This is a genomic window from Streptomyces sp. 142MFCol3.1, assembly GCF_000424945.1.
Lineage (GTDB): Bacteria > Actinomycetota > Actinomycetes > Streptomycetales > Streptomycetaceae > Streptomyces > Streptomyces siamensis.
This window is the reverse complement of sequence record NZ_AUKV01000022.1, coordinates 1-115,343: the sequence shown is the minus strand read 5'-3', so window position 1 is coordinate 115,343 and position 115,343 is coordinate 1. Positions and strand designations below refer to the sequence as shown.

The 115,343-nt window shown below is 72.1% G+C and carries 92 protein-coding genes, 2 pseudogenes and 1 riboswitch (1 of these 95 running past the window's edge); of the genes and pseudogenes, 52 read left to right on the top strand and 42 right to left on the bottom strand.

The window, feature by feature from the left end; translation table 11 throughout:
• The 7 genes and pseudogenes from H305_RS0129650 to H305_RS0129620 all read left to right on the top strand — a co-directional run.
• Positions 1-307: the 3' portion of an ABC transporter ATP-binding protein gene (locus H305_RS0129650; RefSeq protein ID WP_028803664.1), read on the top strand. Its footprint begins 755 nt before the window's first position; only the last 307 of its 1,062 coding nucleotides appear in the window; its start codon lies off the left edge, out of view; its stop codon occupies positions 305-307.
• Between the two features lie 162 nt (positions 308-469).
• Positions 470-1,527: pseudogene (locus H305_RS47305) on the top strand (HAD-IA family hydrolase).
• A gap of 142 nt (positions 1,528-1,669) precedes the next feature.
• On the top strand, positions 1,670-4,357 hold the full coding sequence (locus tag H305_RS47300) for a nitrate- and nitrite sensing domain-containing protein (protein ID WP_051371047.1): 2,688 nt from the start codon (positions 1,670-1,672) through the stop codon (positions 4,355-4,357).
• Positions 4,347-4,817 (top strand): roadblock/LC7 domain-containing protein, encoded by a 471-nt coding sequence (locus tag H305_RS47295; RefSeq protein WP_078629292.1) that lies wholly within the window; start codon positions 4,347-4,349, stop codon positions 4,815-4,817. The genes H305_RS47300 and H305_RS47295 overlap by 11 nt, the downstream gene beginning before the upstream one ends.
• 7 nt (positions 4,818-4,824) lie before the next feature.
• On the top strand, positions 4,825-5,205 hold the full coding sequence (locus tag H305_RS0129630) for a DUF742 domain-containing protein (RefSeq protein ID WP_028803663.1): 381 nt from the start codon (positions 4,825-4,827) through the stop codon (positions 5,203-5,205).
• 392 nt (positions 5,206-5,597) lie between these two features.
• Complete coding sequence (locus tag H305_RS0129625; protein WP_028803662.1) at positions 5,598-6,386, top strand: carbon-nitrogen hydrolase family protein; 789 nt, start codon at positions 5,598-5,600, stop codon at positions 6,384-6,386.
• Positions 6,387-6,463: 77 nt separating this feature from the next.
• The gene (locus H305_RS0129620) at positions 6,464-8,176 is read left to right on the top strand and encodes a flavin monoamine oxidase family protein (RefSeq protein ID WP_028803661.1); all 1,713 of its coding nucleotides are present in this window, start codon (positions 6,464-6,466) and stop codon (positions 8,174-8,176) included.
• A gap of 83 nt (positions 8,177-8,259) precedes the next feature.
• Here H305_RS0129620 and H305_RS0129615 read toward each other — a convergent pair whose 3' ends face one another.
• Together H305_RS0129615 and H305_RS0129610 are read right to left on the bottom strand one after the other, a co-directional pair.
• A complete protein-coding gene (locus H305_RS0129615) occupies positions 8,260-9,189 on the bottom strand; it encodes an LLM class F420-dependent oxidoreductase (RefSeq protein ID WP_028803660.1) in 930 nt (309 codons plus the stop codon).
• 91 nt (positions 9,190-9,280) lie between these two features.
• Complete coding sequence (locus H305_RS0129610) at positions 9,281-9,964, bottom strand: DUF5995 family protein (protein ID WP_028803659.1); 684 nt, start codon at positions 9,962-9,964, stop codon at positions 9,281-9,283.
• Between the two features lie 173 nt (positions 9,965-10,137).
• Between H305_RS0129610 and H305_RS0129605 the strand changes: the two genes are divergently transcribed.
• Complete coding sequence (locus H305_RS0129605; RefSeq protein WP_028803658.1) at positions 10,138-11,253, top strand: glycoside hydrolase family 6 protein; 1,116 nt, start codon at positions 10,138-10,140, stop codon at positions 11,251-11,253.
• Here the strand turns inward: H305_RS0129605 and H305_RS0129600 are convergent.
• Positions 11,235-12,656, bottom strand: coding sequence for a uracil-xanthine permease family protein (locus H305_RS0129600; protein ID WP_028803657.1), 1,422 nt, complete (start codon positions 12,654-12,656; stop codon positions 11,235-11,237). The two genes, H305_RS0129605 and H305_RS0129600, sit on opposite strands and share 19 nt — an antisense overlap.
• A gap of 121 nt (positions 12,657-12,777) precedes the next feature.
• Here H305_RS0129600 and H305_RS0129595 point away from each other — a divergent pair, with 121 nt between their 5' ends.
• Complete coding sequence (locus H305_RS0129595) at positions 12,778-14,043, top strand: alginate lyase family protein (protein WP_028803656.1); 1,266 nt, start codon at positions 12,778-12,780, stop codon at positions 14,041-14,043.
• 97 nt (positions 14,044-14,140) lie between these two features.
• On the top strand, positions 14,141-14,599 hold the full coding sequence (locus H305_RS0129590; protein WP_028803655.1) for an acyl-CoA thioesterase: 459 nt from the start codon (positions 14,141-14,143) through the stop codon (positions 14,597-14,599).
• Here H305_RS0129590 and H305_RS0129585 read toward each other — a convergent pair.
• Positions 14,559-15,770, bottom strand: coding sequence for an MFS transporter (locus H305_RS0129585; RefSeq protein WP_028803654.1), 1,212 nt, complete (start codon positions 15,768-15,770; stop codon positions 14,559-14,561). The two genes, H305_RS0129590 and H305_RS0129585, sit on opposite strands and share 41 nt — an antisense overlap.
• 198 nt (positions 15,771-15,968) lie before the next feature.
• Here H305_RS0129585 and H305_RS0129580 point away from each other — a divergent pair, with 198 nt between their 5' ends.
• Positions 15,969-17,177 (top strand): ROK family transcriptional regulator, encoded by a 1,209-nt coding sequence (locus H305_RS0129580; protein WP_028803653.1) that lies wholly within the window; start codon positions 15,969-15,971, stop codon positions 17,175-17,177.
• Positions 17,178-17,460: 283 nt separating this feature from the next.
• Here the strand turns inward: H305_RS0129580 and H305_RS0129575 are convergent, their stop codons facing one another.
• Positions 17,461-18,213, bottom strand: coding sequence for an SDR family oxidoreductase (locus tag H305_RS0129575; protein ID WP_028803652.1), 753 nt, complete (start codon positions 18,211-18,213; stop codon positions 17,461-17,463).
• A 93-nt stretch (positions 18,214-18,306) separates the two neighbouring features.
• Positions 18,307-19,194 (bottom strand): RNA polymerase sigma-70 factor, encoded by an 888-nt coding sequence (locus H305_RS0129570; RefSeq protein WP_028803651.1) that lies wholly within the window; start codon positions 19,192-19,194, stop codon positions 18,307-18,309.
• 358 nt (positions 19,195-19,552) lie between these two features.
• Positions 19,553-19,683, top strand: a riboswitch (FMN riboswitch).
• Between the two features lie 151 nt (positions 19,684-19,834).
• Here H305_RS0129570 and H305_RS0129565 point away from each other — a divergent pair.
• The 9 genes from H305_RS0129565 to H305_RS0129525 all read left to right on the top strand — a co-directional run bounded on the left by H305_RS0129565 (position 19,835) and on the right by H305_RS0129525 (position 27,312).
• Positions 19,835-20,470, top strand: coding sequence for a riboflavin synthase (locus tag H305_RS0129565; RefSeq protein WP_028803650.1), 636 nt, complete (start codon positions 19,835-19,837; stop codon positions 20,468-20,470).
• Positions 20,467-21,105: a nicotinamide mononucleotide transporter family protein gene (locus H305_RS0129560; RefSeq protein ID WP_028803649.1), complete on the top strand. Its 639-nt coding sequence runs from the start codon at positions 20,467-20,469 to the stop codon at positions 21,103-21,105. The genes H305_RS0129565 and H305_RS0129560 overlap by 4 nt, the downstream gene beginning before the upstream one ends.
• Positions 21,102-22,439 (top strand): bifunctional 3,4-dihydroxy-2-butanone-4-phosphate synthase/GTP cyclohydrolase II, encoded by a 1,338-nt coding sequence (locus H305_RS0129555; RefSeq protein ID WP_028803648.1) that lies wholly within the window; start codon positions 21,102-21,104, stop codon positions 22,437-22,439. The genes H305_RS0129560 and H305_RS0129555 overlap by 4 nt, the downstream gene beginning before the upstream one ends.
• 64 nt (positions 22,440-22,503) lie before the next feature.
• Positions 22,504-22,989: a 6,7-dimethyl-8-ribityllumazine synthase gene (gene ribH, locus H305_RS0129550; protein ID WP_028803647.1), complete on the top strand. Its 486-nt coding sequence runs from the start codon at positions 22,504-22,506 to the stop codon at positions 22,987-22,989.
• 34 nt (positions 22,990-23,023) lie between these two features.
• Positions 23,024-23,296 (top strand): phosphoribosyl-ATP diphosphatase, encoded by a 273-nt coding sequence (locus H305_RS0129545; protein ID WP_028803646.1) that lies wholly within the window; start codon positions 23,024-23,026, stop codon positions 23,294-23,296.
• 51 nt (positions 23,297-23,347) lie between these two features.
• Positions 23,348-24,205, top strand: a complete 858-nt coding sequence (gene hisG / locus H305_RS0129540) for an ATP phosphoribosyltransferase (RefSeq protein ID WP_028803645.1) — start codon at positions 23,348-23,350, stop codon at positions 24,203-24,205.
• Positions 24,206-24,218: 13 nt separating this feature from the next.
• On the top strand, positions 24,219-24,695 hold the full coding sequence (locus tag H305_RS0129535; protein ID WP_028803644.1) for a PH domain-containing protein: 477 nt from the start codon (positions 24,219-24,221) through the stop codon (positions 24,693-24,695).
• Positions 24,696-24,895: 200 nt separating this feature from the next.
• Positions 24,896-26,227, top strand: coding sequence for a hemolysin family protein (locus tag H305_RS0129530; RefSeq protein WP_028803643.1), 1,332 nt, complete (start codon positions 24,896-24,898; stop codon positions 26,225-26,227).
• Positions 26,224-27,312 (top strand): hemolysin family protein, encoded by a 1,089-nt coding sequence (locus tag H305_RS0129525; protein ID WP_028803642.1) that lies wholly within the window; start codon positions 26,224-26,226, stop codon positions 27,310-27,312. Before H305_RS0129530 ends, H305_RS0129525 begins: the two co-directional genes overlap by 4 nt.
• Positions 27,313-27,451: 139 nt before the next feature.
• Here H305_RS0129525 and H305_RS0129520 read toward each other — a convergent pair whose 3' ends face one another.
• A complete protein-coding gene (locus tag H305_RS0129520; protein ID WP_028803641.1) occupies positions 27,452-29,317 on the bottom strand; it encodes an AAA family ATPase in 1,866 nt (621 codons plus the stop codon).
• 461 nt (positions 29,318-29,778) lie between these two features.
• On the bottom strand, positions 29,779-30,399 hold the full coding sequence (locus tag H305_RS0129515) for a uridine kinase family protein (RefSeq protein ID WP_078629290.1): 621 nt from the start codon (positions 30,397-30,399) through the stop codon (positions 29,779-29,781).
• Between the two features lie 285 nt (positions 30,400-30,684).
• Between H305_RS0129515 and H305_RS0129510 the strand changes: the two genes are divergently transcribed.
• From H305_RS0129510 to H305_RS0129500, 3 genes are all read left to right on the top strand, one after another.
• Complete coding sequence (locus H305_RS0129510; RefSeq protein WP_199791469.1) at positions 30,685-31,641, top strand: hypothetical protein; 957 nt, start codon at positions 30,685-30,687, stop codon at positions 31,639-31,641.
• Between the two features lie 63 nt (positions 31,642-31,704).
• Positions 31,705-33,246, top strand: coding sequence for an amino acid permease (locus H305_RS0129505; protein WP_028803638.1), 1,542 nt, complete (start codon positions 31,705-31,707; stop codon positions 33,244-33,246).
• 229 nt (positions 33,247-33,475) lie between these two features.
• On the top strand, positions 33,476-34,828 hold the full coding sequence (locus H305_RS0129500; RefSeq protein WP_028803637.1) for a peptidase C39 family protein: 1,353 nt from the start codon (positions 33,476-33,478) through the stop codon (positions 34,826-34,828).
• 51 nt (positions 34,829-34,879) lie between these two features.
• On the opposite strand, the gene H305_RS0129495 is transcribed toward H305_RS0129500, so the two are convergent.
• Complete coding sequence (locus tag H305_RS0129495) at positions 34,880-36,361, bottom strand: M1 family metallopeptidase (RefSeq protein WP_199791468.1); 1,482 nt, start codon at positions 36,359-36,361, stop codon at positions 34,880-34,882.
• A 214-nt stretch (positions 36,362-36,575) separates the two neighbouring features.
• Between H305_RS0129495 and H305_RS52665 the strand changes: the two genes are divergently transcribed.
• A complete protein-coding gene (locus tag H305_RS52665; protein WP_107440123.1) occupies positions 36,576-36,722 on the top strand; it encodes an SCO1431 family membrane protein in 147 nt (48 codons plus the stop codon).
• A gap of 237 nt (positions 36,723-36,959) precedes the next feature.
• Positions 36,960-37,661 (top strand): TetR/AcrR family transcriptional regulator, encoded by a 702-nt coding sequence (locus tag H305_RS0129485; protein ID WP_028803635.1) that lies wholly within the window; start codon positions 36,960-36,962, stop codon positions 37,659-37,661.
• Positions 37,662-37,754: 93 nt separating this feature from the next.
• On the opposite strand, the gene H305_RS0129480 is transcribed toward H305_RS0129485, so the two are convergent.
• Complete coding sequence (locus H305_RS0129480; protein ID WP_028803634.1) at positions 37,755-39,023, bottom strand: glycoside hydrolase family 18 protein; 1,269 nt, start codon at positions 39,021-39,023, stop codon at positions 37,755-37,757.
• A gap of 406 nt (positions 39,024-39,429) precedes the next feature.
• On the opposite strand from H305_RS0129480, the gene H305_RS0129475 reads away from it, so the two are divergent.
• Positions 39,430-40,638, top strand: a complete 1,209-nt coding sequence (locus tag H305_RS0129475) for an acyl-CoA dehydrogenase family protein (protein ID WP_028803633.1) — start codon at positions 39,430-39,432, stop codon at positions 40,636-40,638.
• Here the strand turns inward: H305_RS0129475 and H305_RS56455 are convergent.
• Entirely contained in the window at positions 40,601-40,855 is a 255-nt protein-coding gene (locus H305_RS56455; RefSeq protein WP_078629289.1) for a hypothetical protein, read from the bottom strand. The genes H305_RS0129475 and H305_RS56455 overlap by 38 nt on opposite strands.
• Before the next feature lie 310 nt (positions 40,856-41,165).
• Here H305_RS56455 and H305_RS56115 point away from each other — a divergent pair.
• A pseudogene (locus tag H305_RS56115) lies at positions 41,166-42,267 on the top strand (phosphotransferase family protein).
• Positions 42,268-42,277: 10 nt separating this feature from the next.
• On the opposite strand, the gene H305_RS0129460 reads toward H305_RS56115, so the two are convergent.
• Positions 42,278-42,715, bottom strand: coding sequence for a hypothetical protein (locus H305_RS0129460; protein WP_028803630.1), 438 nt, complete (start codon positions 42,713-42,715; stop codon positions 42,278-42,280).
• Between the two features lie 266 nt (positions 42,716-42,981).
• Between H305_RS0129460 and H305_RS0129455 the strand changes: the two genes are divergently transcribed.
• The 4 genes from H305_RS0129455 to fxsA all read left to right on the top strand — a co-directional run bounded on the left by H305_RS0129455 (position 42,982) and on the right by fxsA (position 47,173).
• Positions 42,982-43,422, top strand: a complete 441-nt coding sequence (locus H305_RS0129455) for an Lrp/AsnC family transcriptional regulator (protein WP_028803629.1) — start codon at positions 42,982-42,984, stop codon at positions 43,420-43,422.
• Between the two features lie 66 nt (positions 43,423-43,488).
• Entirely contained in the window at positions 43,489-45,114 is a 1,626-nt protein-coding gene (locus H305_RS0129450) for an amidohydrolase (protein ID WP_028803628.1), read from the top strand.
• Between the two features lie 542 nt (positions 45,115-45,656).
• Entirely contained in the window at positions 45,657-46,448 is a 792-nt protein-coding gene (locus H305_RS0129445) for a polyprenol monophosphomannose synthase (RefSeq protein ID WP_028803627.1), read from the top strand.
• A gap of 152 nt (positions 46,449-46,600) precedes the next feature.
• The gene (gene fxsA, locus H305_RS0129440) at positions 46,601-47,173 is read left to right on the top strand and encodes an FxsA family membrane protein (RefSeq protein ID WP_028803626.1); all 573 of its coding nucleotides are present in this window, start codon (positions 46,601-46,603) and stop codon (positions 47,171-47,173) included.
• 439 nt (positions 47,174-47,612) lie between these two features.
• Here fxsA and H305_RS0129435 read toward each other — a convergent pair whose 3' ends face one another.
• The 4 genes from H305_RS0129435 to H305_RS0129420 form a co-directional block, all read right to left on the bottom strand.
• Positions 47,613-47,987, bottom strand: a complete 375-nt coding sequence (locus H305_RS0129435) for an RNA polymerase-binding protein RbpA (protein WP_003977404.1) — start codon at positions 47,985-47,987, stop codon at positions 47,613-47,615.
• Between the two features lie 255 nt (positions 47,988-48,242).
• Positions 48,243-49,592 (bottom strand): MFS transporter, encoded by a 1,350-nt coding sequence (locus H305_RS0129430; RefSeq protein WP_028803625.1) that lies wholly within the window; start codon positions 49,590-49,592, stop codon positions 48,243-48,245.
• A 42-nt stretch (positions 49,593-49,634) separates the two neighbouring features.
• Positions 49,635-50,402 (bottom strand): glycerophosphodiester phosphodiesterase, encoded by a 768-nt coding sequence (locus H305_RS0129425; protein WP_028803624.1) that lies wholly within the window; start codon positions 50,400-50,402, stop codon positions 49,635-49,637.
• Positions 50,399-51,166, bottom strand: coding sequence for a YczE/YyaS/YitT family protein (locus H305_RS0129420; RefSeq protein ID WP_420708154.1), 768 nt, complete (start codon positions 51,164-51,166; stop codon positions 50,399-50,401). Before H305_RS0129420 ends, H305_RS0129425 begins: the two co-directional genes overlap by 4 nt.
• Before the next feature lie 30 nt (positions 51,167-51,196).
• On the opposite strand from H305_RS0129420, the gene H305_RS0129415 reads away from it, so the two are divergent.
• Positions 51,197-52,696: a PLP-dependent aminotransferase family protein gene (locus H305_RS0129415; RefSeq protein ID WP_028803622.1), complete on the top strand. Its 1,500-nt coding sequence runs from the start codon at positions 51,197-51,199 to the stop codon at positions 52,694-52,696.
• 151 nt (positions 52,697-52,847) lie between these two features.
• Here the strand turns inward: H305_RS0129415 and H305_RS0129410 are convergent, their stop codons facing one another.
• Together H305_RS0129410 and H305_RS0129405 are read right to left on the bottom strand one after the other, a co-directional pair.
• Positions 52,848-54,473 (bottom strand): ATP-binding protein, encoded by a 1,626-nt coding sequence (locus H305_RS0129410; protein WP_028803621.1) that lies wholly within the window; start codon positions 54,471-54,473, stop codon positions 52,848-52,850.
• 37 nt (positions 54,474-54,510) lie between these two features.
• Positions 54,511-54,705, bottom strand: a complete 195-nt coding sequence (locus H305_RS0129405) for a hypothetical protein (RefSeq protein ID WP_028803620.1) — start codon at positions 54,703-54,705, stop codon at positions 54,511-54,513.
• 368 nt (positions 54,706-55,073) lie between these two features.
• Between H305_RS0129405 and H305_RS0129400 the strand changes: the two genes are divergently transcribed.
• The 5 genes from H305_RS0129400 to H305_RS0129380 all read left to right on the top strand — a co-directional run bounded on the left by H305_RS0129400 (position 55,074) and on the right by H305_RS0129380 (position 60,580).
• Positions 55,074-55,466, top strand: a complete 393-nt coding sequence (locus H305_RS0129400) for an ankyrin repeat domain-containing protein (RefSeq protein WP_028803619.1) — start codon at positions 55,074-55,076, stop codon at positions 55,464-55,466.
• A 300-nt stretch (positions 55,467-55,766) separates the two neighbouring features.
• Positions 55,767-57,185, top strand: coding sequence for a hypothetical protein (locus tag H305_RS0129395; RefSeq protein ID WP_028803618.1), 1,419 nt, complete (start codon positions 55,767-55,769; stop codon positions 57,183-57,185).
• Positions 57,186-57,324: 139 nt separating this feature from the next.
• Positions 57,325-58,587, top strand: a complete 1,263-nt coding sequence (locus H305_RS0129390; protein WP_028803617.1) for a glycosyltransferase family 4 protein — start codon at positions 57,325-57,327, stop codon at positions 58,585-58,587.
• Positions 58,584-59,738: a glycosyltransferase gene (locus H305_RS0129385; RefSeq protein ID WP_028803616.1), complete on the top strand. Its 1,155-nt coding sequence runs from the start codon at positions 58,584-58,586 to the stop codon at positions 59,736-59,738. Before H305_RS0129390 ends, H305_RS0129385 begins: the two co-directional genes overlap by 4 nt.
• Positions 59,735-60,580 (top strand): SGNH/GDSL hydrolase family protein, encoded by an 846-nt coding sequence (locus tag H305_RS0129380; RefSeq protein ID WP_028803615.1) that lies wholly within the window; start codon positions 59,735-59,737, stop codon positions 60,578-60,580. The genes H305_RS0129385 and H305_RS0129380 overlap by 4 nt, the downstream gene beginning before the upstream one ends.
• A gap of 156 nt (positions 60,581-60,736) precedes the next feature.
• Here the strand turns inward: H305_RS0129380 and H305_RS0129375 are convergent, their stop codons facing one another.
• The 5 genes from H305_RS0129375 to H305_RS0129355 form a co-directional block, all read right to left on the bottom strand.
• Positions 60,737-61,606 carry a biotin-dependent carboxyltransferase family protein gene (locus H305_RS0129375; protein WP_028803614.1) on the bottom strand — a complete coding sequence of 290 codons (870 nt, stop codon included), beginning with the start codon at positions 61,604-61,606 and terminating at the stop codon, positions 60,737-60,739.
• The gene (locus tag H305_RS0129370) at positions 61,603-62,220 is read right to left on the bottom strand and encodes a 5-oxoprolinase subunit B family protein (protein ID WP_028803613.1); all 618 of its coding nucleotides are present in this window, start codon (positions 62,218-62,220) and stop codon (positions 61,603-61,605) included. Before H305_RS0129370 ends, H305_RS0129375 begins: the two co-directional genes overlap by 4 nt.
• A 74-nt stretch (positions 62,221-62,294) precedes the next feature.
• Positions 62,295-63,053 carry a LamB/YcsF family protein gene (locus tag H305_RS0129365; protein WP_028803612.1) on the bottom strand — a complete coding sequence of 253 codons (759 nt, stop codon included), beginning with the start codon at positions 63,051-63,053 and terminating at the stop codon, positions 62,295-62,297.
• A 38-nt stretch (positions 63,054-63,091) separates the two neighbouring features.
• Entirely contained in the window at positions 63,092-63,934 is an 843-nt protein-coding gene (locus tag H305_RS0129360) for a putative hydro-lyase (RefSeq protein ID WP_028803611.1), read from the bottom strand.
• Positions 63,935-63,948: 14 nt separating this feature from the next.
• On the bottom strand, positions 63,949-65,268 hold the full coding sequence (locus tag H305_RS0129355; RefSeq protein ID WP_028803610.1) for an MFS transporter: 1,320 nt from the start codon (positions 65,266-65,268) through the stop codon (positions 63,949-63,951).
• A gap of 375 nt (positions 65,269-65,643) precedes the next feature.
• Between H305_RS0129355 and H305_RS0129350 the strand changes: the two genes are divergently transcribed.
• The 4 genes from H305_RS0129350 to H305_RS0129335 all read left to right on the top strand — a co-directional run bounded on the left by H305_RS0129350 (position 65,644) and on the right by H305_RS0129335 (position 73,825).
• Positions 65,644-66,348, top strand: a complete 705-nt coding sequence (locus H305_RS0129350; RefSeq protein WP_028803609.1) for a GntR family transcriptional regulator — start codon at positions 65,644-65,646, stop codon at positions 66,346-66,348.
• A 93-nt stretch (positions 66,349-66,441) separates the two neighbouring features.
• Positions 66,442-67,968 carry a hypothetical protein gene (locus H305_RS0129345; protein ID WP_028803608.1) on the top strand — a complete coding sequence of 509 codons (1,527 nt, stop codon included), beginning with the start codon at positions 66,442-66,444 and terminating at the stop codon, positions 67,966-67,968.
• Positions 67,969-68,195: 227 nt separating this feature from the next.
• Positions 68,196-69,074 carry a hypothetical protein gene (locus tag H305_RS0129340; protein ID WP_028803607.1) on the top strand — a complete coding sequence of 293 codons (879 nt, stop codon included), beginning with the start codon at positions 68,196-68,198 and terminating at the stop codon, positions 69,072-69,074.
• Positions 69,075-69,112: 38 nt separating this feature from the next.
• Positions 69,113-73,825 (top strand): hypothetical protein, encoded by a 4,713-nt coding sequence (locus H305_RS0129335; RefSeq protein WP_028803606.1) that lies wholly within the window; start codon positions 69,113-69,115, stop codon positions 73,823-73,825.
• Between the two features lie 90 nt (positions 73,826-73,915).
• On the opposite strand, the gene H305_RS0129330 is transcribed toward H305_RS0129335, so the two are convergent.
• From H305_RS0129330 to H305_RS0129290, 9 genes are all read right to left on the bottom strand, one after another.
• Entirely contained in the window at positions 73,916-75,466 is a 1,551-nt protein-coding gene (locus H305_RS0129330; protein WP_028803605.1) for a GMC family oxidoreductase, read from the bottom strand.
• Between the two features lie 16 nt (positions 75,467-75,482).
• On the bottom strand, positions 75,483-77,048 hold the full coding sequence (locus H305_RS0129325) for an APC family permease (protein WP_028803604.1): 1,566 nt from the start codon (positions 77,046-77,048) through the stop codon (positions 75,483-75,485).
• 249 nt (positions 77,049-77,297) lie between these two features.
• Entirely contained in the window at positions 77,298-78,758 is a 1,461-nt protein-coding gene (locus tag H305_RS0129320; protein ID WP_028803603.1) for an aldehyde dehydrogenase family protein, read from the bottom strand.
• Positions 78,751-79,896 (bottom strand): aromatic ring-hydroxylating oxygenase subunit alpha, encoded by a 1,146-nt coding sequence (locus H305_RS0129315; protein ID WP_028803602.1) that lies wholly within the window; start codon positions 79,894-79,896, stop codon positions 78,751-78,753. Before H305_RS0129315 ends, H305_RS0129320 begins: the two co-directional genes overlap by 8 nt.
• 11 nt (positions 79,897-79,907) lie before the next feature.
• Complete coding sequence (gene solA, locus H305_RS0129310) at positions 79,908-81,062, bottom strand: N-methyl-L-tryptophan oxidase (RefSeq protein ID WP_028803601.1); 1,155 nt, start codon at positions 81,060-81,062, stop codon at positions 79,908-79,910.
• A 20-nt stretch (positions 81,063-81,082) separates the two neighbouring features.
• Complete coding sequence (locus H305_RS0129305) at positions 81,083-83,545, bottom strand: GcvT family protein (protein ID WP_028803600.1); 2,463 nt, start codon at positions 83,543-83,545, stop codon at positions 81,083-81,085.
• A gap of 34 nt (positions 83,546-83,579) precedes the next feature.
• Positions 83,580-83,765 carry a hypothetical protein gene (locus H305_RS0129300; RefSeq protein ID WP_028803599.1) on the bottom strand — a complete coding sequence of 62 codons (186 nt, stop codon included), beginning with the start codon at positions 83,763-83,765 and terminating at the stop codon, positions 83,580-83,582.
• A complete protein-coding gene (locus H305_RS0129295; RefSeq protein WP_028803598.1) occupies positions 83,762-84,847 on the bottom strand; it encodes an S-(hydroxymethyl)mycothiol dehydrogenase in 1,086 nt (361 codons plus the stop codon). The genes H305_RS0129300 and H305_RS0129295 overlap by 4 nt, the downstream gene beginning before the upstream one ends.
• Positions 84,848-85,161: 314 nt before the next feature.
• Positions 85,162-85,983: an IclR family transcriptional regulator gene (locus H305_RS0129290; RefSeq protein ID WP_028803597.1), complete on the bottom strand. Its 822-nt coding sequence runs from the start codon at positions 85,981-85,983 to the stop codon at positions 85,162-85,164.
• 214 nt (positions 85,984-86,197) lie between these two features.
• Here H305_RS0129290 and H305_RS0129285 point away from each other — a divergent pair, with 214 nt between their 5' ends.
• Complete coding sequence (locus H305_RS0129285; protein WP_028803596.1) at positions 86,198-86,518, top strand: bifunctional 3-phenylpropionate/cinnamic acid dioxygenase ferredoxin subunit; 321 nt, start codon at positions 86,198-86,200, stop codon at positions 86,516-86,518.
• A 34-nt stretch (positions 86,519-86,552) separates the two neighbouring features.
• Entirely contained in the window at positions 86,553-87,761 is a 1,209-nt protein-coding gene (locus tag H305_RS0129280) for an NAD(P)/FAD-dependent oxidoreductase (RefSeq protein ID WP_199791467.1), read from the top strand.
• Between the two features lie 171 nt (positions 87,762-87,932).
• Here the strand turns inward: H305_RS0129280 and H305_RS0129275 are convergent, their stop codons facing one another.
• Positions 87,933-88,460, bottom strand: a complete 528-nt coding sequence (locus H305_RS0129275; protein ID WP_037765736.1) for a hypothetical protein — start codon at positions 88,458-88,460, stop codon at positions 87,933-87,935.
• A 420-nt stretch (positions 88,461-88,880) separates the two neighbouring features.
• On the opposite strand from H305_RS0129275, the gene H305_RS0129270 reads away from it, so the two are divergent.
• The 5 genes from H305_RS0129270 to H305_RS0129250 are packed head-to-tail and all read left to right on the top strand — an operon-like array spanning position 88,881 to position 96,965.
• Positions 88,881-91,856, top strand: a complete 2,976-nt coding sequence (locus H305_RS0129270; RefSeq protein WP_028803593.1) for a nitrate- and nitrite sensing domain-containing protein — start codon at positions 88,881-88,883, stop codon at positions 91,854-91,856.
• Positions 91,853-92,293 (top strand): roadblock/LC7 domain-containing protein, encoded by a 441-nt coding sequence (locus H305_RS0129265; RefSeq protein ID WP_028803592.1) that lies wholly within the window; start codon positions 91,853-91,855, stop codon positions 92,291-92,293. The genes H305_RS0129270 and H305_RS0129265 overlap by 4 nt, the downstream gene beginning before the upstream one ends.
• A gap of 9 nt (positions 92,294-92,302) precedes the next feature.
• Positions 92,303-92,698, top strand: a complete 396-nt coding sequence (locus H305_RS0129260) for a DUF742 domain-containing protein (RefSeq protein WP_028803591.1) — start codon at positions 92,303-92,305, stop codon at positions 92,696-92,698.
• Positions 92,699-92,722: 24 nt separating this feature from the next.
• Positions 92,723-96,379, top strand: a complete 3,657-nt coding sequence (locus H305_RS0129255; RefSeq protein ID WP_028803590.1) for a hydantoinase B/oxoprolinase family protein — start codon at positions 92,723-92,725, stop codon at positions 96,377-96,379.
• Positions 96,360-96,965, top strand: coding sequence for a GTP-binding protein (locus H305_RS0129250; RefSeq protein WP_028803589.1), 606 nt, complete (start codon positions 96,360-96,362; stop codon positions 96,963-96,965). Before H305_RS0129255 ends, H305_RS0129250 begins: the two co-directional genes overlap by 20 nt.
• 137 nt (positions 96,966-97,102) lie before the next feature.
• Here H305_RS0129250 and glpK read toward each other — a convergent pair whose 3' ends face one another.
• The 5 genes from glpK to H305_RS0129225 form a co-directional block, all read right to left on the bottom strand.
• Positions 97,103-98,623, bottom strand: a complete 1,521-nt coding sequence (glpK, locus tag H305_RS0129245) for a glycerol kinase GlpK (protein ID WP_028803588.1) — start codon at positions 98,621-98,623, stop codon at positions 97,103-97,105.
• A 13-nt stretch (positions 98,624-98,636) separates the two neighbouring features.
• Complete coding sequence (locus tag H305_RS0129240) at positions 98,637-99,377, bottom strand: MIP/aquaporin family protein (protein WP_028803587.1); 741 nt, start codon at positions 99,375-99,377, stop codon at positions 98,637-98,639.
• Between the two features lie 472 nt (positions 99,378-99,849).
• Entirely contained in the window at positions 99,850-101,493 is a 1,644-nt protein-coding gene (locus tag H305_RS0129235) for a GGDEF domain-containing protein (RefSeq protein ID WP_028803586.1), read from the bottom strand.
• Positions 101,494-101,696: 203 nt separating this feature from the next.
• A complete protein-coding gene (locus H305_RS0129230) occupies positions 101,697-102,887 on the bottom strand; it encodes a lipid-transfer protein (RefSeq protein ID WP_028803585.1) in 1,191 nt (396 codons plus the stop codon).
• Between the two features lie 28 nt (positions 102,888-102,915).
• Positions 102,916-103,341, bottom strand: a complete 426-nt coding sequence (locus H305_RS0129225; protein ID WP_028803584.1) for a Zn-ribbon domain-containing OB-fold protein — start codon at positions 103,339-103,341, stop codon at positions 102,916-102,918.
• Positions 103,342-103,604: 263 nt separating this feature from the next.
• On the opposite strand from H305_RS0129225, the gene H305_RS0129220 reads away from it, so the two are divergent.
• Positions 103,605-104,141: an NUDIX domain-containing protein gene (locus tag H305_RS0129220; protein ID WP_028803583.1), complete on the top strand. Its 537-nt coding sequence runs from the start codon at positions 103,605-103,607 to the stop codon at positions 104,139-104,141.
• Positions 104,142-104,325: 184 nt separating this feature from the next.
• Here H305_RS0129220 and H305_RS0129215 read toward each other — a convergent pair whose 3' ends face one another.
• Complete coding sequence (locus tag H305_RS0129215; RefSeq protein WP_028803582.1) at positions 104,326-106,689, bottom strand: TIM-barrel domain-containing protein; 2,364 nt, start codon at positions 106,687-106,689, stop codon at positions 104,326-104,328.
• A gap of 213 nt (positions 106,690-106,902) precedes the next feature.
• On the opposite strand from H305_RS0129215, the gene H305_RS0129210 reads away from it, so the two are divergent.
• On the top strand, positions 106,903-108,879 hold the full coding sequence (locus tag H305_RS0129210) for an acetoacetate--CoA ligase (protein ID WP_028803581.1): 1,977 nt from the start codon (positions 106,903-106,905) through the stop codon (positions 108,877-108,879).
• On the opposite strand, the gene H305_RS0129205 is transcribed toward H305_RS0129210, so the two are convergent.
• Positions 108,880-110,199, bottom strand: a complete 1,320-nt coding sequence (locus H305_RS0129205) for an aminotransferase class I/II-fold pyridoxal phosphate-dependent enzyme (protein WP_037765721.1) — start codon at positions 110,197-110,199, stop codon at positions 108,880-108,882.
• A gap of 111 nt (positions 110,200-110,310) precedes the next feature.
• Here H305_RS0129205 and H305_RS0129200 point away from each other — a divergent pair, with 111 nt between their 5' ends.
• Together H305_RS0129200 and H305_RS0129195 are read left to right on the top strand one after the other, a co-directional pair.
• Positions 110,311-111,519 carry an MFS transporter gene (locus H305_RS0129200; RefSeq protein ID WP_028803579.1) on the top strand — a complete coding sequence of 403 codons (1,209 nt, stop codon included), beginning with the start codon at positions 110,311-110,313 and terminating at the stop codon, positions 111,517-111,519.
• A 22-nt stretch (positions 111,520-111,541) separates the two neighbouring features.
• On the top strand, positions 111,542-112,435 hold the full coding sequence (locus H305_RS0129195) for a hypothetical protein (protein WP_028803578.1): 894 nt from the start codon (positions 111,542-111,544) through the stop codon (positions 112,433-112,435).
• Between the two features lie 68 nt (positions 112,436-112,503).
• Here H305_RS0129195 and ptsP read toward each other — a convergent pair whose 3' ends face one another.
• Positions 112,504-114,174 (bottom strand): phosphoenolpyruvate--protein phosphotransferase, encoded by a 1,671-nt coding sequence (gene ptsP, locus H305_RS0129190; protein ID WP_028803577.1) that lies wholly within the window; start codon positions 114,172-114,174, stop codon positions 112,504-112,506.
• 78 nt (positions 114,175-114,252) lie between these two features.
• Entirely contained in the window at positions 114,253-114,702 is a 450-nt protein-coding gene (locus H305_RS0129185; RefSeq protein ID WP_028803576.1) for a PTS sugar transporter subunit IIA, read from the bottom strand.
• Positions 114,703-115,343: the final 641 nt, after the last annotated feature.

Genomic DNA, 115,343 nt, shown 5'->3' with positions numbered 1-115,343 from the left:
GGACGGCGGGACCGTCGAGGTCCTCGGCCTGCGGCTGCCGGTGGACGGCGACGCCCCGGCCGCACGGGAGGTCGACGTGCTCGTACGGCCCGAGGTGGTCCGGGTCCGGGCCGACGACGGTGGTGCCGCTCAGGTCGTGGCCACCGCTTTCCTCGGCGCGGCCACCCGCGTCACCGTGCGGCTCGCCGACGGGACCGAGGTCAAGGCCGACCTGCCCGCGCACGAGGCCGCGGCACTCGGCCCGGGCGGCGCGGTCACGGTGAGCCTGCCCGACAGGCCCGTCCTGGTCGCCGAGCGCTCCGCCTGAACAGCGCGGGGCGCGCGCCGGGGAGCCTCAGCGACCCGTCCCACGCGGACGCCCGCACGCGTCCCGCACGCGTCCCACCCACCGACGCCCCCATCGACGAAAGAGAGCCCCGTGACCCACCGCACCACCCCGCGGCCCACCCTCCAGGCCGTCCTGTTCGACATGGACGGCACGCTCGTGGACACCGAGCGGCTGTGGTGGGAGGCGGTGGAGCGGGTGGCCGACGGGCTCGGGCACGGGCTGGCCGGCGCCGACCAGCCCGAGGTGCTCGGACGGCCTGTCGAGCACACCGCCGCATGGCTCGGCCGGATCACCGGAGCCCCGGTGCGGGAGATCGCCGAGGAACTGCACGGGGAGTTCGCGCACCGAGTGCGCACCGGCATCGTGACCCGTCCGGGGGCGACACGGCTGCTGGACGCCCTGGCCCGTGACGGCGTGCCGACCGCCCTGGTCACCGCGTCGCCCCGGGCCGTGGCCGACATGGTCCTCAGGGCTCTCGGGGCCGATCGCTTCGCCGTCTCGGTCACCGCCGACGACACCGAACGCACCAAGCCGGCCCCCGACCCCTACCTCGCCGCCTGCCGAGCCCTCGGCGTCGAGCCCGCCGCCTGCGTCGCCGTGGAGGACACTCCGACCGGGGTCACCTCCGCCGAGGCGGCCGGCTGCGCCGTGCTCGCCGTGCCCTCCCTCGCGCCGATCGCCCCCGCAGCCGGACGCACCGTCCTCGCCAGCCTGGAGGAGGTGACCCCGCACGGACTGCGGGCGATGGTCGCGCCGCGCGAGCTGCGATCGACGACGCGGCCGACGGCGCCGTTCCGGTGGTGCTGACCGGCGACTTCAACGCGCCCTCGCATCTGGACCGGCAGGACGTGAAGTGGCCCGTGACGAGGGCCGCCGAGGAGGCCGGCCTGCGCGACTCGTACCGCGAGGCCCACCCCGATCCGGCGCGGGAACCGGGCCACACCTGGTCGCCGGTCCACGTGCTGCACGAGGACGGCAGCGGGCGGCCCGAACCCCAGGACCGCATCGACTTCGTCCTGCACCGCGGTCTGCGCGTGCTCGGCTCGCGCACGGTCGTCATCGGCTCCCCGCGATGCTGGCCGGACGTCGCGGGCACCGACCGTCCGTCGGATCACGCCGCGGTCGTCACGACCTTCGCGCTGCCCTGCGCCGCCGGTCCGGGCACGGCAGGGCCGGCCGGGTCGACGGCGGGTGGGTGAGCCGGGAGCCGGCGCGGACAGCCATTGCGCTCCGAGTGCGCCATCCCCTAGGTTGATCCGCGCACTCGCTACCAGCGAGTAACACCGATGGGTAACGAACCGTCGCCCGGCCACCCGACCGTCCTGCCGTCCTGGGGAGTCCATGCGCTGGCCCTTCGGCCGTCCCTCCACGGTCCGTACCCGCATCGTGGCGCTCGCGCTCGCCCCGGTCGTCGCCCTGATGGCGCTGTGGAGCTTCGCCATGGTCTCCGTGACCGGCGAACTCCGCGCGCTCGTCCGGGTCCAGGGGGTGTACGAGTCCTTCGGCACCCCGGTCGACACGGCGATCGGGCAGATCCAGATCGAGCGCCGGCTCGCCGCCGCGTACCTGGGCGCGGAGCCCCGCACGGCCGCGGCCCTCGACCTGATGGAGCAGCAGCGCCGGACCGACCGTGCCGTGGCGGCCATGCGCGAGGCGATCCGGGGCGGCGACCGGGGCGCGCTCTCCGACCGGCAGCGCCAGGTCCTCGACACCGTGCTCGACTCCGTGGAAGGCATCGACGGCCTGCGGCAGCGCGTGCTGTCCCGTGACATCTCCTGGGACCGGGCCGTCGCCGAGTACAGCGCCCTCGTGGAACCGGGCTTCGACGTCCAGTCGGCGCTCACCGCGCTGCAGGCCGGACAACTGGCGCGCGAGGCCCAGGTCGTGATCGAGCTGGTGCGGGTACGGGAGTTCGTGTCGCGCGAGGACGCCCTCGTCGCCGGGGCGCGGGCCGCAGGATCGCTCACCGACCCGCAGTACGACACGCTCACCGCGACCATCGAGGACCGCCGCGTCTTCGAGCGGACCTATGTGCCCGACCTCCCCGCCGACTCGCGCGCACTCTTCGAGGGGTTCCAGAGGGCAGACGTGCACCGGGAGCTGACCCGGGCCGAGGACTTCCTGCTGCGGGCCGGCGCGCAGCGCGCCGGGGAGGCCGTCGCGGCCGGCTCATGGCGCACCACGACCGACCGCGCCGTCGAACGCTACATGCAGTTGTGCACCCGGGCGGCCGTCAACTCCGCCGAGCGCGGGCGGGCGTTCGCCTACCGGGAGCTGGCCAAGGCCGCGATCGTCGGCGCGCTCGGCCTCGCCGCGGTGGGACTGTCCCTGTGGTTCGCCGTGCGCGGCGCCCGCCGCATCTCGCGCCGCCTGGAGGCGCTGCGGGACGCCGCCGACCGCCTGACGGCCCGCCAACTCCCGGATGTGATGCGGCGATTGAGTGCGGGCGAGGAGGTGGACGCCGCCGCCGAGGCACCGCCCCTGGCCGACGGTGAGGCGGGAGCCGACGAGATCGGCCAGGTCGGCCGGTCCTTCAACACGGCGCGCCTCGCCGCCGTGGAGGCCGCCGTCCGCCAGGCCACCCTGCGCCGCGGACTGTTCGCCGTGCTCCTCAACATCGCGCGCCGCAACCAGGCGCTCGTCCACCGGCAGCTCAAACTCGTCGACACGCTGGAGCGGCGCACCGACGACCCGGACGTGCTGGACGACCTGTTCCGGATCGACCACCTCACCACGCGCATGCGCCGCCACGCGGAGAGCCTGATCATCCTCTCCGGCGCGGCACCCGGCCGCCGATGGCGAGCGCCCGTGCCCGTCGCCGATGTGGTGTCCTCCGCGGTGAGCGAGATCGAGGAGTACGCGCGCGTGGTGGTCCCGCCGATGCCGGACACGGGCATCGCCGCGGACGCCGTCGCCGACGTCGTCCACCTCGTCGCAGAACTCGTCGAGAACGCCACGGTGTTCTCGCCGCCGCACACCCAGGTCACCCTGCGCACGAGCCGGGCCGGCGGCGGCTTCGTCCTGGAGATCGACGACCGGGGCCTCGGCCTCGACCCCGAACAGATGGAGGAGGCCCACCGCACCCTCACCACGCCGGACGACTTCGATCCGACCCGGCACGACCGGCTCGGGCTGTACGTGGTGGGGCGGCTCGCCGCACGGCACGGCATCGAGGTCACGCTGTGCCGCTCGCCCTACGGAGGTACCACGGCGGTGGTACTGCTGCCCCGGGCGGTCCTCGCCTCGGTGGAGGCCGAACGGCCGCCACCGGACCGACCCGAGCTGGTACGAGGGGAGCTCGCACGGCCGACGACGGCACCCGAGGGCCGGGCGACCGAGCGCCCGGCGGCCGGGTCGGGCCGGCCGACCGGGACAACGGACCTGGTCCCGGACCGCCGGGCACTGCCCTCCCGGACCCGGACGGCGGTCCTGCCCCAGCAACGGACAGGTGAGCCGGGCGAGGCGACGGACACCGGGCCGGAGGCCGGGCAGGACAGGGTCCGCGAGCGGGAGCGGTGGCCGGGCGGCGGCCGGGAGCGGGAGCCCGGCCGGGACGGAGCCCGGGAGAACCCCTCACGGGACGGAGCCCGGGAGCGGGAGCCCGGCCGGGACGGAGCCCGGGAGAACCCCTCACGGGACGGAGCCCGTGAGCGGGAGCCCGGCCGGGACGGAGCCGGTGAGCGGGAGCAGTGGCGCGGCGCGGGTCGGGAGCCCGAGTGGCGTCGGGGCTCCGGTCGTGAACCGGACCGGCGGCAGGAGGCCGGACATGGGCCAAAAGCCGTTGCGGCTGAGGGCGCTCCCCCCCTGCCGACCCGCGTGCGCCAGGCCTCCCTCGCCGCCGGGCTGCGCACCGAGGAGCCGGCCTCCGACGAGGCACCGGAACGCGAGGTCACGCCCGAGGAGATGCGCGCGGTCTTCGGCGCCTTCCAGCGCGGCCTCGACCGGGGCCGCAGGGGCCTGCCCACGGACCCCGGATCCGCGCCGCGAACCGACACCGAGGAAGGGACGGACGCCGACGATGCGCCATGACCAGACCACCGAAGGGCCCGTCGAGGTCTCCGGGCCCCCGGACGCAGCCGCCGAACCGCCCGGAGCGGACCTCGGCTGGCTGCTCGACGACCTCGTGGCCAGGACCGACCACGTCCGCCAGGCCGTCCTGCTGACCGCCGACGGCCTTCCGCTGAGCCGCTCGGACGGCATGCGGCGCACGGACATCGAGCATCTCGCCGCCGTCTGCGCCGGCTTCCACAGCCTCGCCCGCTCGGCCGGGGAGCGCTTCACCGCGGGGGAGGTGCGCCAGACCATGGTGATGCTCGACGACGCGTATCTCTTCATCACCCCGGCCGGGGACGGCACCCGGCTCGCCGTGCTGAGCGACGTGCACACCGATGTGGGACAGCTCGCCCACGAGATGGCGCTGCTCGTCCGCCGCGTCGGCCGGCACATGGCCGCAGCCGTACGCTCGGCCGCCGAACCCGCGGGTCCCTGAGCCCGCCGTGTCCGACGACCACTGGTACGAGGACGAGACCGGGTCGATGGTGCGGCCGTACACGATGACGCGGGGGCGGACCCGGCCCTCGGACCGGCACGCGATCGATCTGATGTCGCGGGTCACCGCCCTGGACACGGACGCGGGGCTCCCGGGTGTGGACCACGCCCGGGCCGCCCTGCTGGAGCTCGTGCGCCGCGGCCCCCGGCCCGTGGTCGAGCTCGCCGCGGACGCCGACCTGCCGCTGACCGTCGTACGCGTCCTGCTCGACGACCTGGCCGAGGCCGGTCTGGTACGCGTCGACGGCCCGCCGCGGCACGCCCCGGGCGGACCGGTTGCCGACCCGAAGCTGCTGCGCGAGATCGTCGAACGCCTGCGCGAGCTCTGAGGGCCCGACGTGCGCGGTGCCGTGAGGGCTGGCCCGGCCACCAGGGCCGACGTCATCCGCACGTCGGCGCCGGTCCCGGCCCGACCCCCGGCCCGGTGCAGGCCCCGCCGCGGATCAGGCCCGGCGGCAGCCGATGGGCCGGACATCGGCGTCGGGCCCGGAGTGCGGGCTGTCAGGGCGAGGCCGCGAGACGCCGGCCGGTCACACGCCTATGACCTGCGTCTCAAGGGCAACAGAGCCCCTTCGGGGGCGCGCAACGAATCACCGCAGAGGGCCATGGGCACGCAACGATTCGTCCACTGCCGCGCAACGGGTCCTTCTTGTCCGGCCGAGCCCGCCGACCGTACCGTCTATCTGGCCCCCGAACCCCTCCGTACCGGTGAGGAACACGCATGCGCACAGCCCTGCTCCAGAGCTCCGGCCGCCCCGGCTCGGTCGTCGAGAACCTCAAGGTGCTCGACGAGGCCGCGGGCCGTGCCGCCGAAGCGGGCGCCGGGCTGCTGGCCACGCCGGAGATGTTCCTCACCGGGTACGCGATCGGCGACGACATCGCCCGCCTCGCCGAGCCCGCGGACGGCGAGTCCGCCGACGCGATCGCCGAGATCGCCGCCCGGCACGGCGTGGCCGTCGCCTACGGCTACCCGGAGCGCGACGGCGAGCGGGTCTTCAACTCCGCGCAGCTGATCTCCGCCGACGGCACCCGCCTCGCGAACTACCGCAAGACGCATCTCTTCGGCTGCTTCGAGCGCGACCACTTCACGACCGGCGAGCAGGCCGTCGTACAGGCCGAGCTCGGCGGACTGCGCGTCGGCCTGATGATCTGCTACGACGTCGAGTTCCCGGAGAACGTGCGCGCGCACGCGCTGGCCGGCACCGACCTGCTGATAGTCCCGACCGCGCAGATGCATCCGTTCCAGTTCGTCGCCGAGTCCGTCGTCCCGGTGCGCGCCTTCGAGAACCAGATGTACGTCGCGTACGTCAACCGCACCGGTCCCGAGGGCGAGTTCGAGTTCGTCGGGCTCTCCACACTGGCCGGGCCCGACGGGATCGCCCGCACCCGGGCCGGCCGTGGCGAGGAACTGGTCCTCGCCGACGCCGACCCCGTCCTGCTCGCGGACTCGCGCGAGACGAACCCGTACCTGAAGGACCGCCGCCCCGGCCTCTACGGGTCCTTGATCTGACACCCCACCGCCCCGGCGTCCCGCACCCCCCTCACCGGCCCGCCCCGCCTGCTTTTCCCGCAAGGAGTCCGTACCTCATGACGTCCACGGTGCCCAACGCCGTCCAGCACGCCGACGTGCAGCAGCCGCCGATCACCATGTTCGGCCCGGACTTCCCCTACGCGTACGACGACTTCCTCGCGCACCCCGCGGGGCTCGGCCAGATACCCGCGACCGAGCACGGCACCGAGGTCGCGATCATCGGCGGTGGTCTCTCCGGCATCGTGGCCGCCTACGAGTTGATGAAGATGGGTCTCAAGCCCGTCGTGTACGAGGCCGACCAGATCGGGGGCCGGCTGCGCACCGTGGGCTTCGACGGCTGCGACCCGTCGCTGACCGCGGAGATGGGCGCGATGCGCTTCCCGCCCTCCTCCACCGCACTCCAGCACTACATCGACCTGGTGGGCCTCGAGACCCGGCCGTTCCCCAACCCGCTGGCCGAGTCGACGCCTTCCACGGTCGTCGACCTCAAGGGCGAGTCGCACTACGCCGAGACGATCGACGACCTGCCGCAGGTCTACCGCGACGTCGCCGAGGCCTGGAACAAGTGCCTCGAAGAGGGCGCCGACTTCTCCGACATGAACCAGGCCATGCGGGAGCGCGACGTGCCGCGCATCCGCGAGATCTGGGCGAAGCTCGTCGAGAAGCTCGACAACCAGACCTTCTACGGCTTCCTCTGCGACTCCGAGTCCTTCAAGTCCTTCCGGCACCGGGAGATCTTCGGCCAGGTCGGCTTCGGTACGGGCGGTTGGGACACCGACTTCCCGAACTCCATCCTGGAGATTCTGCGCGTCGTCTACACCGAGGCCGACGACCACCACCGCGGCATCGTCGGTGGCTCGCAGCAGCTGCCGCTGCGCCTGTGGGAGCGCGAGCCGGAGAAGATCGTCCACTGGGCGTACGGCACCTCGCTGGCGAGCCTGCACGAGAACGGCGAGCCGCGCCCGGCCGTGACCCGGCTGCACCGCACCGCGGGCAACGGGATCACCGTGACCGACGCGGACGGCGACATCCGCACCTTCAAGGCCGCCGTGTTCACCGCGCAGTCCTGGATGCTGCTCTCCAAGATCGCCTGCGACGACTCGCTCTTCCCGATCGACCACTGGACGGCGATCGAGCGGACCCACTACATGGAGTCCTCGAAGCTCTTCGTGCCGGTCGACCGGCCGTTCTGGCTCGACAAGGCCGTCGACGACAGGGGAAACCCGACGGGCCGGGACGTCATGTCGATGACGCTCACCGACCGTATGACCCGCGGGACCTACCTCCTCGATGACGGCCCGGACAAGCCCGCCGTCATCTGCCTCTCGTACACGTGGTGCGACGACAGCCTGAAGTGGTTGCCGCTGTCCGCGAACGAGCGCATGGAGGTCATGCTGAAGTCGCTCGGCGAGATCTACCCGAAGGTCGACATCCGGAAGCACGTCATCGGCAACCCGGTGACCGTGTCCTGGGAGAACGAGCCCTACTTCATGGGGGCGTTCAAGGCCAACCTGCCCGGCCACTACCGCTACCAGCGGCGCCTGTTCACCCACTTCATGCAGGACGGTCTGCCCGAGGACAAGCGCGGCATCTTCCTGGCCGGAGACGACATCTCCTGGACGGCCGGCTGGGCCGAGGGCGCCGTGCAGACCGCGCTGAACGCGGTGTGGGGCGTCATGCACCAGCTGGGCGGCGAGACCGACGCGACCAACCCCGGTCCCGGCGACGTCTACGACGAGATCGCGCCGGTGGAACTGCCCGAGGACTGATGCACGTCCGGCGCGGGCGGGCCGGCCTGATCCCGTCCGCCCGTGCCGGAGTCAGAGCCGGATCCCGTCCGCCCGCGGCGACGTCAGATTCCGGCCGCACGCGCCGCGGTGTACACCTCGGCGGCCACGTCCTTGAGCTCCTCGGCGTCCCGCACCGAGCTCTGGAGGTCGAGGAAGACCTCGTCGAAGCCGAGCTCCGCGTGCGCCGCCAGATCCTCCACGATCTGGTCGACGCTGCCCTGGAAGGGGCGGCGGTGCTCGCCCTCGTACGCCTTCGCCGAGTACCGGGCGTTGGTGCGCAGCACCGTCTCGATCGGCCGGGTGCGACCGCGCTGGGCGGCCAGGTCCTGCAACTGACGCCACTGTTCGGTCAGTTGTCCGACGCCCAGCCCCACGGGCATCCAGCCGTCCGCCACGTCGACGAGGCGGCGCCGGGCCTTGGGGGAGCCCGCTGCCAGCAGGATCGGGATGGGACGGGCGGGCTTGGGGCCGACCGCGGCCGACGCGATCTTGGTGACCTTGCCGTCGTAGACCACCGGGTCCGGGCCCCACACGGCGCGGCACACGGCGATGAGCTCGTCGAGGGCCTGGCCGCGCTCGGCGAAGGGCCGTACGGACGCCGCCGCGTACTCGTCGTGCGACCAGCCCGTGCCCAGGCCCGCGACGACCCGTCCGCCGCTCGCCGCGTCGAGCGTGGCGAGGGACTTGGCGAGCTGGAACGGCACGTGCAGCGGGGCGATCAGCACGCTGGTGCCGAGCCGGGCGCGCTCGGTGGCGGCGGCCGCAAGGGTCAGTGAGACGAGGGGTTCGGCGACCCCGCGGTACGACTCGGGCCAGGGCAGCCCCTCGATGCCGTACAGCCCCTGGGTCGGGGGATCCGGGAACAGGGCCCGCTCGAAGACCCACAGGCTGCCGTACCCGATCCGCTCGGCCGTGCGAGCGACGTCGGGCACGTCCCGCCCGAGGTCGTACTGCTTCATCTGGGGGAGACCGAGGCCGAGCCGAGTCGCCATTCCTTTTGCTCCTTCGCATCCAGGTGTGCCCGTCGGTCAACGTACAGCGATCTCCGAGGAGTTCCGGCGATCCGGGCGCGGCGTGGCCGGATCAGTCGGGCAGCGGCGTGAGCAGCATCCGGCCGGCGAACCCGACCGCCGCGTCGAGGCGCTCGGCGAACTCATCGGCCAGGTCGGCCAGTTCACGCAGTGCCCACAGGGCCCGCGCGGCCGCCCAGGTGGCGTCGCGCGCCCGCTCCAGGCTCCACGAGCCGAGCAGATGGGTGAGCGGATCGGCGATCTGGAGCAGGTCGGGGCCCGGCATCAGATCTTCGCGGACGCGTTCCTCCAACGAGACGAGGAGGTCGCCCACGCGGTCGAACTCGTCCTCCAGGTCGGCCGGTTCGCACCCGAGCGTACGACAGGTGTCCACGACGGCGAGCGCCAGATCGTGTCCGATGTGCGCGTTGATGCCCGCGAGCGCGAACTGCAGCGGGCGTACGCCCGGGTGGCGGCGGAGCTGCAGCAGGGGCCGCCAGCAGGCGGGCGGGCACCCCTCCTCGGCCACCGTCAGGTAGCGCTCCGCGAACCGTACGTCCAGCGCTGTCGTGGCCCGCCGGTCCGGGAAGTCACCGGCCTCCAGGCGCCGGTCGACCTCCTCGGTGACGGCGAGGTAGACGCGGTTGAAGACGGCGACGCCGTCCCGCCCGGGCAGCCTCGCGTCGAGGGCGCGCATGCGGGAGACGACGGTGCCCACCGTACCGACGGGATCGCTGAACTGTGCCGACTGCGCCATGGGGGCAGCGTCCCAGTCCTAGGCTGGCCGCAGTGCCGCCGGGCCGGACGCTTCCCCAGAACGGGGGAACCGTCCGTGGCGGGAGTGGGGGGAGCAGTACGTTGTCAGGCTTGCGTGCCCAGCGGCTGGCCGCTCGGAGGGCCGAGCGCAGGCGCACCGCCCGGCGCGGTGCGATGGTGGCGGCGGCCTCGGTCGTGGTCGCGGTGGGCAGTGCGACGGGAGTCCTGTCCGCGCTCGACGGTCATCGCCCCTCCGACGAGGCGGGGCCGACGGTGACGAGCTCACCTCGCCTGCTGCCCCTGCCCGCCGTGCCGACGCCGACGACCGCCCCGGCCTCGGACTCGCCCTCCCCGTCGGTGTCCGCGTCCCCGAAGCCGCGCCCCGAGCCCTCTTCGACGAGGAAGCGGACGAAGACCGTCGCGGCCGCGCCCCTGCTCTACCGGCATCCCGACTCGCAGGTCCTCGACTGGGTCCGGGCCCACCCCGGCGACTCCCGGCGGGCGGTCATCGAGTCCCGGATCGCCGACCGCCCGGCGGCGGTGTGGTTCGCGGACTTCACCCCGTCGACCATCACCGCGCGGGTCAGAGCCGTGACGTCGGCCGCCGCCGCTCAGGGCCGGGTCCCGGTCGTCGTGCCGTACGCCGTCCCGCAGCGCGACTGCGGCGGCGCCTCGGACGGCGGGGCGCCCGACCTGGCGGCCTACGACCGCTGGATCGACGGGTTCGCGGCGGGGCTGGGCTCCGGCGAGGTCGTCGTGATCCTGGAGCCCGACGCGATCGCCCAGTCCGACTGCCTCTCGGAGGGCGAGCAGGCCGACCGGTTCGCCTCGCTGGCCCGCGCGGGGCGTGTTCTCAAGGCCGCGGATCCCAAGGCCCGGGTCTACTACGACGGAGGACACTCCGACTGGAACCCGGCCGCCAAGCAGGCCTCGCTGCTCGATCAGGCGGGGGCCGCCTCGCCCCGCTCCTCCGACGGCATCTTCACGAACGTGTCCAACTTCCACCGGACGGCCGACGAGATCGGGTACGCCAGGCAGCTGCTCTCCGCCCTCGGCGGTCCCGCGAGCCTGGGCGCGGTCGTCGACACCAGCAGGAACGGCAACGGCGCGCCGGCCGACGGCGAGTGGTGCGATCCGGCGGGCCGGAAGATCGGACGGGCGCCGACCCTGAACACGCACGAGTCCAGGATCGACGCCTACCTGTGGGTGAAGCTGCCGGGCGAGTCCGACGGCTGCAAGGGCTCGCCGGGCAGCTTCTCGGCGGAGTACGCCTATGAGCTGGCGCGCTGATTCCTGCCCGGAGCGGTCGACTCCGGCTCGCCGTCCTCGTCGTACGAGGAAGTGCCTTCGTCCAGCAGCGGTTCCTGCGCCTTGAGGTGCGCCGGTGCCATCGCGCGCAGCGCGTGATAGCCGGTGATGACGACGAGGGTGCCCAGCGCGATGCCGTTCAGCGAGAAGTTGTCCGTGAACTTCAGCGTGACGCCACCGACGCCGATGATGACTCCCGCGGCGGCCGGCACCAGGTTCAGCGGGTTGCGCAGGTCGACCCGGGCGTTGAGCCAGATCTGCGCGCCGAGCAGTCCGATCATGCCGTACAGGATGACGGTGATACCGCCGAGGACACCGCCCGGGATCGCCGCGACGACCGCGCCGAACTTGGGGCAGAGGCCGAAGAGGAGGGCGAAGCCGGCGGCGGCCCAGTACGCGGCCGTGGAGTAGACGCGGGTCGCGGCCATCACGCCGATGTTCTCGGAGTAGGTGGTGTTGGGCGGGCCGCCGACCGCGGTGGAGAGCATCGAGGCGACGCCGTCCGCGGAGATCGCGGTGCCCAGCTTGTCGTCCAGGGTCTCCCCGGTCATCTCGCCGACCGCCTTCACATGGCCCGCGTTCTCGGCGACCAGCGCGATCACCACCGGCAGCGCGACGAGGATCGCGGACCACTGGAAGGACGGGCCGTGGAAGGACGGCAGTCCGACCCAGTCGGCCTTGCCGACGCCGGAGAGGTCCAGCCGCCAGTGGTCCGTGAGCTTCCCGCTCGCGTCCACCGAGTGGATCTTGCCGAAGATCCGGTCGAAGGCCCAGGAGATGCCGTATCCGAAGAGCAGCCCCAGGAAGATCGCGATCCGTGACCAGAAGCCGCGCAGGCACACCACGGCGAGGCCGGTGAACAGCATGACCAGCAGCGCCGTCCACTGGTCCTGCGGCCAGTACGTGGAGGCGGTGACCGGAGCGAGGTTGAAGCCGATGAGCATGACGACCGCGCCGGTCACGATCGGCGGCATCGCCGCGTGGATGATCCGTGCCCCGAACCGCCGCACGGCGAGGCCCACCAGGAACAGCGCGACACCGACGACGAACACGGCGCCGGTCACCGTCGCACTGGTGCCGCCCTGGGCGCGGATCACGGCGGCGACGCCGACGAAGGACAGGGAGCAGCCCAGGTAGCTGGGCACATGGCCGCGCGTCGCGAGCAGGAAGATGGCGGTCGCGACGCCGGACATCATGATCGCGAGGTTGGGGTCGAGGCCCATGAGGACGGGCGCGACGAAGGACGCCCCGAACATGGCCACCACATGCTGTGCCCCCAGCCCGATCGTGCGGGGCCAGGAGAGGCGTTCATCGGGGCGGACGACTGCGCCGGGTTCGGGCCTGCGCCCGTCGCCGTGCAGTTTCCAGCGCACGCCGAGATCCATGGTGTGGCTTCGCTTTCTCTGTACGTGAATCTGTCCGGACCATTGTCAGGGGTAACCAGCCGCCCTACGCTCGCACGGTCTTGCTCATGAACCTCGTTCACATGTCTGATCGGAGTGGTCAATGAGTGCAAGATCCCGACTGGGCTTGGTCGTGGCCGCCGTGATCGCCCTGACGGCCACCGCCGCCCCCTCGGCCACGGCCCACGCGGGACCCGAGGTTCCCCGGACGGCGGTCCTCGACGGCGCCGCACTCCAGCGTGCGAAGGTCCGCCTGGAACACGGAGATCCACAACTCGCCCGCACCCTGAGGGACTTGACGGCCCGGGCCGACAGCTGGCTGGGCCAGGGCCCCTGGACGGTCGTCGACAAGCCGAAGCCCGCCCCCGGCGGTGACGTCCACGACTACCTCAGCCAGGCACCCTACTGGTGGCCGTCCCGGCCCAGGACCGCCGAGAACCCCTGGGGATGCCCCTATGTCCAGCGCGACGGGCAGCGCAACCCCGAGGTCGACACCGGCACCGACCGTCAGGACGTCGAGAAGGTCTTCGACTCGACGTACGACCTGGCGCTCGCCTGGTACTACACCGGCGACAAGCGGTACTCCGAGAAGGCCGGACAGGTCCTGCGTACATGGTTCCTCGCCCCGGACAGCCGGATGAACCCGAGCCTGGACCACGGACAGTTCATCCCCTGCAAGTACGACGACCGGGCCATCGGCATCATCGACTTCTCCCAGTCCTACACCAGCGTCCTGGACGCCGTCGCCATCCTGGACACGGGCGCCCCCGGCTGGTCCGCGGGGGACCGCGGTGCGATGCGCGCCTGGAACATCGCGTTCCGTGACTGGCTGGCCGACAGTGCCTTCGGCAAGGAGGAGGGCGCCGCGCAGAGCAACCACGGCACCTTCTACGACATGCAGCTCGCCGCCCTGGCCTACGCGACCGGTGACCGGGATCTCGCCCGGCGGACCGTCCTCGACGCCCGCGCCCGGCGCATCGACCCGCAGATCGCCGGTGACGGCAGCCAGCCCCAGGAGCTCGCGCGCACCCGCAGCTGGCACTACTCGACCTTCGACCTGGTCGCCTGCACCCGGCTCGCGGCCATCGGCCGGCACGTCGGGGTGAACCTGTGGTCGTACCGGGGGCCGGACGGCCAGAGCCTGTTCAACGCGGTCGACTATCTGCTGCCCGCCGCCACAGGTGCCGAGCCCTGGGGGCATCCCGAGCTCGAGTTCCACCGGTTCGCGGCCGACGATGTCGTGCACGCGGCCGCCGACGCGGGGGACCGGGCCGCCCGGGCCGCACTGCCCAGGCTGGAGGCGCCTCCCGGCGGTGACCTGTGGGCGCTGCGGCCCGCCGCCGAGCAACTCGACTCCATCGCGGGCTGAGCCCGCCCGGCCGGGGCGTCTGAGCGTTTGCTTAGGATGAGAGGGTGCCGTTTTCGGCCATGTCCCGTTCGTCCCGTACGTCTCAGGAGCCCCGCCCGTGACCGCCGAAGCCCCCGTCGCCCCCGCCCTGCCGTACGGGCGGCTGCTGCCCGTCACCGTCCACTTCGACGACCTTGACGCCCTCGGGCTGCTCCACAACGCCCGCTACCCGGTCATGGTGGAGCGCGCCTGGACCGCGCTGTGGAGCGAACTCGGCTTCGGCTTCGAGGGCGACTGGGAAGCGGCGGGCGACTTCTGCAACGCCGTGCGGGAGTTGCGCGTCAGCTACGAGGTCCCGGTCAGCAGGCCCGGCGCCTACGCCGTCCACATCTGGCTGGAACGACTCGGCAACACCGGGCTCACCTACGGCTTCCGCTTCTGCTCGGCCGACGGCACGGTGACGTACGCGCACGGCACCCGTGTCCTGGTCCGGCTCGACGCCGGGACGCTGCGTCCGACCTCGTGGAGCGAGCGGTTCAGGGCCTTGGGTCGGGAACTGCTGCGCCCGCAGGGGTGACCGTCGGGCGGTCCCGGTCGCCCGCGCGCAGCACGCCCGCCAGCACGGCCAGGCCGCACGCCAGTACCGTCACCAGTCCGAACGACACCACCAGGCTCGTCGCCTGCGCCAGGGTGCCGATCGCGCTCGGCGCGACCAGGCCCGAGGTGTACGTGATGGTGGCGACGCCCGCGATGGCCTGGCTCGGGTTCGGGCCGCTGCGCCCGGCCGCCGCGAAGCAGAGCGGCACCACGACCGCGATGCCCAGGCCGAGCAGCCCGAAGCCGCCCATCGCCACGGCCGGATGGTCGGCCACGACGACCAGCAGTCCGCCGAACACGGCCAGGACGCCGCCCGCCCGTACCGTGCGGACGGCGCCGAAGCGGTTCACCACCGTGTCGCCCAGGAGCCGGGCCGCCGCCATCGTGAGCATGAAGCCGGTGGTGCACGCCGCCGCGAGTCCGGCCGAGGTGCCCAGCTGGTCCCTCAGGTAGACCGCCGACCAGTCGAGGCTCGCGCCCTCCGCGAACACCGCGCAGAAGCCGACCGCCCCGATGAGCAGCGCCGACCTGGGCGGCAGCGTGAAGCGCGGCGGCGGCTCCTCGTCCTCGGTCGGCTTGAGGTCGAGCACCCACTGGCATGCGGCCAGGCCCAGGACGGTCAGCACGGCGGCGGCCAGCGCGTGGTGCAGACGCGCGTCCGAGCCCAGGTGCGCGGCCAGCGTGCCGGCCGCCGACCCGATCAGTGCGCCCGCGCTCCACCACCCGTGCAGGCCCGACATGATCGACTTGTGTAGCCGGTTCTCGACCTCCACGCCCAGCGCGTTCATCGCGACGTCCGCCATGCCCGCCGTGGCGCCGTACGCGAAGAGCGCGAGGCACAGGGTGTACAGGTTCGGCGCGAGGGACGGCAGGATCAGCGCCAGCGTCCACAGCGAGATCAGACCGCGCAGCGCGTTGCGGGCGCCGAAGGTGTGGCTGATCCGGCCCGCCAGCGGCATCGCGACCGACGCGCCGATCGCCGGGAAGGCGAGCGCGAGGCCGAGCTGCCCCGCGCCGAGCGAGGCGTGGTCCTGGATCCAGGGGACACGGGTCGCGAAGGAGCCGGTGACCGCCCCGTGCACCGCGAACACGGCGGCCACGGCATACCGGGCGCGCTTCACGTCGCTCATGTCGTAGACCACTTCACCCATCGTGCCGCTGCCCCTCCCGGACGTCCTCCCCATACTGCTGCCGTAAACTATCAGGAACCCTGCCTGATAAATAGCCGACGATTCGGACGCCGGTACCGGAGGACGGGACCGGCCGACGGCGCCGGGGCCGCACACCGGGCGTCCGGGCCGTGTGCCCAGCCGACCCGGGAGGATTCCGTGATCTGGGAGGATCCCGGCATGCCCGCATCCCCGAGCACCGCCCGAGCCATCAACGACCGGCTCGCCCTGCGGCTCCTCCAGCAGGAAGGCCCGTTGACGGCAGGGCAGTTGAAGCAGCTCACCGGACTGTCCCGGCCCACCGTCGCCGACCTCGTGGAACGGCTCACCGCGGCGGGGCTCGTCTCCGTGGTGGGGGAGTCCGGGGAGCAGCGGCGCGGACCGAACGCCCGGCTGTACGGGATCGTCGCCGACCGCGCCCAGCTGGCCGCCCTCGACGTCCGCACCGAGAGCGTCTCCGTCGTCGTCAGCGACCTGCTCGGCGCGGAGCTCGCACGGGCGTCCCTGCCGATCGCCGACGACACGGGCACAGGACCCGCCGTCGAACAGGCGGTCACCCTGGTAGAACGCACCGCCAAGGAGGCCGGGGCCGAGCGTCTGCACACGGTGGGGATCGGCGCGCCCGGCCTGATCGACCCCGCCAGCGGCGAACTGCGCGACTCCTCCGGTCTGCCCGCGTGGCATCGCCGCCTGGTCGCCGCCCTCCAGGAACGGCTGCCCGCCCGCGTCCTCGTCGAGAACGAGACCAACCTCGCCGCCCTCGCGGAACAGCGCGACGGCGCCGCGCGCGACCGTGACACCTTCGTGCTGCTGTGGCTGGGCCACGGGACCGGCGCGGCCGTCGTCCTGGACGGCGCCCTGCGCCGCGGCGCCTCCGGCGGCACCGGGGAGATCGGCTTCCTGCCCGTGCCCGGCACCCGCACGCTCCCCTCTGCGAGGGACTGCGAGGGCGGCTTCCACTCGCTGGCGGGCGCGGCGGCCGTCGCGGCACTCGCCGCGGAGCACGGCCTCGCGGCGGAGCCCGCCGCGCACGAACCGCGCGCCGCGGCGCTGGTGCGCGCGGCCGTGACGGCCCCGGGCGACTCCGGCGCCGCCCGCTTCCTCGACGCCCTCGCCGACCGGCTCGCCATCGGCGCCGCGTCCGTGACCGCCGTGCTCGACCCCGGGTGCGTGGTGCTCGGTGGCGAGGTCGGGCAGGCGGGCGGCGCCGCCCTCGCGACGCGGGTGGAGGAGCGGCTGCGGCGGATGTCTCCGCTGCCCACCGAGGTGCGCGCGAGCACGCTCGGCGGGGGTGCGGTGCTGCGCGGAGCGCTGCTCACCGCGCGCGACGGCGCGCAGGACGAGCTCTTCGCGGCGCCGGGGAGCGCCGGGGGGCGCGACCTCCTTTAGCCCCCGCCGCGGACCGGGGCGGGGGCGGACGCCCCAAGGGCGGTTGCCCGCGTGCCCGCGCGAGGGAGGGCAGGACGCCCACACGATCCCCGATACCGGGAGTGCGGGCCGCCCGGGGCCGCCCCGAACGCCGGAAGGGCGCATCTCCCACGCGAGCGCGGACGCCGGTCGGGCAGGCCTCGCATGCTCCCGTACGCCGGGGGGGCGGGCCGCCCGAGCCACACCGTACGCCGCAGGGGCGCGCCTCCCCGCCGGCTCCCGTACGCCGGGTGCCCCGTCCTCCTCAGCCTTCGGTCCGTCCGAGGTGCGCCTCGAGGTACTCCTCGAACGTCCCCTGGCCCACCGCGTGGTCCGGAGCGAGGTGCCCGCCGTCCCTGAAGGCCCGGTAGGTCTTTCCGGCCAGGCGCACATCGACGAGCGGGCGTCGCCTGCCGGTGGCGCGCAGGTAGGCGTCGGCCAGGGAGCGGAGGCCGCGGACCTCGGGTCCGCCCATGTCGTCGACGCGGCCCGCGGGTGCCCCGAGCGACAGCGCGGCGAGCCGGTCGGCGACCTCGGCGACCTCCACCGGCTGGTCAGAGACGCCGGCGGGGAGCAGCAGCACGGGCACCTTCGCCAGGGACCCGAGGACCTGGACCACGAGGTCGTGGAACTGGGTGGCGCGCAGGATCGTCCAGCCGAGCCCCGACGCCTCGATCCGCTTCTCCACGGCCAGCTTGGCCCGGTAGTAACCGAGCGGCACCACGTCCACGCCGACGATGGAGATGTAGACCAGGTGGGACACCGCGGCCTTCCGCGCGGCCGCGATCAGGTGCGCCGCCGCCCGCTCGTCACCCCCGCGGGGGGAGCTCGCGCAGTGCACGACGGTGTCCACGCCGGCCAGCGCCGCGTCCAGCCCGGCACCGCCCTCGCGCAGGTCGACGGCGTACGGCTCGGTGTGCCGACTCAGCACCCGGACGTCGTGGCCGTCCGCCCGCAGTCGCGCGCTGACGAGCCGCCCGAGGGTTCCGGTACCGCCGGTCACCAGGATCGTGGTCATGCTGCTCAGCCCTTTCGACGTCGGCCGCTCCCGTGCGGAGCGCACTTCGTCGACTGAGACCGGACAGCACCCGCGCAATGTGACAACGGCGCGCTACACCCCGGCCAGCTGGCGTCCCACGAACGCCAGCTTGTCCGGGTTGAGCACGCCGCGCATCTGGGTGAACAGGCCGTCGTGCGCCTCGAAGGAGACGACGACGAAGACCTGGCTGTCGTGCTGTCCGACCAGCGCCGCACTCCCGTTGACCTCGACCGTCGTGAACTCGGCTCCCGCTTCGATCCTGTTCGTGACGCCCGCGAAAAAGCGCAGGACCTTGCCGCGGCCCTGGATCGGCCGCAGCGCCGCTCTGACCTTGCCGCCGCCGTCGGACCACCAGGTCACGTCCGCCGCCAGCAGTCGCTCCAGGCCGGCGAGGTCTCCTTCACGCGCCGCCGTGAGGAAGGAGGCCACGAGCCCCTCCTGCTGCTCCACAGGGGCCTCGAAGCGAGCCTCGGTCACGGCGAGCCGCTGCACCGCCCGCCGGTACAGCTGGCGGCAGTTGGCCTCGCCCAGCGCGAGTACGCCGGCGATCTCCCGGTGGTCGTACGCGAAGGCCTCGCGCAGCACGTACACGGCGCGTTCCGTCGGGGTGAGCCGTTCCAGGAGGACGAGCAGGGCCATCGACACGCAGTCGCGCCGCTCGGCCGACTCCAGGGGGCCGAGCGTCCCGTCCGAGGTGACGACGGGCTCGGGCAGCCATGTCCCCGTGTACCGCTCGCGCCGCGCGCGGGCCGAGGCGAGCAGGTTGAGACAGAGGTTGGTGACGACCTTCGCCAGCCAGGCGCGCGGCTGTTCGACGGCCGCCCGGTCGGTCCCGCTGAAACGCAGATATGCGTCCTGCACGACGTCCTCCGCGTCCGCGGCGGAGCCGAGCATGCGGTAGGCGAGCCCGAACAGCAGCGGGCGGTGCGTCTCGAACTCGTCGGCGAGGCTTGTCGTCACGCTCCCAGCCTGGCAGAGGCGGTTCACGCCATTTCCCCGGGCCCGTACGTGCCTTCGGGCCGGCTCGCCCGTACCGGGAGACCCGAGGCGGCCGGGGTGGGGGACCCGGCGGCGGGGCAAGGGCCTTCGTCACCGCCGCCGGGTCGATCTGGGGGCACAGCGCAGTGATCGCAGACCCTAAGTGGACTAGACCAACAGGGTCAATAGGTATGGACCAATAACAAGATGGCTTCGTGGCACGGGAGTTGGGCCTACAGGCCTGTCGCAGAAGTCCATTCGCCCGGCCTGTGAGGCACCCCACAGGGATTCACCCCCATGGACGTCGATCAGGCGTGGCACACTGGCCCTGTACCAGAAGCAGCGCACTCCGGGGTCGGTGAAATTCCGAACCGGCGGTTACAGTCCGCGACCCGGCCGCTTCCAGCGGCCGGTTGACCAGGTGAAATTCCTGGACCGACGGTTAAAGTCCGGATGGGAGGCAGTGCGCGGCGGGCGGGCATTCGTGCGCGCCGCCGTATGTTGCGGCACGTCCTGCCGGACGTGACCCTGTCGGCGACGTTCCCGGTGTTCTCGTCCGCTCAATCTGTCGTCATCGACAGGCCCCGGAGTCCGTGCCCCATGAGGCAGGAGGACCCGGGAAGTGTTCACCGGAATCGTCGAAGAGCTGGGTGAGGTCACCGCCGTCGAGATCCTCGACGACGCCTCCCGTTTTCGTCTGCGCGGCCCCGTCGTCACGCAGGGCGCGCAGCACGGCGACTCCATCGCCGTCAACGGCGTCTGTCTCACGGTGGTCGAGCACGAGGGCGACGAGTTCACCGCCGATGTCATGGCGGAGACCCTGAACCGCTCCAGCCTCGGCGCCCTGGCCGTCGGCTCCCGCGTCAACCTGGAACGCCCCATGGCCGTGGGCGAGCGCCTCGGCGGACACATCGTGCAGGGGCACGTCGACGGCACCGGCTCGATCATCGAGCGCAAGCCGTCCGACAACTGGGAGATCGTCAAGATCTCGCTCCCCGCGGACCTCTCCCGCTACGTGGTCGAGAAGGGTTCGATCACCGTGGACGGCATCAGCCTCACGGTCGTCGACGCCGGCCCGGACCACTTCACGGTCAGCCTCATCCCCACCACCCTCGACCTGACCACGCTCGGCCACAAGCAGGCCGGCGACCCGGTCAACCTCGAGGTCGACGTGATCGCCAAGTACGTCGAGCGGCTGCTCGGCGGGCGTGGCGACCAGCCGGCCGGCCTGCCCGGCGCCGAGGGAGCCACCCGGTGAACTGGCTCAACTCCGAGGCCTTCGTCCTGTTCGACCAGCACATCAAGTGGTCGGACATGGCGGGCAACGTGATCGGTCTGATCGCCCTCGCCCTCGGCTGGCGGCGCTCCATATGGAGCTGGCCCGCCCAGTTCGTCTCGGGCGTCATCCTCTTCGCGGCCTTCGCGACCGCCCACTACTCGGGCAGCGCGGGCAAACAGGTCGTCGTCATGGTCGTCGCCGTGTACGGCTGGTGGCAGTGGAACCGCGGCAAGGGCCAGGACGGCTCCGTCGCGGTCCGCTTCGCCACCTGGCGCGAGCGCGCGGCGATGGCCGGTGCCGCCGCCGTCGGCACGGTCGCCGTCGCCGGCCTGTTCTTCGCCTACCCGTCCCTGTCCTGGGACCCCTGGCCGGACGCGTACATCTTCGTCGGCACGATCGTGGCGATGTACGCCCAGGCGCGCGGCATGGTCGAGTTCTGGTTCGCCTGGCTGCTCGTCGACGTCGTGGGCGTACCGCTGAACTTCGCCAACGGCTTCGCCTTCTCCGGTTTCGTCTACGTCCTGTACGGCGCGCTCGTCCTGTGGGGCATGCGCGACTGGTGGCTGCGCTCCCGAAAGGCCGGGCAGCCCGTCATGGAAGGAGCCCCGGCATGACAACCGCGCCGGTTTGGTACAGCACCGGGCACGAGCAGGATGCCTCCGACTTCGCTCTCGACCCGATCGAGCGGGCCATCGCCGACATCGCGGCCGGCCGCCCCGTCGTGGTCGTCGACGACGAGGACCGGGAGAACGAGGGCGACCTCGTCATCGCGGCCGAGAAGGCGACCCCCGAGATCGTCGCCTTCATGATGAGCGAGTGCCGCGGCCTGATCTGCGCGCCCATGGAGGGCGACGAACTCGACCGGCTCCGGCTCCCGCAGATGGTCGACGACAACACCGAGTCGATGAAGACCGCGTTCACCGTGTCCGTGGACGCCTCCGCCGCCCACGGTGTGACCACCGGCATCTCGGCGTCCGACCGGGCCACCACGCTTCAGCTCCTCGCCGACGGGACCGCTCAGGCCGACGACTTCGTCCGCCCCGGGCACATCTTCCCGCTGCGCGCCAGGCCCGGCGGTGTCCTGGTCCGCAACGGCCACACCGAGGCCGCCGTCGACCTGGCCCGCCTCGCCGGACTGCGACCCGCGGGCGCGATCGTCGAGATCGCCGGCGAGGACGGACGGATGCTCCGGCTCCCCGAGCTGATCCCGTTCGCCCGCAAGCACGGCCTGACGATCATCTCCATCGAGGACCTGATCGCCTACCGGCGCTCCCTCAAGCTCTCGGCCCCGCCCGAGCAGGGCGGACCGTCGGCCGAGCCCACCGTGCGCCGTGAGGCCGAGGTGCACCTGCCCACCGCCTTCGGGGAGTTCACTGCCTACGGCTACCGCTCCACCGGCGACGGCGTCGAGCACGTCGCCCTTGTCCACGGCGCCGTCGGCGACGGCGAGGACGTCCTCGTCCGCGTCCACTCCGAGTGCCTCACCGGCGACGTCTTCCACTCGCAGCGTTGCGACTGCGGCCCCCAGCTCCAGACGTCCATGCAGCGCATCCAGGCCGAGGGCCGCGGCATCGTGGTCTACCTGCGCGGTCACGAGGGACGCGGCATCGGGCTGCTCTCCAAACTGCGCGCGTACGAACTCCAGGAACGCGGCCGGGACACCCTCGACGCCAACCTGGAGCTGGGCCTGCCCGCCGACGCCCGGGACTACGGCGCGAGCGCACAGATCCTGGAGGATCTCGGCGTGCGGAGTCTGCGCCTGATGACCAACAACCCCGACAAGACCGACGCGCTCGTCCGGCACGGCCTCCAGGTCACCGGACGCGAGCCGATGCCCGTCCAGGCGGGCGAGCACAACCTCCGCTACCTGCGCACCAAGCGGGACCGGATGGGACACGATCTGCCCTGGCTCGACACGGCCACCGTGTCGGCCTGCAGCAGCCAGTAAGACGGCAACACCACCGAACAAGCAGCACCAACGGCAACACAGCACAGCGGCACTGAGGAGAGACGTGAGCGGCAAGGGTGCACCCGAACTGTCCGTACGCAACTGCGGCGACCTGCGCGTCGCGGTCATCGCGGCACAGTGGCACGAGAAGGTGATGGACGGCCTCGTCGACGGCGCGCTGCGCGCCCTGCACGAGCTGGGGATCGACGAGCCGACCCTGCTGCGGGTCCCCGGCAGCTTCGAGCTGCCGGTCGTCGCCAAGGTCCTCGCCGGACGCGGCTACGACGCGATCGTCGCGCTCGGCGTCGTCATCCGTGGCGGAACCCCCCACTTCGACTACGTGTGCCAGGGCGTCACCAACGGCCTGACCCAGGTCTCCATCGACACCGGCGTCCCCGTCGGCTTCGGCGTGCTGACCTGTGACACCGAGGAACAGGCCCTGGACCGCGCGGGCATCGAGGGCTCGAACGAGGACAAGGGCCACGAGGCGGTGACGGCCGCGGTGGCGACCGCGGCCACGCTCCGCTCAGTATCCGAACCCTGGCGCTGAGGTACGGCCACGAGCGCGTAGGGTGGGCAGCACCATGTCCAAGAAGACGTTCGAGGAGCTCTTCACCGAGCTCCAGCACAAGGCCGCCAACGGCGACCCCGCCACTTCGCGTACCGCCGAGCTGGTCGGCAAGGGTGTCCATGCCATCGGCAAGAAGGTCGTCGAAGAGGCCGCAGAGGTCTGGATGGCCGCCGAGTACGAGGGCAAGGACGCCGCCGCCGAGGAGATCTCGCAGCTGCTCTACCACGTCCAGGTGATGATGGTCGCGCGCGGGATCTCCCTCGACGACGTGTACGCCCACCTCTGAGCCGCACCAGCAATCCGCACATCCCACGCACGAACGAAGGAAGCCGACCTCATGCTGCGCATCGCCGTCCCCAACAAGGGTTCCCTGTCAGGACCTGCGGCGGAGATGCTGCATGAGGCCGGCTACCAGCAGCGCCGGGAGTCCAAGGAGCTGCGGATCGTCGACCCGGGGAACGAGGTCGAGTTCTTCTACCTCCGCCCCCGCGACATCGCGATCTACGTCTCCTCCGGCCGCCTCGACATCGGCATCACCGGCCGGGACCTGCTCATCGACTCGGGCGCCAACGCGGAGGAGATCCTCCCGCTCGGCTTCGCCCGCTCCACCTTCCGCTTCGCCACCAAGCCCGGGACCGCGAACGGCGTAGCGGACCTGTCCGGCATGACGGTCGCCACCTCCTACGAGGGCATCGTCGCCAAGCACCTCGCCGACCACGGCGTCGACGCCTCCGTCGTCCACCTCGACGGCGCCGTCGAGACCGCCATCGAGCTGGGGGTCGCCGAGGTCATCGCGGACGTCGTCGAGACCGGCACCTCGCTGCGCAACGCGGGCCTGGAGGTCTTCGGCGACCCGATCATGAAGTCCGAGGCCGTCGTCATCCGCCGCGTCGGCGCCGACACCTCGGAAGACGCCGAGCCCAAGGTCCAGCAGTTCCTGCGCCGCCTCCAGGGCGTCCTGGTCGCGCGGACGTACGTGATGATGGACTACGACTGCCGCGCCGAGCACCTGGAGAGGGCCGTCGCGCTCACCCCGGGGCTGGAGTCGCCGACCATCTCGCCGCTGCACAACGAGGGCTGGGTGGCCGTCCGCGCCATGGTCCCCGCCAAGGAGGCCCAGCGGATCATGGACGACCTGTACGCCCTCGGCGCGCGGGCCATCCTGACCACGGCCATCCACGCCTGCCGGCTCTGACGGGACGCAGAACATGTCGGACAACTCCGCGCCTCCCGCGCTCCCCGTCACCTTCCGGCCGTCCCGCACCCGGGCCGTGCTGCTCATCGGCGGAGCCGCGATCTTCGTGGTCATCACGACGGTCGCACTGCTCCTCGAACAGCTCAGCCCGGGGGAGCGGACCAGCTTCGTCTTCACCGCGGCGCTGCTCTTCGGCGTACTCCTGCTGCTCGCCCGGCCCAAGGTCGTCGCCGACGAGACCGGCGTCACCGTGGTCAACATCGCCAGCCGAAGGCACTTGGAGTGGGCCGAGATCCTCCAGGTCAACCTGCGCCCCGGCGACCCCTGGGTGTTCCTCAACCTGAGCGACGGCACCAGCCTGCCCGCGCTCGGCATCCAGCCGGGCATCGCCAAGCAGCGCGCGATCGAGGACGCCCGCGCCCTGCGCGCCCTCGCCGAGTCCCGGGCCATCGGCGAGCCGCACGGAGGACGTGACGAACATCAGGGCTGACTCTCGCCCTTCCACCCTGCCCCGAGGGCCCATGTCTTGATTAACCTGTTGGCGGAGGCGCTTTCGTCGCGCCTCCGCCTTCGATCTGCCACCCGGCTTTTCCGAGGCCCCCTGCTATCCGAGGAGTGACTCCCTCCAGCGATGGACGGATCGTCCTGTAGTACCTGCGCCGCCCCCTCCCGGCATATCGAGGCGGCGGCATGACCATCCCCCTGCTGCTCCTCGGAGCGGCGTTCCTGCTGATCCTCGCCAACGGCTTCTTCGTCGCGGCGGAGTTCGGCCTCGTCACGGTCGAGCGCCCCGACGCCGAGAAGGCCGCGGCCGAAGGCGACCGACGGGCCGGTACCGTGGTCGACTCCCTCAAGGAGCTGTCCTTCCAGCTCTCCGGCACCCAGCTCGGCATCACCATCACCTCGCTCGTGGTCGGCATGCTCGCCGAACCGGCCCTCGCCGAGCTGCTGCACGGCCCGTTCACCGCGATCGGCCTCCCCGAAGGCGCCGTGCCCGGTGTCGCCGTGGTCGTCGGCATGCTGCTCGCCTCTGCTGTGCAGATGGTGGTCGGTGAGCTGGTGCCCAAGAGCTGGGCGGTGTCCAGGCCCCTCCAGGTCGCCCGCTTCGTCGCGGGCCCCCAGCGCGTCTTCTCCCGGCTCTTCCGGCCGGTGATCGCCGCGCTCAACACCGTCGCCAACCGGCTGGTGCGCGCACTGGGCGTCGAACCCGCCGAGGAGCTGGCCTCCGCCCGCACCCCCGGCGAACTCGTCTCCCTGGCCCGGCACTCGGCACAGGCCGGCGCCCTGGAGCAGGACACCGCGGACCTGTTCGTGCGGACCATCTCGCTGGCCGACCTGACGGCCCAGCACGTCATGACGCCGCGCGTGAAGGTCAGCGCGCTCCAGTCGTCGGCGACCGCCGAGGACGTCGTCAACCTCACCCGCGCCACCGGACTGTCCCGGTTCCCCGTCTACCGGGAGCGGATCGACGAGATCGTCGGCATGGTGCACCTCAAGGACGCCCTGGCGATCCCCTCGCACGACCGGCTGCGCACCCCGGTGGTCCGGATCGCCCAGGCGCCCCTGCTCGTCCCGGAGACGCTGCCCGTGCAGCCGCTGCTGGAACAGCTGCGCAGCGAACAGCCCATCGCCGTCGTCGTCGACGAGTACGGCGGTACGGCGGGCGTCGTCACCCTGGAGGACATCGTCGAGGAGCTCGTCGGCGAGGTCCACGACGAGCACGACGACGTCCTCAACGAACTCCCCGAGCTCGCCCCCGCCCCGCCCGAGGACGGGCGGCCCGCCTGGGACGCCGACGGCAGCTGCCGCGTCGACGTCCTCCAGCGCATAGGCCTCGACGTGCCCGAGGGACCGTACGAGACCGTGGCCGGCCTGGTCGCCGACCTGCTCGGCCGGATCCCGGCCCCCGGCGACCGGGCCGAACTGCCGGGCTGGCGTCTGTCGGTACGCCAGGTCGGGCACTACCGCGCCGAACGCGTCCGCCTGGTGCGGACCGCGCCCGTCCCGGAGGCCGTTCGATGAGCGTGCTCCAACTTCTCTTCGCCGCCCTGCTGGTGCTCGCCAACGGCTTCTTCGTCGGTGCCGAGTTCGCCCTGGTCTCCGTGCGGCGCAGCCAGATCGAACCGCTCGGGACCACGCGGGCCCGACAGGTCCTGTACGGCCTCGAACGGCTCCCGCAGATGATGGCCGCCGCGCAGTTCGGCATCACCGTCTGCTCACTGACGCTCGGCGCCGTCGCCGAACCGACCGTCGCCCACCTGCTGGAGCCGGTCTTCGAGGCGGCCCGTCTGCCGGACGGGCTGATCCACCCGCTCGGCTACGTGATCGCGCTCGCCCTCGTCGTCTTCTTCCACCTCGTCATCGGCGAGATGGTGCCGAAGAACCTGGCGATGGCCGCGCCCGAGAAGACCGCACTGTGGCTCAGCCCCGGTCTGGTGGCCTTCGCGCGGCTGTGCCGTCCGGTGACCCTCGCCCTGGGAGCCTGCGCGCGGGTGATCCTCAAGCTGTTCCGCGTCGAGCCCAAGGACGAGATCGAGGCGGTCTTCACCAGCGAACAGCTCAACCGACTCGTCGAGGACTCGGGCCAGGCCGGTCTCCTCGACCCCGAGGAGCAGGAGCGCCTGGAGGACGCCCTGGAGCTGGGCTCCCGCCCGGTCACCGACGTCCTCCTGGACCGCGATCTGCTGATCACGGTGGATCCCTCGGTCACTCCTGGCCAGGTCGTCGCGCTCACCGCGCGCACCGGGTACTCGCGTTTCCCGGTGGTCGCCGAGAACGGCGCCTTCATGGGCTGCTACCTGCACGTGAAGGACGTCCTCGACCTGGAGGACTCCGACCGGGCGGTGCCGCAGCAGATGTGGCGCCCGATGACGACCCTGCGGGCCGAACTTCCCCTGGACGACGCCCTCACGGTGATGCGCCGCGCCGCCACGCACCTCGCTCAGGTCGCCGACGCGTCCGGCAAGGTCCTGGGGCTGGTGGCACTGGAGGACGTCCTGGAGCTGCTGGTGGGCGAGGTCCGCGACCCGGCGCACCGGGAAGCCCCGCCGCTGCGTGTCTCGGAGCCGCGCCCGAGCGAGGCTCCGGAGGAGGCGCTGGCCGGCTGAACCGTCTTTGGCCTCCCGCTCGGCAGCGGGCCGGCGGGGGCTTGTCGCGCGGTTCCCCGGGCCCCTGAAGGGGCCCGGGGAACCGCGCGTTCATGGACGGGCCCGGAGGCGCCGCCCCGAAGCGAGGTGAGGCCGGCTGTCACAGTGCCGACGGATCCTGGGGCCCCCGGCCGGAGAGCACCTCCCCGTACGCCTGCATCAGGTCCGGCAGCCGCAGAGTGGCCAGGTCGTCGCGCGACAGGGTCCCCGGGTAGCCCGACAGCCGCAGGTCCCGGTACGCGCAGCTCTTCTCGTACAGCGTGCGCAGGAAGCGGCCGTTGCCGAGCTCGTCGATCCAGCCCTGGTCGACGACGTGACCGCTGATGGAGCGGAGCTCGTCGAGGGCCTCGTCGTCCCAGAGGTCGCCGTTCTCGGCGGCCAGCACCTCGCCGATGGAAGTGAGTTCGAGGGGGCGGTAGGAGGGGAAGTCCACGCGGGTCGTGAACCGGGAGGAGAGACCGGGGTTGGCCGCCAGCAGGCGGTCCATGCCCTCCGGGTAGCCGGCGAGGATGACGACCAGGTGGTCGCGGTTGTCCTCGGCCCGCTTCAGCAGGACCTGCAGGGCCTCGTCGCCGTACGCGTCGCCCTTGCCGTAGCCGGAGTTGGACAGCGAGTACGCCTCGTCCACGAAGAGGACGCCGCCGATCGCGGAGTCGATCAGCTCGTTGGCCTTCACGGCGGTCTGCCCCAGGTACTCGCCGACCAGGTCCGCGCGCTGGGCCTCCACCAGATGGTCGCCGCCGAGGAGCCCGAGCGCGTAGAAGACCCGGCCGAGGATGCGGGCCACGGTGGTCTTGCCGGTGCCGGACGGGCCGGAGAAGACGAAGTGCCGCTTCGGCGGCTGCACCGGCAGCCCCTGACCGGCCCGCAGCCGCGCCATGTTCAGCTGCGCGGACAGCGCCTTGACCTGCCGTTTCACGGGCTCCAGGCCCACCATGCGCTCCAGCTCGGCGAGCGCCTCCTCGAGTAACGCGGGGTCGGTCGGGCCCGTGGGCAGCGGCTGCACCGGCAGTACGGCCTTCTCCCGCACCGAGTCGGCCTCGGGCGGCAGCCCGCCCGGTGGCGCGAGTCCGGGCTCCGAGATCTTCAGGTCCCGCCCCTCGACGCCGAACAGCGCGTCCACGCCGTCCGGGCCCTCCATGACGTCCTGTCCCATGCCGGCCAGGCTGATCGCCGCGAGGTCGGCGGCGGCGTCGTCGTACCCGTCGCCCTCGGCGATGGCCGCCAGCCGGGCCGAGGTGTCCATGAAGGAGGGGTCGACCCTGTGCACCGCCCGGTACAGCGGCAGCGCCGCGGCGGACCGTCCGGTGCCCTCGTGGGCACGGGCCAGCCAGTACCGCAGCTCCTTGCGCTGCGGCTGCTCGCTGCGGCAGCGCATCAGCGCGGAGGACAGCAGCGGCTCCGCCTGCCCGTACATCTCCAGACGCACCCGGGCCATACCGCCGAAGAGTCCGGCCTCAATGCCGAGCATCGGATCGTCGATCAGCGGGTCGGTGTGCCGGACCAGCTGATCCCAGTCCTTGACCAGGTAGGCGCGACAGGCGTGCAGGAACCGCACCTGGTGATCGGCGTCCACGGGTGGCAGACCGGCCAACGCACGGTCCAGTTCGGGAACATGGCGTCCGTCGAGCCAGTGCGAGGCGTGCGCCAGCAGCAGGTCGCGCGAGCTCTCCAGCACCGGCTGGACCCACCAGCCGAGCCAGTACCAGGAGTTGAGCGTGCGCCGATGGCGGGCACGCTGTTCGCCGAAGCGGTCGCGGTGGCGGAACATCCGCAGCAGCGCGGTCGTCGTGTCCACACGCAGCGCGTGCAGCCCGAGCCAGCCGTCCGCCATGCCCGGGTCGATCCGGACCGCGTTACGGAATTCCTCCTCCGCCTGCGGATAGGCGCCCATCGTGTAGGCGTCCACGCCTCGCAGCCAGGCGAGGTCGGCCGGGGCCTCGGGGCCCTGCGTGCCGAAGTCCATCGCGTCCCCCCACAAACCGTGCCCCCGATGATCGGGGAGTGCCTCGTGGACCGGCACCCCCTCGCCGCCGGGCCGGTACCCGTCGGCAACTTGGTCGAACTGCTGTGCCGCGGACGGGAGTTGCAACGGTGCGCAGAGCAGCCGTCCGAAGGTCGCACCGAGGGCATCGTACCTGCGGCACAGGGACGGGCCGAGGGGTGCCGCACACCCCGTTCCACGAGGTGGGAGCAGATGGGGCGCACATTGCTCGGTCACCGAGGGTGAACGAATCGCGGCGCGCGGCATCCGAAAAAGGGGGTGCGGGCAGAACGAAGCCCCCGATCACGGGGGAACAACCGGGGGCTTCGCGAATGCGGGCGGCTCCCAAAGGCCGCACGTTCAGAACGTAAGTCCTGTACGGCCCCCCGGTCAAGCCGAGTTGGAGCACTCACGGAAGTTCGTTCGCAAGGGTCTTCACAAGTTCAGCACATTGCGGACGGTCCGTCACCGTGAGTGATGGAGGCATCCGGTCGGGGGGCCCCAACAGGTCCCTTCAGTACCTCATATCCCTCAGGACGCTGCCGCACCAGAAAGTCGGCGAAGGGGCGCGAAGGGTCCTCGGCGAAGTGCAGGCGCTCGGCGCGGACCCATCCGTCCCAGAACTCGCTCTGCGCCTCGCCGTCCCGTTGCTGCCCTCGCGTCCAGGCCTCCTCGTGCGGCAACTCCATCCACAGCAGTCGCGCGAGGTACGGCCGCAACGCCCGTCGGCCCGCGCCGACGCCCTCCAGCAGGATCACCGGCGCGGCCGGCAGCTCACGGGACGGTCCGAAGCTCCGGGCCGTCCAGTCGTAAGGGGCGTACCGGGCGGGCTCCCCGCGGCGCAGTGGCTCGACCACCTGGCGCAGCAGCCGTCCGGTCCAGGTGAAGAGCTCCTCGTGCGTGGCGACGTCGTCCAGGTGCAGCACGGGGGCGCCGTCCAGTGCCGCCGCCAACTGCCCGGCGAATGTGGTCTTTCCGGAGCCCGCATGCCCGTCGATGGCGACGAGGCGGACGGGACCGCAGGACGGCGGCAGTCGGAGCAGATGTGCGGCGAGGTCGTGAATGGTGTTTCCCGGGGGAGTGGGGTCGGCAAGAGCGTGGACGGCTGCGCGGGGAGCATATTCCTGGGGAACATTCTATCGAGTGCTGTGCGCGGCGGACGCGGCGGCACAATAGTGCCGCATTGAACTACCTTTTGAACAATCCCCAGGAGCTTCTTTCGCTTCCTCCATAAGATGTCGACACCGCGGAACCAGGTATTTCGGAAACCCCGTTCCGGCTCCCCTTGATGCTGAGTAGGGTGCCTGGTGCGCAACTGCGAAGTGTCGTACGGGGACGGACAGGGGAAGATGGCCGCGGGGTTATTCGAGGGGCAGTATGTGTGGCATCCGGCGGCCGACGACCGCAGACTCGCGAGCGTCTGTGTGGATGTCCGCGCCGGCCGCTATCTGAGTGCCCGGGAGGCCCTGGAGGAGACACGCGCAGACTTCGGACTACGCGCCCACCGTTCCCTGGTGATGGCATCCGAGGCCGCCGATTCCGACCTCGCCGAACGCTGGCTGGCCGAGGAGCCGTCCCCCGAGGCGGCGCTCCTGTGGGCACGCGTGGCCGTGCTGCGGGCGCTGCGCGCGGCCGACACCAAGGACGGCCGAGCCGAGGCCCTGGAGCGGATCGCGCTGACCGCCTGCGAGCGGGCCGCCGTCATGACCCCCGCCGATCCCACGCCCTGGGCCGCCAAACTGTCCATGGCCCGGCTGCACGATCTGCGTGAACCCGCCCCGCAAGGGCTGCTCACCGCGCCGCCGGGCCCCTGGCGGCTGTTCTCGCACATCCTCCGCCTCGACCCCTGGCACCGCGAGGGCCACCATCGGTTCCTGGCCTTCTTCTTCACCCGCCACGGCGGCTCGGTCAACGCCGCCTGGGACGTGGCCGCCTTCCTGAGCCAGCGCGCCCCCGCCTCCTCGCCGCTGCGACTCCTTCCGCTGGTGGCCCTGGTGGAGAGCTACAACCCCTCGCAGCTCCTGGTCGACCGGACCTGGGAGCAGCCCCAGTGGCGTTCGACCGCGCTCGCGATCTACCAGAACTGGCTCCCCGAGGTGCCGGGATACCGGTTCACCCCGGTGCTCGATCTGTCCTACCTGGCGCACGCCCTGTTCATGTCCCAGCGCGAGTTCGAGGCGCGCGCGGTCTTCACCGCCATGGGGCCGTACGCCTGCCGCATGCCCTGGAGCGTGTTCGGCGAGCCCGAGGAGCAACTCTCCCGTGCCCGCCGGACGTGCGGCATGCCGGTGCCGGGAGCCACCTGACCGACCGGCTGCCCGGGCCGGCCCCCACAGTCTTCCGGCCAACCCCCCAGAGAAAGGTCAGTTGTGTCAGAACGGATATCGGTCCCACGTACCGGAGGGCGCGCGGGTGAGGAATCCGCCGCGCTCGACGACGACGCGACACTTCATGCGATGGGATATCCGCGAAAACTGACGCGCCGATTCCAGGCGTTCGACAATTTCGCGATCTCCTTCACCATCATCAACATCATCTCGGGAATCTTCTCGTCCTTCGGATTCGGTATGAATGCCGGAGGTCCGCGCATTCTCGTGTTCGGCTGGATCGGCGTGTCCGTGATGGTGCTGTTCATCGGCGCCGCCATGGCGGAAGTGGCATCCGCCTATCCGACCAGCGGGGCGCTCTATTTCTCCGCGGGAAAGCTCGCCAAGCGCCACAAGGGCGCGTGGTCGTGGTACACGGGATGGCTGAATTTCGTGGGTCAGGTGGGCGGCACCGCGGCCACCGGGTACGCGGCCGCCACGTTCGTCCAGGCCTTCATCGCGCTCCAGTGGGACTCGTACGAGCCGACCGCGCACCAGACCGTCCTGATCACGATGGTGATCATCGTGATCCAGGGTCTGGCCAATACCTACACGGTGCAGCTGGTCGCCGTGCTCAACCGGATCTCGGTGTGGTGGCTGCTGATCGGGCTCGTTGTGATCGTGAGCACACTCGTCGTGATGCCCGATCATCACCAGTCGGCTTCGTTCGTCACGCATTTCGAGAACAACACCGGTTTCACCAACGGCCTTTACGGGGGGATGCTCGGCCTGCTGGTCACCAGCTGGACCTTCACGGGCTTCGACGGCAGCTTCCACATGTCCGAGGAAACGGTCCGGGCCACGGTCAACGCGCCCAAGGGGATCACGCGCGCGATCGGCTATTCGGCGGTCACGGGACTCGTCCTCATGCTCGCCCTTGTGTACAGCATTCATGATTATGACCAGGTGGCGGGCTCCTCGGCGCCGCCGGTGCAGATTCTCATCGACGGACTTGGCATGGGCACGGCAAAGGCCATCCTGCTCATCGTCATCGGCGCCATGCTCTTCTGCGGCCTGGCCAATCTGACCAGCAACACCCGACAGATCTTCGCCTTCTCCCGGGACGGCGCGATGCCCGGCTCGCGGTGGTGGCACTCGGTCTCGCCGCGCACCCGCACCCCCGTCAAGGCCGTCTGGCTGGCGGTCGGCTGCTCGCTGGCGCTCGTCCTGCCCGGCTGGTGGTCGCACACCGCCTTCACCGCCATCGTCAGCGTCAACGTCGTCGGGCTCTTTCTCGCCTACGCCGTGCCCATCTTCCTTCGGCTGCGGCTCGGCGACGAGTTCCGGCCCGGCCCCTGGAACCTGGGCCGCTGGAGCAGGCTGATCGGATGGGTGGCGGTGATCTGGATCCTCGCCAGCAGTGTGCTGTTCATGCTGCCGCAGGTCTCGCCCGTCACCGGCGACACCTTCAACTACGCGTCCATCGCCCTGGCCGTGGTGCTGGTGGTCGCCACGGTCTGGTGGTTCGCCACGGCCCGCCGCCGCTTCCAGGGACCGGTCAGCTACGGCCGGCCCGACGAGGTCGCGGCGATGGACCTCATCTGACGGCTGCCTCCCCGGCGTCCGACGGCCTCCGCACGTCGCGTCCCACGCCCTCTCCCCGGCCCCCGTCGGGCCGGGGAGAGGCTCCGCAGGTCATGCCAGTGGTCCCGACCAATATTGGTGGGCGCGACGCGAGCCGAAGTGCTGGCAGAACTCGGTGTCCGGCGTCCATAGTTGGCCCACCACCGTGCATTGGGCCCGCCCGTTCCGGACACCTGGGGGTCATCCACCCATGAGCAGAGCCGAACAGCCGTCCCGCAGAACCGTCCTGGCCGCCGCCGTCGCCGCGGCGGCCGTGGGTGCCGCGAGCCCGCCGGCCGCCGCCGCACCGGCGCGCCACGGGAAAGCACCGGGCGGCCTCGTGGACAACCGCGCCTGGACCTCGTACTCCGACTGGCGCGGCGGCACCGCGAAGGGCACGCGCAGCGTGTCCGGAGCCCGCCCGGGGGTGGTGATCGCGGCCCCGGCCGGCACCACGGACTACACCGATCCGCACACCGGCAGGACCTCCACCTGGGAGTACGCCACCTGGACCTCGCCGGTGCACAAACTCGCCGTCCCCGCCACCGAGGCCATCGCCTCCTGGAACGCGGACACACCGGCGGGCACCTGGCTCCAGGTCGAACTGACGGGCACGTACTCCGACGGTACGAACACCCCCTGGTACGTGATGGGGCGCTGGGCCGCCGGCGACCAGGACATCAAGCGGACGTCCCTGGACGACCAGAGCGACGGCAAGAGCAGCATCTGGACGGACACCTTCTCCATCGACGACGCGGCCTCCGGCCTGCGCCTCGTCTCCTACCGGCTGCGCCTGACCCTGTACCGGACCCCGGGCAGCCGCATCACGCCCGTCGTGTGGCGGCTCGGCGCGATGGGCTCCGACGTCCCGGACCGCTTCACCGTCCCGGCCTCGACCCCGGGCCTCGCCCAGGAACTCGCGGTCCCGCGCCTGTCCCAGGAGATCCACGCGGGGCAGTACCCCGAGTACGACAACGGCGGCGAGGCCTGGTGCAGTCCGACCTCCTCGCAGATGATCATCGAGTACTGGGGCCGCCGGCCCACCGCCGAGCAACTGTCCTGGGTCGACCCCGCGTACGCCGACCCCCAGGTGTGCCACGCGGCCCGCTTCACGTACGACTACCAGTACGGCGGCTGCGGCAACTGGCCCTTCAACGCCGCCTACGCGGCGACGTACCCCGACCTCCAGGGAGTGGTGACCCGACTCGGCTCGCTCACCGACCTGGAGACGCTGATCGCCGCCGGCATCCCGGCCATAACGTCGCAGTCGTTCCTCAAGACCGAACTGACGGGCGCGGGCTACGGCACCTCGGGCCACCTCATGACCGTCGTAGGGTTCACGGCCGAGGGCGACGTGATCGCCAACGACCCCGCGTCGCCCAGCGACCAGGCCGTGCGCCGCGTCTACAAGCGGCGCGAGTGGGAGAACATCTGGCTGCGGACCAAGCGGTACAACTCCTCCGGCAACGTCGTCTCCGGCACGGGCGGCGTCTGCTACCTGTACTTCCCGGCGCAGCCCTCGGCGCGGCAGCGCAAGGCGCTCGCGGCGGTGGGCATCGGCTGACCCCGTGAGTGCGGCCCCTCCTCCCCGCCGTGGAGGGGCCGCCCCGGGTGGTCAGCCCTGGACCGGGGCGACCACCCAGTCGGGGTGGTTCGGCATCGGCGGGGTCTTCGCCCCGTACAGCCACGGGTGCAGGAAGCCGTCGAGATCCTCGCCCGCGACCTTCGAGGCCAGGTCGATGTAGTCCTGTGTACTCCCGGCCCTCCCCTCGTACGTCGTCACCCAGGCGCGCTCGATCTTCCCGAAGGTCTCCTCACCGACCTTCTCGCGCAGCGCGTACAGGACGAGCGCCGAGCCGTCGTAGCGCATCCGCTTGAAGAGGTTCGGCTCGGTCGGTTCGGCCGGGGCGCCGTAGTCGTGGCGCCACTGGTCGTGGCTCGTGTACGCGGTCTTCATGGTGGCCTCGAAGTCGTCGCCGCCGTGCTCCTGCGAGTACTGCCGCTCGTAGAACCGCGCGTGGCCCTCGCTCAGCCACAGGTCGGACCAGGTCTTGATGCCGACGCTGTCACCGGTCCATTGGTGGGCCAGCTCGTGTACGAGATTGCGTTCGGCGTCGACCCGTGTGCCCAGCAGATCGGCCTTCGGGACCAGGGACAGCGACTGCGTCTCCAGCGCCACGCCCAGGTCGGTGTCGCCGACGAGGACGCCGTAGCGGTTGAACGGGTAGGGACCGAGGCGCTCCTCCAGCCAGGCGATGTGGTCGGTGGTGAGCCTGCGGTACTCCTCGGTCGGCGCCACCAGGTCGTCCGGGACCACATCACGTATCGGCAGCCCGTGCGGGCCGGTGCCGTCGACGAAGGTGAACCGGCCGATGGCCAATTGCGCGAGCTGCGTCGCCAGCGGCTGCTCGGAGTCGTACGTCCACTTCACGCGCCCGTCGGCCTGCTCGGTGCGCCCGGTGAGCTTGCCGTTGGCGACCGCGGACAGCCCGGCCGGAGTCGTGATGTGGAAGGTGATGGGTGCGCGCCGGCTCGGATGGTCGTTCGACGGGAAGATCATCTTGGCGCCGTCGGGCTGCGGATAGAGCACCGTGCCGTCCGGTGTGGGGATCCAGCCGTAGTCCTCGATGGCGTCGTCGCGGTGCCGGATCCGGGTCGGGTCGGCGGTGTAGGTGACCTTGACCGTGAAGGCCTTGCCCCGGGGCAGGGCCGCCTTCGGGGTGATGACGAGCTCGTCCCCGTCGCGCACGGCGGTGGCCGACTTCCCGTTCACGGTGACCGAGTGCAGAGTGTTGCCGGCGAAGTCCAGGTCGAAGCGGGACAGGGCCTGCGTCGCGGTCGCCCTGATCGTGGCGGAGGCCTCGAAGGGCGTCCTCGGGGCCTGCCAGTCGAAGTCGAGGGTGTAGCGGCCGACCTCGTAGCCGCCGTTGCCGTCGAGCGGGAAGATCGGGTCGCCGAGCCCGGCCGCACCGGGCGAGGGGGCCTCGGAGGTCGCAGGCGCGGCCTGGGAGGCGGGACCCGTCAGGGCGGCCGCCACGGTGATCGCCGACGCGAGGGCCAGGCGAGCTCTGCGGCGGGGCATCCGGAACGTGCTCATCGAAGACCTTTCGGTTGGCCGACCACTTTCGTGTGAGGAGACGCACAGTCCCCGGGCATCGTTGTGGAATCACGGGCCATTCGAACTACGTCGAAGTGTGGGCGTGACCCAGGTCTCTACCGCCGCGACCCCTGCCGGTGGCAAGGTGGACGAGCCGGTGGGGAGCCGGCCGAAGCGGGGGGACGCCACCGCACCACTACGTCAGCGAGATGCCATGACCGCGACCTCCGCCACCAGCTCCCGTGCCCGCGCCCGCACCGGCGGGCCGCAGGAAGACGGCCCCAAGATCCTTGAGCACGCCCTGGGCTGGACCCTGGTGGTGGTCGTCGCGATGCTGATCACCCAGCTCGGACTGCTCTGATCACCTCAACCGGCTCGGACTGTCCGATCACCCGACTCGGACTGCTCCGATCCCCGCCGACGGCTCCGCGCCCTGCGGGGGCAGCGCACACGTCGGATCGCTCGCGCGCCTCTGACCTCCACCCCCGGCCCACGCGCCGGGCGGGCGCCGGGGCGATCGACGGGAGTCGAACGAGCAGGTGGCCCAGGTCTGCCATACTTCCGATGTCCTGTCGGCAGGTGGAGACTTGGGCCGGAATTGAATAATAGTCAACAACGCGACGTCGACCGTCCCCGGGCGCGCGGCACCGACCGCTCACTGGCGCGCCGTGCCGAACTCATCGCCATCGGACGGAAGCTCTTCGCCGACACGTCCTACGACGCGCTGTCGATGGACGACATCGCGCGGCAGGCGCATGTCGCCAAGGGGCTGATCTACTACTACTTCAAGTCCAAGCGCGGCTACTACCTCGCCATCGTCCAGGACTCCGTGGCGGATCTGATCTCCCGTGCGGCGGACGGCCTCGAACTGCCCCCCGAGGAGCGGGTGCACCGTACGATCGACGGCTATCTGCGCTACGCCGAGCACAATCAGGCCGCGTACCGCACGATCATCACCGGGGGTGTCGGCTTCGACACCGAGGTGCAGGCCATCCGGGAGGGCGTGCGCGAGGTCATCGTCGAGACCATCGCCGAAGGGGCGTGGGGTGCGCGCCGTTGCGGCGGCGAGGCCGGGAGCGCGGGCGGGCGGCGCGGCATCGCCCCGCTGCCGCGCATGGCCCTGCTCGGGTGGCTGTACAGCGTCGAGGGGGCCACCCTCGACTGGATCGGCGATCCGGCGCTGCCGCGCGACACCATGCGCGAACTGCTGGTGAAGATGCTGGGCGGCGCGATGCGTGCCGTCGAGGAGCTCGACCCTTCCTATCCGGCCCCGGAGGCCGCCCGCCGGGAGGACGTCTGAGCGTCCCCGGGCCGGGGTCACCGGGCATCCGCGCGAACGTGACAGGGGCAGGGGCCGCCGTAGGCCCCCGCCCCTGTCGCCGTACAACTGCGGCTAGTCGATCGACTTGATCAGTTCGCCGTTCGAGGTGTCACCGCTCAGTTCCCAGAAGAAGGTGCCGCCCAGGCCCTGCGCGTTCTTGTAGCTCATCTTGCCGGCGATGGTCGACGGGGTGTCGTAACTCCACCAGTCGTTGCCGCACTTGGCGTACGCGGTGCCGCCGACCGTGCCGGTCGCCGGGCACTTGGTCTTGAGCACCTTGTAGTCGTCGATGCCCTGCTCGTACGTGCCCGCCGCCGGACCCGTCGCCGTGCCGCCCGGCGCCGCCTGCGTCACACCGGTCCAGCCGCGGCCGTAGAAGCCGATGCCGAGCAGCAGCTTCGCGGCCGGAATGCCGAGGCCCTTGAGCTTCGCGATGGTCGCGGAGGTGTGGAAGCCCGCCTTCGGTATGCCGGTGTACGAGTTCAGCGGCGAGTGCGGAGCCGTCGGGCCCGCCGCGTCCCAGGCCCCGAAGAAGTCGTAAGTCATCGGGTTGTACCAGTCGACGTACTGCGCCGCGCCCGCGTAGTCGGCGGCGTCGATCTTGCCGCCGTCGGTGGCGTCGGCCGTGATCGCCGCGGTGACGAGGTTGCCGCTGCCGAACTTCGACCGCAGCGCCGACATCAGGTTCTTGAACGCCGCCTTGCCGCTGGTGTCACAGGTGTTGCCGCAGGCGTTCGGGTACTCCCAGTCGATGTCGATGCCGTCGAAGACGTCCGCCCACTTGGAGTTCTCGACCAGGTCGTAGCAGGACTGGGCGAACGCGGCCGGGTTGCGCGCGGCCTCGCCGAAGCCGCTCGACCAGGTCCAGCCGCCGAAGGACCACAGGACCTTGAGGCCCGGGTGCTTCTTCTTGAGCTCGCGCAGCTGGTTGAAGTTGCCGCGCAGGGGCTGGTCCCAGGTGTCGGCGACGCCGTCCACGGACTGGTCGGCCGTATAGGCCTTGTCCGTCGCCGCGTACGCGTCTCCCATGGCGCACTTGCCGCCCGTGACGTTGCCGAAGGCGTAGTTGATGTGGGTCAGCCTGGCGGCCGAGCCGGAGGTCTCGATGTTCTTGACGTGGTAGTTCCGGTCGTAGACACCCCATTCGGTGAAGTAGCCGACGACTTTGGATCCGGCCGCGGCGGCCTGCGCGGTGCCGGCCTGCGTGGTGCCGGCGGCGCGGGACTCGGGTGTGGCGGTCGCGGTGCCGGCACCGGCGAGCAGTCCGGCGCCCAGGACGGCGCAGCAGGCGGCGGACAGGAGCGCCCGGAGGGAGGCGCGGGGGCGGTGCGGTCTGAGCATCGTGTCTCCTCGTGGGGGAGGGGAGCGTGTGGGGGCGATGGTGCTTGGACCTGCCGACGGCCGTGGGGGCCGCCGGTTGCGGGCCGCTCGGCCCGTCGGGTGCCAGGCAATGGGGGGCCGGGCCCGCCGATGCCGCTTGGCATGAACGCGTTAAGGCGTCGAGGGAACCCTAGGAGGACTAGACCAGTGCGTCAATGGTTCGGACCAATTTCCCTTTCTTTGAGTAAGCGGTCGTTAACTGGTGACTCGGTGCCTCCGATCGGGCATACTCACAGCGCCACAGCCGCTGATCAGCGCGTTCCGCAACCCGGAGCGGGAGCATCGGCTGGGCCAGGTGAGACCCGGCGGAGCAGCCCCACCCAGGTGTGCGTCCGCCGATGTGCCCGACAGGGAGGAGAGCGTCGCCATGCCCGACCGCGCCCCGCAGCCGGTGGACCGTCAACTGCCCACGGACGAGGCCCGGGATCTGATCTCGCTCGTCCGCGACATCGCGCAGCGTGAGATCGCCCCGAAGGCGGCCGAGGAGGAGGACGCCGGACGCTTCCCGCGCGACGTCTTCGGGCTGCTGTCCGAAGCGGGTCTGCTCGGTCTGCCCTACGCCTCCGAGTACGGCGGCGGCGACCAGCCGTACGAGGTCTACCTCCAGGTGCTCGAAGAGCTCGCCGCGGCCCGTCTCACCGTCGGCCTCGGCGTCAGTGTGCACACCCTCGCCTGCCACGCCCTCGCGAACTACGGCACCAAGGAGCAGCAGGTCGAGCACCTGCCCGCGATGCTCGGCGGCGGACTCCTCGGCGCGTACTGCCTCTCCGAGCCGTCCTCCGGGTCGGACGCCGCCTCACTGCGCACCAAGGCCGTGCGCGAGGACGGGGACCCCTCCCGTCCGGGGGGAGCCGGGAGCGGGGGAGAGTGGGTGATCACCGGCACCAAGGCGTGGATCACGCACGGCGGTGTCGCCGACTTCTACACCGTGCTCGCCCGCAGCGGCGGCGAAGGGCCCCGCGGGATCACGGCCTTCCTGGTGCCGGGGGACGCCGAGGGGCTGAGCGCCGCGCCGCCGGAGAAGAAGATGGGCATGAAGGGCTCGCCCACCGCCCAGGTCCACCTCGACGGGGTGCGGATCTCGGACGACCGCCGGCTCGGCGAAGAGGGCCAGGGGTTCGCCATCGCCCTGTCCGCGCTCGACTCCGGACGCCTCGGCATCGCCGCCTGCGCGATCGGCGTGGCCCAGGCGGCGCTCGACGAGGCCGTGGCCTACGCGACCGGCCGCCAGCAGTTCGGTCGTCCCATCTCGGACTTCCAGGGACTGCGCTTCATGCTCGCGGACATGGCGACGCAGATCGAGGCGGGCCGGGCGCTGTATCTTGCCGCGGCGCGGCTGCGCGACGCGGGACGGCCCTTCTCCAAGCAGGCGGCCATGGCCAAGCTGCTGTGCACGGACACGGCGATGAAGGTGACCACGGATGCAGTGCAGGTGCTCGGCGGCTACGGCTACACCGCCGACTTCCCCGCCGAGCGCTACATGCGCGAGGCCAAGGTGCTCCAGATCGTCGAGGGCACCAATCAGATCCAGCGCATGGTCATCGCCCGTCACCTCGCGGGTCCCGACTCGCGCTGAACTGCCCGTACCCGTACATCGGCGCCGGGGCGGCCAGCCTGACCCACTCCGGGTCGTGCCGCCCCGGTAGCGTGCGGCCGCGATCGGCCCAGGTGCGGATCATGGCGCGGTAGATGGGCGGATCCTGGTTCGGCGGGGGCCCCTGCCGAACCGGTTCTGTCGGAGCGGGGACGAAGATCCGGCGCCGACGACCGGTCGCGGAGTAGGTGGGGGTCATACCGGGGCAACGCGCGTGCGGCCGGGCAGGTCACCCGCGCACGGAATCGACCGTGAGTTCACTCCAGGCCCGTACGGGGGCCTGCCGGGCGCGGCGCCTGGACGCCGACGGGCGGGCCCTCGCCCGGCGTGGCTCACCGCGTGGTCGGCAGGCTCACGGCCGCCGGTGGGAGCGCGCACATCTGGCGTGGCCCGCCCGTGACCCGTGCTTTCGCATCGGATCCGTCGGGCGCGCGCATCCGGTGAGGCGGTCCGCGATCGAGCCGTCCCCCGGCCGCGCATGCGTTCGCCCCGCGGGCTCTCCCGTCCGGGTGGGTGTCAGGGGTGCACTGCGGCGTGAACCCGACGAACCGGCGCGCCGGCTGACCCACTGGCTGCGGACGAGACCGCCCGGCGCCGCGGCCGTCGACGTGACCGTTCCCGCGTCCGACGGAATGTCCGGCGAGACCCTCCCGTTCGACATCGAGCACCCCGAACCGCCCCTGCGCGGCTGCGCGTTGAGACTCGGGGCGGACCCGTCGGCGTACGCCGTGTTCCCCGTGCACGACATGCCGCGCCAGTACCGCACCATGCGCCTGGTCGCCGAGCGCACCGACTGCCGGTGCCGCGGGTGCTCTGGCTGGAGGAGGACCCGCCGCCGCTCGGGGCGCCCTTCTTCGTCGTGGAACGGGTCGACGGGCGCGTGCCACCGGACGTGATGTCCTACACGTACGAGGGGAACTGGCTGCACGCGGCGAGCGACGACGAGCTCGCGCACCTGGAGGCGGCGTCGATCGGACTCCTGGCCCGACTGCACGACCAGGTGCCCGTGGAGGATGCCGACATCCTGGCGCTGGCCGGCGACGGTGGTCCGCTGCGCCGGCACGTCACATACCAACACCCCTACTACGCATGGGTGACTGACGGGCTGTCACACTCACCGCTCATCGAGAGCGCCTTGGACCGTCTCGAGGAGCTCTGACCGCGCGAGGAGGGCGAGGCGGTGCTCGACCGGCTTGACGCGCGCATCGGGAACGTCGTCCACGACGGCTTCGAACCGGCCGCCGTCCTCGACTGGCGGATGGCGGCCCGGCCCCGCCCGAGGTCGACCTCGGCTGGACCGTCCATCTGCACCGCTTCTTCCAGGACCTCACCGTGGGCTTCGGCCAGGCAGGTCTGGCCGGCTTCCTGCACCGCGACCGCGCCGAGCGTCGCTACGCCGAACTCACCGGCCACGTACCGCGGGACATGGACTTCCACACCCGGTACGCGGCGCTGCGGCACGCGATCGTCATGCTGCGCGTCGCCTGCCGCCAGGCGCACTTCGGCGAGGTCGCCGTACCCGCGGACCCGGACACACTGATCCTGCACCACGGCGGCCTGCGGGCCATGGTGCAGGGCAGTTACCGGGACGGACCGGGCGTCGGCCGTTGAGCCCGCGGCGTCAGGCCGCCTGGCGCGGCATCACGGGAATGCGCATCGGGCGCGAGCCCGGACCACCCACGTGAGAGAACGGCTGCATGCGCCAGTCGAGCCCCTGAGGGAGCGTCAACAGCAGGCCCATGTCCTGTTTTTGGGGTTCCTCGGACTCGTCCGCAGGGCGTGTGTCGGCCGCCGCGCGGCCGGTGCCCGAGCAGACCGAGAGCCCGAACGGGTTCCACGGCGAGGCGCACAGCGCGTGCTCCGGCAGGAACTCCTCGTCCGCCAGGAGCGCGATGGGCTGCGCGCAGTCCGGGCAGATCACCCGGTACATCTCGAAGGTGTCGTACGCGTCGAACTCCTCGCCGTCCAGGGCGTCCGGTTCGACGCCCTCCGGCTCGGGCTCGACAACCGGCTGCTGCCGCTTGGGTGCAGTACGACCAGGGCGCTTAAGACTCTGCATGGGATTCTCCCCCTCGGGTGGGTCGACAAGGCGCTGCGACCTCGACCACAGCAAGCACTTCCCGTCCGGTCTCAGTGGTAATCACGAGAACATCACGGACCCGGTTGCGGGCGTGTGGTGTTCGTCACATGCCGCGTGCAGGTGCCCGGCGCGGTCGATTTGTCCCCCGCGCGCCGCACGGCTCACGCACAGACACATCACAAACCGGGTATGACCTGCGCTGCTGAGGTTTCCGGGGGATCAAGCGCCCTGTAGGTTCTTGCGTCATGGAGGAGCTGGACCGACAGATTGTGCAGCTGCTCGTCGCAGACGGGCGGATGAGTTACACCGACTTGGGCAAGGCCACGGGCCTGTCCACGTCCGCCGTGCATCAGCGGGTGCGTCGGCTGGAGCAGCGCGGCGTGATCCGCGGCTACGCGGCGGTCGTGGACCCGGAGGCCGTCGGGCTGCCCATGACCGCCTTCATCTCGGTGAAACCGTTCGACCCCAGCGCCCCGGACGACATCGCGGAACGTCTCGCCGACGTCCCGGAGATCGAGGCCTGCCACAGCGTCGCCGGCGACGAGAACTACATCCTCAAGGTGCGCGTCTCCACCCCGCACGAGCTGGAGGAACTCCTCGCCCGGCTGCGGACCCTGGCGGGTGTCTCGACCCGTACGACGGTCGTGCTGTCCACCCCCTACGAGGCGCGACCGCCCCGGATCTGACGTCGTTCGCCCCCTTTTGCGGGCCCCGCGCGCGGGGAGCGTGCCGGCAGGCGCGAGACTGTCTCCATGAGTGAGAGCACCGCCTCGTCGGACACCGTGCTGCTGCGCGGTGGAGAGGTCCACAGTCCCGCCGACCCCTTCGCCACCGCGATGGTCGTGGAGCGAGGACAAATCGCCTGGGTCGGCTCCGAGGGCGCGGCCGACGCCTTCGTGGACGGGGTCGACGAGGTCGTGGACCTCGAAGGCGCCCTGGTCACCCCGGCGTTCACGGACGCGCACGTGCACACCACCGCAACCGGGCTCGCGCTCAGCGGCCTCGACCTGTCCGGCGCCCGCTCCCTGGACACGGCCCTCGCCCTGGTGCGCGACTTCGCCGCCGCCCACCCCGGCGACCGGGTGCTGCTCGGGCACGGCTGGGACGCGGCCCGCTGGCCCGGCGGGCAGCCCCCGACGCGCGCCGCACTCGACGAGGCCACCGGCGGCAGGCCGCTCTACCTCTCCCGCATCGACGTGCACTCGGCCGTGGTCACCACTGCACTCCTCGACCTGGTCCCGGGCGTCATGGACCAGGCCGGTCACTCGCCCGACGGCTCCCTGACCCGCGACGCCCACCACGCCGTGCGCGCCGCGGCGCTCGGCGCCGTCACCGGGGAGCAGCGCACCCGGGCCCAGCGCGCCGCCCTCGCGCGCGCCGCCTCGCTCGGCATCGGCTCCGTGCACGAATGCGGTGGCCCCGACATCTCCTCCGAGGACGACTTCGCCGCCCTGCTGAGGCTCGCGGCCGAGGAGCCCGGCCCCCGGGTCGTCGGCTACTGGGCCGAGGCGGGCGAGGAGGGCATCGACAGGGCCCGCGCGCTCGGTGCGCTGGGCGCGGCGGGCGACCTCTTCGCCGACGGCTCCCTCGGCTCGCACACCGCCTGCCTGCACCAGCCGTACGCCGACGCCGGGCACGGCGGCACCGCCTACCTCGACGCCGCCGCGGTCGCCGCGCACGTGGTGGCCTGCACCGAGGCCGGCCTTCAAGCGGGCTTCCACGCGATCGGCGACGCCGCCGTGGCCTCTGTCGTCGAGGGCGTGCGCGCCGCTGCCGAGAAGGTCGGCCTGGCCCGGGTCCGGGCCGCCCGGCACCGCGTCGAGCACGCCGAGATGCTCACCCCCGAGACGATCGCGGGCTTCGCCGAGCTCGGCCTGACGGCCTCCGTGCAGCCCGCCTTCGACGCGCTGTGGGGCGGCGAGGACGGCATGTACGCGCAGCGTCTCGGCGCCGAACGGGCCCGCGCGCTGAACCCCTTCGCCGCCCTCCTGCGCAGCGGCGTACCGCTCGCGTTCGGCTCCGACAGCCCCGTCACGCCGCTCGACCCGTGGGGCACCGTACGGGCCGCCGCCTTCCATCGCACACCTGAGCACCGGGTGTCCGTACGCGCCGGGTTCACGGCGCATACGCGGGGCGGCTGGCGGGCCGTCGGACGTGACGACGCGGGCATCCTGGTGCCCGGCGCGCCCGCCGACTATGCCGTATGGCGCACCGGCGACCTCGTCGTGCAGGCCCCCGACGACCGCGTCGCCCGCTGGTCGACGGACCCCCGGTCCGGCACGCCCGGACTGCCGGATCTGACCCCGGGAGGCGACCTGCCCGTCTGCCTGCGCACCGTCGTCGGCGGCCGGACGGTATTCGTACGGCCTAACGAGTGATGTCCGGGGGTGGCGCGGCCCCCGTCGTCGTCCGCGGCTTCGTCGCGCGACCTGCGCATCCTCCGCACTGACCAGGGATTTGTGTGGAAAACCGCAGCTCAGACGACTGTTGACACCGGGCCGCAGGGGGCCGGTAGGTTCGGCCGGGTCCACCACCGGACGTCCGACCGGGGAACTTCCGCGCGGCCGTCGAGGCGCCGCTGGGTCAGGGGTGATGTGCCGCACCGGCGCACCACCACTGGGAGCCAGGCCCAGCGCCCGCGCCGCGACGCGAGGGAACGTTCCGACAAGTCGGCAGGTGTGACCCGGGTGGGGCCCGGACGTTCAGTAGACAACGGCTTTCGGTCGACTCGCAGCCAGCGGGTCCCTGGTCGGCCCGAAGGGCGCCGGGCCCCGATCCCGCAGCACACGCCTCCAGCCTCCGAAAACGCAGTCCTGCCCCGCACTTGTCGAGTCGACACCCCTGTACTGACGCGCCGACGCAGCGGTGCCGGTTGGGCGCACTATGGTGGACCTCTGCGTACGGACATGAAGGGGCAGCAGTGAACGACGGCGACGGGACCCTCGCGGCACAAGCCCAGGGGAGGCAGTTCGGCCCGCTCGGCACGGCCTTGGTGATCATCCCGACCTACAACGAGGCGGAGAACATCAAGCGGATCGTCGGTCGCGTACGCGCCGCCGTGCCCGAGGCCCACGTCCTGGTGGCCGACGACAACAGCCCGGACGGCACCGGCAAGCTCGCCGACGAGCTGGCCGCCGAGGACGGCAACGTCCAGGTGATGCACCGCAAGGGCAAGGAAGGACTCGGCGCCGCGTATCTCGCGGGCTTCCGCTGGGGCCTCGACCACGGCTACGGCGTGCTCATCGAGATGGACGCCGACGGCTCGCACCAGCCGGAGGAGCTGCCGAGGCTGCTGACCGCGCTCAAGGGGGCGGACCTCGTGCTCGGCTCCCGCTGGGTGCCGGGCGGCCGGGTGGTGAACTGGCCCAAGTCCCGCGAGTTCATCTCCCGCGGCGGCAGCCTCTACTCGCGCGTGCTGCTCGACGTGCCGATCCGTGACGTCACCGGCGGCTACCGCGCCTTCCGGCGCGAGACCCTCGAAGGCCTCGGGCTCGGCGAGGTCGCCTCCCAGGGCTACTGCTTCCAGGTGGACCTCGCGCGCCGCGCGGTGAAGGCGGGCTACCACGTCGTGGAGGTCCCCATCACCTTCGTGGAGCGGGAACTGGGCGACTCCAAGATGAGCCGCGACATTTTGGTGGAGGCGTTGTGGCGCGTCACCACGTGGGGTGTGGGGGAGCGGGTCGGACGGATCACCGGGCGCAAGTCCTCCTGACGCCCGCCGGGCACCGTCGCGGGGCGTCCCCCGGCGCCCGGCCGCCCTCCATCGCGTCCCTCGCCCAGGCGGGGGGCGCTCTCCCGCGGAGGGTGGGCGCGGCCGGTCATCCGCTTATCCCGTACTGAGCCGGGTCCAGGCACACTGGGAGCATGACGACTGGCGCCCCGACTTCCTCCTACCCCGCCCGGCCGCGGCGATCGCGGCTGCGCACCTTCCTGCCGCTCGGCATCGCGGGGTGGCTGGTGCTGGAGATCTGGCTGCTGACCGTGGTCGCGGGGACGGCGAGCGGCTTCGCCGTGTTCGTGCTGCTGGCCGCCGGGTTCGTGCTCGGCGGGGTGGTCATCAAGCGCGCCGGGCGCCGTGCCTTCCGCAACCTCAGCGAGACGCTGCAACAGCAGCAGAGCGGTGTCGCGCCCGCCGGCCAGGGCGGCCGGGGCAACGGCCTGATGATGCTCGGTGGTCTGCTGCTGATGATCCCGGGGCTCATCTCCGACGCCGTGGGCCTTCTTCTGCTGATCCCGGTCGTCCAGAAGGCCGTCGGCCGATACGCGGAGCGCACCCTCGACCGCAAGATGCGGGAGGCCGTCCCCGGCACCTTCGGCGACGCGTTCCAGCAGGCCCGCATCCATCGGCCCGACGGCAAGGTGGTGCCGGGCGAGGTCGTCAGGGACGACGGCCGGCCGAGCCCGCGGCCCGGTGAGTACCCGCCGTTGACCCGCTGACGTCCGGGCGTCGTACGCCCGTCGCGAGGCGCCCGCGTGGCGCGACGGGGGTGTGCGCGAGCGGCGGGAGGGCGGGCGGGGCCGTGCAGGGCGCCTGTGGGGGACTGGGGGCGCGGGACGACTCATTCTCGGGGCGACCGGAGGCGGGCGTCGGGGTCGCCGCGGCGGCTGCCGGCGCAACGGCGCTCTCGCGGGACCGGTGCCGGTGTGACGCGTCCCGGCGGAGTCTGACGGGGTGGCTCGTGGCGGCCGGCCGGCGGAGGCGCCTGCGCGGCGGACGTCGGTGCGGCACCCACTCCCCGCCCGCGACGGCCCGCGACGCGGTCCGGGGCAGCGTGCGCGAAGTGGCCCAGGGCAGCACGAGACCGCGGGCCCGTACGACTGACGTACGTGCCCGCGGTCTCGGCGTGCTTTGTGTATGCCGTCCGGCCCCGCGGGGTCAGGCGGACTTGCGGCTGTCCCGCGGATGCACCGCGATGTTCATCGCGCCGGAGCGCAGGACGGCCAGGCGCTCTTCGAGGACCTCTTCGAGTTCCTCTCGGGTACGCCGCTCCATCAGCATGTCCCAGTGGGTACGCGCAGGCTTGGCCTTCTTTTCCTCAGGGCCGTCGCCGTCCACGAGGAGTGCCTGGGCCCCGCAGACCTTGCACTCCCACTCCGGCGGGATCTCCGCCTCGACCGAGAAGGGCATCTCGAACCGGTGCCCCTTCTCGCATGCGTACTCCACGGCCTGGCGCGGGGCCAGGTCGATGCCGCGGTCCGTCTCGTAGCTGGTCACCACGAGGCGCGTGCCGCGAAGAGCTCGCTCACTCATGAATCGTGCCTCCCGGGCTTGTCGCCCACAGGACAGGTGTCGCTGTCGTCGTCATCCGGTCAACGTCCGGTCGGCGGTAAAGATTCCCGTTCCGGGTCATGCGTCGCCGTCGTAGCCGCCCCTTGTTGTACCCACAGCCGCCCGGTTTGTCACATCTGGGAACAGATGTCACCCAACGCTTCAGCATCTTTGACGCGCAGTAACGGTACGCCTGGCAGGCCAAACGCGTACACTACCGCTCTTTGGCGCCGGGTGCTAAATCCTGTCCGGTACGGGATTCCCCGCGTCGCGGACCGCCTGCCCCACCGAGACCCGGGCGAGCAGCACGAACCCGATGACGAAGAAGGCCACCAGCGAGACGATCGCGTCCCGATAACTTCCGGTGAGCTGGTACGTCAGACCGAACAGCAGCGGCCCGAGCCAGCTCATCCCGCGGTCGCTCATCTCGTACGCCGAGAAGTACTCCGCCTCCTTGCCGCGCGGCACCAGATGCGAGAACAGGGAGCGCGACAACGCCTGACTGCCGCCCAGGACCAGGCCGATGCCGGCGGCGAGGACGAAGAACCAGACGGGCCTGCCCGCGGGGAGGAAGTACCCGGCGCCCAGGGTCACCGTCCAGGCGACGAGCGAGCCGAGGATCGTACGTTTCGCGCCGTAGACGCGGGCCAGCCGCCCCATGCCCAGCGCGCCGCCGACGGCGAGCACCTGGACCAGCAGGACGGCCACGATCAGGGTGGACTGACTCAGCCCGAGCTCTTCGGAGCCGTACACCGAGGCCTGCGAGATGACGGTCTGGATGCCGTCGTTGTAGACGAGGTACGCGAGCAGGAACGCCAGGGTGAGCGGTTTGCCGCGCATGTCCCGCACCGTGGCCGCCAGCTGCCGCCAGCCGTGCACCGACGGCCCCCCGGAGGCGCGCGTACGGCGGTCGCGCAGCCGTGTGAGGGGGACGAGGGTGAAGGCGCCCCACCAGATGCCCGCCGACGCCAGACAGATGCGGACGGCAGTCGACTCGGAGACGCCGAAGGAGTCGTGGCCGGTGAACAGGACCAGGTTCGCGACCAGTACGAGGGAACCGGCCGCGTAGCCGAAGGCCCAGCCCCGGGACGAGACGGCGTCGCGTTCCTCCGGCGGGGCGATCTGCGGCAGGTAGGAGTTGTAGAGAACCATCGACACGGCCACCGAGGCGTTGGCGACGACCAGCAGCGCCCCGCCCAGCAGATAGCGGTCGCCCTCCAGGAAGAACATGCCGGTGGTGGCCGCAGCACCCAGATAGGCGGCGGCCGCGAGCAGCGGCTTCTTGCGGCCCGTCCGGTCCGCCGCCGCGCCCGCCACCGGCATCACGAGGATCGACAGGACGACGGACGCCGAGACAGCGTAGGCGAAGAAGGAGCCGGCACGGACCGGGACGCCCAGGGGGTGGACGAAGCCCTCCGCGTCCGCCGCGTGCTCCGCGACCGACGTGAGGTAGGGGCCCAGGAAGACGGTCAGCACGCTCGTCGAGTAGACGGAGCACGCCCAGTCGTAGAAGTACCAGCCGCGCTGCTCGCGCCGGCGCTCGGCGGCCTCGTCGGCCGGCTCCGTGCGCACGGTGTCAGTGCTCACCCGTGCCCCTCGCTTCCCCGTGGACGGACCGCGCGAGGAGGCTCAGAACCAGGTGCCCCGGTCTTCCAGGACCTTGCGCAGCGTGTCGATGTGATCGGTCATGATGCCATCGACTCCCAGGTCCAGGAGCCGGTGCATCCGTTCCGGTTCGTTCACGGTCCACACGTGCACCTGGAGCCCGCGCGCGTGGGCGGCCCGTACGAAGCGGCGGTCGACCACCGGCACACCGAAGTGCGACTCGGGCACCTGGGCGGCGACCGCGGAGCGGCGCAGGGGCGCGGGCACGCCCCAGGAGCGCAGCCGCAGGCCGAGGACACCGCGGGTGCCGTACGACGTCGCAAGGCGCGGCCCGGCCAGGCGCTGGGCGCGCGCGACCCGCGCCTCGGAGAAGGAGCCGAGGCACACGCGGTCCCAGGCCCCGGTCCGCTCGACCAGGTCGAGGAAGGGCCGGAGCGCGGGTTCGGCCTTCACGTCCACGTTCCAGCGCACGTCGGGGAAGATGTCGAGCAGTTCCTCGAACAGTGGCACCGGTTCCTTGCCCGCCACGCGCGCGCGGCGCACGTCGTCCCAGGGGAGGTCCGCGATCCGGCCCTCCCCGTCCGTCACCCGGTCCAGGGTGTCGTCGTGGAAGGCGACGAGTCTGCCGTCCGCCGTCGCGTGCACATCGGTCTCCATGTAGCGGTAGCCGGTCTCGACCGCGCGGCGGAACTGGGCGAGGGTGTTCTCCAGGCCGTCCGCCGCCCCGCCCCGGTGCGCGAACGCGATCGGGCCGGGATGGTCGAGGTACGGATGGCGTATGCGCGTGCTCACCCGGGCAGTATCGCGCGCTCCGGTTGCCCGGCGGCAACGACGGCGCTGCCGGCCGGTGCCGTCGGGACGGCGAACACACGCAGGAAGAGCTGGGCGAGGGGGCCGATCGCGACCGCGTACAGCACCGTGCCGACGCCGACCGTGCCGCCGAGCGCGAAGCCGGTGGCGACGACGGCCAGTTCGAGGACCGTGCGCACCACGCGGATCGAGCGGCCGGTGCGCCGGTGCAGGCCCGTCATCAGACCGTCGCGGGGGCCCGGGCCGAAGCGCGCCGAGATGTAGAGGCCGGTCGCCACGCCGTTCAGCAGGACGCCCGCCACCAGCAGCGGGATCCGCACCGCCAGTGTGTGTGCGTCCGGCAGCAGCGCCAGTGTGCCGTCCATGGCGATGCCGACCACGAAGACGTTGGAGACGGTGCCGAGGCCCGGGCGCTGGCGCAGCGGGATCCAGAGCAGCAGTACCGCCGCCCCCACGATGATCGACACCACGCCGATCGTCAGACCGGTCAGCTCGGCGAGCCCCTGGTGCAGCACGTTCCAGGGCTCCAGACCGAGCCCCGACTCCACGAGGAGCGCCGAACTCGCGCCGTAAAGGGCCAGGCCCACGTACAGCTGGACGAGGCGGCGAGGCAGCCGCCGGGACTGGGGGCCCGAGGGGCTCTCGACGGGGTGCGAACGCGCGGAGCGGATGGACAAGTGGTGCCCCCTGTGGTCGGACTGGCCTGGCTCGTGACACTCTGTGGCTTGAGAAGAAAAGCCATCCATGGCCAATTCGGGGAAGGTGGACTGGAAATCATGGCGCAGTGGACCTCGGCGGTGGGCGCCGCACAGCTCGCCCGGCTCCTCAACTCCCAGCAGGAGCGGCCCGCGGGCCCCGGGACCCGCCGACCGCCCGCCTACCGCGCCCTCGCCGACGGCATCCGGCTGCTGGTGCTGGAGGGCCGGGTGCCGGTCGCCGCGCGGCTGCCCGCCGAGCGGGAACTGGCACTGTCCCTCTCCGTCAGCCGTACGACCGTCGCCGCGGCCTACGAGGCGCTGCGTGCCGAGGGATTCCTGGAGTCCCGGCGCGGTGCGGGCAGCTGGACCGCCGTGCCGGCCGGCAACCCACTGCCCGCGCGCGGCCTGGAACCGCTGCCCCCCGAGGCCCTCGGATCCGTGATCGACCTCGGCTGCGCGGCGCTGCCCGCACCCGAGCCCTGGCTCACCCGCGCCGTGCAGGGCGCCCTGGAGGAGCTGCCGCCGTACGCGCACACGCACGGCGACTATCCCGCGGGGCTGCCCGCGCTGCGCTCGATGATCGCGGAGCGGTACACCGCGCGCGGGATCCCGACCATGCCCGAGCAGATCATGGTGACCACCGGGGCGATGGGCGCGATCGACGCCATCTGCCACCTGTTCGCGGGGCGCGGCGAGCGCATCGCCGTCGAGTCCCCCTCCTACGCCAACATCCTCCAGCTGATGCGCGAGGCCGGAGCCCGGCTGGTGCCCGTCGCCATGGCCGAGGGGCTCGCGGGCTGGGACATGGACCGCTGGCGTCAGGTCCTGCGCGACGCGGCCCCGCGCCTCGCCTACGTGGTCGCCGACTTCCACAACCCGACCGGCGCCCTCGCGGACGAGGGCCGGCGGCGGGGGCTCGTGGAAGCGGCACGCTCGGCGGGGACCGTGCTCGTCGTCGACGAGACGATGAGCGAGCTGCATCTGGAGGACGGACTGGACATGCCGCGCCCGGTGTGCGGCTTCGACCCCGCGGGATCTACTGTCATCACCGTCGGCTCCGCGAGCAAGGCCTTCTGGGCCGGGATGCGGATCGGCTGGGTGCGTGCCGCTCCAGACGTCATCCGCAGCCTGGTTGCCGCCCGTGCCTACGCCGACCTGGGCACACCCGTGCTGGAGCAGCTCGCCGTGAACTGGCTGCTCAGCACCGGAGGCTGGGAGCAGGCCGTGGACATCCGGCGCGGGCAGGCCCGGGAGAACCGCGACGCCCTCGTGGCCGCGGTGCGGCGTGAGCTGCCCGGATGGGAGTTCTCGGTGCCCCGGGGCGGCCTCACGCTGTGGGTGCGGACCGGCGGCCTGTCCGGCTCCCGCCTGGCCGAGATGGGCGAACGCGTCGGCGTACGCGTCCCCTCCGGCCCCCGCTTCGGTGTGGACGGCGCCTTCGAGGGCTATGTGCGCCTGCCGTTCACGGTGGGCGGCGCGGTGGCCGAGGAGGCCGCGGTGCGCCTGGCGGCGGCGGCCCGCCTGGTCGAGAACGGCGCGAGCACCGGGAACGAGGCGCCGCGCACGTTCGTGGCGTAGCTGCCCTCGAAGCCCTCGAAGCCCCCGCAGCGCCCGAAGCCGTACGGCCGGGGCCCACGTCGCCACGCGCACCGGGCTTCGACACCATCAGGCCTGAGCCGAGGGACTTCGGCTCAGGCCTGATGAGAAGGTGCGGAACGGGACGGGAGTCTCAGCCCTCGGCCGCCACCGGGAGGGACGCCGTGGGCTGGGCGTCCGCGGTGAGGGACTTCGCGGGCTGTGCCTCCCCGGGGAGCGCCTCGACGGGCCGTGTGTCCGGGGCGCCCGGAGTCGTCCGTCCGGGAAGCAGGCCGAGCACGGCCTGCCGTTGCGCCTCGCTGGTCGTTTCGTCGTACGGGTCCGGAGTCGCCGGGACCTGGATCCGGAGGACGGGCCCGCTCCCGAGCCGCGCGTAGCCGCGCCCGGGCGGGACGTTCCGGGTCGGCGTGGTGTGCGGCGGGGCCCCGAGCACCGCCTCCAGCTGCTCGGAGGACGCCGCCCCGAGCACCACGCGCGCGCGGGTGTGCTGCCGCACGGCGTCGCTGAGGCAGTCGAGGCTGTCGAAGTGCTCCGCCACCACCACCATGACGCCGGCTGCCCTGCCGTGGCGGAGGGGGACCTGGAGGAGCGCCTGTGGGTCGTTGCGCCCGTCGGCGGCGGCGAGGTGGCCCAGAGCGCTGGGCCTGTCCAGCAGGATCCACAACGGGTTCTTGACGTCGTCCGGAGTGGGGTGCCCCGCCTGCCGGGCGCGGTTCGCGGCGATCAGCCGCCGCTCCGTCTCGTGCGCCGCCCATTCGAGGCTCGCGAGGGCCCCGGCCGGCGCGCACTCGACGGCCAGCACGCCGTCCCTGCCGGTCAGGCAGGCGTACTCGCCGGTGCCCGCACCCTCGACGACGACCACGTCGCCGTGCTGGAGTGCCTGGAGGGCGATGGAGCGCAGCAAGGTGGTCGTGCCGCTGCCGGGCTGGCCCGCGATCAGCAGGTGCGGCTCGGTCGAGCGGACACCCGTGCGCCAGACGACGGGCGGGACGTCCCGCTTTTCCTCCCCGTGGGTGAGGGGCAGCGTGCGCTGGACGTCGGCGGGGTCGGTGAAGCCGAGGACCGTCTCGCCGGGCGCGGTGACGAAGCGCTGGGCGGCGATGTCGGTGGGCAGCGGAGGCAGCACGTCGACGGCGAGTTCGTTGCCCTCCTCGTCCCACGCGAAGTGGTACTCGCGACCGCGCCCCGACTTCGCGTGCAGCAACTGCTCGATCCGGGCCCGGGACTCCGTCTCGCCGTCCGTGAAGTACGCCGGATAGCGGACGAGGAGACGGGACACGCGCCCGTCGTCGTCGAACTCGAACGAAGGGAAGGCCTTCTCCCAGTCGCCGCCGTGGGCGTACAGGGGAGCGGGGTCCTCGGCCGTCGAGAAGTACGGGACCAGAGCCTCGTACAGCGACTGGAGGCGCTGGACCTGGGACTCGTCGGGGCCTGTCGGCTCGGGCGCCGCGCGTTCGCGTCCGGTCCACGCTGCCGCCGCCATCAGGCTGATGGCGGCGAGCAGCGGCCCGTACGGCAGCAGAGCCACGACCATGACCGCGGAGGCCGCCAGGAACAGCAGCGGTCCGCGCCGGTCCTTGGGGGTGTCGGCCCACTTGCGCCGTCCGGCCCCGGCCAGCCGACGCAGTCCACGGGTGATCGTGATCAGCGGTTGGAGGACATCGGTGGCGCTGTCGGCCGCCGTCCTGGCCAGCTCCCGGCTTCGGGCGATCTGCGCGCTGCCGCTGCTGAGAATGCGGGGGAGGGGGCGCCGGGCCACTGCTGTCTCCTGGTGGTGCGTGCGAGGGGGAGGGGCGTCAGAACTTGATCCCGCCGAGGAGGCTCGCCAGGCTCTCGCCACCGGCCTTGATGCTCGGTGCGATGGCCGTGCTCGCCAGGTAGAAGCCGAACAGGGTCGACACCAGGCAGTGCGATGCCTTGAGACCGTCCTTGCGGAAGAAGAGAAAGACGATGACGCCGAGCAGGACCACACCTGAGATGGACAAGATCATTTGAGCTCTCCTGGTTCGTGGGGACAGTCACCTGGTTCGTGGGGACAGTCACCATGAGTACTTCCAGGATCACAGGATGTATCCATACGATAAAAGGTGCAACTGGGTGATTTCGTGGTGATTTCATCCAGGTGGCAGAGTCGTCCTGAGGCGCCCGGGTGGGCCTGATGCGTTCGCCGTCGGCCCGTGGATCCGCTGTGATCTTTGCCGTCGGCGGGGCCGGTCATGTGCCGCCGGAGCCAGTACGCTGGCGATTCACCCGTACGGGCGCATCCCTGACCCCGTGCAGGTCCGGGCGTGACGGCTCCGCTCGCTGTCGTAAGCTCCCGCAGTCCCCGTTGTTGTCGTTGTGAGAGGCGGTCCGGCCGATGAGTGAAGCCCCCGACCCCGAGGTCGTGGAGCTGGCGACCAAGATCTTCGATCTGGCCCGCCGCGGCGAGACCGAGACGCTGGTGGCGTACGTCGACGCGGGTGTTCCGGCCAACCTCACCAACGACCGCGGTGACTCGCTCGTGATGCTCGCCGCCTACCACGGCCACGCCGAGGCCGTCCGCGCCCTGCTGGAGCGCGGCGCCGAGGCCGACCGCGTGAACGACCGAGGCCAGACACCGCTCGCCGGTGCCGTCTTCAAGGGTGAGGAGACCGTGATCCGGGTGCTCCTGGACGCCGGCGCCGATCCCGCCGCCGGGACGCCCTCGGCCGTCGACACCGCACGCATGTTCGGCAAGACCGAACTGCTCGAATTGTTCGGCGCGCATTGACGCATACATCCTGACCAGGCGAAACGCGAAAAACGGGGGAGGCGGTACGGGGCCGCCGGAAATACGGTCGCGGCAGGAAGAACTGCCGAGTCATCATGACGTCGTGATTCACGGACGCGATGGCTGGGCAGGTGTTGCCGCACCGCGCGGGCCGTGATCCGGCCCGCATGGGCCACCGACGAGAGGCAGAGGAAGATGGTCTACAGCAAGCAAGAAACGGCGGGCGCACCGACGTGTTGTCACGCGGCCAGGTAATGCAGGTTCCCGGTTGCGTCGACGCTTGATGTGAGGCTGTTTCCCATGTTCGATCCGGTCATAGCGCCCAGCGCCACGCTGCTCGGCCTGCTCCAGAGGGGCCGCGGCGACGGCACGCTGCACGCGCTCACCGCACCGCGAGCCGAAGCGCTCGCGGCGCTGAACCACTGTGTGCTGCGGGACCCCCGCCACGACTGGCAGGTGGAGAACCGCTCCCTCTACTACGCCCGTCTCTACCTCGACCTGAGCGGCGAGCTCGACGAGATCGAGCGCCACCTCTTCGACGTCGAGGACACTCTCGACGAGTGCGAGTCACGCACCGGGCTCGCCCTGGCGGTTCTCGGCCACCTCGCTTCGTACGGCAGGCGCGGCGCGCTCGAACTGCTGCGCAGGTACGCCGCCGTGGGCACCAACTGGGCCTGGGCCCTGGACGAGCTGGCGCTGCGTGACGACGATGCGGGACTGCGCGCCCTGGCCGAACCCGTGCTCGCCCGGTTCCCGGCCGGTCCGGAGGGCGAGGCCGCCCTCGCCGCCGTCGTGCGCGACGCCTTCGAGCCCCGGCCCTGGCGACTGTGGGCCGACGATCCCCGCGCATCCGTCGGCGCGCGCGTGCGCGGCGCCCAGGAGGCCGGCTCCTTCGACCGCTGGCAGCGCCAGATGCGACCCAGCGGGCCCCGGCCCGGCTGGAGCGTGCAGGCGGTCTTCGACTGGGCGCAGCAGGGCATGGACCGCGGGGCGGCACTGCACGTCCCCGCCGCCCGCTGCCTCATGGCCGTCGCGGGTCCCGAGGACCGGGCGGAGATCGTCGCGGCCGCACGCGACGGCGGGGAGGGCGCGCGCTGCACCGCCCTGCGCTATCTCGCCGAAGGCAACGACCCCGAAGTCCTCGACCTGATCGAGACGGCGGTCGCCACCGGTTCGAGAGCCGTCGTGGACGCCGCCGTCGACGCCTTCGAGCGGATGCGCAGCGTCGCCGCCGTCGACCGGGCGCGCGGCTGGGGGCACCGGCCCGACGTCCTGGGGGCCGCCGCCGGGCGGATGCTCGCCTGCCGGGGCGGGGCCCAGGACAGCGAACTGGTCCTCGACGCACTGCGCGAGGCGGTACGCGGCGAAGGCCCCGACGCGCCCACCCTGTGGACCCTCGTCGACGGCGCCGGACGGCTCGGCATCGCCTGTGCCGCCCCCGTGCTGCGGCACATCTACCGGGAGACGGCGTCGTCCCATCTGCGCGGGCGCGCCGCACGCGCCCTGGCCGCCACCGACCCCTCGTTCCCCGCCGGCTTCGCCGTCGAATGCCTGTGGGACTGCGAGGAGACGACCCGCGAGGTCGCCGCACGGCACGCCGAGACCGGTGACGCGCGCGTGGTGGACCAACTGCGCCGGCTGGCCACGGATCCGGCCGAGGAGGCCGATGTCCAGACAGCGGTCCGCAGCCGGATCGGACCCGACATGCCCGCCGTATGAACGTTCGGTGACCCGTGAGTCAGGGGGGCGTGGACGCGGGCTGACCTGGACAGGGGCGCAGCGCAACGCTCATGGGACGTTCCCCGCGCGGAAAGATCCACTTTGACGCGTCCACGTCCGGCACGGCGACAACACCGGTATGCGTGTCGTCATCGTGACCGAATCCTTTCCCCCCGATGTGAACGGCGTGGCCCACTGCGCGCTCCAGACCGCCCGGCACCTCGTCGATCGCGGTCACGCCCCCCTCGTCGTCGCTCCGGCGTCCCCCAAGTCCCCGGCGTCCCCCAAGTCCGCCGCGTCCGCCAAGCCCCCGGCGTCCCCCAAGTCCGTCCCGGCCCCGGCCGATTCCCCGTTCTCCGCTCCGCCCGGGTGGGAGGACGCTCACGGACGGGGCGGTGAACCCGTCGCGGGGAAGAGGGCCGACGCCTCGGCGCCCTGCCCCGTCGTCCGTGTCCCCTCCCTCCCGCTCCCGGGCTATCCCCAGGTCCGCGTCGCCCTCCCCAGCCGACGCGTCGCCGCCGCGATCACCGAACACCGCGCCGACATCGTCCACCTGGCCAGCCCCTTCGTCCTCGGCGTACGCGGCATGGCCGCCGCCGCCCGGCTCGGCATCCCCGCCGTCGCCGTCTACCAGACCGACCTCGCCGGCTACGCCCGCACCTACATGGGCGCCGGCGAAGCCACCGCCTGGCGGCGCATACGCTCCGTGCACGCCGCCGCCGACCGGACCCTCGCCCCGTCCAGCGCCGCCCTGGCCGACCTGGAGGCGCACGGCGTGCCCCGGGTGCGGCTGTGGCCGCGCGGCGTCGACACGGTCCGCTTCCGCCCCGGACACCGGGACGAAAGGCTGCGCCGCGAACTGGCGCCCGGCGGCGAACTGATCGTGGGCTACGTCGGCCGCCTCGCCCCCGAGAAGCACATTGAACTGCTGGCCGGCGCCTGCGGCCTCGACGGCGTGCGCGTGGTCGTGGTCGGCGACGGCCCGAGCGGGACGACCCTGAGGGGAGCCCTCCCCGGCGCCGTGTTCCTCGGCCGTCGCACGGGCGACGAACTCGCCCGTATCTTCGCCTCCCTGGACGTCTTCGTGCACACCGGCCCCTTCGAGACCTTCTGCCAGACCGTGCAGGAGGCCATGGCGAGCGGCGTGCCCGTCGTCGCACCCGCCGCGGGCGGGCCGCTGGACCTGGTCGCCCACGGCCGCACCGGACTGCTGGTGCCGCCGCGCGACGCCGGCGCCGTACGGGACGCGGTGGCCGCCCTCGCCGCGGACCCCGGCCTGCGCAGGGCCTACGGCACCGCGGCGCGGGACATGGTCGAGGGCCGCACCTGGGCCGCCGTCGGCGACCAGCTCATCGGGCACTACACGGACGTGCTCTTCGCGCGGAAGCCGGTGGCGGCATGAAGCTGCGCATCGTACGGCTCGCCAACTTCGTCGCCCCCGCCTCCGGCGGCCTGCGCACCGCGCTGCGTGAGCTCGGCGCCGGCTACCGGGCGGCCGGGCACGAACCGGTCCTCGTCGTCCCCGGCGAGCGCGCGAGTGACGAGGAGACCGAACAGGGCCGGGTGATCACGCTGCCCGGACCGCTGCTGCCCGGGACGGGCGGCTATCGGGTGCTCACCGACAAGCGGCGGGTGGCCGGGCTCCTGGAGTCCCTCGCGCCCGACCGCCTGGAGGTCTCCGACCGGACCACGCTGCGCTGGACCGGGGTGTGGGCACGGCGGGCCAGGGTGCCGGCCGTGATGGTCTCCCACGAGACCGCCGACGGGGTGCTCCGGACCTGGGGGCTGCCGCAGGGCCTGGCCCGGCGGACCGCCGACGCCCTCAACGTCCGCACCGCGCACACCTACGCGCGCGTGGTGTGCACCACCGAGTTCGCCGAGCGCGAGTTCATCCGGATCGGCGCCCGCAACGTCGTACGCGCCCCCCTGGGCGTCGACCTGGTCGGACGGCATCCCGCGCTGCGGGACGACGCGCTGCGGGCCCGCCACGCGCGCGGGGGCGAGGTGCTGCTCGTGATGTGCTCGCGGCTGTCGGTCGAGAAGCGGCCGGGCACGGCGCTCGACGCGCTGGAAGCGCTGCTGCGGCGCGGACAGCGGGCCGTTCTCGTCGTCGCCGGAGACGGGCCGCTCAGGGCCAGGCTCGAACAGCGCGCACGAGAGCGGGGCCTGCCCGTCACGTTCCTCGGGCACGTCACCGACCGTGCCGCTCTGGGCGCCCTCCAGGCCACCGCCGACGTGTGCCTGGCGCCCGGGCCGGCCGAGACGTTCGGGCTCGCCGCGCTGGAGGCCATGGCCTGCGGGACCCCCGTGGCGGCCAGCGCGCTGTCCGCCCTCCCGGAGATCGTGGGCGCGGCCGGCGCCACGGCGGCGGACAGCGGGGAGTCCTTCGCGGACGCGGTACGGCTGCTGCTCGGGCGGCCCGAACGCGAGCGCAGGGAAGCGGCACGCGCGCGTGCGGAGTGCTTCGGCTGGGACGACGCCGTGGCGGGCTTCCTCGCCGCGCACGACGCCGAGGTCCAGGCGCGGCCGCGTCTCCAGGAGGGCGTGGGATGAGACCGCTTCGGTTCGTGGCCCTCGGCGACTCGCTCACGGAAGGCGTGGGCGACTTTGTGGGCGAGCGCCGGCGGGGGTGGGCCGCGCTGCTCGCCGACGGCCTCGCCCGGTCCGTCGACTTCACCAACCTCGCCGTGAGCGGGGCGCAGACCCGCGACGTGCTGGAGCGGCAGACACCGGTGGCGCTGGCCATGCGGCCGGACGTGGTGTCCGTCGTGATCGGCGTCAACGACACCCTGCGGTGCACCTTCGACATCCATGCCGTGGCCGCCCGGCTCGACGAGGTGTACGCGGCCTTCCGGGGCCAGGACGCCGTCCTGCTCACCGCGTGCCTGCCGGATCCCGGCGCCATGCTCGGATTGCCGGGCGCCCTGGCCCGCCCCCTGGCCCGGCGGCAGCGGGCCGTCAACACCGTCGTGCACGCGCTGTCCGAACGGTACGGGGCGGTGCACCTGCACGCCGCGGAGGGCGCGTGGCTGCGGGACCGCGCGATGTGGAGCGCGGACCGGCTGCACCCCGGAGAGCGCGGGCACCGGCAACTCGCCCTCCGCTTCCATGCGTTGCTCACGCGCGAGGGCATCGCCCAGGGGACGGCGCCCGGCGCCGAGCCCGAGTTCCCGCCGCCGACCCGGTCGGCCGGCCTGTGGTGGCTGGCCACCGCGGGCACGGGGTGGGTGGCTCGCCGGTGCACGGACCTGCTGCCGCAACTCCTCACCCTCGCCGCCGCCGAGGTACGGCACCGGGCGCGCGGCACCAGCGCCCGGCTCGACCTGAGCGCCTCGCACGCCGTGGCGTCCGCGCTCGCCGCCCTCTCGGCGGCCGAACAGCCGGACGTGGCATGAGGACGGGGCCGCGACCTTCTCGGGGCGGCGCATGGCTGCTCGGCGTAGGTGTGCGACGGCGCGGCGTCGGCGTACGGACGCTGGTCGGTGTGCGACCGCGCGGCATCGGCGTAGGGGTGCTCGGTGTCGGCGTGCCTGCGCACGTCGGCCGTGTGCTCAGCGGCGGCGTACTGGCGTGAAGCGGACCGGCGTGCCCGGTACCGCCTGAGCGGCTGCCGGGAGGTCGGTGGAGCGGACGACCGCGATCACCGGGTACCCGCCGGTGGTCGGATGGTCGGCGAGGAACACCACCGGTCTGCCGTCCGGCGGTACCTGGACGGCGCCCAGGACCAGGCCCTCGCTGGGGAGTTCGCCGGAGACGGCCCTCTCCAGCGGGGGCCCGTCGGTCCGCAGGCCGATGCGGTTGCTCGCGGAGGACACCCGGTACGGGCGTGTGGTGAGGGTACGCAGTGCCGACGCCGTGAACCAGTCGTCGCGCGGACCGGGCGTCACACGCAGTACCAGTTCGGAGGGCGGCGCGACGTGCGGGACGACGTCCACGCGCGCGTGGAGCGCGCCGGGCCGGCCCACGGGCAGCACCGTGCCGTCGGTGAGGGGCGCCGGGCCGAGGCCCGAGAGGAGGTCGGTGGAACGGCTCCCGAGGACCGGCTCCACGGCCACGCCTCCCGAGACGGCCACGTAGCTGCGCAGCCCCGCGCGCGCGGAGCCGACGTCCAGGAGTGCCCCGGCGGGCAGGTGCACGGGCGCGCTCCAGGCGGCGGGACGGCCGTCCACGGTCACCGGGCACGGCGCTCCCGTCACCGCCACGACGACCGCCGAACGCGGCCGCAGGGCGCAGCCGTCGAGCGTCGTCTCCAGGACGGCCGACTCCGCCGGATTGCCGACGAGCCGGTTGGCCAGTGCCGCCGCGGGCGGGTCGAGTGCGCCGGAGCGCGGTACGCCGAGGTGCGCGTGGCCGGGGCGGCCCTCGTCCTGGACCGTGGTGAGGGCTCCGGAGCGGACGACCGACAGGGCACGGTCCGTCATGAGAGCTCCGCCGGGACGAAGCGGACGCGGGCACCCGGTGTCAGCAGCGCCGCGGGCACGCGCGCGTGGTCCCACAACACCGCGTCCGTCGTGCCGATCAGCTGCCAGCCGCCCGGCGAGGAACGCGGGTACACGCCCGTGTACGGGCCGGCGAGCGCCACGGAACCCGCCGGGACCGCCGTACGCGGAGTCGCCCGGCGAGGCACGTCGTACCGGGACGGCAACCCCGTGAGATAGCCGAAGCCGGGGGCGAACCCGCAGAAGGCGACCCGGAACTCGGCCGCCGCGTGGATCGCGGGCACCTCCCGCTCCTCGACACCCCACAGAGCCGCGACGTCCGTCAGGTCGGGGCCGTCGTAGCGCACGGGGATCGCGACGGCGCCGTCCGCGCGCGCGGGCAGCGGCGGGATGTGCCACGAGGGCAGCCGTCCGGCCAGTCCCACGGGGTCGTCCACACCGTCCAGGAGGACGGTACGGGCCGCCGGCACGATCTCCCGCACGGACAGGGTCCCCTCGGCGCGCCGGCGCAGCAGCTCCGCGTGCAGAGCCTGGGCGGCGTCGCCGCAGGAGACCTCGACGAGCAGGGCGCTCTCCCCGACGGGCAGCGCCCGCACACCCTCCTCCGGGGGCCGGGCCGCGATCCCGCTTCCGGCGGACGGGGCGGAGCTTTCCCCGAGGGGCGCTGCCGTCATGCGAACGCCTCCACGCGGACGCCGGAGGACTCCAGGCTTTCGCGCACGCGGCGGGCCAGGCCGACCGCGCCCGGGGTGTCCCCGTGCAGGCACAGGGAGCGTGCCCGGACCGGGATGCGGGTCCCGGACAGGGCGCTCACCTCACCGAGGCGGGCCAGTCCCACCGAGCGCTCGACCACGGCCTCGGCGTCCGTGATGACCGCGCCGTCCCGGCCCCGCGGCACCAGCGTGCCCTCCTCGGTGTACGCGCGGTCCGCGAACGCCTCGGTGGCGGTGGGCAGTCCGGCCTGTTCGGCGAGTTTCAGGAAGCGGGACGACGGCAGGCCGAGGACGGGCAGGGCGGCGTCCGCGAGCCGGACGCCCTCGACGACCGCCGCCGCCTGCTCCTCGTCGTGCACCACACGGTTGTAGAGCGCGCCGTGCGGCTTCACGTACGCGACACGTGCCCCGGCCGCGCGCGCGAAGACCTCCAAGGCGCCGATCTGGTAAGCCACTTCGGCGGCCAGCTCGTCCGGCGGCACGTCCATCGCGCGCCGCCCGAACCCCGCCAGGTCCCGGTAGGAGACCTGGGCACCGATCCGCACGCCGCGCTCGGCCGCCAGCGCGCACACCCGCCGCATGGTGGCCGCGTCCCCGGCGTGGAAGCCGCAGGCCACGTTGGCGCTGGTGACGACGGACAGCAGTTGTTCGTCGTCGGTCAGTCGCCAGCGGCCGAAGCCCTCGCCGAGGTCGGCGTTGAGATCGATCGGGGTCATGGGGAGCGGTCCCTCCTGTTCGGTCGTCGTGGGCCGCGTCACGCCACGCGGTACTGCTCGTCACGGGTGTCCGTGAGGAACATCTGACCGGGTGCGTGGGTGATCGCGAAAGGGGGGCGGGAGGCCATCACGGCCGCCTGGGGCGTGACACCGCACGCCCAGAACACCGGGATGTCGTCCGGCGCGAAGTCCACGGGATCGCCGAAGTCGGGGCGTGCGAGGTCCGCGACGCCCAGCCCCGACGGCTCACCGCAGTGCACCGGCCCGCCGTGCACGGCGGGCAGCAGACTGCTCTCCCTGATCGCCGCGGCCAGGTGCTCGGGAGGGACCGGGCGCATCGACACCACCATCGGGCCGTGCAGCCGCCCCGCGGGCCGGCACTGACGCGCCGTCACGTACATCGAGACGTTGCGCCCCTGTTCGATGTGGCGCATCGGTACCCCCGCCTCGCTCAGCGCCCACTCGAAGGTGAAGCTGCACCCGATGAGAAAGGACACCAGGTCGTCACGCCAGCGGTCCAGCACGTCCGTCGGCTCGTCGACCAACTCGCCGTGCTCCCAGATCCGGTAGCGCGGGAGATCGGTGCGCAGGTCGGCACCCTCGGCGAGCGGAGTGGTCCAGGCGCCGGCGTCGGTGACGTCCAGCACCGGGCAGGGTTTGGGGTTGCGCTGGCAGAACAGCAGCATCTCGTACGCCCAGTCGGCGGGGACCGAGATGAGGTTCGCCTGCGTGTGGCCCGCGGCGACCCCCGCGGTGGGGCCGGACAGGCCCGAACGGAAGCGGGCCCGCGCCTGTCCGGGCGTCCACGCGTGCGCGTGGACGTCGCGGCCGGGCGCCCCCGTCGCGCGGAGTTGCGGGCCGGGGAGACTCGACGGGCGCACGTGGAGGGTGTCCTTCACCGGAGTTCCTTCCCGCGGGTCTCGGGGAGCCCGAGGAGGGCCACCGCGGCGAGGGCGTAGCCGATCGCGCCGAAGACCAGCGCGCCGCCCACGCCCCAGCTGTCGGCCAGGAAGCCGACGGTGGTGGGGAAGACCGCGCCCACGGCACGCCCGGTGTTGTACGTGAAGCCCTGCCCCGTGCCGCGCACAGCCGTCGGGTACAGCTCGCTCAGGAACGAGCCGAAGCCGCTGAAGATGGCCGACATGCAGAAGCCCAGCGGGAAACCGAGCACGAGCAGCAGGTCGTTGGCGCCGCCGGGGATGTTCGCGTACGCGAGGATGCAGGCCGCCGACAGGATCGCGAAGAGCAGGATGTTGCGCTTGCGGCCGAGCTTGTCGGTGAGGTAGCCGCCGGTGAGGTAGCCGATGAAGGCCCCGGAGATCAGGAACGTGAGGTAGCTGCCGGTGCCGACGACGGACAGACCGCGTTCCGTCTTCAGGTAGGTGGGCACCCAGGTGGCCAGCGTGTAGTAGCCGCCCTGGACACCGGTGGAGAGCAGGACCGCGAAGCACGTGGTGCGCAGCAGGCCGGGACCGTCGGCGCCGGCGGGCTTGAAGATGGCGGCGAACGAGCCCTTCCTGGCGCTCTTCTCGCGCTGGGCGGCCGCCTCGGGGGCGTCCTGCACCTTGCGGCGGACCCAGACGACGAGCAGTGCGGGCAGCGCGCCGGTCCAGAACATCACGCGCCAGGCGAGGTCGTCGTCGACGTACTGGAAGACCAGTGTGTAGACGACGACCGCGAGCCCCCAGCCGACGGCCCAGGAGCTCTGGACCGCGCCGAGCGTACGGCCACGGTGGCGCGGGCTCGCGTACTCGGCGACCAGGATGGCGCCGACCGCCCACTCGCCGCCGAAGCCGAGGCCCTGAAGGGCCCGGAACACCAGCAGTGTCTCGTAGTTGGGCGCGAAGCCGCAGGCCACGGTGAACACCGCGTAGGTGGCCACGGTGAGCAGCAGTGCCTTCACGCGCCCGATGCGGTCCGCGACGACGCCGGCGACCGCGCCGCCGATCGCCGAGACGACCAGCGTGACCGTGGTGAACAGGCCGGTCTGGCCGCTGTCCAGGCCGAAGTACGCGGCGAGCGCGACCATGCCGAGCGGCAGCGTGAAGTAGTCGTACGAGTCGAGGGCGTAGCCCCCGAAGGCGCCGCCGAAGGCGCGGCGGCCCCGCGGGCCGAGGGCCCGCAGCCAGTCGAACGCGCCGTCCCGACCGGCGGGTTCGGGTGCACCCGGCCGGGCGTCGGGGGTCAGGGCCTGGGACGGAGGGGTTGTGCTCATGGGCACCTCACAGTGAGGGGACGGAGGGTGCTTGGGCTGAGCGGTGCGGCGCGCGGCGGCGGACGCCGGAGCGGTGCGAGTGCGGGTCGGCGGCCTGCCGTGCGCGGTCGTGCTGGCGGTGCGGGTGCGAGTCCTGCGGCTTGGCGTGTGCGTTCGTGCGAGCAGATGCGTGCGTGTGCGGTTCGGGGCTGCGCTGCACGTGCGTCCGCAGCCGCGAGCAACATCTATGCGGTTTTATGGGCGATTTGCCCGCAGTTGTTCGAGCGGTGCGGTGAAGCCGAGCGGATGACGCCTGACCGCCAAGGTAGAGGATCGTTGAACGATCCCTCAATACCCATGTTGTTTCGTTCTTGTATCTGCGATTGAATTCCGGGCATGGCAGAGCTGACGGGACTGGCCGACGATCGCGCCCTGCTGGGCCGCACCAGCACCGCCGAGCGGGTCTCGGACATCCTCAGGAGCCGTATCGCCGACGGGTTCTTCCCGCCCGGCACGCGATTGTCCGAGGACAGCATCGGCGGGGCGCTCGGCGTCTCCCGCAACACCCTGCGGGAGGCCTTCCGGCTGCTCACGCACGAACGGCTGCTGGTCCACGAGCTCAACCGCGGCGTCTTCGTACGGGTGCTGACCGTCGACGACGTCGAGGACATCTACCGCACCCGCTCCCTCGTCGAGTGCGCCGTGGTCCGAGGCCTCGGTGAGCCGCCGTACGCCGTGGACGGCCTCGCCCACGCCGTCGCCGACGGACAGCGGGCGGCGCGCGAAGGCGACTGGAAGGGCGTCTCCACCGCCAACATCCACTTCCACCGGGAACTGGTGGCGCTCGCCGGGAGCGACCGCACCGACGAGCTGATGCGCAGCGTCTTCGCCGAACTCCGCCTCGCCTTCCACGTGGTGGACGACCCCCGGCGGCTCCACGAGCCCTACCTCGTCCGCAACCGTGACATCCTCGGCACCCTCCAGGACGGCGACCGGGACGGCGCAGAGCAACTGCTCTCGGTCTACCTCGACGACTCGCTCAGTGGCCTCGTCGAGGTGTACGGACGGCGGGTGGCCGACGCGGCGCAGGGCACCGCCTGACCGGGCCGGGGGCCATCTCTGTGCCTGTCGTGACCGCCGGTCGCATCTGCGTCGTTTCGACCGTTGTCAGACCGAGGACCTAGTCTGTGCACCGTGACTTCGCGTGCATCGACGGACAGCGTTCCGCCCCAGCTCAGCGCGGGGCCGCGCCCGGCACCGGGCCCGGCCGCCGACGAGGGCCTGGCGCGGCGCCTGCGCGCGCTCGCCTGCACCGCGCCGCTGCACGACCTCGACGCACGCAAGGCGAACCTCGCCGGTGAGTACACGGTCTACGGAATGGCGGAGATCGCCCTCGCCGCCATCGACCTCGTCACACTCAACATGGACTTCGACACAGGCGCCGACCACGACCAGATAGTGGCCAGGCTCATCCCGCGCATCGCCGCGCAGGCCCCGCGGCGGCCCGTCGCCGAGCACGAGCGCGTGGCCCGCTGGGTCCTGGAGAACCTGATCAACGTCGGCAGCGTCGACCGCGGCTTTCGCGCGGTGTACGGCACCTTCGCGACCGACGGCTCCTACGTCCGCCGCGACTACGACTTCAAGCTGATCGAGGAGGTGCCCGGGTACGGCGGCAGCGTCTACCTCCGTACGACCGACGAAGCGGTCAACGTCCTCGTCGGCGCCCTCGACACCGACGTCACCAGCGCGCAGATCGCCGCCGAGGTCAAGCTGGAGGTGCTGATCAGCAGGGGCCGGCTCGCGGACGCCCAGCTCGCCGCCGAGCAGGCCCGCTACCGCACCGTGCAGTACTCCGAGACGCTCCGCCGGGCGCTGGACGCGACCCGCCGCAATGTGCGGGCCGTCGACTGGCTCCAGGCCGTCCCGGACATGATCGCCGAGGCGCTGGACCACGTGGCCGACCGGTACCGCCACGAGAACGCGATCCTCACCAACATCCGCAAGGCCCGGGACGAGTCCGAGGATCCGGAGCACAAGCGGCGGGCCGCCGAGCTCGTCGACATCGTCAAGGACTGCATCCGCAGGCACACCCAGCTCCAGTCCCGGCTGCTGGAGGCGGGCCCCCTGTTCCGCGCGGAGCAGGACCGGCAGGCCTTCGCGACCCCCATGACGACGTCCGGCATCGACCTGTACGGACATCTCGTCGCCCCTGTACTGCCCCTGCCGGTGGAGCGGGCACTGCGCGTCACCGACGCCTTCTTCGCCCGCGGGACGGGGTTGCGCACCCCCGTCGCCGTACGCGTCGGGGATCTCGTCGACCTGCTCCTGACCCCGCCCCTGGAGCGGGAGCACCTCGGCGCCGAGATGCCCGAGCCCGATCTGATCGCCACGCCGGACGACAGCCGGTTCAGTGAGGAGCAGCTCGCCTCCGCGAGGGAACTGCTCGACCTGCCCGCGGACGCGCCGCGCCGCCTGTCCGGACTCCTTGCCGAAGCCCGCCGCCGCGACCCCGAACTGCCCTATCTGGTCGCGCTGCTGGCCGTCCACGCGGCCAGCCCGCCGGTCGGCACCGCCTACCGGCAGGGCGAGGAGAAGCTGCTCTTCGCGGTGGACGACGGCACGGAGCTGGACGACCCGGAGTTCGGCGGCGCCGACCTCATCGTCGGCACCGCCCTGCTGGACGCGGCGGGGATGGCGGCGGGCCGCACGGAAGCCGCATGAGATGCCGGACCGCAGCCGGACGCGGGACCGGACCGACGCCCGCCTGACCCAGGCCGGACGCGGCGCCGGGCCCGCGACGGAGCCCGCGTGGCGACGGCGGGGAGCCGCGCGAGCGGCCCGGCCCGGACCGGACACCCGGCCCGGCGCACGCCGCACGAGCCGCCGGGCGACAGCCCCCTGACATTGACGTAAGTGATGAAGCACCAGCCGACCAAGGAGCCCCGACCGTGACCGAGCACGTCGAGTGGAGTGAACCGGAGGCCACCGCCGCTCCGGCGCACGCCCCCGTCACCCCGGCCGACGCCGCCGACGCGGCGCGGCTCGTCGCCTTCGGGCTCCAGCCCAAGCTCCAGCCCGCCCGCGACCAGGAGTACACCGAGCTGCTGCGCCGCTACCGCGAGGACCCGCCGTTCGCACGGCTCGCCGACGCCGTGGCCGCCGGGCTCGGGCTGGTCGTGCTGGAGGTGTCCCCGCGGGCGGGGATGGCGGTGACCGCCGCCGAAGACTCCGTGTTCGCCGTCCGGATGGGCGACTACGCCCGCCGCGCGTCGGCCGACTCCGGCGACCGCTTCCTGCACGGGCTCGCCCACCTCGCGCTCGCCGCCCTCGCCTTCCCCCGCCCCGAGGACCTCGCGGACGACGGCTACATCGGACGCGTCTCGGTCAACGGCGTCGACGCGTTCGTCCGGCAGGCCTGCCGGCGCCTGGAGGAGCGGGCGGGCGACCAGGGCGAGAACACCGACCCGGCGACGGACGCCCCGGGTCTGGAGGCGGCATGGCGGATCTGGGCGCGCCGCAGCTCCACCGGCGCCACCAAGGACGCGAGACGACTGGCCGGCTCGACCACCGGCATCATCGGCAAGGCGGCCGCATTCCTCACCGACTCGGGATTCCTCCAGCGCACCGGGGACGACGCAGGAGGCACCTACCGCACGACGGCCCGCTATCAGCTCCAGGTCCGCGACATGGCGGGCAGCGCGGCCATGGCCGAGCTCCTGGAACTGGGCGTCGTCCCGGTGACCGACGGCACCGCGACCCTGATGCCCGCCGAGGACACCGACGACCTCGAGCTGGCCGCCGACGCCGGACTGCCCTTCCACTCCTGACCGACTCACCCCCCTCACGACTACGAGAGTCCGCCGCCATGTACGAGCTGTCCCGGGTCCGCCTCTACTCCATCGGGCCTGCCGGTGCGCGCTACGCCGACACCGTGCTGGACCTGCGGGGTGTCGGCGAGCCCGTGCCCGACCCCGCGCCCATCCAGGCGGAGTTCTTCGAGGAGGAGCCCGTCGGGCCGCCGCGCCGGCCCGCTCCGGCGGGCGTGCTCTTCCTGGAGAACGGCGGCGGCAAGTCGGTGCTGCTCAAGCTGATCTTCTCCGTGATGCTCCCCGGCCACCGCAACACCCTCGGCGGCGCCAGCTCCGGCGTCCTGCGCAAGTTCCTGCTCGCCGACGACTGCGGGCACGTCGCGCTGGAGTGGCAGCACACGCTGACCGGCGAGTGCGTCGTGGTCGGCAAGGCCAGCGAATGGCGCGGGCGGCAGATCTCCAACGACCCGCGGAAGTTCGCCGAGGCCTGGTACTCCTTCCGGCCCGGCCCCGGACTGAGCCTGGACAATCTGCCCGTCGCGGAGTCCACCGCCGTGCGCCCGCCGGTGGAGGGCGCGTCCGGGGCGCAGGGACGACGCCGCACCATGAAGGGTTTCCGGGACGCGATCACCGAGGCCGGCAAGGCGTACCCGCACCTCGAAGTGCACTGGGAGGAAATCCACGACCGGTGGAACGAACACCTCGGCGACCTGGGCCTGGACCCCGAACTCTTCCGCTACCAGCGGGAGATGAACGCCGACGAGGGTGAGGCCGCCGGCCTCTTCGCGGTCAAGAAGGACTCCGACTTCACCGACCTGCTGCTGCGTGCGGTCACCGACACCCGGGACACCGACGGACTCGCCGACCTGGTCGGCGGCTTCGGCAACAAACTGGGGCGCCGCGCCGAACTGATCGCCGAGCGCGACTTCACGGCCGGCTCCGTCGAGCTCCTCGGGCGGATCGTCGAGGCCAGCGCGGCGCGCGCACGCGCGCGTGACATCCATGCGGGCGCGGAGCGGCGCACCCGGACACTGGCACGCCGGCTGTCCGCGCGTGCCGTGCAGGAGCGCGTGCGGGCCGGTGAGCTCGCCCAGCGCGTGACCGCCGCCGCGTACGCCGTCACCCACGCCGAGGGTGCCCGCGAGCGCAGCTCCCTCATCGCCGCCGAACTCGCCTACCGGCACGCCTCGTTGGCCCTGGCCGGGGCCGAGAAGTCCGCGACGGCACAGAAGCGCGAGCTCGCCGACGCGCGCACCCTGCACTCCGCGTGGCAGGCCGCCGAGGCCGTGCTGCGGCACCGCGCGGCCGCCGACCGCTCCGCGCGCGTGGCCGCCGCGATCCGGGAGGCCGAACGCGACGCAGCACCCGCGCTCGCCGCGCGCGCCGAGGCCGCCGTCGACCTGGTCCGCGCCCTGCACCGCGCCGCCGAGAGCGCCGAGACCCTCGCCAACGAGGAGGAGGAGCGCTCGGCCGGTCTCCAGGAGGTCGGCGAGACGGCCTACGCGGACTCGACCGCCGCTGCGACCGCGGCGCAGCGCGCCCGCAGCGAGGTCGGGCATCTGCGTCAGCGCCTCGCCGAGGTCGAGCAGGAGACCGCCGAGGCGGTGCGCGCCGGCTGGCTCGACGACAGCGCCCCGGACGCCGACCCGGCCCGCGCCGCGCTCGCCGCCAGCGACGCCGAGAAGACGGCCGTCGCCTCCTGGGACACCGCACGCGAGGCCGCGCGCCGTGCCTTCGAGCACGCCCGCGAGGCCGCCTCCGCCGAGTCCCGCGCGGAACTGACGGCCGCACGCGCGGCGGACGCCGCCACGGCGGCCGAGCGGTCCTACGAGGCGGAGCGCCGTACGGCGGAGACGCTGGCCCAGGAGGAGCGGCTGGCCGAACTGCTCGGTCTGCCGGGCGCCGCCCGCCCGGTCCGCGGCACCGTGCCCGTACCCCGCACCGGCGACAGCCCGGCCGAGGACGCCCGCGGCGGTGGCGCCCACGGCAAGGAAGACGGTGCCGGGGCGAGGCGGAGAGCCGCGGACGACACTTGGGACACGGCCGAAAGCCCCTTGGCCCCAAACGAGTTGGACCACTACGCCGACGAGCTCCGCGAGCTCCTCGACGACGGGGTCGCCGCCGCCGAGCGCCAGCTGTTCGAGCTGCGGACCGCCGCCGCGGACGACGCGCGCATTCTCGGCGCCCTCGGCGACGGCGGCCTGCTGCCGCCGGGCCCCGACGTGCTGGCCACCGTGGAGTACCTCGGCGAACACGGCATTCCTGCCCTGCCCGGCTGGCGCTATCTCGCCCAGGCCGTCGACCCCGCCGACCACGCGCGCGTGCTCGCCGCCCGCCCTGAGCTGGTCGACGGCGTGATCATCACCGACCCGGACACGCACGCGCGGGCCCGCGAGGTGCTCGGCGACGCCGCGCTGCTGCCCCGTTCGGCCGTGGCCGTCGGCACCGCCGCCGCGCTGCTCGCCCCCACCCCGGCCCCCGACGCGGGAGACGGCGGAGTCTTCCTCGTACCGCCGAACCCGGCCATGCACGACGAGCACGCCGCCGACGAGGAGCGGCAGACGCTGCGCAGCCGCGCCACCCAGCGGGACGAGGAGATCCGCGTCCTGGCCGGGCGGCTCGCCAAGGACCGCGAGCTGGCGGCACGCCTCGCCTCGTGGCGCACCGGATGCCCGGCCGGGCGGCTCACGGAGCTCGTCACGGCCGCGGGAGAAGCACGCGCGTTCGCCGACGAGGCCGAGGCGGAGCTGGCCGAGGCCCGCACCGTCCGGGCGGAGGCCGACGAGGCCGCGGCCGAAGCGTCCCACGTGCGCGACGAACGCCAGGAGGCCGCGCAGCGTGCCCGGCGTGCCGCCGACGCGCTCGCCGGGCTCGCGTTCCGGCTGCGTGAGCGCGCCGGCTGGCAGGTCAAGGTCCGTGAACTCGCCGACGAGGCCGCGGAGTCGGAAGCGCGCGCCCAGGTCTGCCTGGAGCGCGCCCGCGCCGCCGACGAGGACCGCCGTGCCGCCCAGCGCGCGGCCGACGACGCCCGGCGCACGGCCCGCGCGCTGCGTGCCGAGCGCGCGGAGATCGCGGGCGCCCCCGATGACGTACCGGAGGACGGGGCGGCAGCGTCGCAGTCCCCGCTGCCCGCCCTGCGCGAGGCCTACCGCGCAGCGTCCCAGCTGTACGAGAAGGTCGGCGTCGGCGCCGACCTCCGCGCCGAACAGGCCCGGGCCGAGAGCGACGAGAGCGCCGCGCTCGCGGAACTGGACCGGCTGAGCAACAAGGTACGCACGCGCGCGGCCCAGCTCCTGGAATCGCCCGACGGCTCCGACGGGCCCTCCCGGCAGGCCGCCGCCGCCCGTGCCGAGGAGCTCGTGCAGCTCCTGGAGACCCGGATGTCGACCGCGAGCGAGCAGCTCGGACGACTGCGCGGCGAGGCCGAGCGGCACGCACCCGAGGACGGGGAGGCCCACACCCGGCTGCCCGAGGAACTGCTGCCCCGCGACGCCGAGCACGCGCAGAGCCTGCTGCGCACCGCCACGGGCGAACTGACCTCCCGTGTCGAGGCGTTGGACCAGGCCCGCGAGGCCCATGCCGAACTGCTCGCCGCCCACCGAGCCGCCGAGGACGCGGCCGGCGGCTTCGACGAGACGTCCGCCCTGCTCAGGGACCTCCTGCGCGAGCACGCCGACGAGGAGCAGGAGGAGCCCGAGCCCTACCCCGGCACGCTCGAAGAGGCACGCCACGTCGCCGCGGAGACCCGCCGCTCGCTGCGTGGCTGCGCCGCCGACCTGTCCGCCGCCGAGTCGGCCGTCCGCGAGGCCGGTGACGTCCTGGTACGGCATGCCAACTCCACGCGGTACGAGCAGGTGCGCACCCCCGCACGGCAGCAGATCCGCGAGCTTCCCGCCGCCGCGCTGCCGGATCACGCGCAGAAGTGGGCGGACGCGTTCGCGCCCCGGCTGCGGGTGCTGACCGACGAGCTGGCGCAACTGGAGCGCAACCGTGACTCGATCGTGGACCGGCTTCGCGGGCTCGTGGAGTCGTCGCTCGCCACCCTGCGGTCCGCGCAGCGGCTGTCCCGCCTCCCTGAAGGGCTCGGCGAGTGGTCGGGACAGGAGTTCCTGCGGATCCGGTTCGAGGAGCCCGACCAGGCCACCCTCACGGAGCGGCTCGGCGAGGTCGTCGACGAGGCGACCCGCGCGGCGGTCAGGAAGAACTCGGACATGCGCCGCGACGGTATGTCCCTGCTGCTGCGCGGAGTCAGCGCGGCACTCCAGCCGAAGGGCATCGCCGTCGAGATCCTCAAGCCGGACGCCGTGCTGCGCGCCGAGCGTGTCCCGGTCGGGCAGATGGGCGACGTCTTCTCCGGCGGACAGCTGCTCACCGCGGCCATCGCCCTGTACTGCACGATGGCCGCGCTGCGCAGCAACGACCGGGGCCGCGACAAGCACCGTCACGCCGGCACGCTCTTCCTCGACAACCCCATCGGCCGCGCCAACGCGACGTACCTGCTGGAGCTCCAGCGGGCCGTCTCGGACGCGCTCGGCGTCCAGCTCCTGTACACCACGGGCCTGTTCGACACGACGGCGCTCGCCGAGTTCCCGCTGGTGATCCGGCTCCGCAACGACGCCGACCTGCGTGCCGGCCTGAAGTACATCAGCGTGGAGGAGCACCTGCGGCCGGGACTGCCGCAGCAGCCGCAGGCGGGGGAGGCCGTGCACAGCGAGATCACGGCGACGCGGATGTACAAACGTCCCGCGCCGAGCACTCCGCAGCCCTGAGTGGTGCGGGGAGCCGCCGGCCGGCATGGCGCGCGGCTCCCCGACGCCTCCGACGGGGCGTCCCGCGGACGCCCCCTTGCGGAGGTGCCGTCAGGCGTCTTCCTTCAGCAGATCGGCGCACTTCTCGCCGATCATCATCGTGGTGATGCACGGATTGACGGAGATGAGGTCCGGCATCACCGAGCCGTCCGCCACCCGCAGAGCCGCGATCCCCTTGACCCGCAGCCGCGCGTCGAGCGGCGCCGAGGCGTCGTCGTCCGCACCCATCTTCACCGTGCAGGACGGGTGGTAGACGGTGTTGTGGGTCTTGTGGATGTAGTCGAGCAGTTCGCCGTCCGTACGCACGTCGGGACCGGGCGCCAGCTCCGCGCCCGTCCAGCCGCTCAACGCGGGCTGCCCGGCGATCCGGCGCGCCAGCCTCAGGCCGTACGTCATCACCCGCACGTCGTGCTCGTGCGTGAAGTAGCGCGGATCGACCATCGGCTTGTCCCGGTAGTCACGGGTGCGCAGCCGCACGGTGCCCCGCGACTTCGCGCGTGTGACGTTCGGCGTCAGACAGAAGGCGTTCTCCGACGTGGGGAAGCCGTGCCGGGCCGTGTTCATGTCGAACGGCACCGAGCCGTAGTGGAACATCAAGTCGGGCCGGTCCAGGCCCGGTTCGGTGTCGTAGAAGATGCCCGCCTCCCACCACTGGCTGGACGTGGTGGTCATCGGCCGCCGGGCCTCCCACATGATGACGCCCTCGGGGTGGTCCTGGAGGTTCTGGCCCACGCCGCCCGCGTCCACGACCACCTCCACGCCCACCTCGCGCAGATGACCGGCCGGCCCGATGCCGGACAGCATCAGCAGCTTGGGGGTGTCGATGGACCCGCAGGACACGATCACCTCGCGGCGCGCGCGCACCGTCCGCGTGTGGATCAGGTCCGGGTCGAGGTACTCCGCGCCCACGCAGCGGCGGCCGTCGAGCACGAGCTTCTTGGCCCGCACCCCGGTGCGCACCTCCAGGTTCGGGCGCTTGCCCATCACCGGGTGGAGGTAGGCGACCGACGAGGACTGCCTGACGTTGTTCTCGTCGGAGTTGATCTGGAACCAGTTGGCGCCGCGGACCACGGTCGTACCGGTGTTGAAGGCGGTCGTCGGGATGCCTGCCTGCGCGCAGGCCTCCAACAGAGCCGCACCACAGGGGTCTTCGCCCTTCAGCGTGCGCAGCTTGACCGGGCCGCCTCGGCCGTGGTGGTCACCGGGCGCGTCGTTCGACTCCAGCCGCCGGTAGAGCGGGAAGAGTTCGGCGGCGCTCCAGCCCGTACAGCCGGCGGCGGCCCAGTCGTCGAGATCCTCCGCGGGGGCCCAGAAGGCGATGCACGAGTTGTGGGAGGAACAGCCGCCGAGCACCTTCGCGCGGGCGTGCCGCATGAAGCTGTTGCCGCTCGCCTGCGGCTCGACGGGATAGTCCCAGTCGTAGCCGGACTCCAACAGGCCCATCCAGCGCTCCAGTCTGAGGACGCTGTCGTCGCCGACGTCGCTGGGACCGGCCTCCAGGACGCACACGGTGACGGACGGGTCCTCGGAGAGCCGGGCGGCGATCACGTTCCCGGCGGTGCCGCCGCCGACCACCACATAGTCGAACTCGTCGATGCTCATGAGCGGGTGACCTCCTTCAGTCGGCCGTGGGGGCGGCGAGGGGGGACGTGGCGGCCGTGGACTCCAACCGGTGCTCGGCGAGCACACCGGTCCGGTGCCGCTGGACGAACCAGTAGTAGGCGAAGCCGCCGCCTGCGATGACGGCGACGAACAGCACCGCGCCCCAGCGCAGATACCAGTGGAAGGGCGCGGCGGCGTTGTACACGGAGGCGCGGGGCCAGATCAGGTTGAGCGTCATGGCCGCGCCCCACACCACGGCGACGATGTTGACGAGCAGGCCCCAGCGGCCCAGGCTGAACCGGCCCTCGCCCGCCGGCTGCCAGGTGCCGCGCAGCCTGGCGACCAGCATCGGTGCGGTGACGCCGAGATAGGCGAGGTAGATCATGATGATGCCGATGCTGGTGACGACGGTGAAGATCTGCGGCTGGCGGATGTTGACGACGAGGATCGCCACCGCCAGGACACCGATGATCACCGCGGGCAGCACCGGGGTCTTGAACCGCGGACTGACCCGCGCCATCAGGGCGGACGCGGGCAGATTGTTGTCCCGGGCCATCGCGAAGGCCAGCCGGATGGCCGCGGTGTGCACGGCGAGCGCGCAGACGGTGACCGCGATCAGCACGCACCACAGCATCGCCTTGCCCGCCGTCGGACCGAGTACGTCGAGCACGATGTACTGGAGGCCGTCCGTGGACAGCTTGTCGCCCTTGAGGCTGGAGACGCTCATCAGCGCCAGCAGCAGCACGAGTCCGCCGAGGACGAATGAGGCGACGATGGCGCGGATGATGGCGCGCGGGGCGTTGCGGGACGGGTCCAGGGACTCCTCGCCGAGCGAGGCGGCCGTGTCGAAGCCGTACATCACGTACGCGGACGCCAGCGAGGCCACGAGGAACGCACCCAGGTAGCCCGTGGAATGACCGGCCCCGGTGTCGGCGGTGTCCGTGACGACCTGCGGTCCTCGCGTGATGTGGACGGCGAACAGCACGATGAGGACGACGGTGGCGATCAGCTCGATGAAGACGCCGGCGCTGTTGATGGTGGCCATCAGCCTCACGCCGAAGGCGTTCACCAGGGTCGTGAACAGGATGAGCACGGTGGCCAGGACCACCGCGTTGGTGGCGACGTCGTATGCGCCGGTGCCGTCCCCGACGAACTGGAAGACGTCGGAGATCTGGGGCAGCGTGAGCTGATAGGCGAGCGCCACGGCCGAGATCGACACGATGGAGGCGATCAGCATCATCCAGCCGGCGAGCCAGCCGAGGTGCGGATTGCCTATCTTCTTGGACCAGTTGTAGACCGAGCCCGCGACGGGATAGCGGGCCGCCAGTTCGGCGAAGCAGAGCGCGACCATGAACTGGCCGACGAAGACCATCGGCCAGGACCACCAGTAGGCGGCGCCGCCGCTGCCGTAGCCGAAGTAGAAGAGCTGGAAGGTGCCGGTGAGGATGGAGATGTAGCTGATACCGGCGGCGAACGTGTGGAAGTTGCCCAGGGTGCGTTTGAGTTCGGGCTTGTAGCCGAACTCGGCGAGTTCGGCGTCGTCGTGCCCCTGTGGGTCTGTCGGTTGCTCGGTTGTCGTCATGAGCGGACTCCAGGTGGGCCTGGGGGAGGGATGAACGAGCGGCTCCCGCGGGTGGCGGGACCGGTGCGGGGACTGCGCGCGGTGCGGTGGTGCGGGATGGTGCGCGGTGCCGGATGGTGCGCGGTGCCGGATGGTGCGCGGTGCCGGATGGTGGACGGTGTGGTGCGCCGTGTGCTGCTGTGTGGTGTGGTGCGCAGGGTCGTACGAACATCGTGCGTGTGCGGTGCGCATGGTGGCGTCAGGGCGACCTCACGCGAACCACCCCTGCGGGGACGGGTCGGTGTTCCGCCAGATGTGCTTGGCCTCGCGGTACTCGGCGAGGCCGGACGGCCCGAGCTCGCGCCCGGAGCCGGACTGCTTGAAACCGCCCCACTCGGCCTGCGGGACGTACGGGTGATAGTCGTTGATCCACACCGTGCCGAGGCGCAGCCGGGCCGCGACCCGCTGGGCCTTGGCCTCGTCGCTGGTGAAGACCGCGCCCGCGAGACCGTAGACCGTGTCGTTCGCGAGCCGCACCGCCTCGGTCTCACTGCCGAAGCGCTCCACGGTGAGCACGGGTCCGAACGACTCGTCCTGGACCACCGACATGCCGCCGGTGCACTCGTCCAGCACCGTCGGCAGGTAGTAGAACCCCTCGTCGAGCCCCTCGGGACGGGCCCCGCCGCAGCGCAGCACCGCGCCTTCCGCGAGGCCCCGGGCGACGTACGCCTCGACCTTGGAGCGGTGCGCCTGCGAGATCAGCGGACCGGTCTGCGCGTGCTCGTCGAACGGCCCGCCGAGCCGGATCCGCCCGGCGCGCCGCACCACCTCGTCGACGAACCGGTCGTGCAGCACGTCCTCGACCAGGAGCCGCGCGCCCGCCGAGCAGACCTGCCCGGAATGCAGGAAGACGGCCGTGAGCGCCATGTCGACCGCAGTCTCGAAGTCGGCGTCCGCGAAGACGATGTTGGGGTTCTTGCCGCCGAGTTCCAGGGCGACCCTTTTGACCGTGCCGGCCGCCGCGGCCATCAGCCGACGGCCGGTCCCGAGGCCGCCGGTGAACGAGACGAGGTCCACGTCCGGATGGTCGGGGAGCGGTGCGCCCGCCTCCGGACCAGCGCCCAGCACCAGATTGGCGACGCCCGGCGGGAGCCCCGCCTCGTCGAGGAGACGCATCAGACGGATCGCCGTGTGCGGGGTGAGCTCGCTCGGCTTGAGGACGAAGGTGTTGCCCGCCGCGAGGGCAGGCGCGACCTTCCACGCGGTCTGCAGGAGGGGGTAGTTCCACGGTGTGATCAGCGCGCAGACCCCGACGGGCTCGTACACGACACGGCTGTCGACGGCCACCGAGCCCGTGTCGACGACCCGGCCGGCCTCGGCGGCGGCCAGGCGGCCGAAGTAGCGGAAACAGTTTGTGACGTCGTCGATGTCGTACTCGCTCTCGACGAGCCGCTTGCCGGTGTCGAGGGACTCGGCGCGGGCGAGCGCGTCCTTGTCGCGCACGAGCAGGCCGGCGACGCGCAGCAGCAGATCGCCGCGGTCCGCGGGCGCGGTCGCCGGCCAGGGTCCGTCGTCGAAGGCGCGGCGCGCGGCGGCGATGGCCTCGGCCGTGTCCTTGCCGCCCGCCTCGTCGACGACGCCGACCGGGGAACCGTCGGCGGGACAGCGGATCTCCCGGGTGCGCCCGTCCAGCGCGCCCCGCCAGGAACCGTCGATGAACAGGTCAGGCATGCGGGCCCCCCAGCTGAGTCGTCAGCCACTCGTGGAAGATGCCGATGTGGTGCTCGGTGGGGACCAGCACGCCGCCCCTGCGGTACGCCCGCGACGCCATCGCCGGCTGAGTCCGCTCGCAGGCCTCGAAGTCCTGCTCGTTCACGCGGTGGAAGAGCTCCACCGACTTGGACACGTCCGTGCCGGACGCGACGACCTCCGGCGCGTACAGCCAGTCGCACTCGACGACCGTACGGTCCTCGGCGAGCGGGAACATGCGGTGCAGGATGACGTGGTCCGGGACCAGGTTGATGAAGACCGTCGGTTTCACGGTGATCGCGTAGTAGCGGCGGTCCTGGTCGGCGGAGACCTCGGGGAGCCGGGCGAAGCCCTCGCTGCCGTCGACCGTGAACCCCTTGATCCCCTCGCCGAACTCGGCGCCGTGGCCCACGTAGTACTGAGCCGCGTACCCGTCGGCGAACTCCGGCAGCACGTCGGTGAGTTCGGGGTGGATCGTCGCGCAGTGGTAGCACTCCATGAAGTTCTCGACGATCAGCTTCCAGTTCGCCTTCACGTCGTACGTGATGCGGCGCCCGAGCGACAGGTTCTCGGTGCCGTAGTGCTCGATGGCCGCCGCGTCGCCGAGCCGTTCAATGGCCGCGCCCGTCACGGTCTCCTCGAAGGAGGGCGGTTCGTCGGCCAGGCACACCCAGGCGTACCCCAGCCACTCGCGCAGGGCGACTGCGACCAGGCCGTACTCGGCGCGGTCGACGTCCGGCATCTTCGTCAGGTTCGGCGCGGCGACGAGTCTGCCGTCGAGGTCGTACGTCCAGGCGTGGTACGGGCATTGGAGACTCCGGCGGACCTCCCCGGACTCCTCGGTGCACAACCGGGCCCCGCGATGGCGGCAGATGTTGAGGAAGGCGCGCAACTCGCCCGTGCGGGAACGGGTGACCAGGACGCTCTCGCGGCCGACCTGCACGGTGCGGAACGCGCCGGGCTTCGCCAGGTCCGCGGAGCGGACGGCGCAGAACCACATCGACTCGAAGACTCGCTCCTGCTCCTGCCGGAAGATCTCCGGATCGGTGTAGTAGCGCCCCGGGAGGGTGGCGATCAGGCTGGGCGAGAGGGGGGACGGGGAGACGGGGATCGTCGTCACGTGCGGACTCCTCAGGCGGGCGCGGCGGCGAGGCGGCTGGGGTCGAACAGGCCGATGGGGTGCTCGGTGGTGCCCTTCAGCGCGAGGTCGGCGAGGATCTCGCCGACGACCGGCACGAACTTGAAGCCGTGTCCGGAGAATCCGCAGGCGACGGTGACGGACTCCGGGTGCGCGGGATGCCGGGCGACGACGAAGTGCTCGTCGGGGGTGTTGGAGTACATGCAGGTGGCGGCCTTGAGGAAGCTGCCGGGCAGGTCGGGGACGCAGCGGGACATGTGGCCGGCCATGGCCCGCACCTCCTCGTCGTGCACGGTCCGGTCGATGGTCTCCGGGGTGCACTCGACGCCCTTGCGGAAGAAGGCGACCTTGGCGCCCAGCTCCGGGCCGTCGATGGCGGGGAAGCCGTAGACCTGGACGCCGGCCGCGTCCTCCCAGATGTAGATCGGATGCGCGTCGGGGACGAACGGCCCGGTTCCGCCGCGCGGCTGGAACCAGTACATGACCTGCCGCTCGATCCGGAACGGCACACCGAGGTCGGTGAGCAGCCGCGGTGCCCACGCGCCGGGACAGATCACCAACTGGCCCGCGGTGTAGGTGTTCTCGGCCGTGTGGACGCGTACGCCGTCGCGGTACGGCTCCCAGCGCGTCATCGGCTCTTCGAAGTGCAGGTCGGCGCCCTGCCGGGTGGCGAGCTGGAGGTGGGCGGCGACGGTGTTCTCGGGGCGCAGCAGTCCGGCGCGCGCCTCGTAGAGCGCGACCTCGTCGTCGTGCGGGGCGAGCGTCGGGAAACGGCGGCGTATCTCGGCGGCGTCCAGCATCTCGTGCGGCAGGTCCCACTGCCGGGCCGAGAGCAGCGAGCCGGAGACCGTCCGGGAGTCAGGGGGGCCGATCATGACACCGCCGCAGAGGGTGGCGATGTCGCGTCCCGTCTCCCGCTCCAGCTCCTCGTACAGTTCGTACGCGCGCAGCAGCAGCGGCACGTACGCCGGGTCCTCGAAGTAGGACTGCCGGGTGATACGCGAACCGCCGTGGCTGGAACCGCGGTTGTGGACGGGCCCGAACTTCTCCAGACCGAGCACACGCGCGCCGCGCGCGGACAGGTGGTGGGCGGCGGCGCTGCCCATGCCGCCGAGACCGATCACGATCACGTCGTAGGTGGGTGACACGAGGGCCTCCTGAGGGCGTGTCAGCGGCGGATGCGGGTCATCTTCGGGTCGAAGAGGGGCTCTTCGGCGACGGTCGCGGGAACCTTCTCGCCGAAGTACTCGATGTGCACGCCGGTACCCGTCGCCAGGGAGGGCAGCCAGGCGTACGCGACGCAGCGGCCGAGCGTGTAGCCGTAGGAGGCGCTGGTGACGTAGCCGGCGGGGGTGCCGCCGACGTAGACGGGTTCCTTGCCGAGGACGACGGAGGCGGGATCGTCGAGGAGCAGGGGGGTGAGCCTGCGCGTGGGTTCCGTCCCGGCGAGGCCCTGGAGCTCCTCCTGGCCGACGAAGCCGTCCTTGTCCATGCGGACCGCGAACCCCACGCCCGCCTCGTACGGGTTGTGCTCGTCCGTCATGTCGACGCCCCAGGCCCGGTAACCCTTCTCCAGGCGCAAGGAGTTGAAGGCCGAGCGCCCCGCGGCGATCACGCCGTGCGGCCGCCCCGCCTCCCACAGCGTGTCCCAGAGCCGCAGCCCCAGGTCGGCGGTGGTGTACAGCTCCCAGCCGAGCTCGCCGACGTAGCTCAACCGCAGGGCGGTGACCGGGACATGGCCCAGGTGGGTCTGCTTGGCCCGGAAGTACCCGAAGCCCTCGTGCGAGAAGTCGTCGTCGGTCAGCGGCTGGACGAGCTCGCGGGCGAGCGGCCCCCACACGCCGATGCAGCAGGTGCCGGAGGTGATGTCGCGGAGGTGCACGTCGCCGGGTGCGTGGCGGATCAGCCAGTCCAGGTCGGCGGGGGAGTTGGCGCCCACCTGGAACCGGTCGGGGGCGAGGCGCGCGACGGTCAGGTCGGAGCGCACGCCGCCGGTCTCGTCGAGCAGCAGCGTGTAGGTGACCGCTCCGGGCTTCTTGCGCAGGGTGTTGGTCGTCATGCGCTGGAGGAAGCCGAGGGCGCCGGGGCCGGTGACCTCCAGCCTGCGCAGCGGCGTCATGTCGTACAGGGCGACCTTCTCACGGGTCGCCTTCGCCTCGGCCGCCGCGATCGGGGACCAGTAGCGGGCCGACCAGGCGTCACGCTCCGGCAGGCGCAGGCCGTCCGCGAGCGGGGCGTTCGCCTCGTACCAGTGCGGGCGCTCCCAGCCGCCGCCCTCCAGGAAATACGCGCCGAGCTCCTGCTGCCGGGCGTGGAAGGGGCTGACGCGCAAGGGACGCGGCCGCTCCATCGGCTGGAGAGGGTGCAGGACGTCGTACACCTCGACGAACTGCTGTGAACCGCGTTCACGCACGTACGACGGTGAACGTTGCGCGTCCTCGAAGCGCGTGATGTCACACTCGTGCAGGTCGAGGGACGCGCGCCCGTCGACCATCCATTCGGCGACTGCCTTGGCCACCCCCGCGGAGTGGGTGACCCAGACGGCCTCGGCCAGCCAGAAGCCGCGCAACTCACGCGACTCGCCCAGGACGGGCATGCCGTCCGGGGTGAAGGAGAACACGCCGTTGAAGCCCTCCTCGACCTCCGACCCGCGCAGGGCGGGCAGCAGCCGGCGGCAGTCGTCCCAGCTCGGTGCCCAGTCCTCGGCGGTGAACGGGTACGAGGACGGCATCGGCATGTCGTTCGCGCGCGCCTCGTCGTAGGCGAGGACGGCGAACGGGTCGACGGGCAGCGGCCGGTGGGCGTAGCTGCCGATGCCGATGCGGTCGTGGTGCTCACGGAAGTACAGGTCGCGGTCCTGGAAACGGAGGATGGGCCGGGACGCCTCGGCGACGGCGCCGGCCAGTTCGGGCAACGGCCGTGTCTTCGCGTACTGGTGAGCGAGCGGTTGCAGGGGCACGTCGACTCCGGCCATGCGCCCGATGACCGGGCCCCAGAATCCGGCGGCGGAGACGACGTGATCGGCGGGGAAGGAACCGCGGTCGGTGACGACGGCGGTGACGCGGCCGTCCTCCCGCTCGATGCCGGTGACCGTGTGGCGGTCGAGGAAACGGGCGCCCCGGCTCGCGGCGCGGTCCATCTGGGCGCGGGCCGCGGGCAGGGCGCGGGCCAGCCCGTCGCCCGGTGTGTGGAAGCCGCCGAGCACGGCCGACTCGTCGAGCAGCGGCCAGAGTTCCTTGCAGCGGGCGGCGCTGACGATCTCGCCGCGCACTCCCCAGGACGCGGCGTATCCCGCCCTGCGGTGCAGGTCGGCCAGGCGCCCGGGCGTGGTCGCGAGCTCCAGACCGCCGACCTGGTCGAAGCAGGAGACGCCGTCCACCCGCAGGGAGCCGAACTTCTCCACGGTGTATCGCGCGAACTCCGTGAGCGTCTTGGACGGGCTGGTCCGGAACACCAGGCCCGGTGCGTGGGAGGTGGAGCCACCGGGCGCGGGCAGCGGCCCCTGTTCGAGAACGGTGACGTCGGTCCACCCGCGTGCGGTCAGTTCGTCGGCGAGCGAGCAGCCGACGATGCCGGCGCCGATGACGACGACCCGGGGACCGCGCGGGCGGGTTGCGGGCGTGCTGGACATGCCCCTCCTTGCCGGGGTGCGGGAGCGGACGTGCTCAGGGGGTGGGGACGTGGGACCGTTCCGCCTCGACGGTGGTGTCCTCGCCGTGCCCGGTGCGGACGACCGTGCTGTCGGGGAGGGCGAGCAGGCGGTTGCGGAGGGAGGCCTCGATGGTGGGCCGGTCGGAACAGGAGCGGCCGGTGGCGCCGGCCCCGCGCCGGACGGTGACTTCGTGACTCACAGGACCACCACGGACCGCAGCACCTCACCGCGGTGCATCTTCCCGAACGCCTCCTCGACCTGGTCGAGGGAGATGGTCTCGCTGACGAAGGCGTTGAGGTCGAGCAGGCCGTACAGGTACTGGTCGATGAGGAAGGGGAAGTCGCGGCTCGGCAGGCAGTCGCCGTACCAGGACGACTTGAGGGCGCCGCCGCGCGAGAACAGGTCGATCAGCGGGAGGTCGATCCTCATCTCAGGGTCCGGGACACCGACCTGGACGAGCACACCGGCGTGGTCGCGCATGTAGAAGGCCTGCTTGTACGTCTCCGGTCGGCCCACCGCGTCGATGGCGATGTCGACCCCGAAGCCGTCGGTGAGCGCGCGCACGGCCTCGACGGGGTCGGTGCCGCGGGAGTTGACGGTGTGCGTGGCGCCGAACTTCTCCGCCTGGTCGAGCTTCTTGTCGTCGATGTCGATCGCGATGACCTTCATGGCGCCGTTGAGACAGGCGCCCGCGATGGCCGCGTTGCCGACGCCGCCGCAGCCGATCACGGCGACCGTGTCCCCGCGCCCCACGTTCCCGGTGTTCACCGCGGCGCCGTATCCGGCCATCACTCCGCAGCCGATCAGACCCGCGGCCTCCGGCCGGGCGGCCGGGTCGATCTTCACCGCCTGCCCGGCGGCGACCAGGGTCTTCTCCGCGAAGGCGCCGATGCCCAGGGCGTTGCTGAGCGGGGTGCCGTCGAGCAGCGTCATCGGCTGGGTGGCATTGCGGGAGTCGAAGCAGTACCAGGGGCGTCCGCGGCGGCACGAGCGGCAGTTGCCGCACGGAGCGCGCCAGGCGAGGACCACGTAGTCGCCGGGGGTCAGGTCGGTGACGCCGTCGCCGACCGCCTCGATCGTGCCGGCCGCCTCATGGCCCAGCAGGAACGGGAAATCGTCGCTGATCGCGCCCTCCCGGTAGTGCAGATCCGTGTGGCAGACCCCGCAGGCCTGCACCGTGACGAGCACCTCACCCGGTCCCGGATCGGGAACGACGATCGTCTGCACCTCGACGGGTGCGCCCTTCTCGACAGCGACTACGGCACGGACCTCGTGGGGCACGACAAGCTCCTCTGCTGTTGCGCAATGCACGATGGGTTGCGCGATGAGGAACATACTGAGAACGCCGTCACGGAGCCGTCAAGGGGTGGGAGTTAACCCTTGGCAAAAGGAACGGGGCGCCGGAAACCTGGCGGATACACGGGACGCGGGGCCGGGGGAGTCCCGGCCCCGCGGCAGGGGCGGTGGGGCGGCTCAGGGGTGACGGACGGCGCGGGAGCAGCCGCGGGAGAGGGGTGGGGACGGGGTGCGATCGGGTGCCGGGTGCCGGACGGGTCGCCGGATGGGACGCCGGCCCGGCCGGCCCGGCGTCGGGCTCAGAAGCCGTAGCCCATGCGGCGCGACAGCTCCGCGCCGGCGGCCACCGTCCGCTTGGTCAGCTCCGGCAGCCGGTCGGCGTTCAGCCGGTACACCGGACCCGACACGCTGATCGCGGCGATCACCTTGCCGTCGTGCGACCGAACGGGCGCCGCCACCGCGGCGAGTCCCAGCTCAAGCTCCTCGATGGTGATCCCGTAGCCCTGCTCCACCACGGCCTCCAGCTCGGCGCGCAGCGACGAGGGGCCCGTGATCGTGCGCTCGGTGAAGCGGGGCAGCGGGCGCGCCAGCAGACCCTCGCGCAGGGTGGGCGGCATGTGCGCGGCCAGTACCTTGCCGCTGGAGGTGGCGTGCAGGGGGGTGCGCCTGCCCAGCCAGTTCTGCGCCGTGACCGAGGCGGTGCCGCGGGCCTGCATGATGTTGACGGCGGCGTCGTCGTCCAGCACCGCTATGTTGACCGTCTCGCCCAGCTCGTCGGCGAGTTCGCGGCAGACCGGGACGCCCTCCTGGGAGATGTCGAGACGCACGGCCGCCGCCCCGGCGAGGCGCAGCACGGCGGCCCCCAGGTAGTACTTCCCCCGGTCCTTGGCCTGAGCCACCAGGCCACGGTTCTCCAGCACCCCCAGCAGCCGGAACGCGGTGGACTTGTGCACGTCCAGCTCTTCGGCGATCTCGGTGACTCCTGCCTCGCCGAGCCGGGCGAGGATCTCCAGGACACTCACGGCGCGGTCCACCGACTGAACGGCGCTGCCCGCGCCCCTGCCGCCGGGCTTGTCGGACGTCTCCTCGGCGTGCTCAGCCTGCTTCTGAGTGCGGGTCATGGCTCAACTCTCACCACCTGACGGCCCTGTTCGGGCCGCATCTGCGGGAAGCCCTTGACGTGACGGGACCCCCGCGCGGATTCTGTTGCGCATAGCGCTCCCTCGTGCGCCATACGAAACATCATGTTACCGAAGCGTCCGGAACCCGGAAGGTTCCCGACGACCTGGACCTGAGAGGTCCTGGACGAATCCGTCCGGACCGAGAGGGGGGCCCATGATTCCCGTCTGTCGCCTTGATGACCTCCCCGAGGGCGAATCCGTAAGGGTCGACACCACGCCGCCCGTCGCCGTGTTCCACGCGGAGGGCGAGCTCTACGCCATCGACGACACCTGCACGCATCAGGACGCGTCGCTCTCCGAGGGGTGGCTCGAAGGCTGCCTCGTCGAGTGCCCGCTGCACGCGGCCTCATTCGATCTCCGCACCGGCCTGCCGACCTGCCTTCCCGCGCGACGCCCGGTCCGTACCCACCGCGTCACCGTCGACGACGGAATGATCCACGTCCACCTTGCCGCCGAGGAAGGCACCGCCGCATGAACGCCGTGACCGTACGTGATGCGGCGCGGGTCGCATGAGGACCGTGACCGTCGTCGGCGCCTCCCTCGCAGGCCTGTACGCGGCCCGGGAGCTGCGGGCCCAGGGTTTCGACGGACGGCTCGTGCTCATCGGCGACGAACGGCACCGCCCGTACGACCGTCCGCCCCTGTCCAAGGACTTCCTCGCCGGCCGCGCCGACGAAGCCCGACTCGCCCTCACCGATGCCGAGGAGAGGACGGAACTCGACGCCGAGTGGTACCTCGGCGTACGCGCCCGCGGCCTCGACGTCCGGGGCCGCACCGTCCTCCTCGACGACGGCCGCACCATCTCCACGGACGGCGTGGTCATCGCAACCGGTGCCGGCGCCCGCCGTCTGGCCGGCGACGATCTCGCCGGAGTGCACACGCTGCGCACCCTCGACGACGCCCGCGCCCTGCGGGCGGAACTCGCCCGGGGTCCGCTCCGGATCGTCGTGATCGGTGGCGGCTTCATCGGCGCCGAGACGGCCTCCTCGTGCGCCGCTCTCGGCCACGACGTCACCGTCGTCGAGGCAGCGGCACTGCCCCTCGTCCCCCAACTCGGCCCCCGCATGGCCGCTGTGTGCGCCGCACTGCACCGCCGCGGCGGCGTCGCCCTGGTCACCGGCACCGGTGTCGCCGGCCTCCGCGGGAGCGGAGGAGGTGGTACGTCGCCGCCCGCTGTCACCGGTGTCCGGCTGTCCGACGGCCGTGTGCTGGACGCCGACGTCGTGATCGTGGGCATCGGGGCCACGCCGAACACCGGCTGGCTCGCGGGCTCGACCCTCGCCCTGCACGACGGAGTGCTGTGCGACGACGGCTGTGCGACCGCGCTGCCACAGGTGGTCGCCGTCGGTGACGTCGCCCGTGTCGGAGGCACCCGCGCCGAGCACTGGACCTCCGCCACCGAGCAACCACGGGTCGCCGTACGCAACCTGCTGGCCGGACGCACCGTCACCACCGGTCGGTCCCTGCCCTACTTCTGGTCCGACCAGTACGGGGCGCGGATCCAGTTCGCGGGGCGCCGGCACGAGTCGGACACCGTCCGGATCGTCGAGGGCGGGATCGAGGAGGGAGGGCCGGCCGAGGGCGGATTCCTCGCCCTCTACGAACGGGACGGCCGGACGACGGCCGTGCTCTCCGTGGACCGCCCCCGTCCGTTCACACGGGTCCGCCGTGAACTGGCCCGCAGTGAAATGCCGGCCGCGCCGACGGCCGGACTCTGAAGCGGTGCCGTCGAGGGGCCGGTGACGGGACGCCCCGTCACGGGTGCGCTTGTGGCGGACCGCTCCGTCCCGGGTGTATCCGTGACGGAGCGTCCCGTCCCGGGTGTACCTGCGACGGGGACCGCTCGGTCACAGGCCGGCCCTCTGCCTGCGGTCGCGCATGTCGTCGCGCTAGGAGTGCGACAGCTGCCCGGCGCTCCCGCGCCGGCGTATGCGCTCCTGCGACCGCTCCGTCGCCCGCGCCTGCCGCCTGGCCTTGCGCCGCTCCCGGCGCAGGGCCCGCGCGGTGCTGCTCGGCACCGACACCACTCCGTTGCGCTGGTTCCACACCTGGCGGGTCACCCAGACGTCGAGCGCCGCCCACGTGGCCACGACGGTGCCGGCGATGCTGCTGAGGACCATGGGGAACGCCAGCCAGGACCCCGCGAGGGTGCACAAGAAGGCCACGACCGCCTGTATCAGGGTCACGGCGATGATCAGGACGGCCCGCACCGCCGCCGTGCGCACCGGGTCGGGCAACCGCCGCCTGCGCGCGGGCTCCTCGATCCACAACGGCCGGTAGTGCGAGGGGGCTTCGCGCCCGTACACCTCGTACTCGTCCGTCGGAATGTCGTGATCCGGTGCCTGGACGGCCAGTTGCGCCGCCTCGGGCGCCGCAACGCCCTCCTCGAGCGCTCCGCTCCGCTCCGCCGTGCCCATCAACTCGTCACTCCCCACCGCCCAGCAGGCTCCTCGCACAGGTGTCACGAAACACCCGCTCCCCAGTTGGCTGCCCGGCTTGCGCTCTTTTACGCCGCCTGAGCGCGGCATGCGGCTCCTGGGGCCGATTCCGCCCCCATTTCCCGTACAGACAGACGAACGACGTGCCCCGAAGATTCCCGAGGAGCGAAGATTTCCGGCCAACTGACCGACTTCACCGCTCCGATGGGATCCGGCCCCAAGTGCCGGATTGGGGGAGGCGATCTCCCCCAATGGACGGACAACTGCCCATGTCTCGTTCCCGACCCGCGCGGGCTGCACCCGGACGGGTCTTCGAGTTACCTGTGCGTCGGTAGTAGGCTCACGCCGTTTGTTGACGCACATGTGTACCCCCGGGAGGGGGTCGAGCTGGGGGAGGCCATGCGCTTTCGCGGGAAGTCCATCCGCCGGAAGATCGTGGCGCTGCTCCTCGTGCCGCTGGTTTCCCTGACAGCGATCTGGGGCTTTGCGACCGTACTCACCGGCCGCGCCGCCAAGCAGCTGTTCAATGTGGCCGATGTCGTGGAGAAGATCGGCTTCCCCACGGAGGACGCCGTCCGCGTCCTCCAGCAGGAACGCAGACAGACACTCGTCTACTTGGCCGATCCTCGCGCCTCGGACGCGCTCACCGCCCTCAAGCGCAGCAGGACCGCCACCGACCGGGTCGTGGCGAAGGTCCGCAAGAACTCCGAGGACGGGGACCTGCGCGACGAGATGGGCGGGGACACCGGCGAGCACCTCACCTCGTTCCTCGACGCCGTCGGCGGGATCGACTCGCTGCGCCGCAGTGTCGAGGAGGGCACCGTCGACCGGTCCCAGGCCCTCGACCTCTACAACCGTCTCGTCGACCCGTGTTACGTCCTGCTGGCCAACCTGCACGTACTCGACAACGTGGAGATGGACAAGCAGGGCCGCGCCCTCGTCAATGTGGACCGCGCCCGTGAGTTGCTCTCCCGCGAGGACGCCCTGCTCGGTTCCGCGCTGGTCGTGGGCCGGCTGAACCGCGACGAGGTCCGCGACATCTCCGACCTCGTGGCCCAGCGCACTTTGCTGTACGACACCAGCCTGCCGCTGCTGCCGTCCTCGGAGCGTGAACGCTTCCAGCGCTACTGGAAGAACGCCGACACGGCGCCCCTGCGGGTCGCCGAACAGTCGGTCGTCACCGCCACCGACGGCTCGCCGCGCGGCGTCACGGCGAAGAGCTGGGACGGGGCGGCCCGGCACGTCCTCGACGATCTCGGCGAACTCGACGACCAGGCGGGCGACCGCTACCAGGACCGGGTCGGGCCCGTGGCGATGGGCGTGATCGTCAAGGCGGTCGTCGCGGGTGTCGTCGGGCTCATCGCGGTGCTGGTGTCACTCGTCATGTCCGTGCGCATCGGCCGGAGCCTCATCCGCGACCTGCGCCGACTGCGACTGGAGGCCCACGAGGCCTCCGGCGTCCGCCTGCCCAGCGTCATGCGCAGGCTCTCCGCCGGTGAAGAGGTCGACGTCGAGACCGAAGTGCCGCGCCTGGAGTACGACAAGAACGAGATAGGCGAAGTCGGCCAGGCCCTCAACACCCTCCAGCGCGCCGCCGTCGAGGCCGCCGTCAAGCAGTCCGAACTGCGCGACGGCGTCTCCGAGGTGTTCGTCAACCTGGCGCGCCGCAGCCAGGTGCTGCTCCACAAGCAGCTCACGCTCCTCGACACCATGGAGCGCCGGACCGAGGACACCGACGAACTGGCCGACCTGTTCCGCCTCGACCACCTGACCACGCGCATGCGCCGTCACGCGGAAGGCCTGGTCATCCTCTCCGGCGCCGCCCCCTCCCGGCAGTGGCGCAAACCCGTCCAGCTCATGGACATCGTCCGTGCCGCCGTCGCCGAGGTCGAGGACTACGAGCGCATCGAGGTGCGCCGCCTGCCGCGCGTCGCCGTCACCGGTCCCGCAGTCGCCGACGTCACCCATCTCGTGGCCGAACTCCTCGAGAACGCCACGGTGTTCTCGCCCCCGCACACGGCCGTCCACGTCGTCGGCGAACGCGTCGCCAACGGCTTCACCCTGGAGATCCACGACCGTGGCCTGGGTATGGCCGCCGAGGCCCTCCTCGACGCCAACCTGCGGCTCGCCGAGACGCCCGAGTTCGAGCTCTCCGACACCGACCGGCTCGGTCTCTTCGTGGTGAGCCGACTGGCCCAGCGTCAGAACGTGCGCGTCTCCCTTCAGCCGTCCCCGTACGGCGGAACCACCGCTGTCGTGTTCATTCCCGACATGCTCCTCACCGACGACGTCCCGGACACCAATGGCATCGGGTTCAGGCTCGACCGTGCGCTCCCGTCGAAGGAGACCGAGGTTGAGGGGAGCCGCAAGGCGGCGCTCTCCGAGGCGCCCGTACGTCTCCCCGGCCTGCCCGCCTCGATCCTGGACGGCCCGGTCGAGCTGGACGCACCCGTCGACCTGGACACCCTCACCGGCTTCCCCGGCGCCCTCGACGACGAGGACAGCGAGCGGGGCGGCCTGTTCCGGCCACGTCGCTCCATCGCGGGCGTACCGGTCGGCGAGGAGGAGCAGGAGCGCGACGGTGAGGACGAGCCCGCGCTCGTGAGCGAGGACCGTCCGGGTGCCCCCGCCGTTCCGCTGCCGCGGCGCGCAGCTCCCAAGCTCGTCAGCTCGCACGGCCGTCCGGTGACCCGGACGAGGTCCCGGCGCGACGAGACGGACGAGCGCGACGACGGCTTCGCACCGGTGCCGTACACGGAGCCCGTGTCGAGCCGGGAGCCGACCGGGAACCGGGAACCGTCGCAACGGCGCGTGAAGGAACTGGACGGCGCGAAGCCGCTGCCCACGCGGCGCGGCACGCGCTCCGAGGCCTCGATGCGACGTGGCGGCGAGCGGTCGGAGGACCCCGGCCTTCGCGAGGCCCCCGGGCTGCGTGACGCGTCCGGCCTCCGGGAGTCCGCGAGCCACCGGGGGACACCGGACCTTCCGGGCCTCCCCGGCACCCCCGGCCCCGGGGAGGCGCCGGCCCTGCCGAGACGTACCCGGCGCGACGCCACGCCGGCGGACACCGGCGGGACCGCGGCAGGCTCCGGGATCGCCGCCGGCGATGCGGAAGCGGGCGCGGGGCGTCTGCCCCGCCGCGTCCGCCAGGCCAATCTGGCCCCGCAGTTGAAAGCAGGACCCGACCGGCGCGCCGAGCGTGACCGGACCGGCACCGGCACGGGTCCGGACGTCGCCGAGCGCGACGCCGACGAGGTACGCAACCGGATGGCCTCGCTCCAGCGGGGCTGGCAGCGCGGCCGCGAGGAGAACGCCGTGGGCGACGACGCCCAGGACGGCACAGCAAGAGGAACGACAAAGGGGGACGGTCGATGACCGCACCGAAGGCCGCAGGGCCCACCGAGACCAGCACGGCATCCGGCGAGCTGAACTGGCTGCTCGACGAGCTGGTGGACCGCGTCGCCAGCATCCGCAAGGCGATCGTGCTCTCCGGCGACGGTCTGCCCACCGGGGCCTCCAAGGACCTCACCCGGGAGGACAGCGAACATCTGGCCGCGGTCGCCTCCGGCTTCCACAGCCTCGCCAAGGGCGTCGGCCGCCACTTCGAGGCGGGCAGCGTCCGCCAGACCGTCGTCGAGCTCGACGAGGCCTTCCTGTTCGTCACGGCGGCCGGTGACGGCAGCTGCCTGGCCGTGCTCGCCGACGCCGACTCCGACGTCGGACAGGTCGCGTACGAGATGACGCTCCTCGTGAAGCGGGTGGGCGTACATCTGGCCGCCGCTCCACGCACCGATCTGCCCTCGGGCGGGTAGTGGGATGACATGAGCGGAGACGGTCAGGGAACACGCCACTGGTTCGACGACGAAGCCGGACCGGTGGTCCGTCCGTACGCCATGACGCGTGGCCGCACCACCAGTCCGGCCCAGCACCGCCTCGACCTGATCGCGGTGGTCGTCACGGAACCTCACGCCGACGACCCCGAAGCGGACCACACGCTGTCCCCGGAGCACGTGGACATCGTCGAACTCTGCCGCGACGCGCCGCAGTCGGTCGCCGAGCTCGCCGCCGGACTCGACCTGCCGATCGGAGTGGTACGGGTCCTCATCGGGGACCTCGTGGACGAGGAAATGGTCCACGTGACACGTCCCGTACCGCCCGCCGAGCTGCCGGACGAGAGTATTCTGCGCGACGTGATCAACGGCCTCCGGGCGCTCTGAGCAGGGCGGAAGCGGGGAACAGACGTGACAGGCTGGCAATTCTGGGTCGACCGGGGCGGCACCTTCACCGACATCGTCGCGCGACGCCCGGACGGCCGCCTGCTCACGCACAAACTGCTCTCCGAGAATTCGGCGAGATACGCGGACGCGGCCGTCGCCGGCGTCCGTGAGCTCCTCGACGGCGACGGCGACCGCCAAGGCGCCGCGGGCCCGCACATCGACGCCGTCCGCATGGGCACCACCGTGGCCACCAACGCCCTCCTGGAACGCAAGGGCGAACGCACCCTCCTGGTGATCACACGCGGTTTCCGCGACGCCCTGCGGATCGCCTACCAGAACCGCCCCCGCATCTTCGCCCGTGCCATCGAGCTGCCCGAGCTGCTCTACGAGAGGGTCGTCGAGGTCGACGAACGGATCGCCGCGGACGGCACGGTCCTGCGCGCCCCCGACCTGGACGCGCTCGCCGGCCCCCTCCAGGAGGCCTACGACTCCGGCATCCGTGCCGTCGCCGTCGTCTGCATGCACAGCCACCTCCACCCGGCCCACGAGCAGGCGGTCGGTGAGCTGGCGGCCCGCACCGGATTCCCGCAGATCTCGCTCTCCAGCGAGGTCAGCCCCCTGATGAAGGTCGTCCCGCGCGGGGACACCGCGGTCGTCGACGCCTACCTCTCGCCGGTCCTGCGGCGCTACGTCCAGCATGTCGCCGACGAGCTCCAGGGCGTCCGGCTGATGTTCATGCAGTCCAACGGAGGGCTCGCCGAAGCCGGACAGTTCCGCGGCAAGGACGCCATCCTGTCCGGGCCCGCGGGCGGCATCGTCGGCATGGCCCGGATGTCGCAGCTCGCCGGCTTCGACCGCGTGATCGGCTTCGACATGGGCGGTACCTCCACGGACGTGTCGCACTTCGCGGGGGAGTACGAGCGCGTCTTCACCACCCAGATCGCCGGGGTCCGGCTGCGCGCGCCCATGCTCGACATCCACACCGTCGCCGCGGGCGGCGGCTCGGTCCTCCACTTCGACGGTTCCCGCTACCGGGTGGGCCCCGACTCGGCGGGTGCCGACCCGGGCCCCGCCTGCTACCGGGCCGGCGGCCCCCTCACCGTCACGGACGCCAACGTCGCGCTCGGACGGATCCAGCCCGCGCACTTCCCCACGGTGTTCGGACCGGACGGCGACCAGCCCCTCGACGACGCGCTGGTCGGCGAGCGGTTCGCCGCGCTCGCCCGCGAGATCCGCGACAGGACCGGCGACGACCGCACCCCCGAGCAGGTCGCCGAGGGCTACCTCCAGATCGCCGTGGCCAACATCGCCAACGCGGTCAAGCGGATCTCGGTCCAGAAGGGCCACGACGTCACCCGCTACGCGCTCACCACCTTCGGCGGCGCGGGCGGTCAGCACGCGTGCATGGTCGCCGACTCGCTGGGCATCCGCACCGTCCTCGTCCCGCCCATGGCCGGCGTCCTGTCCGCCCTCGGCATCGGACTCGCCGACACCACGGCCATGCGCGAACAGTCCGTGGAGGCGCCTGTGGAAGCCTCCTCGATGCAGGGCATCCTGAGGACCGCCGACGACCTGGAGAACGCCGCCCGCTGCGAACTGCTCGCCGAGGACGTGCCCGAGGACCGCATCCGGGTCACCCGCCGTGCCCAACTCCGCTACGACGGCACCGACACGGTCCTCACCGTCGAGCTCACCGAGCCCGACACCATGATCGAGGCCTTCGAGGAACGTCATCGCGCCACCTACTCCTTCACCCTCGACCGCCCGGTCGTCGTCGAAGCCCTCTCCGTGGAAGCCACCGGCCTCACCGACCCCCCCGATCTCTCGGCGCTCTCCCCCTTCGCCGGGCGCTCCACACCGCACGGCCCCGCCACCGCCCCCGAGTCGGTCAGCCTGCACACGGGCGGAGCCTGGCACGACGTGCCCCTGCACCGCCGTGAGGAACTGCCGCCCGGCGAGGCCGTGACCGGACCCGCGATCATCACCGAGGCCAGCGCGACGACCGTCGTCGACGACGGCTGGCGGGCCGCGGCGACGGACGACGGGCATCTGGTCATGGAACGGGTGGCGGTCACGCAGAGTTCCGATCTCGGCACGGAAGCGGACCCCGTCCTCCTCGAGGTCTTCAACAACCTCTTCATGTCCATCGCCGAACAGATGGGCGCCCGCCTGGAGTCCACCGCCCAGTCCGTCAACATCAAGGAGCGTCTGGACTTCTCCTGCGCCCTCTTCGACCCCGACGGCAGCCTCGTCGCCAACGCCCCGCACATCCCCGTCCACCTGGGATCCATGGGCACCAGCGTGAAGGAGGTCATCCGGCGGCGCGGTGACGGCATGCGGCAGGGCGACACGTACGCGGTCAACGACCCCTACCACGGCGGCACCCACCTCCCCGACGTCACCGTGATCACCCCGGTCTTCGACACGGAGGGTGATCGGATCCTCTTCTACGTCGCCTCCCGCGGCCACCACGCCGAGATCGGCGGCATCGCGCCCGGCTCCATGCCCGCCGACAGCCGCACCATCGAGGAAGAGGGCATCCTCTTCGACAACTGGCTGCTCGCCGAGGACGGCCGCTTCCGCGAGGCCGAGACCCTGGACCTGCTCACCGGCGCGCGCTATCCCTCACGCAATCCGAAGACCAACCTCGCCGACCTGCGCGCCCAGATCGCCGCCAACCAGAAGGGCGTCGACGAAGTCGGCCGCATGATCACGAACTTCGGGCTCGACGTCGTGCAGGCCTACATGAGGCACGTCCAGGACAACGCCGAGGAGGCGGTGCGCCGCGTCATCGACGCCCTGGATGACGGCGAGTTCAGCTACGAGACCGACTCCGGTGCCGTCATCCGCGTCCGCGTGTCCGTGCAGCGGGAGCAACGCACCGCCACGGTGGACTTCACCGGCACCTCGGCACAGCTCACCACGAACTTCAACGCGCCCTTCTCGGTGGTCAACGCCGCCGTCCTGTACGTCTTCCGCACTCTGGTGGCCGACGACATCCCGCTCAACGACGGCTGCCTGCGGCCCCTGGACATCGTCGTGCCGCGCGGCTCGATGCTCGCCCCTGAGCCCCCGGCCGCCGTCGTCGCGGGCAACGTGGAGACGTCCCAGGCGATCACCGGCGCGCTCTACGCCGCTCTGGGGGTGCAGGCGGAGGGCTCCGGAACCATGAACAACGTGACGTTCGGCAACGAGCGCTACCAGTACTACGAGACCGTGGCCTCCGGGTCGGGCGCGGGCGACGGTTTCCCCGGCGCCCCCGTCGTGCAGACCCACATGACCAACTCGCGGCTGACGGACCCCGAGGTCCTGGAGTGGCGACTTCCGGTCCGGCTCGACGAGTTCGCGGTCCGGCGCGGCAGCGGTGGCGCGGGGCGCTGGCGGGGCGGGGACGGCGGGGTGCGCCGCCTCCGCTTCCTGGAGCCCATGACGGTCTCCACGCTCTCCCAGCACCGCAGGGTCGCCCCCTATGGCATGGCGGGCGGCGAACCGGGAGCCCTCGGTGCCAACCGGATCGAACGTGCCGACGGCACGGTCACCGAACTTGGCGGAAGTGATTCGGCGGACGTCGGCCCCGGCGACGTACTCGTCATCGAAACCCCCGGCGGCGGAGGCTACGGGCCTCCACCGCGCGACCATGATGAAGCAGGAGAAAAGATCGATGATCTTCGGGCGTTCTGAGCGCGGCAAGCCTCCGGTCGAGCCCGTCACGCTCAAGATCCTGGTGGCGGGCGGCTTCGGCGTGGGCAAGACGACTCTCGTCGGCGCGGTCAGTGAGATCAAGCCGCTGCGCACCGAGGAACTCCTCACGGAGGCGGGCCGGCCGGTCGACGACACCAGTGGTGTGGAAGGCAAGCACACCACCACCGTCGCGATGGACTTCGGCCGCATCACGCTCCGCGAGGACCTGGTGCTGTACCTCTTCGGGACACCCGGCCAGGACCGCTTCTGGTTCCTGTGGGACGAGCTCGCCACCGGCGCGCTCGGCGCCGTCGTCCTCGCGGACACACGCCGCCTGGAGGACTGTTTCGCCGCCGTCGACTACTTCGAGCGGCGTTCCATACCCTTCGTCGTCGGCGTCAACTGCTTCGACGCCGCCGCACGGTATCCCACCGACGACGTCCGCCAGGCACTCGACCTCGACCCCGGAGTGCCGGTCGTCCTGTGCGACGCGCGCGACCGCGAATCGGTCAAGGAAGTCCTCATCTCGGTCGTCCAGCACGCGATGGCCTACGCCGCCGACCGCCGCGAGACCGTCACGACCTGACGGCCCCGGACCGGCCCGGGCTCTCGCCGCCGCGATCCGCGCACAGGTACGGCCCGTACCCTCGCCGACCGGGGTACGGGCCGCAGTCGAGCACGCGCGCGTGGAGCGTCCGAGAGGCATGCGCGCGTGAACACTGTTCAGCTGACGTCGTCCTCGTGCCAGCCGAAGCTCTTCTCCACCGCCTTGCGCCAGTTGTGGTACTCGCGGTCGCGCACCGAGGCATCCATGGACGGAGTCCATTCGACGTCCTTCTGCCAGTGCGACTTCAGCTCGTCCAGGTCGTTCCACACCCCCGTGGCGAGCCCGGCCGCGTACGCCGCGCCCAGGCATGTCGTCTCGGAGATCTTCGGACGGATCACCGGCACGCCCAGCACATCCGCCTGATGCTGCATCAGCAGCTGGTTCTTGGTCATGCCGCCGTCGACCTTGAGGGTGGTGATCTGCACCCCGGAGTCCTGGTACATGGCGTCCACCACCTCGCGGGTCTGCCAGCTGGTCGCCTCCAGCACCGCGCGGGCGAGGTGCGCCTTGGTGACGTACCGAGTGAGCCCGGTGACGACACCGCGTGCGTCGGAGCGCCAGTAGGGGGCGAACAGGCCGGAGAAGGCGGGCACGATGTACGCGCCGCCGTTGTCCTCGACACTCGCCGCCAGCGTCTCGATCTCGTCGGCGCTGCGGATGATGCCGAGCTGGTCGCGGAACCACTGCACCAGTGCGCCCGTGATCGCGATGGCCCCTTCGAGGCAGTAGACCGGCGCCTCCGTGCCGATCTTGTACCCCATCGTCGTCAGCAGCCCGTTCTTCGACGGCACCGGCCGGTTGCCGGTGTTGAGCAGCAGGAAGCTGCCGGTTCCGTACGTGTTCTTCGCCGTGCCGACGTCGTAGCAGGCCTGCCCGAAGATCGCGGCCTGCTGGTCGCCCAGTGCGGAGGCGACCGGCACGCCGGAGAGCTGGCCCACGGCGCTGCCGTAGACCTCGGACGAGGACCTGATCTCCGGGAGCACCGCCTCGGGGACGTTCATCGCGGACAGGATGGACGAGTCCCACTGGAGCGTGTCCAGGTTCATGAGCATGGTGCGCCCGGCGTTGGTCACGTCGGTGACGTGCTGTCCGCCGTCCGTGCCGCCGGTCAGATTCCAGATCAGCCAGGAGTCGATCGTGCCGAAGGCGATCTCACCGCGCTCGGCCCGCGCCCGCAGTCCTGGCACGTTGTCCAGCAGCCAGGCCGCCTTGGGGCCGGAGAAGTAGCTGGCCAGCGGGAGTCCGGTCTGCTCGCGGAAGCGGTCCTGTCCGTCCGTGCCGCCCAGTTCGTTGCACAGCGCGGACGTACGGGTGTCCTGCCAGACGATTGCGTTGTGCACGGGCTTGCCCGTGGCCCGGTCCCAGAGGACCGTCGTCTCGCGCTGGTTGGTGATGCCGAGCGCGCTCAACTGGTCGGCCCGCAGTCCGGCCTTGGCGATCGCTCCCGCGACCACGGCCTGCACCTTGGACCAGATCTCCGTGGCGTCGTGCTCCACCCAGCCCGGCTTGGGGAAGATCTGGCGGTGTTCGCGCTGGTCGACGGCGACGATCGCGCCTGCCCGATTGAAGATGATGCAGCGGCTCGAGGTGGTGCCTTGGTCGATTGCGGCGACGTACTTCTCGGCATGGTCCGTCATGACGTCCCCTTCGTCAGAAGGCTGCGTTGTAGATCGCGGCCCCGATGGCGGCGCCCGCGATCGGGCCGACCACCGGGATCCAGGAGTAACTCCACTCCGAGGTGCCCTTGTTGGGGATCGGCAGCAATGCATGGGTGAGACGCGGTCCCAGGTCGCGGGCCGGGTTGATGGCGTACCCGGTGGGGCCGCCCAGCGAGAGTCCGATGCCCACGACGAGGAGGGAGATGAGCAGGACGGGCAGGCCCGCGTCGCCGATGCCCGCGACGCGCTTGCTCCCGCCGACCAGCGCGAGGATGGGCAGCATCAGCGCGACGGTGGCGATGACCTCTGTGATCAGGTTCTGTACGGGGTTGTTGATCTCGGGCCGTGTCGAGAAGATCCCCAGCGTCTCGATGGCCTTGTCCTCTTCGGCGTTGAGGTTGAACTGCCCGAGGTAGAGCAGCCAGCAGAGCGTGGCCCCGATCATGGCTCCGGCGAACTGGCCCAGTATGTAGAAGGGCACGTCCTCCCACTTCGTGGAGCCCTCGATCGCGAAGCCGATCGTGACCGCCGGATTGATCTGGCCTCCGGAAAGCGGTGCCGAGGTGTACGCGCCGGCCAGGACACCGAAGCCCCATCCGAACGCGATGACCACCCAGCCGGCACCTTGTGCCTTGGACTTGTTGAGGGTGACGGCGGCGCACACTCCGGCGCCGAAGAGGATCAGGATCGCGGTGCCGATCAACTCGCCGACAAAGATGTCTTCGTTGCTCATGGCGGCTCCTAGGCCCTCGCCCGGGGGATTGGCCCGGGCCACCGTGCAGGGTGCTTTCCCATGGCCACTTCAGCCGAGGGCAGGGATGTCCCGCGCCCCGCCCGGCGTCCGTGACGAGCGTGCCGTCGCAGCGGAATCGCCCGTGGGGGGACGGCCTGGGTGCAGGTCGAAACCCGAGCGGTGCGGTGCCTGAAGACGCCCGAATGCGGCGATGCCGACTGACACCCGGAAGTGTTCACCGGTGCCCAGGGGGCGTCAAGGTAGCGGACTGCAACGGTTCGAAGGCCGCAAAGGGGGCGTGACGTGGAGGGCCCCGGACGCGTCGGGTCCGTCGACGGCGGCCTGTCCGTGTGCCGGGGCCGTCCGGCTCGGCACCGCCGTGTGGCCCGTCCGTGGGGGGGGCGACCGTCCGGCTCGGCACCGCGAACGGCTCGGCACCGCGAAGGCGAGCGGCTCAGCGCACCACGGCCGCTCAGCCCGCCACGGCCTGCCCGGACGAACGCACCGGCGCCGTTCCCGGGCCGCGCCGCACCTCGTGGCCGGGCAGTCCCGCTCGCCCGAGCACCCAACTGGCCCCGTTCAGCGCCTTCGCGGCCTTCTTGAGCGGCGCCAGGCAGGCGGCGGCCTGCCGATGATCGGTGACACTGCCGGGCGCGCACAGCACCGTGGCCAGCGAGAGGGTGATCGCTCGGCCGCCCGCGGACCAGGGTGCGTCCAGGAGTGACGTGGCCAGGGGGTCCAGGGTGTCCGGATCGGCGAGGACCAGGAAGTCGTCTCCGCCGATGTGCCCCACGCGGGTGGCCCCGGACGCCGCGTGCTGCAGGGCGCGCCCCACCGAGCGGATCAGTTCGTCCCCCGCGGCGAACCCCGCCCCGTCGTTGACCTGTTTGAAGTGGTCGACGTCCAGCCAGCTGAGTGCGAACAGCCGGCCGTCCGCGATCCGCCGGTCCACCTCACCGGTGATCGCGTCCGAACCGGGCAGCCGGGTCAGCGGGTTGAGCGCCGCGGCCTCCTCGACCCGGTTCTCCGCCAGGGCGCGCACGAGGTCGGCGAGGCGCACCACGCCCACGCAGCGCCCGTACCGGTCGACGACGGCGACGTCGTCGGAGGTACGGTCCCGGTCCCCGTCCGCGACCACGTCCAGGACCTCCCAGGCCGTGGCGTCGACGCCGACGGTGCGCGGCGGGTCGCCGAGCTTGGCGGCCGGGCGGTCCGCGTACAGCGCGTGACCGTAGCGGGCGGACATCGACAGCAGGAACCGTGAGCGGTGCACGGACCGTACGGGGACTCCGGAGGGGTTCACGAGCAGCACCCCGGACACGTCGGGCGAGCCGGTGAGCAGCGCCCGTACCTGTCCCGCCGAGGCCGTCGCGGGCAGCAGCGCGGCGGGTCGCACGAACTGCCGTACGGAGGGCCCGGACCGCGGCGAAGCGGAGTGGGCGGGGGAGAGGGCCGGAACGTATACGTCCGCCGCGGGCAGCCGAGCGGGCGGCGCGAACAGGTCGCCCTGCGCCAGCTGCGCGCCCGCCGACACCGCCGCCGCGCACTGCGACTCCGTCTCCACCCCCTCGACGGACAGCAGCGCGCCCAGCTGCTCGCACAGCGTCCGCATCGCCCGTACCGCCGCGGGCCGCGTCAGCAGGGACGCGTCGAGCTTCATCAGCTCGGGAGCGAGGTCCGTGAGCAGCCGCAGCGGTACGTCGCCGTCGCCGACCCCGTCCGCGCAGATCCGGAAGCCCTCGGCACGCACCGCGGTCACCGCCTCCAGCAGGGCGTGCTGCGGCACGTGAGTGTACGGCGGGCCGATGTCGACGGTCACCTCCCAGGGAAGCCGTCCGGCCTCGCGCACCGCCTCGCGCAGCGCCGCCAGACCGCCGAGGTCGGCGAGGGTTCCCGCGAACACATTGACGTGCAGCGGCAGTAGCGTCTCCTTGCGCGCGGCGGCCCGGATGGCCAACGCGGCGAGTCGGCCGTCCAGTTCGGGGTCGCGGCGGGCCTGTGCCAGGATGTCGCCGGCCTCGGGGCGGGCGAGTATCTCCAGCGCCGAGACCCCTCCGGTCGTCAGATTGACGACCGGCTGGAAGGCGAAGCGGACCGTATCCGTCCAGGAGGGCACGGCAGCATGATGTCGCCGCCCGTCCGCGCCCGGGGGCGATTCATGAGCTGTTCACGCAGGATTCCGAGGTCGTCACACAGAGTGCGGGCGGCCGGGCCGGCACCGGCCGGACGGCCGGAGCCGCCGACCCCGCCGAGCGCGCCCTCAGCGGCGCGCGCAGGGCGGGGCCGGATCCGTGGAACCGTCGTGCAGGGCCTGCCGGTTCAGCGCACCGCGACGACCGAGGAGCCGTGTCCGAACAGACCCTGGTTCGCGGTGATCCCCAGGCGGGCCCCGGCCACCTGACGGTCGCCCGCGCTGCCGCGCAGCTGCCAGGTCAGCTCGCACACCTGGGCGATCGCCTGGGCCGGAACGGCCTCTCCGAAGGAGGCGAGACCGCCGCTGACGTTCACCGGTATGCGTCCGCCGAGCGAGGTGGCACCCTCGCGCAGCAGCTTCGCCGCCTCGCCCTCGCCGCACAGTCCGAGGTCCTCGTACCACTGCAACTCCAGGGCTGTGGACAGGTCGTACACCTCGGCGAGCGAGAGGTCCTCGGGCCCGATGCCGGCCTCCTCGTACGCCGCGCGCGCGATCGACGCACGGAAGGTGTCGTCGGCCGGCTGCACGGCGACCGCGGAGTCCGTGGCGATGTCCGGCAGGTCGAGCATCGTGTTGGGATAGGTCGGGGTCACCGTGGACACCGCGCGGATCCGCACGGGATCGGCCGGTCCGTGCCGGCGCGCGAAGTCCATGCTGGACAGCACCACGGCCGCGCCGCCGTCCGAGGTCGCGCAGATGTCGAGGAGCCGCAGCGGATCGGCGACGACCGCGGACCCCGCGACCTCTTCCGCGGTGACCTTCTTGCGGTACCGCGCGTGCGGGTTGAGGGATCCCAGCGCGGCGTTCTTCACCTTGACCTGTGCGAAGTCCTCCAGTGTGTCTCCATGCAGTGCCATGCGTCGTCTCGCGTACAGCCCGAAGTACGTCGGATTCGTCGCGCCCAGCACCCGGAACCGCAGCCAGTCCGGATCGTCCGGCCGATCCCCGCCGGCCGGCCGGAAGAACCCCTTGGGGGCCGCGTCGGCGCCGACCACGAGGACGACGTCCGCGACGCCCGCGAGGATCTGCGCCCGCGCCGTGTCCAGGGCCTGCGCCCCCGACGCGCATGCCGCGTACACGCTCGCGACCCGTGCTCCCTGCCAGCCCAGTGCCTTGGCGAACGTCGCTCCCGCCACATGTCCCGGATAGCCGCCGCGGACGGTGTCGGCGCCGACGATCGACCCGACGTCGCGCCAGTCGATCCCGGCGTCGGCCAGTGCGGTCCGCGCGGCCGTCACTCCGTACTCGACGAATCCGCGGCCCCACTTGCCCCACGGGTGCATGCCCACGCCGAGCACCGCCACCTCGCCGGTCATACCGCCACCCCCCTGAACCGTGTGCCGCTCATGCGGCCACCGCCGTCGGCCGCCAGTGCCAGGTCGTCCAGGTCGTCTCCGCGTCCTCATTGAGCACACCCGGGACGACCACCACCTCCATGCCCACCGTCAGATCGGCGACGGTGATCCCGGGAGCCGCCTGGCCGAGCACGACGATGCGTTCGGGTTCCAGCTCCACAGCGATCAACGTGTAGGGCTCCCACGAGAGTTCCGGGTCCGTCACGTAGGGTGACGGAGGCCGGTACCGGCTGTCCGTGTACGACCAGACGCGACCGCGCGGGGACAGCGGCACCTCGGCGAGCTCGCCCCCCGGGCAGCCGGGATTACGGCAGAACGCGTCCTCGCGAGGGAAGAAGACCGAGGTGCACGCGGAGCAGCGTGTGCCGAGGAGGCGGAAGCCGTCTCCCTCTCCTGCGAACCACCCGGTCACCACAGGCATGCGTGTACGCGACAAGACCTCTCCCCGGTGCAGTATCTGACGGAACGTCAGAAGTGTGTCACGGGCAACGGGAATTGGGCAGGCCGTCACGGTCAACCACACGGGCTTCCACGGCGTCGCTCTGACTGTGGGGACGGCCGGGGCCCACGGGGGTGGTCCCGGCCGACCCCGCCGCCGGCGCCCCGGCGGGGAGCGCTCGCAGGTCCGGGCGGCCACATGTGAAGACGTTCCTCCGATGATCGGATACAGTCCGCGGCGTGTCCGCAACCCCGCATCCACCCGCCGACTTCGCGCCGGACTCCCACTGTTCGAGCTGTGGTGCCCCCTACGAAGAGGGCATCTCCGGCTGGCCCCGCACCTGTGCCGCCTGCGGGACCGTGGCGTACCGCAATCCGCTCCCCGTCGCGGTGGCCCTTCAGCCCGTCTACGACGCCAGGGGTACGGCCCTGGTCGTCATCACCCGGACCATCGCCCCCGCGCGCGGAGGCATCGCCCTGCCCGGGGGCTTCATCGACCACCGGGAGGACTGGCGGCACGCGGTCGCGCGCGAGCTCAAGGAGGAGACGGGCATCGACGTGGCGAGCCGGGACGTCCGGCTCGCCGACGCGATGAGCTCTCCCGCCGGTCATCTGCTGCTCTTCGGGCTCCTTCCGGAGCGTCCGGCGGCCGAGCTGCCCCCGTCGGCCGCCACGGACGAGACGGAGGGCTGGCACCTCCTGCGCAGGCCGGTCGAACTCGCCTTCCCGCTGCACACCTTGGCGGCTCGGGCGTGGTTCGAGGGCCGGTACATCTGAGACGGCCCACTGCACGTACGGGCGCGTCGCTCGCGCACGGGCAGGTCGCCTGAGGGGCGAGGGCAGGCCGCCTCGCGCGGGCCGTCTCGCTCGACGCCCGCGCGGTCACGTCGCCCCGCGCGCGTGTGCCGCACATCACGCGGGTGCGCCGGCCGTCACCCTCGGGCGCCGGGCTCAGGCCCCGTCACACACCGAGCCCCCGCACCCGGACCGGGCAGGACGGCTCGGTCCGGCCGTCCTCGTCGTCCCGCAGCACCACCACCCGTCGGCCCTCCCACCGCGTCACGTACCGCTCGATCTCCGGCTCGTCCCACCCGTCGCCCGCGTCCGCCACGACGAGCCCGCCGCCGGTGCGGCCCCGGGCGGGAGCCCACGCCTCCAGCTCCAGACCGCCGTCGGCACCCCGCACAGGGATGACGGAGCCTGCCCGCGCCAGCACCGGGACACGTGACAACGGAGCGTCGACCAGCACCTGGGCCGGACCCTCGTAGGCCGCCTCGGTGACCGTGTCGTACCACCGCCCCCGGGGCAACTGCACCGCACGCCGGTCCGCCCCGTGATCCAGCACGGGCGCCACCAGGAGGCAGTCGCCCAGCAGGAAGGCGTCCTCGCAGTCGCGCAGCGCCCGGTCCATGGGCGCGCCCCACCACAGGGGCCTCACATACGGCGCACCCGTGCGCCGTGCCAGGTGCGCCAGCGTCATGAAGTACGGCGCGAGGCGCCGCCGCCCGACGAGTGCCACGCGCGCGTGCTCCAGGACTTCGGGACCGAACTCCCAGGGCTCCCTGCGGCCCGCGCGCAGGCTCGCATGGGTGCGGAAGAGCGGCAGGTAGGCGCCGAGCTGGAACCACCGCAGGTACAGCTCGGGCGACGGACTTCCGTCGAAGCCGCCCACGTCGGGCCCCGAGTAGGGCACCCCGCACAGCCCGAGCCCCAGCACGAGGGAGAGCGACGCCCGCAGTCCCGGCCAGCCGGTGGCCACGTCCCCCGACCAGGTCCCGCCGTAGCGCTGCATCCCGGCCCAGCCGGACCGGGAGAAGAGGAACGGCCGTTCCTGGGGCGCGAGCTCCCGCAGCCCCTCGTAGGCGGCCCGGGCCATGCCGAGCGCGTACACGTTGTGCGCCTCGCGATGATCTCCGCCGCGCCCCTCCAGGGAGTGCCGCGCCGAACGGGGCAGCGTCGACTCCCCGAAGGCCGTGAACGTCGTCGGTTCGTTCATGTCGTGCCAGAACCCGGCGAACCCCAGCGCGAGCCGCTCCTCGTAGAGCCCACCCCACCACGCACGCACGCGCGTGTGCGTGAAGTCGGGATGAACCGACTCGCCGGGCCACACGACGCCGCGCACCAGCTGTCCCGACGCGTCCCGGACGAAGGCATCCGCCTCCAGCCCGCTGTCGTACACGGCGGTGCCCGGCTCGGCCTTGACCGCGGGGTCGATGATCGACACCAGGTGGATGCCGTCGCGGCGCAGTTCCTCGGCGAGCAGCGGGAGCTTCGGGAAGCGCTGAGTGTCGGCCGTGAACACCTGGTGCGCGTCGTAGTGGTCGATGTCCAGGTGGACCGCGTCGAGCGGAAGACCGCGCTCCTCGTACCCGGCGACGATCCGCCGTACCTCTTGCTCGCTGCCGAAACCCCACCGCGCGTGATGGTGCCCCAGAGCCCAGGCCGGGGGCAGCGCGGGCGCCCCGGTGAGCGAGGCCCAGGCGTGCAGCACGCGCGCGGGGGTGCCCACCATGACCCAGCAGCGCAGCGGGCCGCCGTCCATGCGCAGCTCGCACGCCCCGGCTCGGTCGTGCCCGGAGCCGGCGCCCTCCTCGCCCTCGCGCAAGGTCACCGTGCCGTCCCACGTCGTGTCGTGGAACACGAGGTGAGTGGCCGCGTCGGCGACCACCATCTGCACCGGCATGGTGATGTACAGGGGGTCGTCCTCGGGTCCGAAGGGCCGGCCCGGGTCCGTGTTCCACAGCCGGTACGTGCCGTCGCGGAGCCGGGGCCCCGTCGCCCGCCCGCCGAGACCGAAGAAGCGAGCGTCGGCCGCCACTTCGGAGCGCTGCATCCAGCGGGCCGCGCCACCGTCGACAGGCTCCCACCAGCGGGGCGGCAGATCGCGGCGCAGGACCACGCCTCCGGGCGTACGCACCTCGACCGCGCCGTGCAGCGAGACCGCGACGGTCACCCGCTCGGAGACGACCCGCCAGCCGCCCTCCTTGTCCGGCTCCAGGATCGCGCGCGGGTCGGGCTCGGGGGAGCTGCCCGCGAGCGCGTAGGACGGCTCCGGACCGGCCCCGTCCCAGCCCCAGAAGACCGCTCCGCCGGCCGTGACCGTGATCCGCAGTTCGGACCTGGTGAAACGGACGACACCACCGCCGGGCTCCGGCTCCACACCCTGTACCGGGCCCGGCACCCGCGCCCGCTCGGCGCCCCGCTGCGGCAACCCGGCGGCGTCGGTACGCCTCCTGCGCCATGCGGCCCGGACGGTGCGCCACCCTTGGGCGGTACCCCACGAACCGACCGCTTTCACCGAACGCACCAGGTCACGACCGTCCATGCTGCTCACCCTGCCATTGACAGCGCCATACGGGTGAGTCGTTCAACTGCCGTTCACCCATGGCGACGCCACATCTTCACGTTGCTGACTATGTGTGGCGCACCCTGGTGCTGAAGTCGATCACATGGCATCGTCCGTGTCAGCCGCGTGACGCGCACACCCCCGCTCGTGCGCGACAGACGCACACGACGCGCACAGACCGGGAGCCGCCCCATGTCCACCGCGAACGCCACGCCGCTCTGGCAGCCCACAGAGGAAGGCATCGCGCGAGCCCAGATCACGAGGTTCCAGGCCTGGGCGGCCGAGCAGCATGGAGCGCCCGCCGACGGCGGTTACGCGGCGTTGCACAGCTGGTCGGTGGACGAGCTCGACACCTTCTGGAAAGCCGTCACCGAGTGGTTCGACGTACGGTTTTCGACCCCCTGCGCGCGCGTGCTGGGCGACCGCTCGATGCCCGGAGCCGAGTGGTTCCCGGGGGCGACTCTCAACTACGCCGAGCACGCCCTGCGCGCGGCGGAGACCCGTCCGGGCGAACCGGCGCTCCTGCATGTCGACGAGACGCACGAGCCGACCCCCGTGAGCTGGTCGGAGCTGCGCCGGCAGGTCGGCTCCCTGGCAGCCGAGCTGCGCGCCCTCGGCGTACGCCCCGGAGACCGCGTCAGCGGCTACCTCCCGAACGTCCCGCAGGCTGTCGTCGCCCTGCTCGCCACGGCCGCCGTGGGCGGCGTCTGGACGTCCTGCGCCCCCGATTTCGGGGCCCGCAGCGTCCTCGACCGTTTCCAGCAGGTCGAACCCGTGGTGCTGTTCACGGTCGACGGCTACCGGTACGGCGGCAAGGAACACGACCGCCGCGACACCGTCGCCGAACTGCGCCGCGAGCTGCCCACGCTGCGTGCCGTCGTACACATCCCGCTGCTCGGCACCCAGGCACCCGAGGGTGCCCTGGACTGGTCCGCGCTGACCTCCGCCGACGTGGACCCCGTCTTCGAGCAGGTGCCCTTCGACCACCCCCTGTGGGTGCTCTACTCCTCCGGGACGACCGGCCTGCCCAAGGCCATCGTCCAGTCGCAGGGAGGCATCCTGGTCGAGCACCTCAAGCAGCTCGGCCTGCACTGCGACCTGGGCCCCGAGGACCGCTTCTTCTGGTACACGTCCACGGGCTGGATGATGTGGAACTTCCTCGTCTCCGGCCTGCTCACCGGCACCACCATCGTCCTGTACGACGGCAGCCCGGGATACCCGGACACGGGTGCCCAGTGGCGCATCGCCGAACGCACGGGAGCGACCCTCTTCGGCACCTCGGCGGCCTACGTCATGGCCTGCCGCAAGGCGGGCGTCCACCCGGCCCGGGACTTCGACCTCACGCGCGTGCAGTGCGTGGCCACCACCGGATCGCCCCTGCCGCCCGACGGGTTCCGCTGGCTCCACGACGAGTTCGCCGAGACCGGAGCGGACCTGTGGATCGCGTCCGTCAGCGGCGGCACCGACGTGTGCTCCTGCTTCGCGGGAGCCGTCCCCACACTGCCGGTGCACATCGGCGAGCTCCAGGCCCCGGGCCTCGGCACCGACCTCCAGTCCTGGGACCCCAGTGGCAAGCCCCTCGTCGACGAGGTCGGCGAGCTGGTCGTCACCAACCCGATGCCGTCCATGCCCATCCGCTTCTGGAACGACCCCGACGGCAGCCGCTACCACGACAGCTACTTCGACACGTACCCCGGAGTGTGGCGGCACGGAGACTGGATCACCGTCACCTCGCGCGGTTCCGTCGTCATCCACGGTCGCTCCGACTCCACGCTCAACCGGCAGGGCGTGCGCATGGGGTCGGCCGACATCTACGAAGCCGTCGAGCGCCTCCCCGAGATCAAGGAGTCGCTCGTCATCGGCATCGAGCAGCCCGACGGCGGCTACTGGATGCCCCTGTTCGTCCACCTCGCCCCCGGAGCTGTGCTCGACGAAGCCCTCCTGGGCCGCATCAAGCAGACGATTCGCGAGCAGCTGTCCCCGCGTCACGTCCCGGACGAGGTCATCGAGGTCCCCGGAGTCCCCCACACCCTCACGGGCAAGCGCATCGAGGTCCCCGTCAAGCGCCTCCTCCAAGGCGCCACTCTGGAGAAGGCGGTCAACGTCGGCTCCGTGGACAACGTCGAACTGCTGCGCTTCTACGAGGACCTGGCCCGCGAACGCGCCTGATCAGCCCCCGTAGGTGGCCTCGGACTCGCCCAGCACGGTGGCGAAGTCCGAGGCCAGCCGTGCCGCGCCGGCGGGCTCGAGCTCCGCGACCGAGATCCGGACGCCGGGGGCGGAGGCGAGCCGGAAGCGGGCACCCGCCGCGACCCACCAGCCGTGCGACCGCAGACCGTTCACGACGGCCGACTCGTCCCGCACCGGCACCCAGAGGTTCATTCCGCTCACGCCGTGGGCCTGCACGCCCCGCTCGGCGAGCTCACGCGCCAGGGCTTTCCGCCTGAGCCCGTACGCCTCCTGGGCGCGCGTGACCAACGCGCGCGTGCCGTCGTCCTTCATCAGCCCGTACACCGTCTCCTGCAACAGATGACTGACCCAGCCCGAGGTCAGGAGCATCCGGCCGTCGTGCCGGGCGAGCGTCGTCGGATCGCAGGCCGCCGCCGCCCACCGCAGATCGGTCCCCAGGAACTTGCTGACGGTCCGCACATGAACCCACCGCGTCAGGCCGCCCGACGTCAGTGAGCGCAAAGGCGCGTCCGCGACGGCGGAGGCGTGGTCGTTCTCCACGACCAGCAGGTCGGGCTGCTCCCGCACGACGTCGATCAGCGCGTCCCGGCGCTCCGCCGAGAGGCACCCGCCGTACGGGTTCTGCGCCCGCGGGCTGTACACCACCGCACGGACACCGGCCCGCACAGCGGTGCGCAACGCCCCGGGGCGCATGCCCTGGTCGTCCACCGCGACCGGCACGGTGCGCAGCCCCAACGCGGTGACCAGGTCCAGCAGATGGTGATAGCCCGGGTCCTCCATGGCCACGCCGTCGCCCGGCCGCAGCTCCACCGACAGCAGCCGCCCGATGAGGTCGAGCGCGCCGTGCGCGAACGTCACCTGGTCCGCGGGCACTCCGTCGGGCTCCAGCCACTCCCGCACCGCGTCCTCCAGGCGCGCCAGCCGGGGAGTGGCCCGGTGCGAACGAGCCCCGGGGGAGAGCCGCGACGGCGGCACGAGATGGGGGAGCAGCTCGGGGTCCGGATGCCCGCCGGCCAAGTCGCGAAGGCCGTCCGGCACCTTGGGCGGCCTTCGCGAAGCGACCGCCGGGGCGGCGGCGACCACGGTCCCACCACGACCGCGGGTCGTCACGATGCCGCGGCTCCGCAGCTCCTTGTAGGCCGTCGCCACCGTGCCCGGACTCACGCCGAGGTCGTCGGCGAGGCGACGCACCGGAGGCAGCGCGCTCCCCGGCTCCAACGCGCCCTCGGCCACGCCTCGTTCGACGGACGACGCAATTCCCTTGGCCGTCGTACCACTGATCACATATTGTGTTGCCACGTTGCTGAGTATGTATCAATACATAATCTCGGGCAAGGGGGAGCAGTGAGTGCGATGCCCCGCACCGCAGCATGGTGGACACACGTCCCAGGAGGCCGCGACGGCCACCGAATGCTCTGGATCGCACTGGTCGACCGGATCGGCAGCGGTCTGTGGGCCTCCGTCTCCGTCCTGTACTTCACCTACGTCAGCGACCTGTCCGTAGCCCATGTCGGCACCCTCGTCGCCGTCTCCGGAGCGGTCGGCATCGCCGGCGCCCCCCTCGGCGGGCGCATCGCCGACCGACTGCCCCTCACCCGCGTACTGACCGCCCTCCAGATCCTGCGGGCCCTCGCCTCCGTCGCACTGCTCACCACCGACGACTACTTCCTGCTGATGGCCTTCTCAGCCGTCGGCAGCCTCGGCGACCGCGCCGCCAACGTCCTCACCAAGCTGTACGCCACCCGCCTCGCCGGACCGGACCGCGTCCGCTACCAGGCCGTCAACCGCACCGTCGCCAACGCCGGATGGGCTCTCGGCGGCCTCGCCGCCGCCGGAGCCCTCGCCGTCGGCACCGCCGCCGCCTACCGATGGCTCCTCCTCGGCGACGCCGTGTCGTTCGCAGCCGTCGCCCTGCTCACCACACGCTGCGGCGAACCTCCTTCGGCCACCCGCACCGTCACCTCGTCGAAGAACACGGCCCCCACCGAACGACCTCGAAGCCCCTGGCGAGACCGCGCCTACCTCACCTACGTCGCCAGCGACACCGTGCTCTTCCTGGACGACGCGGTCTTCAAGGTCGGACTGCCGCTGTGGATCGCCCACTCCGACCACGCACCCCACGGCCTCGCACCCCTGCTCATGGTCCTCAACAACGTGATGGTGGTGGCCTTCCAGGTCCCCCTGGCCCGCTTCGGCGCCACGACGGCCGCCGCACGCGCCCTGCTGATCCCCCTGTCCGCCGTCTTCGCCCTCGGCGGCACGGCCATGGCCGTCTCGGCCACCGGCGGAGCCGTCACCACGACCTTGTTCCTCACCGGCGCCGCGATCGCCTTCACCGTGGCCGAGATGCTCCACGCGACCGTCTCCTGGGAACTCTCCGTCGCCCTCGCCCCCGACAGCGCCCAGGGCGCGTACCTCGGCGTGCACGGGCTGGCGCAGTCCGCGCAGCGCGGCATCGGACCACTCGCCGTCACCGCGGCCATCGCCGCCGGTCCCCTCGGCTGGACGGCTTTCGGCGCGACCATCGCCGTGACCTGCCTGTTCCAGCACCGCATCGTGCGCGAACGCCTGCCCCGACCGGCGTTGTCAGTGCCTACGGTTACTGTGAGTGAGCATTGATCGACCGTGCACAGGGGGAAACATGACCAACACCCAGACCCAGCGCATGCGACGCGTCCTGCGCCGCGAAATCGCCGGCACCATCGGCCTGCTGACCGACGACGAGGACTTCACCGCGATGCGGCGGTACCGCACCTTCGCCTTCGACGACCACACGACCTATCTCCAGCAGATCGAGTCCCTGCTCAGGACGCTCTCCGCACAGGGCAGCCACACCACAGTGGCCCTCTTCGACCCCGATGAGTACGCCGAGTACTGCGCGACCAGCGGCCTCGAACCCGACACCCCCGCCAGCCGCACCCGCTTCACCGCGGAACTCGCCGCCACCGGAGCCACAGTCCCCTACGAAGGCCAGCCCCTCGACGAACTCGTCCCGGCCCTCGTCGACGAGGCCGTCCGCAAGGCCACCTGGGAGTACGCGACCACACTGCTGGCCCGGATCGGCGCCTGCGCCTCCTGCGGCGTCGACATCGGCCGCGCCGCCTTCGCCCGAGCCGCGCGGCTCCTCACCCGCATCATCGAAACAGCGAGCCCCGGCCACCTCCACCTCGTCTGCACCGTCTCGGCCGCCCCCGAAACACTCGTGGCCGCGCTCCGGGCCGACGACGAACCCGACACCGCGAACCGCGTCGACGAGTCGGAAGCCCTCGAATTCACCACCGTCCTCGCCCTCGGCATCGCCACCCGCAGCTCCGGCGGACTCGTCATGCGCACCACCGCGGCGGGCACCTCCGACCGGGTCTACGGATGGCGCCTGCGCGGCGAACGGCTGGAGCCCCTCACGGCCGCCGAAGTCTTCGACGCCTACTGCACCGACGCCGATACGGGAGACCTCGTCTCCCCGGAGTCCGGCGTCGACTACTGCGTACCCCCCGACCTCGGAGACGCGGGAGAAGCCACCGGCCACACGCACTGAACGCCTCGGGGCGCCCCACCCGCAGGTGGAGCGCCCCGAGAAGGACCGTCGTCGACGACGCGGACCGGCTACTCGCCGGACAGCACCGCCTGCGCCGCGGCCCGCGCCTCTTCCGCCGTGTCCGCGGCACGAGCGGCAGCGGCGGCACGCTCGCACTGGGCCAGCGTGTACTTGGCCAGCGTCGCCCGTACATACGGAATCGACGCCGCACCCATCGACAGGGAGGTGACCCCGAGACCGGTCAGCACACACGCGAGCAGCGGGTCGGAGGCGGCCTCACCACAGACACCACAGCTCTTGCCCTCTGCCTTCGCCGACTCGGCCGACAGCGCGACCAGGTCGAGCAGCGCCGGGTGCCACGGGTCCTGCAGACGGGACACCGCGCCCACCTGCCGGTCGGCGGCGAAAGTGTACTGCGCGAGGTCGTTGGTCCCCAGCGACAGGAACTCGACCTCCTGCAGAATCGACCGCGCCCGCAGCGCGGCCGACGGAATCTCCACCATCGCACCGAACTTCGCCTGCAGCCCGGCCGCACGGCACGCGTCAGCGAACGCCTTCGCGTCGATGCGGTCCGCCACCATCGGAGCCATCACTTCGAGGTAGACCGGCAGCCCCTCGGCAGCCTTCGCGAGAGCGCTGAGCTGCGTGCGCAGCACCTCCGGGTGGTCAAGAAGCGTCCGCAGGCCCCGCACGCCCAGTGCCGGGTTCGGCTCGTCGGCCGGGGTGAGGAAGTCGAGCGGCTTGTCGGCACCGGCGTCCAGCACCCGCACCACCACACGGCCCTCGGGAAACGCCTCCAGCACCTGGCGATACGCCTCGACCTGCTTCTCCTCGGACGGCGCCTTCTTGCTGTCGTCGAGGAAGAGGAACTCGGTGCGGAACAGACCCACGCCCTCGGCACCGGCCTCGACCGCGGCCGGCACGTCCGCCGGACCACCGATGTTCGCCAGCAGCGGCACCTTGTGACCGTCGGACGTGGCACCCGGACCCGTCGCAGCGGAGAGCGCCGCCCTGCGCTCCGCCGCCGCGGCCTCCATCTGCGCCTTCTTCTCGGCACTCGGCTCCACGAAGATCTCACCGGTGCTGCCGTCCACGGCGATCACCGTGCCCTCCGCGAGCTCACCCGCACCCGGCAGCGCGACCACGGCCGGGACGCCGAGCGCGCGGGCCAGGATCGCGCTGTGGCTGGTGGGCCCACCTTCCTCGGTGACGAAACCGAGCACCAGAGTGGGGTCGAGCAGCGCGGTGTCCGCGGGCGCGAGGTCACGCGCAATGAGAACGTACGGCTCGTCGCTGTCCGGCACACCGGGCATCGGCACGCCGAGGAGCCGGGCGACGATACGGTTCCGCACATCGTCGAGGTCGGCCACGCGCCCGGCGAGGTACTCACCGGCACCGGCGAGCAGCGCCCGGTACGCGGCGAATGCGTCGTACACCGCGCGCTCGGCCGTGCTGCCGACCGCGATCCGCCGCTCCACGTCCGCCATCAGCTCCGGATCCAGGGCCATCATGGCCTGCGCCTCGAGCACCGCCTGGGCTTCGCCCCCCGCCAGATTGCCGCGCGCAATCAGATCGGCAGCCACCGCCTCCACGGCCTTGCGGGCACGCCCCTGTTCGCGCTCCGCGTCCTCCGCCGGGATCTGCTTGGCAGGCGGTTCGAGAACCGCCGTCCCCATGTGCCGAACCTCGCCGATCGCCACACCGTGGCTCACGCCGACGCCTCGCAGCGTTGTCTCCATCTCACCCGTCTCCGGTAGTGCGGCGGGCTCCGCCGCCGCGGTGGTTGTCCCAAGCCGCCGTGCTGGACGGCGCTGAAGTCACTGCCAGCTGAAGAGCGCGTCGCCGGGCTTCACGTCGCCGTCCTCGCGGACGTCCAAGAGGGAGTCCGCCGTGGCCTCGAGAGCCACGACCGGGCACACCGAGGACTTGCCGGCCTCTTCGACGGCGGCCGGGTTCCAGCGCACGACGCCCTGGCCGCGCGTCACGGTGTCCCCCTTGTTCACGAGGAGCTCGAAGCCCTCGCCATTGAGCTGGACAGTGTCGATGCCCAGGTGAGTGAGGACGCCGTGGCCCTCGCTGTCGACGACGACAAAGGCATGGGGGTGAAGCGAGACAATGACTCCGTCGACGGGCGAGACAGCCTCGGCAGGCTCACGGACGGGTTCGATCGCCATGCCGGGGCCGACCATGGCCCCGGAGAAGACGGGGTCCGGTACCGCGGACAGCCCGATGGCGCGTCCTGCGATAGGGGACGTCACGGTGGTCATGGGAAGCCTCCCAGGGGTGGAGATTCATATGGGCCGTCACTGCCTGTCCCGGACGGCACACTGTTGAGCAGGGTATGTCATATGAAGTGGCGGTTCCGCGCGAGTGATCCCGCTTGGAGACCGAAGGACACAGCGGAAACGATTTGCGCCCGCTCCAGGCCCGCATGTAGAGTCGTAGACCTGCCCGGGGCCGAGCGACGCCACCAAGCGTCCTTGCCTGGCAGCACCCAACTTGTCAGATCCTATCTCGGGGTCCCTTCCGCATGTCTGCGGGACGGTGGTCAGGGAGACGGAAAAACACTGATAGAGTTTGAAACGCAAGACCGAAGGGAAGCGCCCGGAGGAAAGCCTGAGACAGTCTCTCGGGTGAGTACAAAGGAAGTGTCCGTTCCTTGAGAACTCAACAGCGTGCCAAAAATCAACGCCAGATATGTTGATACCCCGTCTCCGGCCATACGGCTGGGACGAGGTTCCTTTGAAAAAGTCCTGCCGGGCAGTGTTCGGCAGGCGCACAGCGAGGACGCTGTGAACCGTCCGATTATTCCTCGGACGGTTCCGCTCTCGTGGTGTTCGACCGGATTACCGGTAAACATTCACGGAGAGTTTGATCCTGGCTCAGGACGAACGCTGGCGGCGTGCTT

What these genes read in the sequence shown, in the direction of transcription:
- H305_RS0129330 (WP_028803605.1), bottom strand. Translation starts at nt 75,466, where the DNA reads ATGAGCATCGACGAGTTCGACTATGTGGTGGTCGGCGGCGGCACCGCC.
- H305_RS0129595 (WP_028803656.1), top strand. Translation starts at nt 12,778, where the DNA reads ATGAGTGCAAGATCCCGACTGGGCTTGGTCGTGGCCGCCGTGATCGCC.
- H305_RS0129320 (WP_028803603.1), bottom strand. Translation starts at nt 78,758, where the DNA reads ATGCCTGACCTGTTCATCGACGGTTCCTGGCGGGGCGCGCTGGACGGG.
- H305_RS0129435 (WP_003977404.1), bottom strand. Translation starts at nt 47,987, where the DNA reads ATGAGTGAGCGAGCTCTTCGCGGCACGCGCCTCGTGGTGACCAGCTAC.
- H305_RS0129350 (WP_028803609.1), top strand. Translation starts at nt 65,644, where the DNA reads ATGGCAGAGCTGACGGGACTGGCCGACGATCGCGCCCTGCTGGGCCGC.
- H305_RS0129380 (WP_028803615.1), top strand. Translation starts at nt 59,735, where the DNA reads ATGAGACCGCTTCGGTTCGTGGCCCTCGGCGACTCGCTCACGGAAGGC.
- H305_RS0129475 (WP_028803633.1), top strand. Translation starts at nt 39,430, where the DNA reads ATGCCCGACCGCGCCCCGCAGCCGGTGGACCGTCAACTGCCCACGGAC.
- H305_RS0129575 (WP_028803652.1), bottom strand. Translation starts at nt 18,213, where the DNA reads ATGACCACGATCCTGGTGACCGGCGGTACCGGAACCCTCGGGCGGCTC.
- H305_RS0129600 (WP_028803657.1), bottom strand. Translation starts at nt 12,656, where the DNA reads ATGGATCTCGGCGTGCGCTGGAAACTGCACGGCGACGGGCGCAGGCCC.
- H305_RS0129290 (WP_028803597.1), bottom strand. Translation starts at nt 85,983, where the DNA reads ATGACCCGCACTCAGAAGCAGGCTGAGCACGCCGAGGAGACGTCCGAC.
- H305_RS0129580 (WP_028803653.1), top strand. Translation starts at nt 15,969, where the DNA reads ATGCCCGCATCCCCGAGCACCGCCCGAGCCATCAACGACCGGCTCGCC.
- H305_RS0129270 (WP_028803593.1), top strand. Translation starts at nt 88,881, where the DNA reads ATGCGCTTTCGCGGGAAGTCCATCCGCCGGAAGATCGTGGCGCTGCTC.
- H305_RS52665 (WP_107440123.1), top strand. Translation starts at nt 36,576, where the DNA reads ATGACCGCGACCTCCGCCACCAGCTCCCGTGCCCGCGCCCGCACCGGC.
- H305_RS0129250 (WP_028803589.1), top strand. Translation starts at nt 96,360, where the DNA reads ATGATCTTCGGGCGTTCTGAGCGCGGCAAGCCTCCGGTCGAGCCCGTC.
- H305_RS0129375 (WP_028803614.1), bottom strand. Translation starts at nt 61,606, where the DNA reads ATGACGGACCGTGCCCTGTCGGTCGTCCGCTCCGGAGCCCTCACCACG.
- H305_RS0129585 (WP_028803654.1), bottom strand. Translation starts at nt 15,770, where the DNA reads ATGGGTGAAGTGGTCTACGACATGAGCGACGTGAAGCGCGCCCGGTAT.
- H305_RS0129200 (WP_028803579.1), top strand. Translation starts at nt 110,311, where the DNA reads ATGCTCTGGATCGCACTGGTCGACCGGATCGGCAGCGGTCTGTGGGCC.
- H305_RS0129450 (WP_028803628.1), top strand. Translation starts at nt 43,489, where the DNA reads ATGAGTGAGAGCACCGCCTCGTCGGACACCGTGCTGCTGCGCGGTGGA.
- H305_RS0129395 (WP_028803618.1), top strand. Translation starts at nt 55,767, where the DNA reads ATGTTCGATCCGGTCATAGCGCCCAGCGCCACGCTGCTCGGCCTGCTC.
- H305_RS0129530 (WP_028803643.1), top strand. Translation starts at nt 24,896, where the DNA reads ATGACCATCCCCCTGCTGCTCCTCGGAGCGGCGTTCCTGCTGATCCTC.
- H305_RS0129365 (WP_028803612.1), bottom strand. Translation starts at nt 63,053, where the DNA reads ATGACCCCGATCGATCTCAACGCCGACCTCGGCGAGGGCTTCGGCCGC.
- H305_RS0129610 (WP_028803659.1), bottom strand. Translation starts at nt 9,964, where the DNA reads ATGGCGCAGTCGGCACAGTTCAGCGATCCCGTCGGTACGGTGGGCACC.
- H305_RS0129405 (WP_028803620.1), bottom strand. Translation starts at nt 54,705, where the DNA reads ATGATCTTGTCCATCTCAGGTGTGGTCCTGCTCGGCGTCATCGTCTTT.
- H305_RS0129390 (WP_028803617.1), top strand. Translation starts at nt 57,325, where the DNA reads ATGCGTGTCGTCATCGTGACCGAATCCTTTCCCCCCGATGTGAACGGC.
- H305_RS0129520 (WP_028803641.1), bottom strand. Translation starts at nt 29,317, where the DNA reads ATGGACTTCGGCACGCAGGGCCCCGAGGCCCCGGCCGACCTCGCCTGG.
- H305_RS0129615 (WP_028803660.1), bottom strand. Translation starts at nt 9,189, where the DNA reads ATGGCGACTCGGCTCGGCCTCGGTCTCCCCCAGATGAAGCAGTACGAC.
- H305_RS0129400 (WP_028803619.1), top strand. Translation starts at nt 55,074, where the DNA reads ATGAGTGAAGCCCCCGACCCCGAGGTCGTGGAGCTGGCGACCAAGATC.
- H305_RS47295 (WP_078629292.1), top strand. Translation starts at nt 4,347, where the DNA reads ATGCGCCATGACCAGACCACCGAAGGGCCCGTCGAGGTCTCCGGGCCC.
- H305_RS0129185 (WP_028803576.1), bottom strand. Translation starts at nt 114,702, where the DNA reads ATGACCACCGTGACGTCCCCTATCGCAGGACGCGCCATCGGGCTGTCC.
- H305_RS0129335 (WP_028803606.1), top strand. Translation starts at nt 69,113, where the DNA reads ATGTACGAGCTGTCCCGGGTCCGCCTCTACTCCATCGGGCCTGCCGGT.
- H305_RS0129240 (WP_028803587.1), bottom strand. Translation starts at nt 99,377, where the DNA reads ATGAGCAACGAAGACATCTTTGTCGGCGAGTTGATCGGCACCGCGATC.
- H305_RS0129215 (WP_028803582.1), bottom strand. Translation starts at nt 106,689, where the DNA reads ATGGACGGTCGTGACCTGGTGCGTTCGGTGAAAGCGGTCGGTTCGTGG.
- H305_RS0129605 (WP_028803658.1), top strand. Translation starts at nt 10,138, where the DNA reads ATGGTGGCGGCGGCCTCGGTCGTGGTCGCGGTGGGCAGTGCGACGGGA.
- H305_RS47300 (WP_051371047.1), top strand. Translation starts at nt 1,670, where the DNA reads ATGCGCTGGCCCTTCGGCCGTCCCTCCACGGTCCGTACCCGCATCGTG.
- H305_RS0129480 (WP_028803634.1), bottom strand. Translation starts at nt 39,023, where the DNA reads ATGCTCAGACCGCACCGCCCCCGCGCCTCCCTCCGGGCGCTCCTGTCC.
- H305_RS0129385 (WP_028803616.1), top strand. Translation starts at nt 58,584, where the DNA reads ATGAAGCTGCGCATCGTACGGCTCGCCAACTTCGTCGCCCCCGCCTCC.
- H305_RS0129265 (WP_028803592.1), top strand. Translation starts at nt 91,853, where the DNA reads ATGACCGCACCGAAGGCCGCAGGGCCCACCGAGACCAGCACGGCATCC.
- H305_RS0129525 (WP_028803642.1), top strand. Translation starts at nt 26,224, where the DNA reads ATGAGCGTGCTCCAACTTCTCTTCGCCGCCCTGCTGGTGCTCGCCAAC.
- H305_RS56455 (WP_078629289.1), bottom strand. Translation starts at nt 40,855, where the DNA reads ATGACCCCCACCTACTCCGCGACCGGTCGTCGGCGCCGGATCTTCGTC.
- H305_RS0129275 (WP_037765736.1), bottom strand. Translation starts at nt 88,460, where the DNA reads ATGGGCACGGCGGAGCGGAGCGGAGCGCTCGAGGAGGGCGTTGCGGCG.
- H305_RS0129260 (WP_028803591.1), top strand. Translation starts at nt 92,303, where the DNA reads ATGAGCGGAGACGGTCAGGGAACACGCCACTGGTTCGACGACGAAGCC.
- H305_RS0129460 (WP_028803630.1), bottom strand. Translation starts at nt 42,715, where the DNA reads ATGCAGAGTCTTAAGCGCCCTGGTCGTACTGCACCCAAGCGGCAGCAG.
- H305_RS0129535 (WP_028803644.1), top strand. Translation starts at nt 24,219, where the DNA reads ATGTCGGACAACTCCGCGCCTCCCGCGCTCCCCGTCACCTTCCGGCCG.
- H305_RS0129415 (WP_028803622.1), top strand. Translation starts at nt 51,197, where the DNA reads ATGGCGCAGTGGACCTCGGCGGTGGGCGCCGCACAGCTCGCCCGGCTC.
- H305_RS0129625 (WP_028803662.1), top strand. Translation starts at nt 5,598, where the DNA reads ATGCGCACAGCCCTGCTCCAGAGCTCCGGCCGCCCCGGCTCGGTCGTC.
- H305_RS0129355 (WP_028803610.1), bottom strand. Translation starts at nt 65,268, where the DNA reads ATGAGCACAACCCCTCCGTCCCAGGCCCTGACCCCCGACGCCCGGCCG.
- H305_RS0129325 (WP_028803604.1), bottom strand. Translation starts at nt 77,048, where the DNA reads ATGACGACAACCGAGCAACCGACAGACCCACAGGGGCACGACGACGCC.
- glpK (WP_028803588.1), bottom strand. Translation starts at nt 98,623, where the DNA reads ATGACGGACCATGCCGAGAAGTACGTCGCCGCAATCGACCAAGGCACC.
- H305_RS0129500 (WP_028803637.1), top strand. Translation starts at nt 33,476, where the DNA reads ATGAGCAGAGCCGAACAGCCGTCCCGCAGAACCGTCCTGGCCGCCGCC.
- H305_RS0129305 (WP_028803600.1), bottom strand. Translation starts at nt 83,545, where the DNA reads ATGTCCAGCACGCCCGCAACCCGCCCGCGCGGTCCCCGGGTCGTCGTC.
- H305_RS0129210 (WP_028803581.1), top strand. Translation starts at nt 106,903, where the DNA reads ATGTCCACCGCGAACGCCACGCCGCTCTGGCAGCCCACAGAGGAAGGC.
- H305_RS0129285 (WP_028803596.1), top strand. Translation starts at nt 86,198, where the DNA reads ATGATTCCCGTCTGTCGCCTTGATGACCTCCCCGAGGGCGAATCCGTA.
- H305_RS0129620 (WP_028803661.1), top strand. Translation starts at nt 6,464, where the DNA reads ATGACGTCCACGGTGCCCAACGCCGTCCAGCACGCCGACGTGCAGCAG.
- H305_RS0129455 (WP_028803629.1), top strand. Translation starts at nt 42,982, where the DNA reads ATGGAGGAGCTGGACCGACAGATTGTGCAGCTGCTCGTCGCAGACGGG.
- H305_RS0129510 (WP_199791469.1), top strand. Translation starts at nt 30,685, where the DNA reads ATGGCCGCGGGGTTATTCGAGGGGCAGTATGTGTGGCATCCGGCGGCC.
- H305_RS0129195 (WP_028803578.1), top strand. Translation starts at nt 111,542, where the DNA reads ATGACCAACACCCAGACCCAGCGCATGCGACGCGTCCTGCGCCGCGAA.
- H305_RS0129280 (WP_199791467.1), top strand. Translation starts at nt 86,553, where the DNA reads ATGAGGACCGTGACCGTCGTCGGCGCCTCCCTCGCAGGCCTGTACGCG.
- H305_RS0129555 (WP_028803648.1), top strand. Translation starts at nt 21,102, where the DNA reads ATGACAACCGCGCCGGTTTGGTACAGCACCGGGCACGAGCAGGATGCC.
- H305_RS0129230 (WP_028803585.1), bottom strand. Translation starts at nt 102,887, where the DNA reads ATGACCGGCGAGGTGGCGGTGCTCGGCGTGGGCATGCACCCGTGGGGC.
- fxsA (WP_028803626.1), top strand. Translation starts at nt 46,601, where the DNA reads ATGACGACTGGCGCCCCGACTTCCTCCTACCCCGCCCGGCCGCGGCGA.
- H305_RS0129495 (WP_199791468.1), bottom strand. Translation starts at nt 36,361, where the DNA reads ATGAGCACGTTCCGGATGCCCCGCCGCAGAGCTCGCCTGGCCCTCGCG.
- H305_RS0129545 (WP_028803646.1), top strand. Translation starts at nt 23,024, where the DNA reads ATGTCCAAGAAGACGTTCGAGGAGCTCTTCACCGAGCTCCAGCACAAG.
- hisG (WP_028803645.1), top strand. Translation starts at nt 23,348, where the DNA reads ATGCTGCGCATCGCCGTCCCCAACAAGGGTTCCCTGTCAGGACCTGCG.
- ptsP (WP_028803577.1), bottom strand. Translation starts at nt 114,174, where the DNA reads ATGGAGACAACGCTGCGAGGCGTCGGCGTGAGCCACGGTGTGGCGATC.
- H305_RS0129420 (WP_420708154.1), bottom strand. Translation starts at nt 51,166, where the DNA reads ATGGATGGCTTTTCTTCTCAAGCCACAGAGTGTCACGAGCCAGGCCAG.